Origin of the sequence: Mesorhizobium sp. M0051 (assembly GCF_040323235.1) — a bacterium.
Lineage (GTDB): Bacteria > Pseudomonadota > Alphaproteobacteria > Rhizobiales > Rhizobiaceae > Mesorhizobium.
Window position 1 is genome coordinate 1 of record NZ_JAMYUT010000011.1, and the last position, 110,049, is coordinate 110,049.

The 110,049-nt window shown below is 63.0% G+C and carries 120 protein-coding genes and 1 pseudogene; 76 read left to right on the forward strand and 45 right to left on the reverse strand.

Features of this window, described 5'->3' with window-relative positions; translation table 11 throughout:
- Positions 1-86: 86 nt before the first annotated feature.
- The 3 genes from NKJ90_RS13335 to NKJ90_RS13345 are packed head-to-tail and all read right to left on the reverse strand — an operon-like array spanning position 87 to position 3,740.
- A complete protein-coding gene (locus tag NKJ90_RS13335; protein WP_352486143.1) occupies positions 87-1,283 on the reverse strand; it encodes a glycosyltransferase family protein in 1,197 nt (398 codons plus the stop codon).
- The gene (locus NKJ90_RS13340; RefSeq protein WP_023762446.1) at positions 1,280-2,524 is read right to left on the reverse strand and encodes a glycosyltransferase; all 1,245 of its coding nucleotides are present in this window, start codon (positions 2,522-2,524) and stop codon (positions 1,280-1,282) included. Before NKJ90_RS13340 ends, NKJ90_RS13335 begins: the two co-directional genes overlap by 4 nt.
- Before the next feature lies 1 nt (position 2,525).
- The gene (locus NKJ90_RS13345) at positions 2,526-3,740 is read right to left on the reverse strand and encodes a glycosyltransferase family protein (RefSeq protein WP_031261200.1); all 1,215 of its coding nucleotides are present in this window, start codon (positions 3,738-3,740) and stop codon (positions 2,526-2,528) included.
- A gap of 413 nt (positions 3,741-4,153) precedes the next feature.
- On the opposite strand from NKJ90_RS13345, the pseudogene NKJ90_RS13350 reads away from it, so the two are divergent.
- The 13 genes and pseudogenes from NKJ90_RS13350 to NKJ90_RS13410 all read left to right on the forward strand — a co-directional run.
- Positions 4,154-4,393 (forward strand): annotated as a pseudogene (locus tag NKJ90_RS13350) (2Fe-2S iron-sulfur cluster-binding protein); the annotation flags it as partial.
- A 57-nt stretch (positions 4,394-4,450) separates the two neighbouring features.
- Positions 4,451-5,536: an adenylate/guanylate cyclase domain-containing protein gene (locus NKJ90_RS13355; protein WP_352486167.1), complete on the forward strand. Its 1,086-nt coding sequence runs from the start codon at positions 4,451-4,453 to the stop codon at positions 5,534-5,536.
- Positions 5,537-5,755: 219 nt separating this feature from the next.
- Positions 5,756-6,820 (forward strand): cyclic nucleotide-gated potassium channel, encoded by a 1,065-nt coding sequence (locus NKJ90_RS13360; RefSeq protein WP_023762449.1) that lies wholly within the window; start codon positions 5,756-5,758, stop codon positions 6,818-6,820.
- Positions 6,821-7,502: 682 nt separating this feature from the next.
- Positions 7,503-7,718, forward strand: a complete 216-nt coding sequence (locus NKJ90_RS13365) for a hypothetical protein (protein ID WP_245266846.1) — start codon at positions 7,503-7,505, stop codon at positions 7,716-7,718.
- 3 nt (positions 7,719-7,721) lie between these two features.
- Entirely contained in the window at positions 7,722-8,414 is a 693-nt protein-coding gene (locus NKJ90_RS13370) for a response regulator transcription factor (protein ID WP_023762453.1), read from the forward strand.
- Entirely contained in the window at positions 8,405-10,006 is a 1,602-nt protein-coding gene (locus NKJ90_RS13375) for a sensor histidine kinase (protein WP_023762454.1), read from the forward strand. The genes NKJ90_RS13370 and NKJ90_RS13375 overlap by 10 nt, the downstream gene beginning before the upstream one ends.
- A 28-nt stretch (positions 10,007-10,034) precedes the next feature.
- Positions 10,035-11,201, forward strand: a complete 1,167-nt coding sequence (locus NKJ90_RS13380) for an NAD(P)/FAD-dependent oxidoreductase (protein ID WP_023762455.1) — start codon at positions 10,035-10,037, stop codon at positions 11,199-11,201.
- Positions 11,202-11,421: 220 nt separating this feature from the next.
- The gene (leuD, locus tag NKJ90_RS13385) at positions 11,422-12,027 is read left to right on the forward strand and encodes a 3-isopropylmalate dehydratase small subunit (protein WP_023762456.1); all 606 of its coding nucleotides are present in this window, start codon (positions 11,422-11,424) and stop codon (positions 12,025-12,027) included.
- A gap of 55 nt (positions 12,028-12,082) precedes the next feature.
- The gene (locus NKJ90_RS13390) at positions 12,083-13,006 is read left to right on the forward strand and encodes an Ivy family c-type lysozyme inhibitor (protein WP_023762457.1); all 924 of its coding nucleotides are present in this window, start codon (positions 12,083-12,085) and stop codon (positions 13,004-13,006) included.
- Positions 13,007-13,318: 312 nt separating this feature from the next.
- The gene (locus NKJ90_RS13395; RefSeq protein WP_023758962.1) at positions 13,319-13,702 is read left to right on the forward strand and encodes a RidA family protein; all 384 of its coding nucleotides are present in this window, start codon (positions 13,319-13,321) and stop codon (positions 13,700-13,702) included.
- Positions 13,703-13,713: 11 nt separating this feature from the next.
- The gene (locus tag NKJ90_RS13400; protein WP_023758961.1) at positions 13,714-14,064 is read left to right on the forward strand and encodes a VOC family protein; all 351 of its coding nucleotides are present in this window, start codon (positions 13,714-13,716) and stop codon (positions 14,062-14,064) included.
- A 90-nt stretch (positions 14,065-14,154) separates the two neighbouring features.
- On the forward strand, positions 14,155-15,258 hold the full coding sequence (gene leuB, locus NKJ90_RS13405) for a 3-isopropylmalate dehydrogenase (RefSeq protein ID WP_023758960.1): 1,104 nt from the start codon (positions 14,155-14,157) through the stop codon (positions 15,256-15,258).
- Between the two features lie 5 nt (positions 15,259-15,263).
- Complete coding sequence (locus NKJ90_RS13410) at positions 15,264-15,752, forward strand: GNAT family N-acetyltransferase (protein WP_023758959.1); 489 nt, start codon at positions 15,264-15,266, stop codon at positions 15,750-15,752.
- On the opposite strand, the gene NKJ90_RS13415 is transcribed toward NKJ90_RS13410, so the two are convergent.
- On the reverse strand, positions 15,742-16,458 hold the full coding sequence (locus tag NKJ90_RS13415; RefSeq protein ID WP_023758958.1) for a DUF805 domain-containing protein: 717 nt from the start codon (positions 16,456-16,458) through the stop codon (positions 15,742-15,744). The two genes, NKJ90_RS13410 and NKJ90_RS13415, sit on opposite strands and share 11 nt — an antisense overlap.
- A gap of 114 nt (positions 16,459-16,572) precedes the next feature.
- On the reverse strand, positions 16,573-18,447 hold the full coding sequence (locus NKJ90_RS13420) for a DEAD/DEAH box helicase (RefSeq protein WP_023758957.1): 1,875 nt from the start codon (positions 18,445-18,447) through the stop codon (positions 16,573-16,575).
- Positions 18,448-18,644: 197 nt separating this feature from the next.
- On the opposite strand from NKJ90_RS13420, the gene NKJ90_RS13425 reads away from it, so the two are divergent.
- Together NKJ90_RS13425 and NKJ90_RS13430 are read left to right on the forward strand one after the other, a co-directional pair.
- Positions 18,645-18,776 (forward strand): hypothetical protein, encoded by a 132-nt coding sequence (locus NKJ90_RS13425; protein WP_280948948.1) that lies wholly within the window; start codon positions 18,645-18,647, stop codon positions 18,774-18,776.
- 106 nt (positions 18,777-18,882) lie between these two features.
- Positions 18,883-19,917, forward strand: a complete 1,035-nt coding sequence (locus NKJ90_RS13430) for an aspartate-semialdehyde dehydrogenase (protein WP_023758956.1) — start codon at positions 18,883-18,885, stop codon at positions 19,915-19,917.
- A 174-nt stretch (positions 19,918-20,091) separates the two neighbouring features.
- Here NKJ90_RS13430 and NKJ90_RS13435 read toward each other — a convergent pair whose 3' ends face one another.
- From NKJ90_RS13435 to NKJ90_RS13445, 3 genes are all read right to left on the reverse strand, one after another.
- Entirely contained in the window at positions 20,092-20,523 is a 432-nt protein-coding gene (locus tag NKJ90_RS13435) for a type II toxin-antitoxin system PemK/MazF family toxin (RefSeq protein ID WP_023758955.1), read from the reverse strand.
- Positions 20,524-20,526: 3 nt separating this feature from the next.
- A complete protein-coding gene (locus NKJ90_RS13440) occupies positions 20,527-20,796 on the reverse strand; it encodes a type II toxin-antitoxin system prevent-host-death family antitoxin (protein WP_023758954.1) in 270 nt (89 codons plus the stop codon).
- Between the two features lie 62 nt (positions 20,797-20,858).
- Positions 20,859-21,272 (reverse strand): ACT domain-containing protein, encoded by a 414-nt coding sequence (locus NKJ90_RS13445; RefSeq protein ID WP_023758953.1) that lies wholly within the window; start codon positions 21,270-21,272, stop codon positions 20,859-20,861.
- Positions 21,273-21,555: 283 nt separating this feature from the next.
- On the opposite strand from NKJ90_RS13445, the gene NKJ90_RS13450 reads away from it, so the two are divergent.
- On the forward strand, positions 21,556-21,819 hold the full coding sequence (locus NKJ90_RS13450) for a YMGG-like glycine zipper-containing protein (protein ID WP_023758952.1): 264 nt from the start codon (positions 21,556-21,558) through the stop codon (positions 21,817-21,819).
- 83 nt (positions 21,820-21,902) lie between these two features.
- Here the strand turns inward: NKJ90_RS13450 and rpsP are convergent, their stop codons facing one another.
- The 6 genes from rpsP to NKJ90_RS13480 form a co-directional block, all read right to left on the reverse strand.
- A complete protein-coding gene (rpsP, locus tag NKJ90_RS13455; protein ID WP_352486144.1) occupies positions 21,903-22,304 on the reverse strand; it encodes a 30S ribosomal protein S16 in 402 nt (133 codons plus the stop codon).
- Between the two features lie 53 nt (positions 22,305-22,357).
- Positions 22,358-22,699 carry a chorismate mutase gene (locus NKJ90_RS13460; protein ID WP_023758950.1) on the reverse strand — a complete coding sequence of 114 codons (342 nt, stop codon included), beginning with the start codon at positions 22,697-22,699 and terminating at the stop codon, positions 22,358-22,360.
- 7 nt (positions 22,700-22,706) lie between these two features.
- Positions 22,707-24,299 (reverse strand): signal recognition particle protein, encoded by a 1,593-nt coding sequence (gene ffh / locus NKJ90_RS13465; protein WP_023758949.1) that lies wholly within the window; start codon positions 24,297-24,299, stop codon positions 22,707-22,709.
- 285 nt (positions 24,300-24,584) lie between these two features.
- Complete coding sequence (locus NKJ90_RS13470; protein WP_023758948.1) at positions 24,585-25,541, reverse strand: CPBP family intramembrane glutamic endopeptidase; 957 nt, start codon at positions 25,539-25,541, stop codon at positions 24,585-24,587.
- 287 nt (positions 25,542-25,828) lie between these two features.
- Entirely contained in the window at positions 25,829-26,428 is a 600-nt protein-coding gene (locus tag NKJ90_RS13475) for a DUF1236 domain-containing protein (protein WP_023758947.1), read from the reverse strand.
- A gap of 62 nt (positions 26,429-26,490) precedes the next feature.
- Complete coding sequence (locus tag NKJ90_RS13480; RefSeq protein ID WP_023758946.1) at positions 26,491-27,588, reverse strand: zinc-binding metallopeptidase family protein; 1,098 nt, start codon at positions 27,586-27,588, stop codon at positions 26,491-26,493.
- A gap of 319 nt (positions 27,589-27,907) precedes the next feature.
- Here NKJ90_RS13480 and NKJ90_RS13485 point away from each other — a divergent pair, with 319 nt between their 5' ends.
- Entirely contained in the window at positions 27,908-28,705 is a 798-nt protein-coding gene (locus tag NKJ90_RS13485) for a lytic murein transglycosylase (protein ID WP_023758945.1), read from the forward strand.
- A gap of 176 nt (positions 28,706-28,881) precedes the next feature.
- Here NKJ90_RS13485 and NKJ90_RS13490 read toward each other — a convergent pair whose 3' ends face one another.
- Positions 28,882-30,105, reverse strand: a complete 1,224-nt coding sequence (locus tag NKJ90_RS13490; protein WP_352486145.1) for an argininosuccinate synthase — start codon at positions 30,103-30,105, stop codon at positions 28,882-28,884.
- Positions 30,106-30,308: 203 nt separating this feature from the next.
- Here NKJ90_RS13490 and NKJ90_RS13495 point away from each other — a divergent pair, with 203 nt between their 5' ends.
- Complete coding sequence (locus NKJ90_RS13495) at positions 30,309-30,950, forward strand: LysE family translocator (RefSeq protein WP_023758943.1); 642 nt, start codon at positions 30,309-30,311, stop codon at positions 30,948-30,950.
- Here the strand turns inward: NKJ90_RS13495 and NKJ90_RS13500 are convergent.
- The 3 genes from NKJ90_RS13500 to rlmN are packed head-to-tail and all read right to left on the reverse strand — an operon-like array spanning position 30,922 to position 33,100.
- A complete protein-coding gene (locus NKJ90_RS13500) occupies positions 30,922-31,404 on the reverse strand; it encodes a hypothetical protein (RefSeq protein WP_023758942.1) in 483 nt (160 codons plus the stop codon). The genes NKJ90_RS13495 and NKJ90_RS13500 overlap by 29 nt on opposite strands.
- Positions 31,401-31,868 carry a hypothetical protein gene (locus NKJ90_RS13505; protein WP_023758941.1) on the reverse strand — a complete coding sequence of 156 codons (468 nt, stop codon included), beginning with the start codon at positions 31,866-31,868 and terminating at the stop codon, positions 31,401-31,403. The genes NKJ90_RS13500 and NKJ90_RS13505 overlap by 4 nt, the downstream gene beginning before the upstream one ends.
- A complete protein-coding gene (gene rlmN / locus NKJ90_RS13510) occupies positions 31,865-33,100 on the reverse strand; it encodes a dual-specificity RNA methyltransferase RlmN (protein WP_023758940.1) in 1,236 nt (411 codons plus the stop codon). The genes NKJ90_RS13505 and rlmN overlap by 4 nt, the downstream gene beginning before the upstream one ends.
- Positions 33,101-33,369: 269 nt before the next feature.
- On the opposite strand from rlmN, the gene NKJ90_RS13515 reads away from it, so the two are divergent.
- Positions 33,370-33,669, forward strand: coding sequence for a hypothetical protein (locus NKJ90_RS13515; RefSeq protein WP_023758939.1), 300 nt, complete (start codon positions 33,370-33,372; stop codon positions 33,667-33,669).
- 161 nt (positions 33,670-33,830) lie between these two features.
- Here the strand turns inward: NKJ90_RS13515 and NKJ90_RS13520 are convergent, their stop codons facing one another.
- The 3 genes from NKJ90_RS13520 to NKJ90_RS13530 all read right to left on the reverse strand — a co-directional run bounded on the left by NKJ90_RS13520 (position 33,831) and on the right by NKJ90_RS13530 (position 35,566).
- Complete coding sequence (locus NKJ90_RS13520) at positions 33,831-34,334, reverse strand: invasion associated locus B family protein (protein ID WP_023758938.1); 504 nt, start codon at positions 34,332-34,334, stop codon at positions 33,831-33,833.
- Positions 34,335-34,601: 267 nt separating this feature from the next.
- Positions 34,602-34,964 carry a YkvA family protein gene (locus tag NKJ90_RS13525; RefSeq protein WP_023758937.1) on the reverse strand — a complete coding sequence of 121 codons (363 nt, stop codon included), beginning with the start codon at positions 34,962-34,964 and terminating at the stop codon, positions 34,602-34,604.
- A 308-nt stretch (positions 34,965-35,272) separates the two neighbouring features.
- Positions 35,273-35,566, reverse strand: coding sequence for a 4a-hydroxytetrahydrobiopterin dehydratase (locus NKJ90_RS13530; RefSeq protein ID WP_023758936.1), 294 nt, complete (start codon positions 35,564-35,566; stop codon positions 35,273-35,275).
- A 93-nt stretch (positions 35,567-35,659) separates the two neighbouring features.
- On the opposite strand from NKJ90_RS13530, the gene NKJ90_RS13535 reads away from it, so the two are divergent.
- On the forward strand, positions 35,660-36,178 hold the full coding sequence (locus tag NKJ90_RS13535; protein WP_084025376.1) for a low molecular weight protein-tyrosine-phosphatase: 519 nt from the start codon (positions 35,660-35,662) through the stop codon (positions 36,176-36,178).
- Here NKJ90_RS13535 and thpR read toward each other — a convergent pair.
- Both thpR and NKJ90_RS13545 read right to left on the reverse strand, forming a co-directional pair.
- A complete protein-coding gene (gene thpR, locus NKJ90_RS13540) occupies positions 36,082-36,678 on the reverse strand; it encodes an RNA 2',3'-cyclic phosphodiesterase (protein ID WP_352486146.1) in 597 nt (198 codons plus the stop codon). The genes NKJ90_RS13535 and thpR overlap by 97 nt on opposite strands.
- A gap of 129 nt (positions 36,679-36,807) precedes the next feature.
- Entirely contained in the window at positions 36,808-37,452 is a 645-nt protein-coding gene (locus NKJ90_RS13545) for an arylesterase (RefSeq protein WP_023758933.1), read from the reverse strand.
- Between the two features lie 88 nt (positions 37,453-37,540).
- On the opposite strand from NKJ90_RS13545, the gene NKJ90_RS13550 reads away from it, so the two are divergent.
- From NKJ90_RS13550 to NKJ90_RS13565, 4 genes are all read left to right on the forward strand, one after another.
- Positions 37,541-38,236 carry an ABC transporter ATP-binding protein gene (locus NKJ90_RS13550; protein ID WP_023758932.1) on the forward strand — a complete coding sequence of 232 codons (696 nt, stop codon included), beginning with the start codon at positions 37,541-37,543 and terminating at the stop codon, positions 38,234-38,236.
- Positions 38,236-40,785, forward strand: a complete 2,550-nt coding sequence (locus NKJ90_RS13555) for an ABC transporter permease (RefSeq protein ID WP_023758931.1) — start codon at positions 38,236-38,238, stop codon at positions 40,783-40,785. Before NKJ90_RS13550 ends, NKJ90_RS13555 begins: the two co-directional genes overlap by 1 nt.
- A gap of 227 nt (positions 40,786-41,012) precedes the next feature.
- Complete coding sequence (locus NKJ90_RS13560; protein ID WP_023758930.1) at positions 41,013-41,792, forward strand: Bax inhibitor-1/YccA family protein; 780 nt, start codon at positions 41,013-41,015, stop codon at positions 41,790-41,792.
- Between the two features lie 163 nt (positions 41,793-41,955).
- Positions 41,956-42,534 carry a GNAT family N-acetyltransferase gene (locus NKJ90_RS13565; protein ID WP_023758929.1) on the forward strand — a complete coding sequence of 193 codons (579 nt, stop codon included), beginning with the start codon at positions 41,956-41,958 and terminating at the stop codon, positions 42,532-42,534.
- 136 nt (positions 42,535-42,670) lie between these two features.
- Here NKJ90_RS13565 and NKJ90_RS13570 read toward each other — a convergent pair whose 3' ends face one another.
- Positions 42,671-43,057, reverse strand: coding sequence for a DUF2794 domain-containing protein (locus NKJ90_RS13570; RefSeq protein ID WP_023758928.1), 387 nt, complete (start codon positions 43,055-43,057; stop codon positions 42,671-42,673).
- A gap of 424 nt (positions 43,058-43,481) precedes the next feature.
- The gene (locus NKJ90_RS13575) at positions 43,482-44,252 is read right to left on the reverse strand and encodes a DUF1223 domain-containing protein (RefSeq protein ID WP_023758927.1); all 771 of its coding nucleotides are present in this window, start codon (positions 44,250-44,252) and stop codon (positions 43,482-43,484) included.
- 172 nt (positions 44,253-44,424) lie between these two features.
- Here NKJ90_RS13575 and NKJ90_RS13580 point away from each other — a divergent pair, with 172 nt between their 5' ends.
- Positions 44,425-45,096: a ceramidase domain-containing protein gene (locus NKJ90_RS13580; protein WP_023758926.1), complete on the forward strand. Its 672-nt coding sequence runs from the start codon at positions 44,425-44,427 to the stop codon at positions 45,094-45,096.
- Between the two features lie 34 nt (positions 45,097-45,130).
- Here the strand turns inward: NKJ90_RS13580 and acnA are convergent, their stop codons facing one another.
- Entirely contained in the window at positions 45,131-47,821 is a 2,691-nt protein-coding gene (gene acnA / locus NKJ90_RS13585; protein WP_352486147.1) for an aconitate hydratase AcnA, read from the reverse strand.
- A gap of 285 nt (positions 47,822-48,106) precedes the next feature.
- Here acnA and ccmA point away from each other — a divergent pair, with 285 nt between their 5' ends.
- The 4 genes from ccmA (at position 48,107) to NKJ90_RS13605 (ending at position 50,363) form a co-directional block, all read left to right on the forward strand.
- A complete protein-coding gene (gene ccmA / locus NKJ90_RS13590; protein ID WP_023758924.1) occupies positions 48,107-48,733 on the forward strand; it encodes a heme ABC exporter ATP-binding protein CcmA in 627 nt (208 codons plus the stop codon).
- A gap of 46 nt (positions 48,734-48,779) precedes the next feature.
- A complete protein-coding gene (ccmB, locus tag NKJ90_RS13595; protein WP_023758923.1) occupies positions 48,780-49,445 on the forward strand; it encodes a heme exporter protein CcmB in 666 nt (221 codons plus the stop codon).
- Between the two features lie 178 nt (positions 49,446-49,623).
- Entirely contained in the window at positions 49,624-49,791 is a 168-nt protein-coding gene (gene ccmD / locus NKJ90_RS13600) for a heme exporter protein CcmD (protein WP_023758922.1), read from the forward strand.
- Positions 49,788-50,363 carry a DsbE family thiol:disulfide interchange protein gene (locus NKJ90_RS13605; protein WP_023758921.1) on the forward strand — a complete coding sequence of 192 codons (576 nt, stop codon included), beginning with the start codon at positions 49,788-49,790 and terminating at the stop codon, positions 50,361-50,363. Before ccmD ends, NKJ90_RS13605 begins: the two co-directional genes overlap by 4 nt.
- A 161-nt stretch (positions 50,364-50,524) precedes the next feature.
- On the opposite strand, the gene NKJ90_RS13610 is transcribed toward NKJ90_RS13605, so the two are convergent.
- The gene (locus NKJ90_RS13610; RefSeq protein ID WP_013528833.1) at positions 50,525-50,692 is read right to left on the reverse strand and encodes a hypothetical protein; all 168 of its coding nucleotides are present in this window, start codon (positions 50,690-50,692) and stop codon (positions 50,525-50,527) included.
- A 302-nt stretch (positions 50,693-50,994) separates the two neighbouring features.
- On the opposite strand from NKJ90_RS13610, the gene NKJ90_RS13615 reads away from it, so the two are divergent.
- Together NKJ90_RS13615 and NKJ90_RS13620 are read left to right on the forward strand one after the other, a co-directional pair.
- Positions 50,995-51,915: an SMP-30/gluconolactonase/LRE family protein gene (locus NKJ90_RS13615; protein WP_352486148.1), complete on the forward strand. Its 921-nt coding sequence runs from the start codon at positions 50,995-50,997 to the stop codon at positions 51,913-51,915.
- Positions 51,916-51,990: 75 nt separating this feature from the next.
- Positions 51,991-52,200, forward strand: coding sequence for a tautomerase family protein (locus NKJ90_RS13620; protein WP_023758919.1), 210 nt, complete (start codon positions 51,991-51,993; stop codon positions 52,198-52,200).
- A 113-nt stretch (positions 52,201-52,313) separates the two neighbouring features.
- Here the strand turns inward: NKJ90_RS13620 and NKJ90_RS13625 are convergent, their stop codons facing one another.
- From NKJ90_RS13625 to NKJ90_RS13665, 9 genes are all read right to left on the reverse strand, one after another.
- Entirely contained in the window at positions 52,314-52,844 is a 531-nt protein-coding gene (locus NKJ90_RS13625; protein ID WP_023758918.1) for an NADPH-dependent FMN reductase, read from the reverse strand.
- Positions 52,845-52,883: 39 nt separating this feature from the next.
- The gene (locus tag NKJ90_RS13630; protein WP_023758917.1) at positions 52,884-53,504 is read right to left on the reverse strand and encodes a pyridoxamine 5'-phosphate oxidase family protein; all 621 of its coding nucleotides are present in this window, start codon (positions 53,502-53,504) and stop codon (positions 52,884-52,886) included.
- A 9-nt stretch (positions 53,505-53,513) separates the two neighbouring features.
- On the reverse strand, positions 53,514-54,170 hold the full coding sequence (locus tag NKJ90_RS13635; RefSeq protein WP_023758916.1) for a septation protein A: 657 nt from the start codon (positions 54,168-54,170) through the stop codon (positions 53,514-53,516).
- Between the two features lie 61 nt (positions 54,171-54,231).
- Positions 54,232-55,950, reverse strand: a complete 1,719-nt coding sequence (gene ftsY / locus NKJ90_RS13640; RefSeq protein ID WP_023758915.1) for a signal recognition particle-docking protein FtsY — start codon at positions 55,948-55,950, stop codon at positions 54,232-54,234.
- Between the two features lie 12 nt (positions 55,951-55,962).
- The gene (mtaB, locus tag NKJ90_RS13645) at positions 55,963-57,276 is read right to left on the reverse strand and encodes a tRNA (N(6)-L-threonylcarbamoyladenosine(37)-C(2))-methylthiotransferase MtaB (protein WP_031260138.1); all 1,314 of its coding nucleotides are present in this window, start codon (positions 57,274-57,276) and stop codon (positions 55,963-55,965) included.
- Positions 57,276-58,160 (reverse strand): diaminopimelate epimerase, encoded by an 885-nt coding sequence (gene dapF / locus NKJ90_RS13650; RefSeq protein WP_023758913.1) that lies wholly within the window; start codon positions 58,158-58,160, stop codon positions 57,276-57,278. The genes mtaB and dapF overlap by 1 nt, the downstream gene beginning before the upstream one ends.
- A gap of 72 nt (positions 58,161-58,232) precedes the next feature.
- Positions 58,233-58,394, reverse strand: a complete 162-nt coding sequence (locus NKJ90_RS13655) for a DUF1328 family protein (protein WP_023758912.1) — start codon at positions 58,392-58,394, stop codon at positions 58,233-58,235.
- A 101-nt stretch (positions 58,395-58,495) separates the two neighbouring features.
- Positions 58,496-59,062, reverse strand: a complete 567-nt coding sequence (locus NKJ90_RS13660) for a hypothetical protein (RefSeq protein ID WP_023758911.1) — start codon at positions 59,060-59,062, stop codon at positions 58,496-58,498.
- 71 nt (positions 59,063-59,133) lie between these two features.
- Positions 59,134-60,153: an MBL fold metallo-hydrolase gene (locus tag NKJ90_RS13665; RefSeq protein WP_023758910.1), complete on the reverse strand. Its 1,020-nt coding sequence runs from the start codon at positions 60,151-60,153 to the stop codon at positions 59,134-59,136.
- 280 nt (positions 60,154-60,433) lie between these two features.
- On the opposite strand from NKJ90_RS13665, the gene NKJ90_RS13670 reads away from it, so the two are divergent.
- From NKJ90_RS13670 to NKJ90_RS13745, 16 genes are all read left to right on the forward strand, one after another.
- Positions 60,434-60,973: a protease inhibitor Inh/omp19 family protein gene (locus NKJ90_RS13670; protein ID WP_023758909.1), complete on the forward strand. Its 540-nt coding sequence runs from the start codon at positions 60,434-60,436 to the stop codon at positions 60,971-60,973.
- Positions 60,974-61,013: 40 nt separating this feature from the next.
- Complete coding sequence (gene zapE / locus NKJ90_RS13675; protein ID WP_023758908.1) at positions 61,014-62,213, forward strand: cell division protein ZapE; 1,200 nt, start codon at positions 61,014-61,016, stop codon at positions 62,211-62,213.
- A 400-nt stretch (positions 62,214-62,613) separates the two neighbouring features.
- Positions 62,614-63,582 (forward strand): malate dehydrogenase, encoded by a 969-nt coding sequence (gene mdh, locus NKJ90_RS13680; RefSeq protein ID WP_352486149.1) that lies wholly within the window; start codon positions 62,614-62,616, stop codon positions 63,580-63,582.
- A gap of 16 nt (positions 63,583-63,598) precedes the next feature.
- Positions 63,599-64,792, forward strand: coding sequence for an ADP-forming succinate--CoA ligase subunit beta (sucC, locus tag NKJ90_RS13685; protein WP_023758906.1), 1,194 nt, complete (start codon positions 63,599-63,601; stop codon positions 64,790-64,792).
- 4 nt (positions 64,793-64,796) lie between these two features.
- Positions 64,797-65,168 (forward strand): cupin domain-containing protein, encoded by a 372-nt coding sequence (locus NKJ90_RS13690; RefSeq protein ID WP_023758905.1) that lies wholly within the window; start codon positions 64,797-64,799, stop codon positions 65,166-65,168.
- 3 nt (positions 65,169-65,171) lie between these two features.
- Positions 65,172-65,669, forward strand: a complete 498-nt coding sequence (locus NKJ90_RS13695) for a DUF1579 family protein (protein WP_023758904.1) — start codon at positions 65,172-65,174, stop codon at positions 65,667-65,669.
- A gap of 83 nt (positions 65,670-65,752) precedes the next feature.
- Positions 65,753-66,058 (forward strand): hypothetical protein, encoded by a 306-nt coding sequence (locus NKJ90_RS13700; RefSeq protein ID WP_023758903.1) that lies wholly within the window; start codon positions 65,753-65,755, stop codon positions 66,056-66,058.
- The gene (locus NKJ90_RS13705; RefSeq protein ID WP_031260135.1) at positions 65,985-66,401 is read left to right on the forward strand and encodes a PIN domain-containing protein; all 417 of its coding nucleotides are present in this window, start codon (positions 65,985-65,987) and stop codon (positions 66,399-66,401) included. The genes NKJ90_RS13700 and NKJ90_RS13705 overlap by 74 nt, the downstream gene beginning before the upstream one ends.
- A gap of 27 nt (positions 66,402-66,428) precedes the next feature.
- A complete protein-coding gene (sucD, locus tag NKJ90_RS13710; RefSeq protein ID WP_023758901.1) occupies positions 66,429-67,331 on the forward strand; it encodes a succinate--CoA ligase subunit alpha in 903 nt (300 codons plus the stop codon).
- A 139-nt stretch (positions 67,332-67,470) separates the two neighbouring features.
- A complete protein-coding gene (locus tag NKJ90_RS13715; protein WP_023758900.1) occupies positions 67,471-70,458 on the forward strand; it encodes a 2-oxoglutarate dehydrogenase E1 component in 2,988 nt (995 codons plus the stop codon).
- 67 nt (positions 70,459-70,525) lie between these two features.
- A complete protein-coding gene (gene odhB, locus NKJ90_RS13720) occupies positions 70,526-71,806 on the forward strand; it encodes a 2-oxoglutarate dehydrogenase complex dihydrolipoyllysine-residue succinyltransferase (protein WP_023758899.1) in 1,281 nt (426 codons plus the stop codon).
- A 118-nt stretch (positions 71,807-71,924) separates the two neighbouring features.
- On the forward strand, positions 71,925-72,383 hold the full coding sequence (locus tag NKJ90_RS13725) for a hypothetical protein (RefSeq protein WP_352486150.1): 459 nt from the start codon (positions 71,925-71,927) through the stop codon (positions 72,381-72,383).
- Entirely contained in the window at positions 72,380-73,135 is a 756-nt protein-coding gene (locus NKJ90_RS13730; protein ID WP_352486151.1) for an SDR family oxidoreductase, read from the forward strand. Before NKJ90_RS13725 ends, NKJ90_RS13730 begins: the two co-directional genes overlap by 4 nt.
- A gap of 24 nt (positions 73,136-73,159) precedes the next feature.
- Positions 73,160-74,566: a dihydrolipoyl dehydrogenase gene (lpdA, locus tag NKJ90_RS13735; RefSeq protein WP_023758896.1), complete on the forward strand. Its 1,407-nt coding sequence runs from the start codon at positions 73,160-73,162 to the stop codon at positions 74,564-74,566.
- Positions 74,567-75,261: 695 nt separating this feature from the next.
- Complete coding sequence (locus NKJ90_RS13740; RefSeq protein ID WP_352486169.1) at positions 75,262-75,606, forward strand: DUF2867 domain-containing protein; 345 nt, start codon at positions 75,262-75,264, stop codon at positions 75,604-75,606.
- Entirely contained in the window at positions 75,540-75,737 is a 198-nt protein-coding gene (locus NKJ90_RS13745; RefSeq protein ID WP_348626172.1) for a DUF2867 domain-containing protein, read from the forward strand. Before NKJ90_RS13740 ends, NKJ90_RS13745 begins: the two co-directional genes overlap by 67 nt.
- A 2-nt stretch (positions 75,738-75,739) precedes the next feature.
- Here the strand turns inward: NKJ90_RS13745 and NKJ90_RS13750 are convergent, their stop codons facing one another.
- Together NKJ90_RS13750 and NKJ90_RS13755 are read right to left on the reverse strand one after the other, a co-directional pair.
- Positions 75,740-76,810, reverse strand: a complete 1,071-nt coding sequence (locus tag NKJ90_RS13750; protein ID WP_023760972.1) for a TraB/GumN family protein — start codon at positions 76,808-76,810, stop codon at positions 75,740-75,742.
- 61 nt (positions 76,811-76,871) lie between these two features.
- Entirely contained in the window at positions 76,872-77,810 is a 939-nt protein-coding gene (locus NKJ90_RS13755) for a tyrosine recombinase XerC (protein WP_023760971.1), read from the reverse strand.
- 97 nt (positions 77,811-77,907) lie between these two features.
- Between NKJ90_RS13755 and rimM the strand changes: the two genes are divergently transcribed.
- Together rimM and trmD are read left to right on the forward strand one after the other, a co-directional pair.
- Positions 77,908-78,507 (forward strand): ribosome maturation factor RimM, encoded by a 600-nt coding sequence (gene rimM, locus NKJ90_RS13760; protein WP_023760970.1) that lies wholly within the window; start codon positions 77,908-77,910, stop codon positions 78,505-78,507.
- Positions 78,504-79,205: a tRNA (guanosine(37)-N1)-methyltransferase TrmD gene (trmD, locus tag NKJ90_RS13765; protein ID WP_023760969.1), complete on the forward strand. Its 702-nt coding sequence runs from the start codon at positions 78,504-78,506 to the stop codon at positions 79,203-79,205. Before rimM ends, trmD begins: the two co-directional genes overlap by 4 nt.
- On the opposite strand, the gene NKJ90_RS13770 is transcribed toward trmD, so the two are convergent.
- Positions 79,187-79,939: a sulfite exporter TauE/SafE family protein gene (locus tag NKJ90_RS13770; protein ID WP_023760968.1), complete on the reverse strand. Its 753-nt coding sequence runs from the start codon at positions 79,937-79,939 to the stop codon at positions 79,187-79,189. The genes trmD and NKJ90_RS13770 overlap by 19 nt on opposite strands.
- A gap of 325 nt (positions 79,940-80,264) precedes the next feature.
- Between NKJ90_RS13770 and rplS the strand changes: the two genes are divergently transcribed.
- From rplS to NKJ90_RS13820, 10 genes are all read left to right on the forward strand, one after another.
- Positions 80,265-80,813 carry a 50S ribosomal protein L19 gene (gene rplS, locus NKJ90_RS13775; RefSeq protein ID WP_023760967.1) on the forward strand — a complete coding sequence of 183 codons (549 nt, stop codon included), beginning with the start codon at positions 80,265-80,267 and terminating at the stop codon, positions 80,811-80,813.
- Between the two features lie 143 nt (positions 80,814-80,956).
- Positions 80,957-81,391: an organic hydroperoxide resistance protein gene (locus NKJ90_RS13780; RefSeq protein ID WP_352486152.1), complete on the forward strand. Its 435-nt coding sequence runs from the start codon at positions 80,957-80,959 to the stop codon at positions 81,389-81,391.
- Positions 81,388-81,888, forward strand: a complete 501-nt coding sequence (locus tag NKJ90_RS13785) for a MarR family winged helix-turn-helix transcriptional regulator (protein WP_023760966.1) — start codon at positions 81,388-81,390, stop codon at positions 81,886-81,888. Before NKJ90_RS13780 ends, NKJ90_RS13785 begins: the two co-directional genes overlap by 4 nt.
- Before the next feature lie 177 nt (positions 81,889-82,065).
- On the forward strand, positions 82,066-82,863 hold the full coding sequence (locus tag NKJ90_RS13790) for a transporter substrate-binding domain-containing protein (protein WP_023760965.1): 798 nt from the start codon (positions 82,066-82,068) through the stop codon (positions 82,861-82,863).
- A gap of 264 nt (positions 82,864-83,127) precedes the next feature.
- Positions 83,128-83,940: an amino acid ABC transporter permease gene (locus NKJ90_RS13795; RefSeq protein ID WP_023760963.1), complete on the forward strand. Its 813-nt coding sequence runs from the start codon at positions 83,128-83,130 to the stop codon at positions 83,938-83,940.
- A gap of 54 nt (positions 83,941-83,994) precedes the next feature.
- A complete protein-coding gene (locus NKJ90_RS13800; protein ID WP_023760962.1) occupies positions 83,995-84,630 on the forward strand; it encodes a class I SAM-dependent DNA methyltransferase in 636 nt (211 codons plus the stop codon).
- Between the two features lie 141 nt (positions 84,631-84,771).
- Positions 84,772-85,143, forward strand: a complete 372-nt coding sequence (locus NKJ90_RS13805; RefSeq protein WP_352486153.1) for a VOC family protein — start codon at positions 84,772-84,774, stop codon at positions 85,141-85,143.
- A gap of 282 nt (positions 85,144-85,425) precedes the next feature.
- Positions 85,426-86,835 (forward strand): 3-isopropylmalate dehydratase large subunit, encoded by a 1,410-nt coding sequence (leuC, locus tag NKJ90_RS13810; protein WP_352486154.1) that lies wholly within the window; start codon positions 85,426-85,428, stop codon positions 86,833-86,835.
- Positions 86,836-86,995: 160 nt separating this feature from the next.
- Entirely contained in the window at positions 86,996-88,192 is a 1,197-nt protein-coding gene (locus tag NKJ90_RS13815; protein WP_023760960.1) for a GGDEF domain-containing protein, read from the forward strand.
- Between the two features lie 110 nt (positions 88,193-88,302).
- Positions 88,303-89,520 (forward strand): GGDEF domain-containing protein, encoded by a 1,218-nt coding sequence (locus tag NKJ90_RS13820; protein ID WP_023760959.1) that lies wholly within the window; start codon positions 88,303-88,305, stop codon positions 89,518-89,520.
- A 60-nt stretch (positions 89,521-89,580) separates the two neighbouring features.
- On the opposite strand, the gene NKJ90_RS13825 is transcribed toward NKJ90_RS13820, so the two are convergent.
- Complete coding sequence (locus tag NKJ90_RS13825; RefSeq protein ID WP_023760958.1) at positions 89,581-89,943, reverse strand: hypothetical protein; 363 nt, start codon at positions 89,941-89,943, stop codon at positions 89,581-89,583.
- Positions 89,944-90,205: 262 nt separating this feature from the next.
- Between NKJ90_RS13825 and NKJ90_RS13830 the strand changes: the two genes are divergently transcribed.
- From NKJ90_RS13830 to NKJ90_RS13860, 7 genes are all read left to right on the forward strand, one after another.
- A complete protein-coding gene (locus NKJ90_RS13830; protein WP_023760957.1) occupies positions 90,206-90,622 on the forward strand; it encodes a hypothetical protein in 417 nt (138 codons plus the stop codon).
- A gap of 255 nt (positions 90,623-90,877) precedes the next feature.
- Complete coding sequence (sdhC, locus tag NKJ90_RS13835) at positions 90,878-91,297, forward strand: succinate dehydrogenase, cytochrome b556 subunit (RefSeq protein WP_352486155.1); 420 nt, start codon at positions 90,878-90,880, stop codon at positions 91,295-91,297.
- A gap of 2 nt (positions 91,298-91,299) precedes the next feature.
- The gene (gene sdhD, locus NKJ90_RS13840) at positions 91,300-91,695 is read left to right on the forward strand and encodes a succinate dehydrogenase, hydrophobic membrane anchor protein (protein ID WP_023760955.1); all 396 of its coding nucleotides are present in this window, start codon (positions 91,300-91,302) and stop codon (positions 91,693-91,695) included.
- Position 91,696: 1 nt separating this feature from the next.
- Positions 91,697-93,532 carry a succinate dehydrogenase flavoprotein subunit gene (sdhA, locus tag NKJ90_RS13845; protein WP_023760954.1) on the forward strand — a complete coding sequence of 612 codons (1,836 nt, stop codon included), beginning with the start codon at positions 91,697-91,699 and terminating at the stop codon, positions 93,530-93,532.
- A gap of 2 nt (positions 93,533-93,534) precedes the next feature.
- Positions 93,535-93,972 (forward strand): DUF3052 family protein, encoded by a 438-nt coding sequence (locus tag NKJ90_RS13850; protein WP_023760953.1) that lies wholly within the window; start codon positions 93,535-93,537, stop codon positions 93,970-93,972.
- Entirely contained in the window at positions 93,972-94,751 is a 780-nt protein-coding gene (locus tag NKJ90_RS13855) for a succinate dehydrogenase iron-sulfur subunit (RefSeq protein WP_023760952.1), read from the forward strand. Before NKJ90_RS13850 ends, NKJ90_RS13855 begins: the two co-directional genes overlap by 1 nt.
- Positions 94,752-94,784: 33 nt before the next feature.
- Complete coding sequence (locus NKJ90_RS13860; RefSeq protein ID WP_023760951.1) at positions 94,785-95,414, forward strand: YceH family protein; 630 nt, start codon at positions 94,785-94,787, stop codon at positions 95,412-95,414.
- 52 nt (positions 95,415-95,466) lie between these two features.
- Here the strand turns inward: NKJ90_RS13860 and NKJ90_RS13865 are convergent, their stop codons facing one another.
- On the reverse strand, positions 95,467-95,892 hold the full coding sequence (locus tag NKJ90_RS13865) for an OsmC family protein (RefSeq protein ID WP_023760950.1): 426 nt from the start codon (positions 95,890-95,892) through the stop codon (positions 95,467-95,469).
- 232 nt (positions 95,893-96,124) lie between these two features.
- Here NKJ90_RS13865 and NKJ90_RS13870 point away from each other — a divergent pair, with 232 nt between their 5' ends.
- From NKJ90_RS13870 to NKJ90_RS13880, 3 genes are all read left to right on the forward strand, one after another.
- Positions 96,125-96,361 carry a hypothetical protein gene (locus NKJ90_RS13870; protein ID WP_023760949.1) on the forward strand — a complete coding sequence of 79 codons (237 nt, stop codon included), beginning with the start codon at positions 96,125-96,127 and terminating at the stop codon, positions 96,359-96,361.
- Positions 96,358-96,714 carry a YciI family protein gene (locus NKJ90_RS13875; RefSeq protein ID WP_023760948.1) on the forward strand — a complete coding sequence of 119 codons (357 nt, stop codon included), beginning with the start codon at positions 96,358-96,360 and terminating at the stop codon, positions 96,712-96,714. The genes NKJ90_RS13870 and NKJ90_RS13875 overlap by 4 nt, the downstream gene beginning before the upstream one ends.
- Positions 96,715-96,862: 148 nt before the next feature.
- Complete coding sequence (locus tag NKJ90_RS13880) at positions 96,863-97,390, forward strand: hypothetical protein (RefSeq protein WP_023760947.1); 528 nt, start codon at positions 96,863-96,865, stop codon at positions 97,388-97,390.
- 164 nt (positions 97,391-97,554) lie between these two features.
- On the opposite strand, the gene NKJ90_RS13885 is transcribed toward NKJ90_RS13880, so the two are convergent.
- Positions 97,555-98,814, reverse strand: a complete 1,260-nt coding sequence (locus tag NKJ90_RS13885) for a ubiquinone biosynthesis hydroxylase (protein ID WP_023760946.1) — start codon at positions 98,812-98,814, stop codon at positions 97,555-97,557.
- A 99-nt stretch (positions 98,815-98,913) separates the two neighbouring features.
- Between NKJ90_RS13885 and tesB the strand changes: the two genes are divergently transcribed.
- The 6 genes from tesB (at position 98,914) to NKJ90_RS13915 (ending at position 106,705) form a co-directional block, all read left to right on the forward strand.
- Positions 98,914-99,789, forward strand: a complete 876-nt coding sequence (tesB, locus tag NKJ90_RS13890) for an acyl-CoA thioesterase II (protein ID WP_023760945.1) — start codon at positions 98,914-98,916, stop codon at positions 99,787-99,789.
- 217 nt (positions 99,790-100,006) lie between these two features.
- Positions 100,007-100,345, forward strand: a complete 339-nt coding sequence (locus NKJ90_RS13895) for a P-II family nitrogen regulator (RefSeq protein ID WP_023760944.1) — start codon at positions 100,007-100,009, stop codon at positions 100,343-100,345.
- A gap of 31 nt (positions 100,346-100,376) precedes the next feature.
- Entirely contained in the window at positions 100,377-101,729 is a 1,353-nt protein-coding gene (locus tag NKJ90_RS13900; protein ID WP_023760943.1) for an ammonium transporter, read from the forward strand.
- A gap of 497 nt (positions 101,730-102,226) precedes the next feature.
- Positions 102,227-104,878 (forward strand): DNA translocase FtsK, encoded by a 2,652-nt coding sequence (locus NKJ90_RS13905; protein ID WP_023760942.1) that lies wholly within the window; start codon positions 102,227-102,229, stop codon positions 104,876-104,878.
- Positions 104,879-105,032: 154 nt separating this feature from the next.
- Positions 105,033-105,731 (forward strand): outer-membrane lipoprotein carrier protein LolA, encoded by a 699-nt coding sequence (locus NKJ90_RS13910; protein WP_502904907.1) that lies wholly within the window; start codon positions 105,033-105,035, stop codon positions 105,729-105,731.
- A 167-nt stretch (positions 105,732-105,898) separates the two neighbouring features.
- Positions 105,899-106,705, forward strand: coding sequence for an exodeoxyribonuclease III (locus NKJ90_RS13915; RefSeq protein WP_023760940.1), 807 nt, complete (start codon positions 105,899-105,901; stop codon positions 106,703-106,705).
- 137 nt (positions 106,706-106,842) lie between these two features.
- Here the strand turns inward: NKJ90_RS13915 and NKJ90_RS13920 are convergent, their stop codons facing one another.
- The 3 genes from NKJ90_RS13920 to NKJ90_RS13930 form a co-directional block, all read right to left on the reverse strand.
- Positions 106,843-107,934 carry a glycosyltransferase family 9 protein gene (locus tag NKJ90_RS13920; RefSeq protein WP_023760939.1) on the reverse strand — a complete coding sequence of 364 codons (1,092 nt, stop codon included), beginning with the start codon at positions 107,932-107,934 and terminating at the stop codon, positions 106,843-106,845.
- A 146-nt stretch (positions 107,935-108,080) separates the two neighbouring features.
- The gene (locus NKJ90_RS13925) at positions 108,081-108,536 is read right to left on the reverse strand and encodes a cyclic nucleotide-binding domain-containing protein (protein WP_023760938.1); all 456 of its coding nucleotides are present in this window, start codon (positions 108,534-108,536) and stop codon (positions 108,081-108,083) included.
- Between the two features lie 121 nt (positions 108,537-108,657).
- On the reverse strand, positions 108,658-109,341 hold the full coding sequence (locus tag NKJ90_RS13930) for a response regulator transcription factor (RefSeq protein WP_023760937.1): 684 nt from the start codon (positions 109,339-109,341) through the stop codon (positions 108,658-108,660).
- Positions 109,342-109,485: 144 nt separating this feature from the next.
- Here NKJ90_RS13930 and NKJ90_RS13935 point away from each other — a divergent pair, with 144 nt between their 5' ends.
- Positions 109,486-110,022, forward strand: a complete 537-nt coding sequence (locus NKJ90_RS13935) for a L,D-transpeptidase family protein (RefSeq protein WP_198032260.1) — start codon at positions 109,486-109,488, stop codon at positions 110,020-110,022.
- Positions 110,023-110,049: the final 27 nt, after the last annotated feature.

Sequence of the window (110,049 nt, forward strand, 5' to 3'; positions counted from 1 at the left end):
TACCTGAAACCGCCGGGCCTTGCTCATGCAAAGCTACGATTCACTCAACAAAATCAATTATTTGCCGTTTGTGGACGGAAACTAGACTAGTTTCCAGGGTCCGGTTGATCATGAGCTTTTCCGAAACCGGGCCGCATTTCTAGGGACCATGTTCGATACCGCTCGCGCAGGATTTGCGCCGAGTGACGCGCGCCTTCTAGATCGAGACGATGCGCGGATGGCGTAGGTGCCACAAGGGCCTGTTCGATCGCTTGCGTCAAACCTTCAGGCGTTAGGTCCTTTTCCATCAGCACCGTTGCAAGACCGAGTTCTTCGAGCATCAGGGCGCGAACGTTTTGTTCGGTTTCACCGCCGGCTGCAAATGGAACGAGCAGGGAGCGACAACCCGCGCGCAGGACATCGCAGACCGTGTTGTAACCCGCCTGCGACACCGACAGGCGGGCGCCGGTCAGCAGGCTGGCGAAATCCTCGCGGAACCGGAAGATGGACAGGCCCGGCGTGGCATCGCCTGCGATCGCGTCAAACTCGTCTTTCGGCAGGTTTGGGCCGGTGATCAAACACCATTTCCAACCGTTGTTGGCGTTCCGCGCCGCTGCGACGGTGGAGCCGACAAGGCTCTTTCCGGCAGCCCCGCCGCCAACCGACACCAGAACGTCGAAGCGCTCGGAGCCCACGGGCGATGGCGGCGCGGCAACGAGCCCTGTATAGGCGACTTCGGCCCTGATCGCCCCAGCCAGTGGAAATGTCTTGTCGATGGTTGCGAAAGCCGGGTCGCCATGGACCATAACAAGGTCGAAATGCCCGTTGATGAGATCGACCGTTTCCTCGTTTCGGCCGGGCTTGACGCGCTCCTGAAGGATATCACGCACGGACGTCGCCAGCAGCGGTCTGGGCGACGCCGCGTCGATGGCCTCGAGCAGCGGCAAGAGTTCGAAACGCATCTGACGGCGTCCAAATGGAAACGCCTCGATAACGACGATATCCGGCCTGCAATCCCGGAATGCCTGCAGCAGCATCTCTGAACGCCGTTTCCTGAAATCATCGTCGATGGGTTTGCCGTGCAAATCGACAAGTCCGGAAAATCCTTCATCACCGGAGGTGACAGGTGGCAAGGTTACAGATTTTACCCCGAGTCCCGGAAACCCCGTGACCGGCGCTCCGCCGGTCACAACGGTTACGTCAAACCCGTCGTCGACCAGAGCCGCCGCGACGCGGCTAGAGCGCGCGAGATGACCGATACCGAGCAGGTGCTGGACGTAAAGGAAGGCGCGCAGCCGGTTCAATCGGCGGCCCGCCACTCGCGCTCGAACAGTTCCTTGAGCTGTCCAATGCTTGCCAGATGATCGAAGTTGCCGCGCACGCGCCGCTCTGCTGCGTCGCCGAGGCGGGTGCGCAGCACGGGATCGCGGATCAGGCGCTCCAGCGCCTGTGCCAGGGCAATTGGATTTTCCGTCGGAACCAGCAGCCCGGTTTCATCCGGCGATAAAATCTCCGGCACGCCGGAAATATTGGTCGACACGCAGGCAAGCCGCTGGCTAGCCGCCTCCATCAGAACATTCGGCAGACCGTCCCGGTCGCCATTAGCGGTGATCCTGCAGGCCAGGGCGAAGATGTCGGCGCAGCGGTAGTGCTCAAGCACCTCCTCCTGCGCGAGCGCGCCTTTCCAAGAGACGCGACCACTCAGTCCCAGCTTTTGCGCCAGTACCTTGAGCCGTTCCAGTTCCTCGCCGTCGCCGATATGCTCGAAACGCCACGCCAAATCGCCAGGCAAGAGGGCAAGAGCCTCCAGCAAGGTATCGTAGCCTTTCTTTTCAACGGCGCGCCCGACACTCAGAAGGATAACCGGTTCGTCCAGCGCCGAGCCGTCATGATGCTTTCGCGCCTCGCCAAAACAGCCGAAACGATCGAGGTCGAGCCCATGGTAGCTCAGATGCACGGACGAGTTGCCGTTAGCGAGTTCCGTCAGACGGTCGAAGCCGGTCTTCGTGCAAGTGACCGTCCAGCGCGCCGAGGAAAGCTTGCCGGCCAAATCCCAGTCCGCCGAAGTCCAGATGTCCTTGGCATGGGCCGAGCAGCTCCAGGGCAGGCTAAGAAGCTCGCTGGCATAGCGCGTTACCGATGCCGGCGTGTGCACGAAATGCGCATGCAACCATCCCGCGTCTTTCGGCCATTCGGCCGCCAGCACGAGCGCCTGCCCGAAACGGCGCGCGCGATTGCGGGTAAAGTCGCGGGGGATATCGGCAGCCAGCGATCCGAGCGCGCGCCAGAAGCCCGGCCGCAGCAAACAAGCAAACAGCGAGCGAAGCACGCGAAGCGGCTCTTCATGCAGATATTCCGGCAGATAGTGGACGGCCGCTTTGATCTCGTCATGCACGGGGTGGCGTTTTGCATCGGTCGGCCGCCTGAGCGCGACGAGTATCAGCTCGAACCCCGCGCGCTCCAGACCGAGCAGTTCCTGCGCGATAAAGGTTTCCGAGACGCGCGGATAGCCCTTCAGAACCACGACAATCTTGCGATGTCGCAAGTCAGTTCATTCCTTCAATGACCGACAGGCGATGGCCGGGCCGCCGGTCGAGCAGTTCCGCGACGATTTCGGAAATATGAGGCAGCCCTTCCAGCGTCAGATGCGGATTGCTCTGTGATGGGCGGGGCCAGTCCGGCAGTGCCACCAGTGCATCGGCAAACCGCTGGGAATCCTTGGCTTCTTCCGGCAAAAACATCTCGATGAGGCCGAGTTCGGCTGCGCGCCGAGCGCGGATCAGTTGTTCCTCGCGGGGCTCGACGCGCGGCACGATCAGCGCCGGCTTGTCGAAAGATAGTATCTCGCAATAGGTGTTGTAACCGCCCATCGCCACAACCGCCTTGGCGCCGGCAATCAGGTCTTCCATGCGGTTGTCGAACTCGATGATCTTGATGTAGGGGATCTTGGACCCCTTCTTGATCAGCTTGTTGCGCTTGCGCGCCGGCATGTAAGGTCCAAGGACGATCAGCGCCCTATGTTGCAATTGCGGATCCTGCTGATAGGCATCGATGACGTCGTGGATCAGTTCGGCGCCGTCGCCTCCGCCACCGGTGGTAACGAGGATATAATCGCCCTCGGGCCGGTGGCCGGGCAACTCGTTCCGCTGCAGGCTCCGTTGCAGGAAACCGACGAATCTCATCTTTGCCCTGACAACCGGCGGCACATCCAAGCCGGTCAACGGATCGTAGAAATCAGGCGGACCATAGGCCCAGATCTTGTCGTAGAACAGGCCTATCTTGCGCATCACATCCCTGCGTGCCCACTCGGCTTCGAGCAGATGCGGCGCATCCATCACCTCGCGCAGGCCAAGCACCAGCGTGGTTCCCCGCGTCTTGAGGTAGGACAGCGTGTCCTCAATCTCACCGCGCAGGCCGAGCGGTTCCTTGTCGACGATGAAGATATCCGGCCGGAAGGTCTCGGCTGTGTGGCGGATGATCGACTGGCGCATCCTTAGCGTCTCATGCAGATCGATATCCTTTTCCAGCGAGGTGTACTCGCCGTTGCGCAATTTGATGACGCTGGGGATCTTCACGAAGTCGACACGGGCGCGGTAGTCGAAGGCGCCCGCGATAGGCGCACCCGAAATGATAAGCACCTGAAGTCCCCGGAAATCCTCGACCAGCGAATGCGCGATCGTCCGGCAGCGCTGCAAGTGGCCAAGCCCGAACGTGTCGTGGCTGTACATGAGAATTCGAGCATTTTCTGCGTGCTGGGTCATTATTGAACGTCTTTTCGAATTCTCGCCTTGAGGACCGTGACAAACCCGCAGGCTTCGGAACCCCCTGGCTGTACCGACCTGTTGTGAAACATGACGGCGCAATTTTCAATTTGTATTAGCAGAAAACCGCAGATCGCCTAGTTATCCGCGAACTCATCGACTTTGCCCTTCATCCGAAGGCTTCAGGCACCGCCCGGCCAGGATCGGGCCGTTCCCCGCCACACGGTCCGCCGTGATGAACCCTCGTTGTCCGCTCGGCAAGCGGTCGCTGCCGCTGCAACGGCTTACGGTCCGGTCCTCGCAACGAAACCATTTCGGCTTCGTCGGTGCCCGAATTTTGCACGATTCCACCGCCCGAGCCGATTGGTGCTACACTGACAGCCAGTTAACGCGACGGACCGGTGTTCGGTGATATGACCAAAGCAACCGCTTTACCCGACAGAGTGGATTTCGACGTGGCCGCAGGTGAGACCTTGCTTGAGGCGGCTCTCAGATCGGGCGTGCCATTTGCCCACGCATGCGGCGGCAGGGCGAAATGCTCGACATGCCGCGTTTGGGTTCTCGACGGCATTGAGGCTTGCCCGGACCGCAATCCCGACGAAACCCAGATGGCGAACCGGTTGAGATTGGCCGATGAAGTTCGGCTGGCCTGTCAGCTCCGGCCGGAAGGCGAGCTTCGCGTCCGACGCCTCGTGCTAGACGAAACCGACATGATGATCACCAGCCAGCTTGGTGCTTCTGCCGCGACGCGTTGCGGTGAAGCAAGGCGTGTTGCGGTCTTCTTCAGCGACATTGTAGATTTCACAGCGCTGTCGGAGCGGCTTTCCCCCTACGACGTGATGTATCTGCTCAATCGCTACTTCGCCCAGGTCGGCGACATCATCGAGCAGAATGGCGGTTTCATCGACAAACTGATCGGCGATGGGCTCATGGCAATATTCGGTATCGACGACCAGCCAGACGCTCCGCTCCGCGCCGTGAACGCCGCACTTCAGACCCTCGCCACAGTCGATCGTCTGAAGCCGTTCTTTGCCTCGATGTATGGCATCGATTTCGATATTCGTATCGGCCTCAACTATGGCGAAGCCGTCATCGGCACATTGGGTTTTGCTGGACACGAACGTCTCACGGCCATCGGCGACGTTGTAAATCTGGCCAGCCGGGTCGAGTCCGCCAATAAAGATGCCGGTACGCGCTTGCTAATATCCGAGGCCCTTCGCGACCAGATCGCCGAAAAGGTGGAAATCGGCGACTTCGTCAGGGTGCGCCTTCGCGGTACCGCCGAGCGCACAAGCCTGTTCGAAATCGTCAGGCTGAAGCCCGAAATTGACGCCGAGCTGAATTCCAAGGGGCTTCGCGAAACCATCCGCCACGGCGGCAGGAGGTGGGTTCGTGCTTTTTCCGAAGACGAGCTTCAGCCCTACGAACGTCGGATTCTCGATTTTGAAGATTACGATATAGTTGTCGTTCGCGGATCCGACAACTATTGCGCCTTCAACAATGCTTGCCCGCATCTTCATCTGCCGCTCTACGAACGCCGAAGTTCCGCTCAGGTCGAGGCGCTGCAGCTCCCACACACGGGGAGCACGATCACCGCAGATCTTGGCCTGGTCTGCCGCTGGCATCAGAGTTGTTTCGACCTGCTTACCGGCGAAATCAGGCAGTGGGCCAAGTTGGAGCACGACGGTACCAGGGCGGGACTTGAATATTTGGGTGACATTTCGAAGAACCGCGCAAAGTTGATCGTATATCCTTGCCGAAAGCAGGACGGCTTTGTGTGGATCGGGCTCGAGTGAAAACGACGGCCCGATATTTCAGTTTTTCCGTCGGACCCATTGCAATGTCCGGATTGGGTCATTCTCGTCGGTTGTGGCTTGCTGTTCACTTCCGGTCACGAAGCAATCCGGGATATCTGAGTTTGCCGTTGATAATGCACGTCGCCGCGACGGCGGCACCTTTGCGCTTGCCTTGAAGACATCCTAGTTTGGAGGCTGGTAACCGCTCGTGAGCATAGAATGTCGGTACTGCCTTTCTTAAGAATTTACGCGCCGCTCAACGCGCTGCTGGCTGCGATTGGGCTTGTGGCGGTGGCTACGCTCACGACACCGGACATGTCCGGACGAAGCAGACTGGCTCTGGCTGCGGTCCTCGCGGTCATCTGGGGCGTCTATCTCCTGCAACTGGCCGAGACGCTGCTCAAGCGCCGCGCGGGAGACGTTCGGGACAGGACGCCGGCAATCGCAATTGATGTGCTCGCGGTTTTGGTTCCGCTTGCCGCCTTTCTACTCGTCGGCATGCCCGACCGGAGCCTCTACTGTGCTGTCTGGCTGCTGAAACCTCTGCGCGACTCGACTTTCTTCCCGCTGCTGGGCAGGATCCTGACCAACGAAGCGCGCAACCTGATCGGCGTCACGACGCTCTTCGGCGTCGTTCTGTTCGGTGTCGCGCTGGCGGCCTATGTCATCGAGCGCGGCGCCCAACCGGAAAAGTTCGGCAGCATCCCCCAGGCAATGTGGTGGGCGGTGGTCACGCTGTCCACCACCGGCTATGGCGACGCTATTCCGCAAAGCTTCGCCGGCCGCGTCCTGGCCGGCATGGTCATGATGAGTGGCATCGGCATCTTCGCGCTCTGGGCTGGCATTCTTGCCACCGGCTTTTATCAAGAAGTGCGTCGCGAGGATTTCGTTCGCAATTGGCAATTGGTCGCCGCCGTGCCGTTGTTTCAGAAGCTCGGCCCGGCCGCGCTAGTCGAGATCGTGCGCGCGTTAAGACCTCGCGTCATGCCGGCGGGCGCCGTGATCTGCCGCAATGGCGAGACCGGTGACCAGATGTTCTTCGTCGTGGAGGGGCGCGTCAGCGTCGCGACGCCGAACCCGGTGGAGCTTGGCCCTGGCGCCTTCTTCGGCGAGATGGCGCTGATCAGCGGCGAACCGCGCTCGGCGACCGTCAGCGCCGCAACGGTGGTCTCGCTCCTGTCGCTGCACTCGGCGGATTTCCAGATGCTGTGCAGCAGCAGCCCGGAGATCGCGGAAATCATCCGCAAGACCGCGCTCGAGCGGCGCGGCGCGGCACCGCACTAGGTGTGTTCTTCACGAGGAGGATGTGATGGCAAGGTTGTGTGCCGCTTATCGGCCATTCTGTTGTCCCTGGTGACCGCCTGACATCGCCTCGCTTGGCTGTCTCGCGCGAAGGCCGACGACATGCTGTTGCGGCAGACGCTCGAACTTCAGAAAGCTGAGAAGTTCCCGGAGGCCGTCGTTTACGGGGAGAAGATGCCGGCAGGCAGATGAGGGGCTGCACCAACCTCTGGAGGGTGGGCAAATTCCAGTTCGAAGTGGTTGCCCCAGCCCTGCACGAAAACTGCACAAGCTTGCGGGAAACCTCCTCGCATCCGCCGCACCGTTACCTCGCCGACCTGCGAGACCGGGGGGCATGCAAAAGCGAGAAAAACCCTGTTGGTCCCTGCCTTATCGGCTGCGCAGTGAAGGCTGGTGGCTGGCCGATCCGCCGTGCGCAAACTCTTTGGCGATCCTCATTCCCTTTGGCCGCAAGCGCCCGGCGTCAATCCGGCCCGAAGCCATCAGGGAAGCCAGGTGATGACCTCGTCGTTCACAGCCGTGCCGAGCTGTTGCAGCCGCTTCGGCGTTGCCGTGCTGCTGCCAGCACTTGCGGAATTTCTCTTTTATGGCCAACCTGCCGGGATCACGGTTTTCCTGTTCGCCTTCCTGCTTGCCGCCGGCATCGCGCTGGGAAATCCAACGAATGGCTGCTGTCGGCCAATCTTCCGACGTTATCTCTGGCGCTCTATGCCGGCTGTTTCATCAATTTCGCCGCGCTGATTGCCAATTACAATGTCGCCATTCCTTCGAAATGACCGGCCAGGGGCGTTCCCTCGACTGGCGGCTGCTGCGCACTCTCGACACCAAGGACCCGTTCGTGGTTCCTGACCATATCGAATCCCATTTGCCGGGCCGCTGATCGATGCCGCATCACATCCTCGTCGCCGACGACGATCCGCATATCCGCGAAGTGATCTGCTTTGCGCTGGAGAAGGCCGGCATGAAAACGCAAGGAGTGGCCGACGGCGCCGCCGCCCTGCAAGCGATCGGGCGGAAGGCACCCGACCTCGTCGTGCTCGACATTGGCATGCCGGAGATGGATGGGCTGGAGGTCTGCCGGCGGCTGCGGCACACATCCGATGTGCCGGTGCTGTTCCTGTCGGCGCGTGACGAAGAGATCGATCGCATATTGGGCCTCGAAATGGGCGGCGACGACTATGTGACGAAACCGTTCAGCCCGCGCGAGCTGGTGGCCCGGGTCAACGTCATCCTGCGGCGCGCCCGCCCGGCGCCGCCCGAACCGGTGGACGACCGGCAGTTCGTGCACGGCAAACTTGCTTTGGCACCGGCCAGCCATGCCGCCAGCTTCGACGGCAAGCCGCTTGCCCTGACGGGGATAGAGTTCTCGATCCTGAAGGGGTTTTTGGCGCGGCCGACGCATGTGCTCGACCGCGACGCGGTGATGGCAAGTGCCTATGCCGCCAACATCCATGTCGCCGGCCGCACCGTCGACAGCCATATCCGAAACATCCGCGCCAAGCTGGCAGAAGTGGGTTGCCTGGATGCCATCGAGACCGTGCATGGCGTCGGCTTCCGGCTCGGCCGATGCGGCTGACGACTTCGCGAAAATGGATCGGCCGCAAATGGCGGCCTCGCCTCGCCACGGTCGTCGTCGCCATCCTGATCCTGGTGATGGCCTTGCCACTGGTCGGCCTGTTCTTCTTCCGCCTCTACGAGAACCAGCTGATCCGCCAGACCGAGGCGGAGCTGATCGCGCAAGGGGCGGCCATCGCCGCCATCTATGCGCAGGACGTGCGCGATGCCGGCATTGCCCCGCACAAACTCGGCGCACCGATGCCGCAGGCAAACGCAGGCGCGAGCCGAAGCGTCAATCCGGACCCGCTGTACAGGCCGATCGAACCGCGTCTCGATCTCGCTTCGGATTATGTGCTTCCGACCCGGCCAGTGGCCATGCCAGGCACCGCCGATCCCGCCTTCGCCGCGATCGGAAAGCGCCTGTCCGGTATCCTCGACGCCACACAGAAAACCACGCTGGCCGGTTTCCGATTGCTCGATCCCACAGGCGTCGTCATCGCCGGGCGCGGCGAGATCGGCCAGTCGCTTGGCGCGGTCGAGGAGGTGCGCGAGGCACTCGCCGGCCGCTATGCCAGCGCGCTCAGGCTGCGCATCCCCGACCAGCCGGCGCCACCGCTCTATTCGGTCAGCCGCGGCACCAAGGTGCGTGTCTTCGTCGCCTTGCCGGTGGCCGTCGATGGCCAAGTCGCTGGCGTGGTCTATGTGTCGCGGACGCCCAACAACATCATGAAACATCTCTATGGCGAGCGCGGCAAAGTGACGTTGGCGGCGATCGCCATTCTCGGCGGCACGCTGCTCATCGGCCTGGTCTTCCTGCGCACCGTCAGCCGGCCGATCTATGCGCTGATCGATCGCACCGAGCGCATCGCCGCCGGCGACCGAGCGGCGATCCGGCCGCTCGACCACCACGGCACATACGAGATGGCCGAGCTTTCCGCCGCCTTCCTCGACATGGCCGAAAAACTGCAGGCGCGCTCGGATTCCATCCAGACGTTTGCCACCCATGTCTCGCACGAACTCAAATCGCCACTGACGGCGATCCAGGGCGCGGCCGAATTGCTGCGCGATTCAGGAAGCGCGATGGACGATACGGAGCGTCGGCGCTTCTCCAACAATATTGTCACCGATGCCGGGCGGCTCAATCTGCTGGTACGGCGCCTGCTCGACCTGGCGCGCGCCGAAAACCTGGCGCCGAGCGGCGAAAGCACCTCGATCGGCGCGGCACGGGCGCTGCTCCCGGTGGACAACAGGCTGGCTGTTCACGTCGAGGCCGGCGGCGATCTGGTCTTGCGCATATCGGCGGAGAACGCGGCAATCGTGCTTGCCAATCTCATCGACAATTCGGCTAGGCACGGCGCGACGCAGGTTTCGATTGCCGCGATGAGCGCCGGTGGCAAGGCGCGCATCCTGGTCAGCGACAACGGTGCCGGCATTTCGCCCGCCAACCGGGCGCGCATCTTCGAGCCGTTCTTCACCACAAGGCGCGAATCGGGCGGCACCGGCATGGGCCTCGGCATCGTGCTGGCCCTCCTGAAAGCGCATGATGGTATGATCGCGCTGGTTGACTCCGAGCGCGGCACGCGCTTCGAGATCATTTTGCCGGTCGCGTGAGGACGCGGGCAAAGGATCGGAGAAAAAAGTGCGCTACGACATCGTCATCATCGGCGGGGCCATCGTCGGATCCTCGGTCGCCTATTATCTGCGCGAGGAAGGGTTTTCCGGCTCGATCGCCTTGATCGAGCGCGATCCGCAGTTCGCCCACGCGGCAACGACGCTGTCCATGGCCTCGATCCGCCAACAATTCTCGATCCCGGAAAACATCCGGCTGTCGCAGTTCACGCTGAACCTGTTCCGGCGGCTGAAGGAAGAGTTCGGCGCGGATGCCGATATCGGCTTTCGCGAGGGTGGCTATCTCATCCTTGCCGGCGAGGACGGGCTGCCGATCCTGAAGGCCAATCACGAGGCGCAGATGGCCGAGGGCGCCGACATCGTTCTCGAGGACGCCGACAGGCTCGTGCGCCGCTTCCCGTGGCTATCGGCCGAAGGCATCACCGCCGGTGCCTATGGCCGGACAGGCGAGGGCTGGTTCGACGCGCATGCGATGCTGATGCTGTTCCGCAAGGCGCTGCGCGAGAAGAAGATCGATTTCATCACCGCTGATGTCACCGATATTGCGCGCGACGGCAACCGCGTCACCAGCGTCAGGCTCGACAATGGTGAGGTGCTGGAGGCCGGCATCGTCGTCAACGCCGCTGGGCCGAACGCCGGCAAGGTGGCCGGCATGGCCGGCCTGGCGCTGCCGGTAGAGCCGCGCAAACGCAATGTCTTCGTTTTCGAGGCGCGCGAGAAATACACCGACATGCCGCTGCTGGTCGACCCGTCCGGCATCTATGTGCGCCCGGAAGGTTCGGTCTATCTCACCGGCGGTGCCGAACCGGAAGAGGGCGATGGCCCGGCCGCCCCTGGGGATTTCGAGGTTGATTGGCCGCTGTTCGAAGAGGTGATCTGGCCGGTGTTGGCGACCCGCATTCCGGCCTTCGAGGCGATCAAGCCGACGCGCGCCTGGGCCGGCCACTACGACTACAACACACTCGACCAGAACGCGGTGATCGGCCCACATCCTCAAGTCGGCAATTTTATCTTTGCCAACGGGTTCTCCGGCCACGGCCTGCAGCAGGCGCCGGCGGTCGGCAAGGCGCTGGCCGAACTGATCGTGCATGGGGGGTATCGCACGGTGGACTGTTCGGCGTTTGGGTATGGCCGGGTCGCGGAAGGGCGGGCGTTTCGGGAATTGAATGTGATTTGAGCGGCGGCGCTGCGGAACGGAACCTGTTCCGCAGCGATCCTTCCCATCTCAGGCTGTTGCAAGTCAGGTGATCCTTTGTGGCCGGAAACCGGAGCTACTTTCGGGTGACATCCATCATGGCTTGCGCCACCGCGCACAAACAGCTGCCTTTTATTTGCCGCCGGCATTGTGTAAACCGGCGTCAGCAAATTCCCCCGCAACGAAAACACGGGCAAAAGCCATGGAAAAATTCACCAAGCTCACCGGCGTCGCGGCTCCGATGCCGATCGTCAATGTCGACACCGACATGATCATCCCCAAGGATTATCTGAAGACGATCAAGCGCACCGGGCTCGGCACCGGCCTTTTCGCCGAAATGCGCTACAAGGACGACGGTTCGGAAAATCCGGATTTCGTGCTCAACAAGCCGGCCTACCGCAAGGCGCAGATTCTGGTCGCCGGCGACAATTTCGGCTGCGGCTCGAGCAGAGAGCATGCACCGTGGGCGCTGCTCGATTTCGGCATTCGCTGCGTCATCTCGACCTCGTTCGCCGACATTTTCTACAACAACTGCTTCAAGAACGGCATTCTGCCGATCACCGTCAGCCCCGAGGATCTCGAGAAGCTGATGGACGACGCGTCACGCGGTTCCAACGCCACGGTGTCGGTCGATCTCGAGGCCAAGGAAATCCGCGGGCCAGATGGTGGCGTGGTCACCTTCGACCTCGACGACTTCAAGCGGCACTGCCTGCTCAACGGGCTCGACGACATCGGCCTGACCATGGAGAAGGCCGGCGCCATCGCTTCGTTCGAGAAGAAGAACGCCGAACAGCGTCCGTGGGCCTGAGCGGTACGCTCCGGGCGGATAGGCGGGTTCGTTGCGACTGAGTGGAGGGACGGTCATGACTCGTTCGCTTCTTGCCGGCACCTGCGGGCTGGCGTTTGTTTTGCTGACTGCCGTCGGCCACGCCCAGACGCAGACGCCCGCCGCGCCAGCGCCGGCGGCCGAAAGGCCTGCCACCAACCAGGGGACAGATGCCGCCGACGCTTCCGACGACGACAGCCAAGCGCCTGTGCCATTCGAGGGCGGCCAGCTGACCATCACCCAACCGGAACAGGACGGTGAGAAGGTGCTTGCCTATGACGGCAAGCAGCTGGCCACCAATTATGATGTCTTCTTCGACAAAATAGTCGAGGTCGGCGGCGTCAAGGTGGCGCTGTTCGATGTCGGCGATGGCGGCAATCAATGCGGGCCGGCGACAGTGATCGTCTGGAAGCCGGAAGGCGGCACCATCCAGAGCACCACGGTCGAGCAGGACGACTGCGGCGCGCCGCCATCGGCGGTGTCGGACAACGCCATCTATTTCGTACCCTATCTGTTGCCAGGCGACCAGAAGCCGGCTTTGCAATGGTCGCCGACCGACGGGCTGACGATTTCAGGCAATCTGAGCTACATGCCGGAACCCGGCACGGACTGGAAGGACATCGATCCGGAAAAGTACCAGAACATCATCGACGCCTTCCACAACGAGGCTGTCTACAAGGAAGCTGAAAAGCTGCTGGGCAAGGACATGCCCGACATGGCGACCAGCCTGCTGGTCGGCGGCGGCACGGAAAAGACAGCGTCGGGCGCCTTCTACGCCAGCGGCTGTGTGCCGCATAACTGCGGCGGCAATGACGGTTTCATGGCGGTCGACCCGGCCAAGCACAAGCTCTACTTCGCCCGCCGCGGCGACAATGGCGAGCCGAACGCCTGGCCGGCAGTGGCGACATGGCCGGCCGATGTCAAGGAGGCGCTGGACAAGGCGCTGGGCTCGGCGAATTAGGCATTTGTCGGTGGTGAACTGAAGATTGTTACGCCGCGATCCTTCACACCCCCCTCTGCCCTGCCGGGCATCTCCCCCGCAAGGGGGGAGATCGGCCGTCACCACGACTTTCGCAAATCTTTCAACGTTGCAAGAATGGCGGTTCGTCAAAGCTGCCAATCTCCCTCCTTGCGGGGGAGATGGCCGGCAGGCCAGAGGGGGGTGCTGCCCCGCCGGCATCGAGTTTGCACCGCCGATCCCTCTGCGTTGGCCCATGGCCGAACCGGCATCTTGCCTGCAGAATGGCCGCACTGACCTGCAAGGAGACCTCCCATGCGAAAACTGATCTCCACCGGCTCGCCGTTCGAAAAGACCGCCGGCTATTCGCGCGCGGTGGTGCAGGGCGACTGGTGTTTCGTGTCGGGGACGACCGGTTACGACTATGCGACAATGACGATGCCGGAGACGGTGGAAGCGCAGACGCGCAATTGCCTGGCGACGATCGGCAAGGCTCTCCAGGACGGCGGCTTCGAGATGGCCGATGTGGTGCGGGCGCATTACTACATCACCGACCAGGCCTTCGTGGATGTCGTCTTCCCGATCCTCGGCGAGACGTTCGGCGACATCAGGCCGGCGGCGACGATGATCGTCTGCCAGCTCAACAGACCGGAAATGAAGATCGAGATCGAGGTGACGGCGCTGCGGCGCACGGCGTGAAAGGCGGGCAGATGAAAGTCCGGCGTATCGTTGCCAACATCGAGACACCTGATATCGCTGCGGCACAGCCCTTCTACCAGGACGTGCTCGGCCTCGATGTGCTGATGGATCTTGGCTGGATCGCGACCTACGGTTCCGATCAAGAGATGCAGGTGCAGGTCAGTTTCATGGCGCAAGGCGGCTCCGGTACGCCGGTGCCGGATCTCTCGATCGAGGTCGACGATGTCGATGCGGCGCTCGATGCCATGAGTGCCGCCGGCTTCGCCATCGAATACGGGCCGGCCGACGAGCCTTGGGGCGTACGGCGCTTCTACGTGCGCGATCCGTTCGGCCGGCTGGTCAACATTCTCTCGCACCAGTGATCATGGTTATGGCGCGCGGGCTTGCGCGCCAAGCGCTTGGCGTTTAGCAAGGCCGCAAATCGCAACGCATTCTTTCTGGGACGGTTCTCCATGGCAACGAAGCATCTTTTCCTGCTCGCCGGCGACGGCATCGGTCCAGAGGCCATGGCCGAGGTCAAGAAACTGATTGCTGTCATGAACGACAAGCTTGGCAGCGATTTCTCCACTGACGAAGGTCTGGTCGGCGGCTGTGCCTATGATGCGCATGGCGCGGCGATCTCCGATGCCGACATGGAAAAGGCGATGGCGGCGGATGCGGTGCTGTTCGGCGCCGTCGGCGGTCCGAAATGGGATGCGGTGCCCTACGAGGTGCGCCCCGAAGCCGGCCTGCTGCGCCTGCGCAAGGACATGGAACTGTTCGCCAACCTGCGCCCGGCCATCTGCTATCCGGCGCTGGCGGCGTCCTCGTCGCTCAAGCAGGAGGTGGTCGAGGGTCTCGACATCCTAATCGTGCGCGAGCTGACCGGCGGCGTCTATTTCGGCGAGCCGAAGCAGATCATCGATCTCGGCAATGGCCAGAAGCGCGGCATCGACACGCAGGTCTACGACACGTTCGAGATCGAGCGCATTTCGGGCGTCGCCTTCGAGCTGGCACGCACCCGCAAGAACCATGTCACCTCGATGGAAAAGCGCAATGTGATGAAGTCCGGCGTGTTGTGGAACGAGGTCGTCACCCAAACGCACAAGGCGCGCTATTCAGACGTCAAGCTCGACCACATGCTGGCCGATGCCGGCGGCATGCAGCTGGTGCGCTGGCCAAAGCAGTTCGACGTCATCGTCACCGACAATCTGTTCGGCGACATGCTGTCCGACATCGCCGCGATGCTGACCGGCTCGATCGGCATGCTGCCGTCGGCCTCGCTCGGCGCGCCCGACGTGAAGACCAAGAAGCGCAAGGCGCTGTACGAGCCGGTGCACGGCTCGGCGCCGGATATTGCCGGCAAGGGCATTGCCAACCCGATCGCCATGATCGCCTCCTTCGCCATGTGCCTGCGCTATTCCTTCGGCATGGTTGCTGAAGCCGACCGTGTCGAAAGCGCGATCGCCGCCGTGCTCGACGCAGGCTTGCGCACCAAGGACATTTTCTCCCCCGGCATGACCGAGGTCGGCACCGTCGAGATGGGCGACGCGATCATCGCCAGGTTCCTCGGCTGATCCGCATGGCGGTCGACGTCCGCTGGGCGACGATCGAGGACGCGGCGGCACTGGCGGCCATACTGTGCGAGATGGCGGAGCATTACCGGCAGCCGCGCCTCGATGCCGACCGGGCCCTGTCTGCCGCACGCAAATGGCTTGGCGAGGAAAGTCCGGCCTATCCGCATTTCGCGCTCGCCTTCGTCGACGGCGAGGTCAGCGGCCTGGCGTCGGTGGCAATCGCGCATCCGGGTATCGATCTTGAGCGGCTGCTGTTCCTCAAGGACCTGTTCGTGCGCGACAACATCCGCAACGCCAGCGTCGGCCGGGCGTTGATCGGCTTTCTCGCCGATCATTGCCTTAGCCACGGCATCGGTCGCATCGACCTGACCTCCGAAGACTGGAACGAGGGCGCGCTGCGTTTCTACGCGAGGCTCGGCGCCGAACGCCACGGCCAGAAGGTCTTTCTCCGGCTTTCGGACGACGCCTTGAAGGCTATCGTCCCTAAACCCTGACGCCTGCCGGCACCGGCCCCCACTGGTTTTCCCGTGCCTGCGTCGGGATCAGCGCGAAGACCAGGATGATCAGGCTGCCGATGGTCGGGATGAGCACCACCAGATAGAGCCAGCCCGACAGGCCGATGTCATGGATGCGGCGAACGGTCATGCCGAGGCTTGGCAGCAGGGTCGCCAGCACGAAGGTGACGCAAAGGCCAACGGTTACCGCCGCCGATACGCTGCTGTCGAAATTGCCCATTTCGCTGTCGGCGAAAAGACCGATGCCGCCGATGATCAGCAGCGAGACCACCCAGAACAGGAAATAGCCCCAATATTCCTTGCGGCGGGCCCGGCCGGCGAAATTGAAATAGTTCTGCGTCACGCCGCGCCAGAAATAGTCCCAGAGGCCGGTGGGCTCGACTGGTCCGGACGAGCGGCCGAAATGCGGCGCATGGACAGCGGAAGCTGCGGGTGCGTTGCCAGCTTCAATCGGTGCGGTGTTGGTTCCGGCGTCAACGTGCGGCGCCTCGATGGCGGTCCGGACACCAATCGAAAAGACATCGCGCGCCTGACCGCCGCCCGGCTGGAACTCGACGACGGTGCCCCTGGGCATGGCGCTTTCCCGGCGCAGGTTCTCGCGGCTGAAGGTGTAACGGTTGCCATCGTCTCCAATGATGAAGCCGAAACCCTGGTCCTCGTCATAGTGAAGCACCTCGCCGCGCATAGGCCACCCCTCTCGCCACGTCCCGATCAAGATGTGGCACAGGGCCGAGCCGATGGGCAAGCGGCACCATGAAGTGCCTGCCGTCGCTGCCGGAAAATGAAGCTGCTTGCGATCTTATGAAGGCCGCTTCTTCGCCTTCTTGTGCTTCGGCGCGCCGGTGTTTTCGAACTTCGGCTTACCCGGCTTCTTCGCCCAAGGCTTTGTCTCGTGCGCGGCTGCCGGGCGCTGATCGGCTGAAGCCGGTGCGCGCTTTTCGAACTTGCGCTTCGGCGCGTTGGGATCGAACGGCGCCTTGCCGCGATGCGGTTTCTTGTCGGGGCTTGGCGCCTGGTAGCCGGCACGCGACAAATCGGGCGTGCCGTCCAACCGCTTCACAATGATGTTGTTTTGCAGTTTGCGGTCGGGACCGATCGCCGCCAGGAAGCGGTCGGCCCAGTCCGCCGCGATCTGCACGAAGGTTTCATCCGGTTGCATCTTGATGGCGCCGATCTCGCGCTTGCTTATGCTGCCGGTGCGGCACAGCATCGGGATCAACCAACGCGGTTCGGCATTCTGCCGGCGCCCGATCGACAGCGAGAACCAGACGCTGGCACCGAAATCGTCGCGGCGGCTGGGTGCCTCGTCGCGGCGTGCGAAACCTTCGCCCGCCGGTCTTTCACGCGATGGCGTGAACGGCGCGATTTCGATGAGGTCCTCAGGCGCCGATCGGCTGGCGCGGCACTGGCGCACGAAAGCGGCGGCCACCTGTTCGGCGCCATGTTTGGCGAGCAGCGCGTCGATGAAACCGCGCTCGTCCTGCTTCACCGATTCGTCGAAGACCGGATCGGCAATGATGCGTTCGTCGTCGCGCCGTATCACGTCGTCGGCCGAAGGCGGGCTTGCCCATGTCGCCTTGAGGCCGGCGTTCTGCAACAGCCGCTCGGTGCGCTTGCGGGCACTGTTGGGCACGATCAGCGCGCTGACGCCCTTGCGCCCGGCGCGGCCGGTGCGACCGCTGCGGTGCAGCAGCGTTTCCGGATTGGTCGGCAGGTCGGCATGGACGACCAGTTCGAGGTTGGGCAGGTCGATGCCGCGCGCCGCGACGTCGGTGGCGATGCAGACTTTTGCGCGGCCGTCGCGCATCGCCTGCAAGGCATGGCTGCGTTCGTTCTGGCTGAGCTCGCCGGACAGCGCCACGACCGAAAAATTGCGGTTGTTGAAGCGCGCGGTCAGATGGTTGACGGCGGCGCGCGTGTTGCAAAACACCAGCGCGTTTTTCGCCTCGTAGAAACGCAGCACGTTGATGATGGCATTTTCCCGGTCGGGCTGGGCGACGCTCAGCGCCCGGTATTCGATGTCGAGATGCTGCTTTTCCTCGCCGGCGGCTGAAATGCGCACGGCATCGCGCTGATATCCTTGCGCGAGCGTGGCGATGGAGCGCGGCACGGTGGCCGAGAACATCAGCGTGCGGCGCTCGGCCGGTGCGGCGTCGAGGATGAATTCGAGGTCCTCGCGAAAGCCGAGATCGAGCATCTCGTCGGCCTCGTCGAGCACCACTGCCTTCAGCGCCGACATGTCGAGCGAGTGCCGCGTGATGTGGTCGCGCAGCCGGCCGGGCGTGCCGACGACGATATGGGCGCCGCGCTCCAGCACACGCCTCTCCGAGCGCATGTCCATGCCGCCGACGCAGGACGCCACCGTGGCGCCGGTCAGCTCGTAGAGCCACTCAAGCTCGCGCGTCACCTGCAGCGCCAGTTCGCGCGTCGGCGCCACGGCCAGCGCCAGCGGTGCCGCGGCGTGGCCAAAGCGCTCCGCGCCGTCAAGCAAGGTCGGCGCCAGGGCAAGGCCGAAGGCCACCGTCTTGCCGGAGCCGGTCTGCGCGGAAACCAGCGCATCGGCCTGGCCGAGTTCGGGGGCAACAACCGCCTTCTGTACCGGGGTCAGCTCGGAATAGCCGCGTTTTTCCAGCGCCCTGGCAAGCGCTGGGACAAGTGCTACGAAATTGGACATCTCACTCTTTCGGAATTTAGGGTCTGCGCTCATCATGGAGCACATGCCGGGGCCGACCTAGCGCCAGCCAAAACAATCTTGGCTGTTCGTACTTCGCGCAGCCGCGATTGTACAGGGTGCGCGGGAAACCGAGGTCGCTCGGCAATTGACTCTTGACGCAAACCGCGTAAAAGCCGGCACCGAACAGGATAGTTTCGATGCGCGGCCTTTTGATGGCGTTTCTTGCATTCGACCTCCCTGGCCGCAATGCACATCATTGGGCCGGGCGCGTCGGCGCGTCTTCCCGTTCCAGCAAAACTATGGCCAAAACCACCACCAAAACGGTGTGACTCCCTTGGCCTAACCACCCTCTCCCGGGTCCGGCCCGGGGGACGGAACCCGCATCGGCCAGCGGGTTTCTCCAAAAGCCAAGCGGAGAGGGACAGGAGATTTCTAATGAGTTTCAAGGTAGCGATCGTCGGTGCCACGGGCAATGTGGGCCGGGAAATGCTCAACATACTGGAAGAGCGCGGCTTTCCGGTAAGCGAAGTCGTGGCGCTGGCCTCGCGGCGCAGCCAGGGCACCGAAGTGTCGTTCGGCGATCGCACGCTGAAGGTCAAGTCGCTCGACCAGTATGATTTTTCCGACACCGACATCTGCATCATGTCGGCCGGCGGCAACGTCTCCAAGGAATGGTCGCCGAAGATCGGCAAGCAGGGCTGCGTCGTCATCGACAATTCGTCGGCCTTCCGCTACGACCAGGACGTGCCGCTGATCGTGCCGGAAGTGAACCCCGACGCGATCTCGCTGTTCACGCGCAAGAACATCATCGCCAACCCGAACTGCTCGACGGCGCAGCTGGTGGTGGCGCTAAAGCCGCTGCACGACTTCGCTATCATCAAGCGCGTCGTCGTCGCCACCTACCAGTCGGTGTCGGGCGCCGGCAAGGAAGGCATGGACGAGCTGTTCACGCAGACGCGCGCCGTGTTCGTCGCCGACACCGTCGACGTCAAGAAGTTCACCAAGCGCATCGCCTTCAACGTCATCCCGCACATCGACGTCTTCCTCGACGATGGTTTCACCAAGGAAGAGTGGAAGATGGTGGCCGAGACGAAGAAGATGCTCGACCCCAAGATCAAGCTGACGGCGACCTGCGTGCGTGTGCCGGTGTTCATCGGCCATTCGGAAGCGGTCAACATCGAGTTCGAAAAGCCGATCACCGCCGACGAGGCGCGGGATATTCTTCGAGAGGCCCCGGGCTGCCAGGTCTTGGACAAGCGCGAGGATGGCGGCTACATCACGCCGTTGGAATCGGCCGGCGAGGACGCCACCTTCATCTCGCGCATCCGTGAGGATTCGACCATCGACAACGGCCTGTCGATGTGGATCGTCTCCGACAATCTGCGCAAGGGCGCGGCGCTCAACGCCGTGCAGATTGCCGAGCTTTTGGTCGAGCGCGGCCTGATCCAGCCGAAGAAGAAGGCTGCCTGACGGTCATCAGTTTCGCTCACGGGCCGTATCGCCGCTGCCCCGGCGGCCCTCCGCGGGGGCGCCGGAAGACCGGCGGCCCGCCGTCGCGGGCTCGGCCTTTGGCCGGAATGCGGCGCCAAGCGGGGCTCTTCGAAATGTCCTTCGCTGACCGATCGGCGTTGCCATCCGTAACGGTCAGTCGCGCGGCACCTGACGGCCTTGCCCGGTTTCCCAGATCGTCTTGAAGCGCTCCACCATCAACGAAAACAGCCGTGGCGGCAGCAGGCCGTAGTCGTAGCGATCGGTGGAGCGTGGTACGGGACGTAGGTCATAGCCTGGCCATACAAAACGATTGCCTTCGTGGAGCATCACCCATGAGCGCTCGCCGTCCAGACCCAAGTGACCTTTGACGGCTGGTGGCAGCTCGATCGCCAGCGATGGGTCTGCTGGCGATACATGCGTGATTGGCACCACCGTCACGATCAGGCCGTCGGCACCGCGCTCGACGGCGAGAACGATCACGCAAGGGCGATCTTTCCGCCCTTCATCCTGTCCGGCTTGCTGCTCATGATGCCACAAATACGCGTAGGAGATCACGAGGCCGAGTTGCGGGTCGGGAAGCGGCATGCCTTACTTGGGATTCATCAAGGCATTGAGATGATCGTGTTCCGATGACATGCGGCCGCCGGCGATAGCTTCCACTTCCTCGCGCTGCAGATCCTTGGTCGCAAATGATTGCCGGGCTAGGTTCTTGTAGTGCTGCAGCTCTTCATACTCGACAGCCGAAACGAAATAGCCGGTTGGCCTCCCGTGACTCATCACGGCGACCGGCTCACGCTGCACGATCTCCCGGTAGCGCCCGAAATTACGGGTGAATTCGGTGGTGGGAACTTCACGCATGGTCCATCCTAAATCGCGTAAGTTACGTTATTGACGTAATTTACGCGACTTTTGGGGTGCTGTCAAAGTTCAGCCGCCCCTTCCCTTGTCCAATTCACCAACAGCTCCAGCGCTTCCTCCGCCCGGTCGGCGGGGACGAAAAGATGGTCGTGGTAGAAGGCTGAGACAGGATTGACGCCCATGCCGGCGGCGGCCAGGCGGGTGGTGACGGCGGCGAGGAAGCCGACGGCTTCCAGCGACGAATGGATGTTCAGCGTCAGCATCCGGCAGCGGAACGAAGCGGTCAGGCCGGCTGCGCTGGCCGCCTCCTCGGTCACGATCAGCGTCGTTCCCTCGCGCTCGCGGAACACCATCACCGGGTCGAGGCCTCGCGGCTGCGCGACGCCGGGCGCGAGCGTGGCGAAGACATAGGTGCCGGCGAGCAGTTCCGGCGTCATCGATCCCAGCAGTGTCTTCAGATCGGTTTCGCCGGTCATTCTTTCCTCTCGATGGATACGGGCCGCGACGTCCCTCAATATCCACCCGCGAAGGGTGACGATAGCCACTCCGACACTGCGCGGGGTGCGCGCGCTGATCCGGCTCAGCCGATAAGCGATATCCCGCATGGCGTTTACATTGGAAGGCCGGCCGCAATCGAAGCTCCGCTGCCTGCTGGAAAGCTAGCCCTTCGCCGGCAATCTCCTTTGGATCAAATCGGCCAGTTGCGAGTTAGGTATTTGCTCGGCGGAGGAGGCGGCTCCTACCTGGAGAGGAACGACAATGAAGAAAACGATGCTTTTGATGGCCTTGCTGGTGCCGCTCGCCGCTTGTTCGCAAACGGAAAAGGGCGCGGCTGTCGGCGGATTGGGTGGTGCTGCCGTCGGTGCGGCGGTCGCCAACAATCCGGTTCAGGGCGCGGTGGTCGGCGGCGCTGTCGGCGCTGTTGCCGGTGCGTTGATCGGCCGGGCGAGCGAACGGGGCGAATGCCGCTACCGCGATCGTTATGGCCGCGTCTACATCGACCGCTGCCCACGCGGATATTGATAGGCCGCGTTCGCAAAGTGATGTCGACATAGCAAAACGGCGGGCCTTCGCCCGCCGTTTTCCTGGATGCGATATGGCAATATTTATTCGGCGGTGGCGGCTTCCGCCTCGGCCGGTGCAGCAGTGGCGGCCGCGGCAGCGGCTGCCGCGTCTTCCTGCGCCTTCTTCAGAAGGGCAGCGCGTTCCTGCGCCTTCTTGCCCGGCTCGGCCTTCTTCGGATTGGCGCGGGCTTCGCGCTTGACGAGTCCGGCCTCGTCGAGGAAGCGCAGCACGCGATCGGTCGGCTGGGCGCCATGCGCCAGCCAATGCTTGACGCGTTCGGCGTCGACCTTGACGCGTTCGCCGTCCTTGGGCAGCAGCGGGTTCCACGAGCCGATCGACTCGATGAACCGGCCGTCACGCGGCGAACGGGCGTCGGCGATGACGACGTGATAGTAAGGACGCTTCTTTGAGCCAGCGCGGGCCAGTCGGATCTTCAAGGGCATTTCTATTCTCCTAAAAATTCTCAGTTCGTTGATCGGGTTTCAGTTGGTTTTCGTCACGCCGTTGGCAGCGAGGTCTTTGTTTCGCCACCGTTCGAAGCGGCGATCTGTTCATGGTGGCGGATCACTTCGCGGACGACGAAGTTGAGGAATTTTTCCGCGAAATCCGGGTCGAGATGGGCATCCTTCGCCAGCTGGCGAAGCCGGGCAATCTGCTGCTGCTCGCGCGCCGGGTCGGCCGGCGGCAGGCCATGCGTCGCTTTGAGTACGCCGACCGCCTTGGTGCAGCGGAAGCGCTCGGCCAGCATGTGGATGAGTGCCGCGTCGATGTTGTCGATCGAGGCGCGATAGTCGGCCAGGATGGTGCGTGCGTCGGCCATGTCCTTTTCTTCGTTCATGACGTCCTCACTTCTTCTTGCCGAGGCCAGGCAACCCGCCGCCCATTCCGGGCAGACCGGGAAGTTTCATGCCGCCGGGCAGCCCGGGCAGACCACCACCACCGGGAAGCCCTTTCATGCCGCCAAGACCGGATGCCTGCGCTTGCTTCTGCAAGGCCTCGAGCTGCTTGGGGTCCATCTTCGACAGGTCCGGCATGCCGCCGCCCATCATGCCGCCCATGCCGCCCGGCATCATGCCGCCGAGGCCCATCTTGGAGGCGAGGCCACCCATCATGCCGCGCATCAGGCCGCCGCCTTTGCCCTTGCCGCCCATCGCCTTCATCATGTCGGCCATGCCGCGGTGCATCTTGAGCAGCTTGTTGATTTCGGCCGCGTCGGTGCCGGAACCGGCGGCGATGCGCTTCTTGCGCGAATGCTTGAGCAAATCGGGGTTGGCGCGCTCGGCCTTGGTCATCGACGAGATGATGGCGAGCTGGCGGCCGAACATCTTGTCGTCGAGACCGGCGGCAGCCATCTGGTCCTTCATCTTGCCCATGCCGGGCATCATGCCCATGATGCCGCCCATGCCACCCATCTTCGACATCTGCTGAAGCTGGCTGGCGAGGTCGTTCAGGTCGAACTTGCCCGACTGCATCTTCTTGGCCATCGCCGCCGCCTGTTCGGCATCGATGTTTTCGGCGGCCTTCTCGACGAGCGAGACAATGTCGCCCATGCCGAGAATGCGGTCGGCTATGCGCTTGGGGTGGAATTCCTCCAGCCCGTCCATCTTTTCGCCGGTGCCGATCAGCTTGATCGGCTTGCCGGTGACGGCGCGCATCGAAAGTGCCGCGCCGCCGCGACCGTCGCCATCCATGCGGGTCAGCACCAGGCCGGTGATGCCGACGCGTTGGTCGAAGCTCTTGGCCAGATTGACGGCGTCCTGGCCGGTCAGCGAGTCGGCGACCAGCAGGATCTCGTGCGGGCTCGACACCTTCTTGATGTCGGCCATCTCGACCATCAGCGGCTCGTCGATATGGGTGCGGCCGGCAGTGTCGAGGATGACGACGTCGTGGCCGCCGAGCTTGGCCGCCTGCACGGCGCGGCGCGCGATGTCGACCGGCGACTGGCCGTCGATGATCGGCAGCGTGGCGACCTTGACCTGTTCGCCGAGCTGACGAAGCTGCTCCTGCGCGGCAGGCCGCCGGGTGTCGAGCGAGGCCATCAGGACCTTCTTGTTCTGACGCTCGGAAAGGCGCTTGGCGATCTTGGCCGAAGTGGTCGTCTTGCCGGAACCCTGCAGGCCGACCATCATGATGACGACCGGTGCCGGTGCATTGAGATCGACGGCGACGCCCTCGGCGCCGAGCATGTCGACCAGCTCGTCATGGACGATCTTGACGACCATCTGGCCGGGCTTGATCGATTTCACAACGGCGGCGCCGACGGCCTTCTCGCGCACCTTGTCGGTGAACGAGCGCACCACTTCCAGCGCCACGTCTGCCTCGAGCAGCGCACGGCGCACCTCGCGCAGTGCTGCCGAGACATCCGCCTCGGACAGGGCACCGCGGCCGGTGAGGCCGTTCAGGATGGAGCCAAGACGCTCCTGAAGCGATTCAAACATTCTTTTTCCTTTTCCCAGGCAAGCGGTGCCCGAGAGGTAATGCGTTCGCGCCAAGTGTCCAAGTCTCGTGGCGAGCAAAAGCCAAAACCAAAACGCACCCGGGGGCGCTCAGCGCTGCCGGGTGTTGGCCTCCAGGATCGATTTACAGCACTTCACCTCGAAGAGGTTTCGGCGTCCTGGTCGGCTTGCTCGGAGGGATACTCGTCGCGGAATTCGGGAGTGTAGACAGGAAATCGGCGCCAGAGTCAAGACAAGCGCAGTTTCGCGTTGTACCCCGGGCTGCAATCAGGCCGAGCTTGCTCTATCCGGAAGCTCGGCGGCAACCCTGAGCGGCGAGCGCGGATGCAAAAGCAGCACGATCGTCAGCAGGCTGCAGCCGATTCCGATGAAGGCGATGAGCACTGCATCAGCTGTCGTCCAGCCCGGCCCTTCGAGCGGCTTGGCGTTGAACAGGGCGAAGGAATTGTAGCTCTCCTGATGCGAGATCAGCAGGAAGCCGGTCAGATTGTTGCCGAGATGAGCACCGAGGGCGGCGCCGAGATTGCCGGTGGCATAGACGACAACGGTCAGCAGCAGCGCGAAAGCGGCGATCGAGGCGAGAACGCAGGCGTTGATGGCGGCGGATGAGCTGGGGCTCCAATGCAGCGCGGTGAACAGCAGGGCCGGCAGCAGCGCCCAGATGTACGGGCTGCTGAACCGGTTGGCCAGGCCCCGCAGCAGATAGCCGCGGAACAGCATCTCTTCCGAAGATGTCTGCAGCCAGGTGAGCGCGACGATCGGCATTGCAAACAGCAGCCAGGATGACAGGCTGATCGGACCGCGCGCGATCTCGGGCTGCAAGAGATAGAGCAGGATCTCGGAGACAAGAGAGGTGATCAGCACCGCAATCAACCCCTTGAGAAAGTCCGATCGCGACACGCGGCGGCTGACGCCGAGCAGCGCCGAGAGCTTCTCGCGGTGGACCCAGCGCATGGCGATCCACAGGCCGATCCAGATGCCGGCAAACGACGCAAGCGCGGTGAGGATGCCGAGGGGCGAGGAGAGAAACCCATGCACGCCGGATGGCGTCGCCGCACCGGCCTGCCAGGCAAAGAACGCATAGATGCCGCCGAACAGCACGGCCATCGTCGTTGCGGCCCAGAACAGGATGATTATCGCGGTTCCCAGGAACAGGCGCGGCAAGGTCGTCCTGGTGTTGGGTGAGCGCCGATAGCGTTCGAAGGCGGCCGAATCGATCGTCACGCTGGTTCCTCGCCGAATTCATTGCCTGTTGATCTAGAGCATTTCACCGTTTCACGAAAACGGCGAACCGCTCTAACTCTATGTTTTGACGCAATTCCGGACGGAAAACCGCGTCATACTTCCTGGAATTGCTCTAGCCGGGGGCCGAGAAAATCGGAATCGTTTTCGCAAGAGAAGCATTCGCGTCTCGGAGATCGCAACATGTCCATAGATGTCCCGCGTGGCAGCACTGCTCTGCCTGGCAGTCAGGCGACCGCCAAGGTTGCGGCCGCCTATGCAATTCTCTGTCAGCGTACCACGTACATGATGCGCCGCGTCTGCGGGTCGATCAGCGCCCGCTGGCCGTTCACGTAGACGTAGCGATAGTCGTAGTTCGGGATTTCGCGCAGCTCGACGGTGTCCGGCAAGATCGCACCGGTCACCACCTCGCCTTCAAGATAGACTGGATCGAGGCGATGTGTGTCGACATAGGTCCGAACCTCGGCGGGAGGCGGGGGAAATTCATCCACGACCGGATCGCTGGCAATGATCGCGCCGGTATAATCGGTCGAATAGTCGCCAATGTCGTCCGGGGGCGAGACGACGGCAACGCTGGAACGGCGTTGCGTCAGTACCACGCGGCTGCCGCCGGAATTAGTCGTCACATAGTCGGAATAAACCCAGCCCTGGCCGCCGGCCTCGGCGATGGTGCACCATTTGCTGTTTTCGATGCAGCCATTGAGCGTCGCCGACTGGCCGGCGGCAAGCACGCCAATGACAGGATATTGCGGGCCGGGCCCGGCGCGGACGTTGAGATCGGTAACCGCGGAGACGGCGGTGTCGGCAAACGCGGTGCCCGACATCACGGTCAGCATTCCGGCGACCGCCGGAAACAGTAGGGATTTCATGGCTTTTCTCCGTTTCATGGTCCCTCGCCTGCGAAAACGGATCAGCGGCGCATGCGTTCCCGCTAAAAGGCCTGCGCCAACTCACGATTTGTTCCCTTTTCTTTCGGCAAATCGGTCAGAAGTTCGTGAACGAAGACCAGTTTCCGTGCCGTCATGTCCGAAATGACGAAAGGGTAGAGATCGGGCAGGCCCATGCAGCGGTTGATCGAATTGGAAGCTTCAGACAGCACCAGCCAGCGGGCGAGGATCTTTTCGAAAGGCTCGGGCGCGGTCGCCGGCTCCGAAGGTGCCGCTTGCAGCTCGCCGCCGATATCGCCCCGCGGCAAATCGTTGGCTTCCACCGTCTCCAGCCGGCCGAGCGGGAAGTTCAGCGCGTGGACCATCTCCAGCGTGTCGGTGATATGCAGATGGTGGGCCCATGTCTCGGCCCAATCCTCCCATGGGTGCGAGGTGGCATAGGCCGAGATATGGCCTTGCTGCCAGTCGGGCGCGGCGCCATTGGCATAATACGACTTCAACGCCTGTTCGTAGTCGGGGCGCTCATCGCCAAACAGCGCCCGGAACGCTTCCAGCCTCCGCGGATCGTCGCGGATCAGGCGGTCCCAGTAGTAATGGCCAAGTTCGTGACGGAAATGGCCGAGCAAGGTGCGATAGTTCTCGCCCATCTCGACGCGCCGCTTCTCGCGCTCGGCTGAATCCGCCTCGGCGACGTTGAGCGTGATCAGGCCATTGTCGTGGCCGGTCAGGATGCGCTCGCCGCCGGGCCCGCCGCCGATCGGATCGGCGAGAAAGTCGAAGGCCAGCCCGACCTCGTCGGCAGGGCTCAGCTTGGGCGCAACCGGCAGTCCGAAGGCCAGCAGCGAATAAATGGCACGCTTCTTCGCCGCCTCGACGCGGATCCAGCGGCGGCGGTTGCCGTCGACGGAAAGATCAGGGATCAATTGGTTCAGTACGCAGGCGCGGCAAAAACCCTGTCCGCGCTCGGCCATCCAGTTGCAGGCGCATTCGTCGGCATTGGTGCACTGGAAGACGCCGTCGAGATCCGACAGCGCAAAACGGGCGTGCTCCGGATCGTAGAGCACGAGACTGCCGCAGTTCAGGCACTGGGCGTTCTCGAAATAGAGGCGATGGCCGCAATGCGGACAGTCGAAGAGTTTCATGTCGGTCTCTAACCTTCAGAGCCAGCATATTCAGGGCGGCAGGTGCCCAACGCGGACCGCCCACCGGCGTTCCATATATCGAGGCTATTCGCCGCAAGATGCCCGCCGCCAGCATGGCCCTGGCTGTGTTAATACCCACCGAGCCGGCGCCGATGATCACGATATCGACGCCTTCTTTTGGGGCCGCTTGCCACAATAATCACTTGATCGTAGGCAAATTCCACGGCATTCGCCAGCAATGCAGCGGCGACAGTGACAAGGTCGTGTTTCGCTGGCAAGTTCGCAATTGGGACGTGATTCAGGCAACCAGGAGAACAACATGGCATTTCTTGCCAAGGGAAAGATGTTTGCAGCAGCCGTGGTGTCGGTGCTTGCGCTGGCAACGGGCGCGCAGGCGGGAGCCAGCTGCGGCAAGACCGGCGCCGGCTTCGAGGCTTGGAAGCCGGAGTTCGCTGCGCAGGCCAAGTCCGAAGGTGTGGGAGCCAGGGGTCTGGCCGCCCTGGCCGGCGCGACCTACGCAACAAAGACGATCTCAGTCGACCGGGGCATCCACAAGGCCTTCAGCGGCTCGGTGGACGATTTCATGAAACGCCGTGGCGGGTCCGCGATCATTTCCAAGGGCCGCGCACTGAAGAAGGCGAACGCGGCGCTGTTCGACAAGATCGAGGCGAACTACGGCGTGTCGCCGGGTGTGTTGCTCGCCATTTGGGGCATGGAGACCGGCTTCGGCTCCGCCATGGGCAACCAGAATACGGTCTCGGCAATTTTGACGCTTGCCTATGATTGCCGCCGCCCGGAATTCTTTTACCCGCATGCCATTGCAGCCCTGAAGCTGGTTGATCGTGGGGCGTTGACAGCCTCGTCGGTCGGCGCTGCCCATGGCGAGATTGGCCACACGCAGTTCCTGCCTGGAAATGTCTTGAAGTACGGTGTCGGCGGCGGAAACCTGCGCGACAAGGCCACCGCGTTGGCGTCCACCGCCAACTTCCTCAAGGGTCATGGCTGGCGGGCCGGAGCCAGTGCGCAGTCGAATATCGGCGCGATCGCCGGCTGGAATTCCGCGAGCGTCTATCAGCAGGCCATCGCCCGCATCGCCACGGCGATAGACGGCGACTGAGAACTGGCATCTTCGACAAGAGGCCCGGCCATGCGCCGGGCCTCCTGCGGCAATCACTTCAGTTTGAACCCGTCGCTATACAGGAGAAGTGCGCGGCAAGGCGACGAGGGGCAGCGCCTTGCCGACAATCGGGCCCGGCAGGGACGCCGGGTTTGCTCGAGGCGGCAGGTTGAAGGTCACCCCTTGCGGTTGCGCGCCGCGAGCGTCCTGAGCCGCAGCGCGTTGAGGCGGATGAAGCCGGCGGCGTCCTTCTGGTCGTAGGCGCCACGGTCGTCCTCGAAAGTGACCAGCGCATCGGAATAGAGCGTCTTCCTGGACTTGCGGCCGGTGATCATGACGTTGCCCTTGTAGAGCTTCAGCCGCACGGTGCCTTCGACGTCTTCCTGGCTCTTGTCGATCATCGCCTGCAGCATCAGCCGCTCGGGTGCGAACCAGAAGCCGTTGTAGATCAGCTCGGCGTAGCGCGGCATGAACTCGTCCTTGAGGTGGGCGGCACCGCGGTCGAGCGTGATCGACTCGATAGCGCGGTGCGCTGATATAAGGATGGTGCCGCCGGGCGTTTCGTAGACACCGCGCGACTTCATGCCGACGAAGCGGTTTTCGACGAGGTCGAGCCGGCCGATACCGTTGTCGCGGCCGAGATCGTTGAGGGCTGCCAGCATGGTTGCCGGCGACAGCTTCTTGCCGTTGAGTGCGATCGGATCGCCCTTGAGGAACTCGATCTCGATCTCGGTGACCTTGTCCGGCGCATCCATCGGCGAAACGGTGCGCTGGTGGACAAATTCCGGCGGCTCGGTCCATGGGTCTTCCAGCACCTTGCCCTCGGAAGAGGAGTGCAGGAGATTGGCATCGACCGAGAACGGGGCGTCGCCCTTCTTGTCCTTGGGCACCGGGATCTGGTGCTGTTCGGCGAAATTGATCAGGTCGGTGCGCGACTTGAACGACCAGTCGCGCCACGGCGCGATGACCTTGATGTCGGGGTTGAGCGCATAGGCCGAGAGTTCGAAGCGAACCTGGTCGTTACCCTTGCCGGTGGCGCCGTGCGCAATCGCGTCGGCGCCTGTCTCCCTGGCGATCTCGACCAGATGCTTGGAGATCAGCGGCCGCGCTATCGAGGTTCCGAGCAGATAGGTGCCTTCATAGACGGTGTTGGCGCGGAACATCGGAAAGACGAAGTCCGAGACGAACTCCTCGCGCACGTCGACGACGCGAATGTCCTTGATGCCCATCATCTCGGCCTTGCGGCGGGCCGGCTCGAGTTCGCCGCCCTGGCCGAGATCGGCGGTGAAGGTCACGACCTCGGCGCCGAGTTCGGTCTGCAGCCATTTCAGGATGATGGATGTGTCGAGGCCGCCGGAATAGGCGAGCACGACTTTCTTGACGTCTTTGGCTTTTGACATTTGGCGGTTCCGCGACTGAGTTCCTGGCGGGCGAGGTATCACGCAGTTTCCGGGCTGCGCAAGAGATGAAGGGCGTGCGGCGAAACAAGGTCGCATCAGGACAGCCGATTGAGAAGCGCTGGATCAGCCCTTTGCCGCCCAGCCGCTGGCTGTGAGGGGCTGCATCCTCTATAGGCATGCATGTTCTTGCCAAAGGGCCAACCATGTCGTTCATTCCAGACACCGCCACGCTGATCCAGTTTGCCATCGCCACCGTCATCCTGGCGATCACGCCGGGGCCGGACATGACCTTGTTCGTCTCGCGGACGCTGAGCCAGGGGCGCGCCACCGGCTTTGCCTCGATGGCCGGTGCGCTGTGCGGCACGCTGATCCACACCACGCTGGTGGTAGTCGGCGTCTCGGCGCTGATCGTCGCTTCGCCGATGGCCTTCTTCGTGCTGAAGATCTTTGGCGCCGGCTATCTCGTCTTCCTGGCCTGGCAGGCGGTCACCAGGGGCTCGGCCTTTTCGCCGGAGAAGAAGACAGGCCCCGAGATTTCGCTGTTGCGCAGCTGGGCCGCGGGTCTTGGCGTCAATCTGCTCAACCCGAAGATCATCCTGTTCTTCATGACCTTCCTGCCGCAGTTCGTCTCCGCGCATGACCCGAACGCGCCGGGAAAGCTGTTTTTCCTGGGCACGATGTTCATCGTGCTGGCGATCCCGGTGACCGTGCCGATGGTGCTGGCGGCGGAAAAGTTCTCGGCGGCGATGAAGGCCAGCCCGCGCGTGACGCGAGTGGTCGATTATCTCTTTGCCGGCGTGTTCTCCGCCTTTGCGCTCAAGATCCTGACGGCCCAGGCGAAGTAGGGGCGTTCTCGTCCTTCCACCAGCTTCCGGCCCAGCGCCCTGCGCTGAGCCAATAGAAGATGCCGCCGACCATGCCGCCGCCAATCACCGCCATGATGGCGCTGGTGTGGGTAAAGGCGAAGGTGGTGTCGCCGCTGTGGTCTACAAGGCCGAGGAATACGGCCGCAACCACGGCGCCCGCCAGCGCATAGAACAGCCAGTCGCGCCGGCCGAGGATTTCGGCGACCAGGATGACGACGCAAGCCGGCATCAGGGCGAAATAGGCGACGAACAGGGCGACGAAGGGAATTGAGAAATACAGCGAAGCCGTCGCCGTCGGCTGAGCGTGCTCCGGCGTGTAACCCAAAGATGCCAGGAACAGGACGTTGAGGAACGCGCTCGCCGCCAGCGAGGCGACGGCATAGCCGAACAGGATCGCGGCGAAACGGAGGAGATAGCCGAGGAGACGGGTCATCCCAAATCCCGGCCCCAATCTCGGCCTGAATCCCTGGGCATGCCGGACTTGCGCCCGGCCAGAAGCCAGTAGACCGACCCGGCGGCAATGCCGGCTGTGGCCAGAAACCCGAGAAAACCCGGATTGAAGACAAAGCTGCCGGCCGAGCGCGGCATGGATACGCCAAAGGCGATCGACGTGATCGCACCCGTAGCGGCGAAGTAGAACCAGCCCCGAAGCGACAGCCGTTCGGCGACAAAGAGCGCGGGGCCGACGATCAGCAGCGCTGCGACCATCACGGTCAACACCGCGAGCGGGAAAGAACCCAGCCAGTCGAAGGCGAAGATGATGGACCAGTTGCCGTCTTCTATACCTTCCAGAAGAGCGATCAGCAGCACGGGGACCAGGATCGAGGTCAGCACAGCGGCGAAATAGCCGACTGCCATCGTGGCGAGGCGCTTCAGCCAGGCGAGACGGCGGCTCACGCCTCGCCGTGCCCCGCGATCATCATGGCCTCCAGCGCCAGTCGGTCGACTTTGCGCATGCGTTCGGAGTCCGACTTGAGCTGGCCGCAGGCGGCGAGGATGTCGCGGCCGCGCGGCGTGCGGATCGGCGAGGCATAGCCGGCATTGTTGATGTAGTCGGCGAATTTCTCGATCGTCTCCCAGTCCGAGCACTGGTAGTTGGTGCCCGGCCACGGGTTGAACGGGATCAGGTTGATCTTGGCCGGAATACCCTTGAGCAGCTTGATCAGGCCTTTTGCGTCCTCGATGGAATCGTTGACGTCCTTCAGCATCACATATTCGAAGGTGATGCGCTTGGCGTTGGACAGGCCGGGATAGGCGCGGCAGGCGGCGATCAGGTCCTTCAGCGGATACTTCTTGTTGATCGGCACCAGCAGGTCGCGCAGATCGTCATTGGTGGCGTGCAGCGAGATCGCCAGCATGACGCCGATCTCCTCGCCGGTGCGGAAAATTTCCGGCACGACGCCGGAAGTCGACAGCGTGATGCGCCGTTTGGACAGCGACAGGCCATCGCCGTCGGAGGCGATCAGCAGGGCCTTCTTCACCGCCTCGAAATTGTAGAGCGGCTCGCCCATGCCCATCATCACGACGTTGGAGACTTTGCGGCCCTCGGCCGGCACGATGGCGCCGTCGGGCGTGTCGCGGTCGGGAAAATCGCCGAGCCGGTCGCGCGCTGTGAGTAACTGCGCAAGGATTTCCTCAGCCGTCAGATTGCGCACCAGCTTCTGCGTGCCGGTATGGCAGAACGAGCAGGTCAGCGTGCAGCCGACCTGCGAGGAGATGCAGAGCGTGCCGCGGCCTTCCTCGGGAATATAGACGGTCTCGATCTCGACCGGCCGGCCGGCGCCGCGCGGCGGAAAGCGGAACAGCCATTTGCGCGTGCCGTCCGAAGAAATCTGTTCCTCGACGATCTCGGGCCTGGCGATGGTGAAGTGCTTGTCCAGTTCGGCGCGCAAATCCTTGGAGATGTTGAACATGCCGGCGAAGTCGGAGACACCGCGCACATACATCCAGTGCCAGAGCTGCTGGGCCCGCATCCTGGCCTGGCGCTCCGGCACGGTTCCCGAAGTGACAAGCGCCTCGCCGAGCTCAGTGCGCGTCAGGCCGATCAGCGACTGTTTTTCGGGCAGTGCCGCACGGGCACGCAACGCGTCACGGGCGCCTTCGGTGGTGAGATCGAATGAAAGGGTCATGGTTGCACAGATATAAGCGGTTTGCGGCCGATTTCACTTATCGTGCCGGCATGAAGCGCGGCGCATAGCACAGGTTGGGGGCAGAGTCATGCGGTGGGAGTCCAAACCCATGGATGCAGGTCGAAGGCCCGCTGCGGCTATCTGGCAACCTTGCCCTGTCCTCCCGCTGCAAGGAAACGATCACATGATCGTGTTTGCGTAACGATTCCCATCGCGCCTTCGAAATCTGAATGGGGCAACTTTGCCTCTACAAAATGGGAGTACGCAGAATGAACTCTATCAAGCTAGCCCTCATTGCCGGCCTCGTCGGCCTTTCCGCCTCGCAGGCATTTGCCGAAGACGCGATGGGCACAATGACCATGATGAAGAGCGGAGAGGTGACGGCGATCATGCCGGATGGGCACATGGGCACCATGAAGCCGGATGCGAAGATGGCGGCCGAGATGATGAAGATGGCAAAGCCGATCAAGCACTGCATGATGATGATGACCGATGCCAAGGGCAAAGCGTATATGATCGATACGTCGACCAAAAAGGCTCAGGCCGAATGTGAAAAAATGGCCATGTAAGACTGAACCCGTCAAGATCGAGACCCGCCGGCACACGCCGGCGGGTCATTCCGATGCGGGGTCCAAATCCCCCGCCGGGCCTTTGATCTAAAGCGCTGATGTCCGGCCTCGGGGAGCCGGTCTTCGCTATTGCGCCATAGGCTATCGGGGTGGGCGCCAGCCTATTTGCACTTGGCGATCGACGTCAGCGCAGCCGAAATGCCCTTCAGCGAGAAGACATAGGAGGTCGGGTTGCCGCGGCCGGACTTCGCCGTCACCTTCATATCGGTGCCGGTCTTCATGGCGGCGATCAGCACCGGCTCCTCGGCGGCGTTCTCGACCCAGGCCGACTTGCCGCGCGTGAACATCGAGAACGACTTCTTGTCGATGGTGACGGTGGCCTTGGAGCCTTCCTGGAAATTGTAGCCGGCGATGAATTGCGGCTCGTAGGACACTTGCTGGCCGGGCCGCTGGCTGACGAAGAAGAACATGTCGCCATGGTCGAGCGTCGGCGGCTGCTTGTCGGTCGGCACGGTCAGGACATAGCAGACCTTGCCGCCCGATGCCTGGTAGCTGTAGGTGCCCCAGGCATTGTGCTGGCCGATCTTGGTCGCCGACTGAGCCAGTGCCGGCGCTGCCGCGGCGACCAGGACCAGGCTCGAAACTATAGCAATCAATCCGCGCATCGTTTTTCCCGTATTCCAAAGGTGCGGCGGCAGGCCGGCTCGGCGTCCTGCCCGTCGCTTCATTTTGATTTAATCTGGGTTACCAAACAGTGAATTTCCTTTGAGAAAGGAATCCCACCCCGAGGAAACCGCCGCCATTCCCGCGCCGCCGCCTTGCGAGCGAGTGGCGCGACGTCCCTTTGGCGACTTGGAGGCCACGAAAGCGGCAAGAGTTTGACTTTCATGCCGCCGCCGAAACCGGCCTAAATGGCGCTTTCGTGCGCCTGTTCAGCCCTTGTCGGCGATGGCGTCCTTGGCAGCCTGCCGGTGCGCAGGGGTGATGTGGGCGCTGACAGCGGTGATCGCGGCGGTGAGCACGGCGATGTCATCGGTGAAACCAAGCCCGAGGATGAAGTCGGGGATGACATCCACCGGCAGCACGAAATAGCCGAGCGCGGCCAGCAGAATGCCCTTGGCGCGCAGCGGCGTGTTCTTGTCCATGGCGCAGTAATAGGAGGCGACGACCTCTTCCATGAACGGGATCTGCCGCGCGGCCTTCTTGGCTGTCCGCCAGAATTTCTCGCGCACTTCATTCTCGTCGGCGAGCTTGCCGCCAAAGCCGAAGAAATCAAAACCGGATTGTCGCGCCATCAGTGTCTCCTAGCAGGACTCATGCGCAACCCGGCACATGTCGGCGAGGCGAAATGTGGTGAAAGGCGACCCCTACTGCAAGATACCGGCCCATTCCTCGACCCGAAAATCGGAATCGGCGTTTGCCGCGCGGACCAACGGTTCAGGGGGATGCCGGCCTACAAAGGCGCTCGTCAGGCTGGCAATCGCCTCTTTGGAGATTGGCGGAAACGCCCCTCCCGTCGTCATTCTAGGGTCTGCGCCGCGTCGCTTCGCTCGTTGCTTCGCCCGTGGATGACGAAGCTGGGGTTGCGCACGTTTGGACCTCCCTAACCGGCAAAGCGGTTCATCTTCTTGGCCAGATCGATATCGAGCGCGGTCACACCGCCGGCATCGTGGGTGTTGAGCGTCACGTCGACGGTCTTGTAGACATTCGACCAGTCGGGATGATGGTCCATCTTCTCGGCGGCGAGCGCAACGCGGGTCATGAAGGCGAAAGCCTCGGAGAAATTCGCGAAGGTGAACGTGCGCTTGATGGAGGCACCATCCGCAGCCGGTGCCCAGCCTTCGAGCCCGACCAACGCGGCGGCGATTGCGTCCTTGCCCAGTTTTTCTCTCGTCATGTCAGCTTCCCGTGTTATTTCGGCTGAAAGACTGTCTGGAACCCTGGCGAGTTTCGAAACCGTCTCTGGAGTCCCTACCATAGTGTCGGATCGATGAGCGCAAAGCCCATAAATTCCATTCTTTTCGTCTGCCTCGGCAACATCTGCCGGTCGCCACTGGCGGAGGGCGTCTTTCGTGCCGTGCTGGCGGAGCGTGGGTTGGGCAGGAATATCCTGCTCGATTCAGCCGCCACCAGCAGCTGGGAAGCCGGCGCGGCGCCCGATCCACGCTCGATCGCGATTGCGGCGCGTCACGGTGTCGACATTTCCCGACAGAGGGCGCGCAAGGTTACGCCGGAGGATTTCTCCCACTTCGACCTGATTCTCGGCATGGACCGGTCGAATGTCGCCGACCTGAAAGCGTTGGCGCCAGCAGCCATGCGCGACCGGGTGCAACTGTTCCTTGAATTCGCAGACGGCAAGGCACGTGATGTGCCGGATCCCTATTATGACGGGGCGGAAGCTTTCGCTTCGGTCTACCGCATGATCCGCGAGGCATCGGAAGCGCTGGCGACAAGGCTGGAGGCGCGGGCATCTGTGCCCGACAGCGGCCAAGCTTCCTCGACGATGTAGGGGCCGCCCCCGACCGAATCGCGCGACGACATCAATACGAAGCGACCGATACGAAACGGCAGCGTCAAGAAATTGCCGCGCGCCGACAGATATTGGGCGACGCCCAGCGGGGTCGAATTGCGCAGCCTTGCAAGTGTGACATGCGGCATGAACTTGCGGGGGTCGGCTGGGATACCGAGCCGCTGGCAGATGCGGTCGATTTCGCCCTGAAGGGCGGCAAGATCGGGCGAGGTGGAAACGCCGGCCCAAACGGCATGCGGCTTTTTCTGGCCGAAGGCACCAACGCCGGACAGGGCCAGCGAAAAGGAAGGGCGGTGGACGCGGTCGAGCGCGTTGGCGATCTCGTCGGCGACGTGACCAGGTACATCGCCGATGAAGCGCAGTGTCAGATGGTAGTTCTCGACATCGATCCAGCGGGCGCCGGGCAGGCCGCCCCGCAGCAGGGACAGCGAAAGGGCAGCGTCACGCGGTATTTCGAGGGCGGTGAAAAGACGCGGCATGAAGAGCCTCCCTTCCTCGAATCGAACTGTCACCTCTAGCGAATCATCGATAGTCAAACGGGGCAAGAGGTTTGTTGGTCACAGTCCCTGTTAAAAAGCTTCCCTAACGGAAAGAGCTCCAGTCCCACCTTATGAGCTGCCCGGCACCGCCGCGATGGCCTTCTCGACCGCCGGCAGGATACGTTCTACCATCTGGTCGACGCCTTGCGCGCTCGGATGCAGGCCGTCCTCGAGCTGCATGCCGGGCTGGCCGGCAACGCCGTCGAGAAAGAACGGGTAGAACGCAACGTCGTATTTGTCGGCTAGGCCCGGAAATATGGCATCGAAGGCGCTCTGGTAGTCCGCGCCGAGATTGGGCGCGGCGCGCATGCCGGCCAGAAGCACGGCGATCTTGCGTTCTTTCAGCCTGCCCAGCATCTCGTCCAGGTTCTTCCTGGTGATGTCGGGCGAAACGCCGCGCAGCATGTCGTTGGCGCCGAGTTCGAGGATGACCAATTGCGTGCCATCCGGCACCGACCAGTCGAGCCGCGCCAGGCCGCCGCTCGTCGTGTCGCCGGAGACGCCGGCATTGGCGACGGTCACATCATGGCCTTTGGCGCCAAGCGCTGCCTGCAGCCTGTCGGTAAAGCCCTGGCCTGGCCCAAGGCCGAAGCCCGCCATCAAGCTGTCACCGAAGCCGACGATCTTGAACGGCTCGGCACGCGCCGACGACATGGCGCCGCAAATGGCGAGGAAAACGACGAGGCCTGCGGCAATCCTGCGTTTGAAAGACATGCGGTAGGCCCCATATGAGCAAGGAATTTTTCCGGCGACGGCTTCCGGCAAGCAGAACCCTCATCCTCGCATATAGGACGCTTTCATTTTGACAGAAGCCGTCATTGGGCTAAAAAACGTATCGCTAACCCTTGGCGAGGGGGCCTCATTGGTCCATGTGCTGAAGGACGTCAGCCTCGACGTGGCGCCCTGCGAGGCGACCGGCATCGTCGGACCCTCGGGCTCCGGCAAGTCGACATTGCTGATGGTTCTGGCTGGCCTGGAAAGGGTCGATTCGGGTACGGTACGAATTGCCGGTGAGCTGCTCAACGGCAAAAGCGAGGACCAGATTGCTTCGTTTCGTGGCCGAAACATTGGCATCGTGTTCCAATCCTTTCATCTCATTCCCAACATGACGGCGCTCGAAAATGTCGCGGTGCCGCTGGAGCTGGCCGGCCATGCCGATCCGTTTTCGGTTGCGGCGCGCGAGCTGGCGGCGGTTGGCCTCAGCGAACGCGTCACCCACTATCCCGGCGAATTGTCGGGCGGCGAGCAGCAGCGCGTGGCGATAGCCCGCGCACTGGCGCCGTCGCCACGCATTCTCATTGCTGACGAGCCGACCGGCAACCTCGACCAGGCGACGGGGCGGCAAGTCGCCGATCTATTGTTTGCCAAGGCGGCCGAGCGCGGCATGACGCTGGTGCTGGTCACCCATGATCCGGCGCTTGCGGCGCGTTGTTCACGCCAGGTTTCGATGCGGTCGGGCAGGATCGAAGCGCCGGCGCTCGCCAAGGTGACAGCTTGATGCCGTTGTCGCAGACGCTGAGGCTCGCGGTTCGCTTCTCGCTGCGCGAGATGCGAGGCGGCCTGTCCGGCTTCCTCATCTTCCTCGCCTGCATCGCGCTCGGCGTCGCGGCCATCGGCGGCGTCAACTCGGTGGCGCGTTCGATCACCGCCGGTGTCGCCAATCAGGGCCAGACGCTGCTTGGCGGCGATCTCCGCTTCCAGATCAACCAGCGTGACGCCAGCAAGGCCGAACGCAATTTTCTTGACGGGCTGGGCGCGATTTCCAGAACCGCCAGCATGCGTTCGATGGCGCGTCTCGCCGACGGGTCCGACCAGGCGCTTGTCGAGGCCAAGGCTGTCGATGATGCCTACCCGCTCTACGGCGCGCTGGACATCGAACCGGAATTGTCGAAGCAGGAACTGTTCGGTGAAGAGTTCGGCGTCTTCGGCGCCGCGGCCCCTGACGTCTTGTTCGAGCGGCTGCATCTCAGGATCGGCGACCGGCTGAAGCTCGGCACCGCCACTTTCGAACTGCGTGCCAGGCTGGCCGCCGAACCGGATGCCGTCTCCGACGGCTTCGGCTTTGCGCCGCGGCTGATGATCTCGACCGAAGGGCTGGCGGCCACCGGTTTGATCCAGCCGGGCAGCCTGGTCGAAAATGCCTACAAGGTCCGCCTGCCGGCGGACGCCGACGAGGCGCGGCTCAGGGCCATCCAGGACCAGGCGGCCAGGGATTTTCCGGAGGCCGGCTGGTCGATCCGCACGCGCAGCAACGCCGCTCCCGCGCTGTCGTCCAACATCGAGCGCTTCTCGCAGTTCCTGACGCTGGTCGGGTTGACGGCGCTGGTGGTCGGTGGCGTCGGGGTCGCCAATGCGGTGCGCGCCTATCTCGACGGCAAGCGCGGCGTCATCGCCACCTTCAAGAGCCTGGGCGCTTCGGGTGGCTTTGTCTTTGCCGTCTATCTGGTGCAGATCCTGATTATCGCCGCGCTCGGCATCCTGCTTGGCCTGGTGCTTGGCGCGCTGATGCCGTTCGTGGCCGGCGCTGCTCTTCATCAGGTCATCCCGGTGCCGGCGGAGGGCGGCTTCTATCCCGGCGCGCTCGGCATGGCGGCACTGTTCGGTCTGCTGGTGACGCTGGCCTTCGCGTTGCTGCCGCTCGGCCGCGCCCGCGACGTGCCGGCCACCGCGCTGTTTCGTGAGATGGGGCTTGAAGGCCGTGGTTCTCCACGACCTGTCTATGTCGCGGCGGCACTCGGCATTGCGCTGCTGCTGGCGGCACTGGCAATTCTATCCTCGGACGATCAGCGTATCGCCTCGATCTTCGTCGGTGCCACCATCTTCGCTTTCCTGGTGCTGCGCCTTGTCGGCGCGCTGGTGCAATGGGCGGCCAGGAAGAGCCCGCGTGTGCGGTTCGTGGCGCTGCGGCTCGCCATCGGCAACATCCATCGGCCCGGCGCCTTGACGCCATCGGTTGTGCTGTCGCTGGGACTTGGGCTGACGCTGCTGGTGACGCTGGCGCTGATCGACGGCAATCTCAGGCGGCAGATCTCCGGCAGTATGCCGGAACGGGCGCCGAATTTCTTCTTCGTCGACATCCAGGGCAGCGATGTCGCTTCCTTCTCGGCGCTGATCGGCAAGGAGGCGCCGCAGGGGACGCTGGCCAAGGTGCCGATGCTGCGCGGCCGGGTGATGGCGCTGAACGGCGTCGATGTCGACAAGGTGAAGGTGCCGGCGCAAGGCGCCTGGGTGCTGAAGGGAGATCGTGGCCTGACCTACGACGCCAGGCAGCCGCAAAACGCGACGCTGACCGAAGGCAGCTGGTGGCCGGACAATTATAGCGGCGAGCCGCTGGTCTCGTTTTCGGCGCAGGAAGGCAAGGAGATCGGGCTGAAGCTCGGCGACACCATCACCGTCAATGTGCTCGGCCGCAATGTCACGGCCAGGATCGCAAATTTCCGCGAGGTCGAGTGGGAAACGATGGGCATCAATTTCGTCATGGTGTTCTCGCCAAACACATTTGCGGGCGCGCCGCATGGCTGGATTGCGACGCTGACCGAAAAGAATGCCTCCGCGGCCGACGACGCCCGCATCCTCAATGCCGTCACCCGCGCCTTCCCGGCGGTGACGACGGTGCGGGTCAAGGATGCGCTCGATGTCGTCAACCGGCTGGTCGGGCAGCTCGGCACGGCGATCCGGGCGGCCGCCGGCGTGGCGCTGATCGCGTCGGTGCTGGTGCTGGCCGGCGCGCTTGCCGCCGGCAACCGGGCGCGCATTCATGACGCGGTGGTGCTGAAGACGCTTGGCGCGACACGCAGGACTTTGATATCGGCCTTCTCCCTCGAATACATGCTGATCGGGCTCGCCACCGCGATCTTCGCCTTGGCCGCAGGCAGTGCCGCGGCCTGGTTCGTCGTCGCGCGCATCATGACATTGCCGTCGCATTTCCTGCCCGAGGTGGCGGTGGCAACCATTCTGTTCTCGCTGGTGATCACGGTCGGCATTGGTCTCGCCGGCACCTGGCGGGTGCTCGGCCACAAGGCAGCACCGGTGCTGCGCAACCTGTGATCTCGGGCACGAAACGGCCGTCCCGGATTAAATCTTGGTAAGAATTCCGTCTGGGAAGCCGGAAAATCGACGCTTCGTTGTCTCACGAACCGTTACATCCGGTTACGGTCTTGTTCTTGACGCGAATAACCATCATATTTCGCGACAGGCATGCTGGAGCCCTGCCAGCGGCGCCTGGGTCTGAAAGGGCCTGACACCGGACGGGGCAGAAGCAATAGAGGACTTCAATGGCTGATCCCATTCGCAACTACCAGACGCGCGCCGTGCCCGGCGTCGGTGTCGGTGCTGACATCGATCAGGGCCTGCGCGCTTACATGATCAAGGTCTACAATCTGATGGGGCTTGGCCTCCTCATCACCGGTCTTGCCGCTGTCGGCACGATCATGTTGGCCACCACCACCGATCCGGCTTCGGCTGTCGCGACGCTGTCAAGCGGCGAAATGCTGACCTCCTTCGGCTATGCGATCTTCGGCTCGCCACTGAAATGGGTCGTGATCTTTGCCCCGCTCGCGGCGGTGATGTTCCTGTCGTTCCGCGTTCAGTCGATGAGCGTTTCGGCGGCGCAGACTACCTTCTGGGTCTATGCAGGCCTTGTCGGCCTGTCGCTGTCGTCGATCTTCCTGGTCTACACCACGGCCAGCATTTCGCAGACCTTCTTCGCTACGGCCGCGGCCTTCGGCGCGCTGTCGCTGTTCGGCTACACCACCAAGCGTGACCTGACGGCGATGGGTTCTTTCCTGATCATGGGCGTGTTCGGCATTATCATCGCGTCGGTGATCAACATCTTCCTGCACTCATCGGCGCTGTCCTTCGCCGTGTCGGCTGCCGGCGTGCTGATCTTCGCCGGCCTCACCGCCTATGACACGCAAAACATCAAGGAGATGTATTTCGAGGGCGATGCTTCGGATGTCGCCGGCCGCAAAGCCATCATGGGCGCGTTGAGGCTCTACCTCGACTTCATCAACCTGTTCATGTTCCTGCTGCAGTTCATGGGCGACCGCCGCTAGGCTTTTTAAGCTGGATCGGATCTTTTCCGAAGATCGGTTTCAGCTTTTCGAGATCATGTTCTGACTGGACCATCGAGTTCCAAAGGGCGGCCCAACGGCCGCCCTTTTCTTTTGTACCGGCCTTTGCTGTTATCGAAGGCAGACAAAGGGGTGCGCATTAAGAATGAGCAATGTCACGATTCGTCTCGCGACAGCGGCCGACCTTGATCGGATCACGGAAATCTATGCCGCCGCGGTGACTCAAGGCACGGCAAGCTATGAGCTGGAGGCGCCCAGCCGCGCCGAGATGGGCGTCCGGTTCGACAGTTTGATGGCCGGCGGCTTTCCCTATCTGGTGGCGGAAAAGAACGGTGCCGTGCTCGGCTATGCCTATGCCGGTGCCTTTCGGCCGCGCCCTGCCTACCGCTTCATCGTTGAGGATTCGGTCTATATCGCGCCGGAGGCCAAGGGCCAGGGCGTCGGGCTCAAGCTGATGCAAAGCCTGATCGAGGCGGTGGAAGCAGCGGGCTTTCGCCAGATCATCGCGGTGATCGGCGATGGCCATGCCGACAGCGCCTCGGTACGGCTGCACGAGAAGCTCGGCTTTCGCCATTCGGGACGCCTTGAAGGTTCCGGCTACAAGCACGGGCGCTGGCTGGACACGGTGTTCATGCAACTGTCGCTGAATGGCGGGGCATCGGCGCCGCCCGATCTCGAATCGCTGCCGGAGCGGAAGTTCCGCGAGGGGCTTGGAGGGAAATGAACTGAGGAATTGAAACTGAGGAATTGAAGAATTGATGAGCTGAAGAATAAAGAAACAGCGGCTATGAATCGCGCTGCGGGCTTCTCATCAGTTCATCAATTCTCCAGTTCTTCAATTCCCCTGCTCCATTCCCCGCTCAGGCCTCGACCAGCTTCAGCTTGCTGTCGAATATCCCAAGCACGCGGCCGAGTTCCTGGCCGCGTTTCAAGATGCGGCCGCCGGCGGCAATGACGGCAAAGGCCCCCTGCTTGCGGGCCAGTTTCGGATCCTTGACGATCTGGAACAGCGGTACTTCGCTGGTACGGCGAAATACGGAAAACACGGCACGGTCGGTGAGATGATCGATGGCATAGTCGCGCCATTCGTTGGCAGCGACCATGCGTCCGTAGAGCCTGAGGATCTGGTCCAGCTCACGCCGGTCGAACCGCACCGGCTGATCGAGGCGCGCGTGTCGCGCCTCGTGCAGCGGGATCAATATTGCGGATGCGTCCCCATCCCCAGTCCCGCCGCTGTCATCGGTCATGCCTCGATCCTTCAAAATGAATCTTTGCCAACCAAAGTTGGCGTGTTCGCGGTTGAATTGCAAGGCCCGGCGAAGCAGGGCGGCGCTGCGCTGTTTTCGCAACGTCCAGTCACTTTTATGAAACGCCTTGTTGGAATTGGTGATGCTTCGCCACATTTCTGCCTTTTTTTATCCGCGCTCATGCCCCAATGTCCGACGAATTTACCGGCGTTGCCTGAGACGGTTCGGTCCGGCACCGGCTCGTAAACCCCAAGCCCCCCGCCCACGGGTCTGCGTCGGATCGAACCAACCTCGGTTCTTCTTCGGAAGAACCGGGTGCGACGATCCCAAAACCTAAATGACCGACGTCAGAAGCAAGCTGGCGTCGGTTTTTTCATGTCTGGGGCACTTTCCATCTCCCCTTGTGGGAGAAGGGAAGTGGCCTCTAAGGCTTGTGAATAAACGCAGCGCCGAGAATGGGACCGGGCAGGCCATCCTTGCCGACCGACTGCAGCAGCACGGCGCAGCCGCCCTTCTTGGTGATCTCGCTCATCGGCAGCTCGTAGCGCTGCGCCTTGCCGTGCCACATGCCGGCGGTCTGGATGCCGGTGACCGCGTTCCAGTAAGTCATCTTGCGGCCGGTGTTCTCGCCCTCGCCGATCTTGATCGTCTGCGGCGGGTCGAAATAGACGATGACGACATGGGCATCGCTGGGACCGCTGCCGGCATCGCCGGTGTCGATCATGACGCGGTCGCTGGTGCGGCTCACCTTGATGACGACGCGCATGCCTTCGCCGCTCCTGGCCATGCGGGCGAGCGCGCCATCGACCTCGCCGCGGCTGCCGCCGTTGACGTGGACGCGGCCGTTGATGACGGCCTGCGGCGTATAGACGGAGCGGCTGCCGAAGGCGCGCATATATTCATATTGCCGCTCGGTGTTCTCCTTGCGGCTCAGCGTGTCCTGCCAGCCGAGATAGTCCCAGTAGTCGACGTGATAGGCGAGCGCGACGATGTCTTCCCGGGCAGCGAACTCGGCGAACAACACATCGGCCGGCGGGCAGGAAGTGCAGCCCTGGCTGGTGAACAGCTCGACCACGCCCAGTGGTCTTTCGACCTGGGGCCTTTCGGACTCGTCGGCACGCCCGGCGCCGGCGAACGCCGAAAAGGCCAGCGCAAGGGCTGCCAGCCACAATGATTTTCGCGAGGCCATGGCCATTCCGATTCCCGCCGGTGGTGCCGGCTTTGTCTTGATTGCTAAAATATGTGGCAGAAGCGGAAGTCAACGGGAAGTCACGTTGCGGTGAAATTTTGGCGTTGCAGCCGACCGCGACGGCACAATAGGAGAAGCTCTGCGCTTCAGGATGGAAGCGATTCGGGCGGCAATCACGATGTGGCAAACTTTTTTGACGCCGGTCGATCTCTATTGCGAGCGGACCGGGCCGGAATTCTGGTCCGAGCCGATCAATGCGCTGACAAACCTGGCCTTCATCGCCGCAGGCCTGTGGGGCGTGAGCGAGGTACGAAGGCTGGGCACGGGGACCTTCGCCGAAGTGCTGGCCTGGTGGGTCGTGGCGATCGGCATCGGCTCGACTATCTTCCACACCTTTGCCACCAAGGGTACGGTCTGGGCCGACGTGCTGCCGATCGCCGGCTTCACGCTGGCCTATACGTGGTTCAACCTGCGACGCTTCCTCGCCATGCGATGGGGCAAGGCCATCGCCATCTTCATTGCCTTCTACATCATTGCCGGAGCGATAACCGTGGCCGTGCCGGACTGGCTGCGTCAGGCCTCCAACGGCACGACTGGCTATCTGCCGCCGTTCCTGGCGCTCGCCTTCTTCGGCGCGCTGGTGGCGGCGAGCGGCAATCGCGCCGGCTGGTACAATCTGGCTGGCTCGGCGATCTTCGTGGTGTCCGTCATCTGCCGGATGATCGATCCGCTGGTCTGCGGCAGCTTTCCGCTCGGCACGCACTTCCTCTGGCACATCCTCAACGGGCTGATGCTCGGCGTGCTTCTGGCAGCAGCGGCGCGTTTTGGGGCGCCGAAGGCTAGGCAGTAGGCGCCTCTATTCCCTACTGCCTAGCCTCTATTCCCTAAGCAGCCAGATCGCGCAGCACGTATTGCAGGATGCCGCCGTTCTTGAAGTAGTCGAGCTCGTCCAGCGTATCGATGCGGCAGATGATCGGCACGTTCTTCACCGTGCCGTCGCCATACGTGACCTTGGCGATCATCGTCTGGCGCGGCTTGATGGTGCTCAAGCCATCGATCTCGACCAACTCGTCACCCCTGAGATTGAGCGAGGCCCAGGACGTGCCGTCCTCGAAGACGAAGGGGATGACGCCCATGCCAACCAGGTTCGAGCGATGGATACGCTCGAAGGACTGGGCGATGACCGCGCGGACACCAAGCAGGTTGGTTCCCTTGGCCGCCCAGTCGCGCGACGAGCCGTTGCCGTATTCGACGCCGGCGAAGATGACCAGCGGCACGCCTTCCTTCTTGTATTCCATCGCCGCGTCGTAGATCGATTCTTCTTCCTTCGACGGGTAGTGGATGGTGTAGCCGCCCTCACGGCCGTTCTCGCCCAGCATGTGGTTGCGGATGCGGATGTTGGCGAAAGTGCCGCGCATCATCACCTCGTGATTGCCGCGCCTTGTGCCGTACTGGTTGAAGTCGGCGACGCCGACGCCATGGTCAGTCAGGTATTTGCCGGCCGGCGAGGCGGCCTTGATCGAACCCGCCGGCGAGATGTGGTCGGTGGTTATCTTGTCGCCGAACAGGCCGAGCACTCGAGCGCCCTTGATGTCGCCGATCTTGCCGAAACCTGATGTCATGCCGGCGAAGTAGGGCGGGTTCTGCACATAGGTCGAGTTGTCGTCCCAGGCATAGGTCTGGCCTTCCGGCGCCTTGACGTTTTGCCAATATTCATCGCCCTTGAAGACGTCGGCATATTTGCGGGCGAACAGCTCGCGGGTGACGTTCTTTTCGATGAACTCCTGGATCTCGGCCGAACTCGGCCAGATGTCCTTGAGATAAACCGGGTTGCCGTTCTTGTCCTCGCCGAGCGGCTCTGTCGTGAGGTCCTTGGTGACGGTGCCAGCCAGCGCGTGCGCGACGACCAGCGGCGGCGACGCCAGATAGTTCGCCTGCACGTCGGGCGAGACGCGGCCTTCGAAGTTGCGGTTGCCGGACAAGACCGCGGCAGCAATCAGGCCCTTGTCGTTGATGGTCTTGGAGATCGGCGCCGGCAGCGGGCCGGAATTGCCGATGCAGGTGGTGCAGCCGAAGCCGACCAGGTTGAAGCCGATCTGGTCGAGCTCCTTCTGCAGGCCGGATTTTTCCAAATATTCGGCGACCACCTGGCTGCCGGGAGCCAGCGAGGTCTTCACCCATGGCTTCTGCTTCAGCCCGAGGCGGTTGGCGTTGCGGGCCAGGAGGCCAGCGCCGATCAGCACGCTTGGGTTCGACGTGTTGGTACAGGAGGTGATGGCGGCGATGACGACGTCGCCATGGCCGAGATCATGGTCGGTGCTTTCGACGGCATAGCGTTTGGATAGTTCGGCCGCCTTCCTGTATTCGGTCTCCATCGCCTTGGCGAAGCCTGCCGGGATGTCTTCCAGGGCAACGCGGCCTTCGGGGCGCTTGGGGCCGGCCATCGACGGCACGACGGAGCCGAGCTCCAGCTCGAGCAGGTCGGTGAACACCGGATCGGTCGAGCCGGTCTCGCGCCACAGCCCTTGTGCCTTTGCATAGGCCTCGACCAGCGCGATGCGGTCCTCGCTGCGGCCGGACATTGTGAGGTAGCGGATGGTTTCCGAATCGACCGGGAAGAAGCCGCAGGTGGCGCCGTATTCGGGCGCCATGTTCCCGATGGTGGCGCGGTCGGCCAGTGTCATGTTGGACAGGCCCGGGCCGAAGAACTCGACGAACTTGCCGACGACGCCCTTCTTGCGCAGCATCTGCGTGACAGTGAGCACGAGGTCGGTGGCGGTGACGCCTTCCTTGAGCTTGCCGGTCAGACGGAAGCCGATGATTTCGGGCAAAAGCATGGAGACCGGCTGGCCGAGCATGGCCGCCTCGGCCTCGATGCCGCCGACGCCCCAGCCGAGCACGCCAAGGCCGTTGATCATGGTGGTGTGCGAATCGGTGCCGACGCAGGTGTCGGGATAGGCGGTGGTTTCGCCGTCCTCGGTGTTGGTCCACACCACCTGGCCGAGATATTCGAGGTTGACCTGGTGGCAGATGCCGGTGCCAGGCGGCACGACGCGGAAGTTGCGGAACGCCTGCTGGCCCCATTTCAGGAACTTGTAGCGTTCCTCGTTGCGCTCATATTCGAGCTCGACATTGCGGGCGAAGGCCAGCGGCGTGCCGAATTCGTCGACGATGACGGAATGGTCGATGACGAGGTCGACCGGCACCAGCGGGTTGATCTTCTGCGGATCGCCGCCGAGCGAGGCCATGGCGTCGCGCATGGCGGCAAGGTCGACCACGGCCGGAACGCCGGTGAAATCCTGCATCAGCACGCGGGCCGGGCGATAGGCGATCTCGACACCGGCAGTGCCCTTGTCGGTCAGCCAGCCGGCAACTGCCTGGATGCTCTCCTTGGTGACGGAGCGGCCGTCCTCGTTGCGCAGCAGGTTCTCCAGCAGCACCTTCATCGAATAGGGCAGCTGGGAGATGCCGGTGAGGCCGTTCTTCTCGGCCTCGATGAGGTCGAAATAGGCATATTCCGCGCCGCCCGCGGTCAACGTGCGGCGGCAATTGAAACTGTCGAGGGATTTTGACACGTGCGATCCGTCCTTGTCTGTTCAGCCTGAAAGGGAACGGACGCCGATGGCATGCAATCACGCGCAAAGGTGCGGGTACGGCCATTTCCGCTGTCCGTTCCCAAGCAACCCGAGCCGTTCAAGGCGGCGCGTGCGCTGGTTCGGCGCTAATTCTGTTCCCGCGCCGACCGCTGGCACGGATGCACCGCATATAGAGAATTTTCTGGAATAGTTCTAGACAGTTGGAGAGCAAATTTGTGCGATGCGGCAACTGTCGCGAGACATGGTTTTCAAGGCAGGCGACGAATGCGGCTGATCGCCGAAAATCTAGGCGGCGAACGCGGCGGCGACACGGTGTTTTCGGGCATCGGCTTTGCCTTGGAGGACGGCCAGGCGCTTGTCGTCACAGGGCCGAACGGATCGGGCAAATCGACCTTGCTGAGGGTCATCGCCGGACTGCTTCCGGTGGCGGAGGGCAGCGTGAAGATCGAAGGTGTCATGAAGATCGAAGATGGGGGCGAGGCGTTTCCGTCTGTCGCCTCGGCCTGCCATTACCTTGGCCACCAGAACGCAATGAAGACGGCACTGAGCGTGGCGGAGAACCTGCGCTTCTGGCGCGATTTCAACGGCGATGGGCAACTGGACGTCGAAGAGGCGCTTGAATCGGTCGGGCTTGGTGGCATCGGCCATCTGCCGTTCGGCTATCTGTCGACCGGGCAGCGGCGCCGCGCGGCTATCGCCAAGCTGTTGGTCAGTCATCGGCCGCTGTGGCTGCTGGACGAGCCGACGGCCGGGTTGGACAAGGCTTCTGAGGCGCGGTTTTCGGGGTTGATGACGAGGCATTGTGAAGAGGGCGGGATGATTGTTGCGGCGACGCATTTGCCGCTCGGATTGGATGGGGCGAAGGCGTTGGTGATGGGGGAAGCCGGTTGATGTCGGCGCTCTGCGGCGGGGCGCCTGGGCGAAGGCTTCTCAAGTCATGCTAGCGCTCTTCCTGCGCGACATCCGCCTCAACATCCGTGCCGGCGGCGGCGCGTTGACCGGCGTCATCTTCTTCCTCGCCGTCATCGCCACCATCCCGTTCGGGGTCGGACCGGATCTCAAGCTGCTTGCCCGTATCGGCCCGGCGATCCTGTGGATCGGCGCGCTGCTGTCTTGCCTGCTCGGCCTCGACCGGCTGTTCCAGGCCGACCGCGAGGACGGCTCGCTCGATCTGCTGGTGCTCGGCAATGATCGCAACATGCTGGCCTTGACGGTGCTGACCAAATGCCTGGCGCATTGGGCGGGCAGCGTCTTGCCGCTGGTCATTGCCGCTCCCTTGCTCGGCCTGTTCATGAACATGGAGCCGCTCGGCATCGGCGCCACGGCGCTGACCCTATTGGTCGGCACCCCGGCAATCACCTTCATCGGCGCCGCCGGCGCGGCGGTGGCGGTGGCGCTGCCGCGTGGCGGGCTGCTGATCTCCGTTCTGGTGCTGCCGCTGACCATTCCGGTGCTGATCTTCGGCGTTTCGGCGAGCTATGGCGCGACGGCCAATCCCGACCCGTTTCTGCAACCCTTCCTCATTCTTGCCGCGCTGACACTGTTTCTTGCAGTGCTGGGTCCAGTCTCGGCGGCGCTGGCGCTGCGCCACGGCACGGATTGAGTGACATCAGTCATGATTTGCGCGACATCAAGGGGTCGGCGCAGCGATCCTATAAGTTCGGAGGCGGCGGCGCGGCAGCCGATTGCGAAGCTGCCAGCACGCCGTTATGGGAAGGTATGATCGGGCGAGACGGAAGGATGCGGTTGCAAGGAAGGACGTCGTCGATGGAGCGGCAGTCATGAGCGCGCACGCACTTTATGTGACCGCAGCTTATGGCATCACCGCCGTGGTGCTGATCGGGCTGATCGGCTGGATCCTGCTCGACCAGCGGGCTCGAAAACGCGAGCTCGCCGAACTGGAGGCGGCCGGCGTGCGGCGCCGCTCCGACAAGGTGGCCAAATCATGAGCACAGAAACGGAAACGCCGACACCCCGTCGCCGCCTGTTCGTGCTCTTGCCGCTGCTGATTTTCCTCGGCCTGGCCGGACTGTTCCTGTCGCAACTGTTATCGGGGCGCGACGTTTCGGAGGTGCCGTCGGCGCTGATCGGCCTGCCGGCGCCGCAGACCAGCCTGCCGGCGCTCGAAGGCAGCAACCTGCCGGGGCTCGATTCGAAAGCCTTCGCCGGCAAGGTCACATTGGTCAACGTCTTTGCATCGTGGTGCGCGCCGTGCCGCGAAGAGCATCCGGTGCTTTTGGCGCTGTCGCAGGACAAGCGTTTTGTCCTGGCGGCGCTGAACTATAAGGACCAGCCGGAAAACGCCCGCCGGTTCCTCGGCGATCTCGGCAATCCGTTTCAGGCGATCGGGGTCGACGAAGCCGGTCGCGCGGCGATCGACTGGGGTGTCTACGGCGTGCCGGAAACCTTCGTCATCGGCAAGGACGGCAAGATCGCCTACAAGCATGTCGGTCCGCTGACGCCCGAGACGGCGAGGGATCTTTTGCTGCCACAAATTGAAAAGGCGCTGGCGGCACGTTGATATTCAGGTGATGCCGGCCTACGAACGGCGGCTTCCTGCGCTTCCGGTGCTCACATACCCAAAAGTACGCTCCGCTCCGGTTCTCGGAACCCACCATTCTCGGCTCGGCCTGACCTGAATCTCAACGCGCCTTGGCGGCGCGTATCACGAGAGACTTGAGATCAGCCGTAGATCTGCTTGTGGATCTGGTAGAGCATTTCCGAGCGGTCGGCGCGCATGTCGGCCAGATCGCGGCTGGAAAAGCTGTCGATTTCGGCGACAAGGCGGTTGTAGTGTTTGCGCTTGGCAATGCTGTTGCGAGCGCGGGTCATGAGACTGTCGAGGATCATAGCAAGGTTCCTTATGGCGCCGCATTTGCGCGGCCGTTATTCCTCCCTTGATCGATACGAAGCATGACATAGTAATGGTGCATTGCAAAAAGAAGATGTTGCAATGCACCATTGCGTCCAGCGCATAGCCGGTTAAAGCCACATTTACCCGAGTTAAGCCGACTTAACCCAAGTTAACCGCGATCAACCCGCATTCCCTCAATCACGTCTGAAGGAGACTGCGGACGATTTCACGGATCGATCTTGCCATATCGATCGCCGGCTGGCTTGATCCGATCTCACGTGATGCCGGGAGGAAAAGTATGGCGGCCGCAGACTATTATGAAGTTCTCGATCCACGCTTCGCACGCCTGTTCAACGGCAACGCGCAGGTCGAGAAGCTGTTCACCGGATGCCAGTGGGCGGAAGGACCGGCCTGGTTCGCCGCCGGCCGCTATGTCGTCTGGTCCGACATCCCCAACAACCGCATGCTGCGCTATGACGAGACCGACGGCAATGTCAGCGTCTTCCGGCAACCATCCGGCAACTCCAACGGCAACACGGTCGACCGGCAGGGCCGGCTGGTGACCTGCGAGCATTCGGGCCGCCGCGTCAGCCGCACCGAGTTCGACGGCTCGGTCACCACCATCGCCGCCAAATGGAAGGGCAAGCGGCTGAATTCGCCCAACGACGCGGTGGTGAAGTCGGACGGCTCGATCTGGTTCACCGATCCGAGCTACGGCATCGACACCGACTATGAAGGCGACAAGGCCGAGAGCGAAATCGGCGCCTGTCATGTCTACCGGGTCGATCCCGGCACAGGCGACGTCGAAGCCGTCATCACCGACATGGTCAGGCCCAACGGGCTGGCCTTCTCGCTCGACGAGAGCAAGCTCTATGTCGCCGACACCGGCCGCACGCATGGCGCGCAGAACCCGGCGCATTTGCGGGTGTTCAACGTCGGCAAGGGCGGCAAGAAGGTGTCGGGCGAAAAGATCTTCGCCGACTGCACCGCCGGCCTGTTCGACGGCTTCCGCCTCGACGAGGACGGACGCATCTGGACAAGTGCTGCCGACGGCATCCATTGCTACGATCCAGACGGCACGCTGATCGGCAAGATCAAGGTGCCGGAGGTGACCGCCAATTGCGTGTTCGGCGGCAACAAGCTGAATTGCCTCTACATCGCCGGCACGACCTCGCTCTACATGGTGCGGCTCATGGTCAACGGCGCCAAGACCTATTGAGACCAAGCACTGCGACCATTAGACAGTTTCATAGAAGCGGCTCGCGAGCACGAACCGCCCCGGGGAGGACAAAAAATGCCATTCGTCAACATCCGCATCGTCAAAGAAGTGATCGCCGCCGATCCGGCGGGCAAGAAAGCGGACATTGCCAAGAAGGTCACGGCTGCCATCATGGACGCCACTGGCCTTGGCAATGACGATGTCTGGGTGGTCTTCGAGGAGGTCAATGCGCGTGACTGGTATGTCGGGAAGACGGATGTGGAGACATTGAGGGGGAAGAAGTAGTTCGAAGGCGTGGAGGCCCAGCCCCACGCCTTCGTCATCCTAGGGTCTGCGCCGCGTCGCTGCGCTCCTTGCTCCGCCCCAGGATGACGAAGCGCGGTGATGGCCGTTCAGCATCAACGCGCGCGAATGAAATCCGCGAAAGAATTCAGCGCATCATGCATCGCCAGCCGGCTCGCCGGCTCGGCCAAGACAGCTTCCACCTCAGGCGGCTTCTTGCCGAGCAGGGCAATCTCCAGCACATGCTCGCAAAGCGCGAACGACATGGTGCGCATGATCTCGGCCAGTGCGGCGCGGGCGATTAGAGAGCGCGGCGAGGCGTGCACCAGCATGGCGGGCTTGGCGACAGCGGCGTCACGCGACACCAGCCAGTCGAGCCCGTTCTTCAGCCCGCCCGGTATGCCATGGGCATATTCGGGACAGGAGAAGATGACGCCGTCGGCTTGAGTGACGGCATCGATCAGTTCGGCGGCTTCGAGCGGCGTCCGCTCGCCCTCATCGTCGGGATTGAAGATCGGCAGACGGCCAAGCCCGTCATAGATGGCGATGCGACAGCCGGTCGGCGCATTGCGCGCCAGTGCCGCGATCAGGGCCGAATTGGTGGAGGCCGCCCGCAGGCTGCCGGAGATGGCAAGGATGTTCAGCAAGGCAGGGAACCAGTCGGGACGAATCGTCGTCCGAAAAACCTACCACATCGTCTGCTTATATTCCTCATCGAGCCAGCGGTCGGTCGCCTCGGCCGAATCGGTCAGCGCCAGCTGATCGCGCAGGATTTGGCCGAGCGTCGGCAGCGTCGCGCGGTCGTACCAGGTCTCCGGCTTCCACAAATCCGAGCGCATGAAGGCCTTGGCGCAATGCATGTAGGCGGCCTTGACGGTGACCACGACGACGCTTTGCGGTTCCTTGCCGTCGATGGCAAGGCGCTCGCGAAGGCCCCCGTCGACGGTGATGCGGGCGGCGCCGTTGACACGCAACGTCTCGTTCATGCCGGGAATGAGGAAGAGCAGCCCGACCGAGGGATGGAGGAGGATGTTCTCCAGCGTGTCGAGCCGGTTATTGCCGGGCCGGTCCGGAATGGCGATGGTGGTGTCGTCGAGCACGGCGGCAAAGCCCGGTTTGTCGCCCTTCGGCGTCACGTCGGCATTGCCGGCGCCGTCGGACGAGCCGATCAGCACGAACGGGCTCTTGCCAATGAAGGAGCGGCAATGGCCGTCGAGCGCTTTCAACTCCTTACGGATCGAGCCGTCGGTCGGTCGCGGCGTCTTGTAGATCGTCCTCAGTTCGTCGCGCGTGGTGACGAATTCCACGGTCCTCTCCTATTTCCCGGTCTTGTCCTCGAGCGAATGGCGCAGGATCAGCGGCATCTGGCTGAAGGTGAACAGAAGCGTGATCGGCATGATGCCCCAGACCTTGAAGGTAACCCAGGCGTCGGTGGAAAAATTCCGCCACACAACCTCATTGGCGAGGGCCAGGAACAGGAAGAACAGGCCCCAGCGGAAGGTCAGCTTGCGCCAGCCTTCGGCATCGAGGCTGAAGGCCGAATCGAAGACATAGCCAAGCAGCGACTTGCCGAAGTAGAGGCCGCCGAGCAGCACGCCGCCGAACAGCGTGTTGACGATGGTCGGCTTCATCTTGATGAAGATGTCGTCCTGCAGATAGAGCGTCAGCGCGCCGAAGATGAAGACGACGACGCCCGACACCATCGGCATGATCGGCAAGGTGCGCATCAGCAGCCATGAGGCGATCAGCGCGATTGCCGTGGCGGCCATGAACAGGCCGGTGGCGACGAAAATCGGCCCACCGAACTCGGCCAGGGCAGGGAATTTCTGCACCAGCCAGGCGCCGCGCGCATTGGTGAAGAAGAACACCATCAACGGCCCCAGCTCCAACACCAGCTTGAGCAGCGGATTGACGCCTTCCTTCTTTTGTTTTTGCGGATCGGACGGATCGCGTTCGAGAATGGGTGGGTTCATGGAAGCTCTTTCTTACGCAGAATCCGATCCAAAAAGACTGCAACTTTTTGGGACATGCTTGTTAGGCAACTCCAGCGATCGCCCTGGCGAATTCGCTTGCCGAGAACGGTTCGAGGTCGTCGACCTGTTCGCCGACGCCGATGAAATAGACCGGCAATTTGTGCTTCGCCGCGATCGCCACTAGAATACCGCCGCGCGCCGTGCCGTCCAGCTTGGTCATCACCAGGCCGTTGACGCCGGCGACATTGCGGAAGATTTCGACCTGGCTGAGTGCATTCTGGCCGGTGGTGGCATCGACGGTTTGCAGCACGGTGTGCGGCGCTTCCGGATCGAGCTTGCCGAGCACGCGGACGATCTTTTCGAGCTCCGCCATCAACTCGGTCTTGTTTTGCAGGCGGCCGGCGGTGTCGATGATCAGCACGTCTGAGCCGGCTTCCTTGGCCTTTTCGAAGGCGTCATAGGCGAGGCCCGCCGCATCGGCGCCGAGCTTGGAGGCGATGACAGGCGATTTCGTCCGCTCGCCCCAGATCTTCAACTGCTCGATCGCCGCGGCGCGGAACGTGTCGCCGGCGGCAAGCATCACCGACAGGCCGCCATTGGTGAGCTTGGCGGCAAGCTTGCCGATCGTCGTGGTCTTGCCGGTGCCGTTGACGCCAACCACCAGGATGACATGCGGCTTGTGCGAGAGATCGAGTTCCAGCGGCATGGCGACGTGGGTCAGCACCTTCTCCACCTCGGCCGCCATGATGGTGCGAACCTCGGTGTCGGAGACATCCTTGCCGTAACGGCTGGCGGCCAGCGCATCAGTGACGCGCAGCGCGGTTTCCATGCCGAGATCGGCACGGATCAGCACGTCCTCCAGATCCTGCAGCGTCTCCTCGTCCAGCTTGCGCTTGGTGAAGACCCCGGCAATGTTGCCGGTCAGTTCCTTGGACGAACGGGCAAGCCCGTCCTTCATACGCTGCAACCATGAGCGCCTCGGCGCCGGCTCCGGCGCCTTCTGCGGCTCTGCCTTCTGCTCGACCTTCTTGGTGACGGTTACCTTGCCAGGCGCGGGAACGGATTTTGGCGCGGGGACGGCCTGCGGTTCGGGCGCGATCTCCGAAACGAGCGGCTGCGATTCGAATGGCGCAGGCTGGCGAATGGGAGGTGCGATCTCGGCCGGCGGATGAGGGGCCGCGCCGACGTCTGATGGTGGCTGAGGGGCCGGCGCCGGCGTCGGCACCTCGATTGGAGTTGGTGTCTCTGTCGGAACCTCGACCGGCGGCACCGGCACTTCGATCGGCGCCGGTTCCGGTTGCTTTTCCGGGCGTGACGGAACGATCTCCGGCTCGGCGGGCGCGGGTGGCGGTACCTCTTGCGGCTGAGGTTTGGGAGCAGGTTCTGGGACGGCGGGAGGTGTTGGTATTTCCTCGGGCGCCGGCGGCTCGGCAGGCGTCTCAGGCGCGGGTTCTTCTTCCGGCTCGGGCTTCGGCAGAGGTTCCGGCCCGGGCGGAACTATCGGCTCAGGTGCTGGCGGAATGGTCGGTGCCGGCTCCTCGACAGGCGCCGGTTCCGTCGCAGGGATCACCTTCGGCTCAACCGTCGGCGTCGGCGCAGTCTCCGCCTCGGGCTCCAGCTCGTCGCGCTTCAAAAACTCCGGCACGACCTGCTCGGCCGCCGGCTTCAGCGCATCGAGTGCTTCCCACTTGATCGGCGGCAAAGGGGCGGTTTCGTCGACCCGCTCCTCGACCACCTCCTTCTTGCCGAACGAAAATATCTTCTTGAAAAAACCAGCCATGCTTTGCGTTTCTCAGGCCGCGCGGGCGGAAAGGGGCGTCGCGATCAGCCGGGTACCATCGTGGCCCGATATATCGGCCTCGACGATTTCGCCCGGTGCGCCGGTGCCGAGTGCGGCAAGCGTAAACCCTTCGGTGCGGCCAAGTCCGTCGCGCTCGACCAGGATCGACTGACGGGTTCCGGAAAGCGACGACAGATGCCTGATATAGGCAGCGTCACCCGCGGCGCGCAGCCGGGCAGCGCGCTGCTTGACCAATTCGCGACGGAGCTGCGGCATGCGCGCGGCAGGCGTGCCGTCGCGCGGGCTGAAGGGGAAAACGTGGAGATAGGTCAGGCCACACTCCTCGACGATTTTTTCCGAGTTCTCGAACATTTCGTCGGTCTCGGTCGGGAAGCCGGCGATGATGTCGGCGCCGAAGACGATGCCGGAGCGCAGCTTGCGAACGTCCTCGCAGAAGCGGATCGACTGGTCTCGACTGTGCCGGCGCTTCATGCGCTTCAGGATCATGTCGTCGCCCGATTGCAGCGACAGATGCAGATGCGGCATCAGCCTGGGCTCGGTGGCGATGGCGTCGAGCAGATCGTCGTCGGCCTCGATCGAATCGATCGAGGACAGCCGCAGGCGCTTCACGTCGGGCACCTGCCTGAGGATGGTTCTTACAAGTTTGCCGAGCTTCGGCGCGCCCGGTAGGTCGGCGCCAAAACTGGTCATGTCGACTCCGGTCAGCACGATCTCGGCATAGCCGTTTCCGGCGAGCCGTTTGACCTGCTCGACCACGGCGCCCATCGGCACAGAGCGCGAATTGCCGCGGCCGTAAGGGATGATGCAGAAGGTGCAGCGGTGGTCGCAGCCGGTCTGCACCTGTACGAAGGCGCGCGCGCGGCCCTCGATGGCGTCGACCATGTGGCCTGCGGTTTCGCGCACCGAAAAAATGTCGTTGACGCGCGCCTTCTCGGTGTCGTTGACGCCGAAATCCGGCAGCGCGCGATAGGAGTTCGCCTTCAGCTTCTCCTCGTTGCCGAGCACGAGATCGACCTCGTCCATTGAGGCGAATTTTTCAGGCTCGGTCTGCGCGGCGCAGCCGGTGACGATGATGCGGGCTTGCGGGTTGTCGCGGCGCGCCTTGCGGATCGCCTGTTTGGCCTGGCGAACGGCTTCGCCGGTGACGGCGCAGGTGTTGAAGATCACGGCGCCGCCTTCCAGCGCACCGAGGCCGGCACTTTCAGCCTCGCGCCGCATCACCTGCGATTCATAGGTGTTCAGCCGGCAGCCGAAGGTCACCACATCGATGCCCTTGGACACCGGGCTCTTGGACAGAGCGGACATCAGGCCGCGCTTTCGGTGTCGCGGGCCCATGTTCCTGTCGCCGGATCGAAGCTGCCGGAAAATTCCCATTCGGCGGCACCGGTGAGGATGACGTGGTCATCGTCGCGCCATTCGACATGCAGTGTGCCGCCCCCGGGCGTCAACAGGCTGACGCTGCGGCCGGTCCGATTGGTGCGGGCGGCTGCGACCACTGCGGCGCAGGAGGCCGAGCCGCAGGCCTTGGTCAGGCCGGCGCCACGCTCCCATGTGCGGATGATCATGGTTTCTGGCGAGGTGACCTGAGCGATGGTGATGTTGGCCCGTTCGGGAAACATCGGATGGTTCTCGAGCAGCGGGCCGAAACGATCGAGCTCGTAGGACCAGATGTCGCGGTCGACCCAGAAGATGGCGTGCGGATTGCCCATCGAGACGACAGAGGGTGAATGCAGCACCGGCGCGTCGATCGGACCGATCTGCAGCTCGATCATGCGGGTGTCGTGGAATTCCTCGGCCAGCGGAATGTCCTGCCAGCCGAAGCGCGGTATGCCCATATCGACGGAGATCGAGCCGTCGGCATGTTCGCGCGCGTTAAGAATGCCGGCCACGGTCTCGAAGGTGAAGGTCTTCTGGCCCGTCTCGGCGGCGAGCGCCTGGACAACGCAGCGCATGCCGTTGCCGCAGGCCTGCGCGCTGGTTCCGTCGGAATTCAATATGTCGATGAAAAAGGAGGTGCCCGGCGTCCTGGCGTCGTGGATCGCCATGATCTGGTCGAACCTTGTCGCGGCATCGGCGTTCAGCGCGATTGCCGCGGCCGCCGTCACCCGATCGGCACGGCTACGCATGTCGGCAACGATAATCTCGTTGCCGATGCCGTTCATCTTGGCGAATGGGGCAGTGCTGGCCATTGCTCCGTAAATTCCGTGTCCGATTGGCGCTATATGGCGGAAACGGGCAGGAATTACCAGTGCGGAGCCGCTTTACGTCACCGCGAAAATGCCCAGTACCATCAGCAGGAAGATGATCAGAACGATGCCGATGAGGATGCGCGCACCGGTTGCGGCAGCACCTGCCAGCGCCGGCATGCCGAGCAGGCTCGCCGCTGCGGCGATGATCAGCAAAATGACAATCCATTTGAGCATGGGAATGCCTCGCAAACCGATAGATTTTGAAACCATATGAAAAACGCGGTTGCCGCGCTTGGGTTCCCGTCGGCTTGCGAGGCCGCTGCCCGTTGACCGACCTAGCCGGCGATCTCGATATCGGTGGTGAAGGGCGCCGTCTTGCTCGAATTCTCGTCATGCATGAGAAAGTCGCACCGGTATTTGCCGGGCAGCAAGCCGTCGAGGGAGAGGTCCAGCTTGAAGAACAGTTCGCGGTTGTGTGAGCGGGAGGCGACCTGGACACGGCCGACCTTCTCACTTGTCCCGAGAGTCTCGCCGGCCGGTGAAACGACGGTGATGTCGACGGAAAGCGCGATCATGCTGTTGCCGAGACCGTCCGTGCCATAGCCGTAGCCAACAGGCTCCATATAGAGCACGATCTTCTCGCCAGGTTTGTAGATGCGATTGGCACGCTCGCTGTAGATGCCGAAACCGCTTGCGGAATCGACCTGTTTGACGTTCTGGACGGTCAGCGGCATCGCTTGCCAAAAGGCTTCCTCCGCGCCGCGGAATTTGTCCAGCGCGCCGGCGCCGTCACCCGACTGCAGCAGTTTTTCGGCCTCGGTGGCGCGGTCGCCGATTTCGCCTGCGAAAGCGCACGGCGTCGAAAACGCCAGCGCCATCAGAACTGCCACGATCGATTTCATCTGAATTCCCCTTTGCCCGTTAGGCTGACCATCTGCGAAAATGACCGGGGCGTAAATGGCCAATGCAGACGTCAGTCGCGCCCGATCTCGGGTATGCTCCAGACCTCGCCGGGCCGCAAGGCGCGAAAGCGCTCTCGTGGGACGCCTTGGTCATCAAGCGCCTCGGTCAGTTTTCGCGCCGGCTCGTCGATCGGTTCGTCGGTGAGCTGGAAAGTGCCCCAGTGGCAGCCGGCGGCGAAAGCGGCGTTGCACAATGTCATGCCTTGCACCGCCTCCTCCGGATTCTGGTGCTGCGGCGCCATGAACCAGCGCGGCTCATAGGCACCGATCGGCAGGATGGCGAAGCGGAAGCCGCCATGTTTCTCGGCCATCAGCCGATAGTTGATGCCGCCGTGGAAGCCGGTGTCGCCGGCGAAATAGAGTTTGCCGTTCGGCGTCCCGACGACGAAGCCGGCCCACAGCGCCATGCGCCGGTCGCGGGCGCCCCGCGCCGACCAGTGGTGCGCCGGCTCGACATGGACGACGACGCCATTGCCGACCTCGACCCTGTCGCCCCAATCGTGCGCCGACAGCCGCATGCCGGGAATCGCATCGCCAATCAGGGTATCGTTGCCGAGCGGAGTGAGCACCAGCGGGTCGTGGCCGGCCTTCAGCCGCTTCAGCGTGGCGAGGTCGAGATGGTCGTAATGATTGTGGCTGACCAGCACGAGGTCGATCGGCGGCAGGTCGGCGAAAGCGATGCCTGGCGGATTGATGCGCCGTGGACCGGCAAAGAAAAGCGGCGACGCGCGCTGCGACCAGACCGGGTCGGTCAGGATGTTCAGACCGGCCGTCTGGATCAGCAAGCTGGAATGGCCCACCATCGTCACATCAAGCGCGGCGCCTTCGACGCTCGCGGCCGGCTTTGCCTGCGGGAAGGGGCTTGGATTCGTCGCCGGCCATTTCGAGCGCTTGCCATTCAACTGCCATTTCAGCAGGTCGGCGAAACGGCCGGGCAGCTGGCCGTCGGGATTGAAGAACAAGGTGCCGTCGAAATGATCGCTGGGCGGGCCGCTATAGTAGCGATTGGCGGCTCTCTTTCTCGCGGCCAATTTTGCGGCTCCGGCAGGTTGCGTCTCCCTGACATAGGCGCTGTGCCTGCTTGCGCAAGCGTGTGACCGCCGAATGCCAGGGGGCGGCCAGTGTCAACCGGGACCTCAGGGCGACGCGCGACAGTGGCCCGTACCATCGCGATTGCGACAAATTTGCAACAAATCTTGCTGCAAACCGTATTTTAACCATATCGGGTTGAAATTTCGCCACCTTCTCCATCTTGGTGGAGGTGAGATTGTGCGGACGGCTTCCCCCCAGCCGGATCCGACGGAGGTTGGAATGACTTTTTCGAAAACCGGCCTGGTGGCCGTATCGCTGGCCGCGCTCGTTGCGAGCGGCTGTTCGACCTCACGTTTCTCGTCGATGGGCGATCAGCAGCCGGCACCGCTGGAGGCCGCGCCCGCCGGCAAGGTGACCGCGAACCAGCTACCGCCGCCGGCGTCGCCCGGCACCACGGACCCGTCGCAATTCCCGACCGCGCCGGCGAATACGCAGGTGGCCTCGCTGCCGCCGGACGGTACGGCGCCCGCCGGAGCCTCGGATCTCAATGCCGCCAGCGTCGCCGGCGTCTGGAATGCCAGCGTTTCGGGCCAGAGCTGCAAGGTGGCGACGCCGCAGACCAAGTTCGGTGCCGGCTTCCGCGCCGGGCCGCTGCATTGCCCGGCACCGATCGACGGCATCAAGTCGTGGAACGTCGCCGGCAAGCAACTGACGCTTTATGACGAGAATGGCGGTGCGCTGGCGCGGCTCTATTCCTCGGGCGGCTCGAAATTCGACGGCCAGACTTCGAACGGCCAGCCGATTTCGCTTACAAGATAGACATATTTTTCCTGGAAATTGCTCCGGAACGACATGACCGATGCATCTGCGTGACGGCCTCCAGATCCATGCGACCGTCAGGCAGCGTTACGACCATCTGGTGGAAACGGGGGCGATCGAACGCGATCCGCTACAGGAGCGGATCGCAGCTGCGCTTGACCGGCTGACCGATGAGATTTCGGCCAAGCGGCTGGCACAGAAGTCCAGCGCGCTGGGCTGGCTGTTTGCCCGCAAGCGCGGAACGCACGAGGCCGTCAAAGGGCTCTACATCCATGGCGGCGTCGGCCGCGGCAAGACCATGCTGATGGACATGTTCTTCGAGCTTGTGCCGGTACGGCGCAAACGCCGCGTCCACTTCAACGACTTCATGGCCGATGTCCAGGACCGCATCCAGAAGCACCGGCAGGCGCGCAAGAACGGTGACGTCAGGGAAGACGATCCGATCCCGCCCGTCGCCAAGGCGCTTGCCGAGCAGGCCTGGGTGCTGTGCTTCGACGAGTTCTCGGTCACCGACATTGCCGACGCGATGATCCTGTCGCGGCTGTTTTCGGCGCTGTTTGCCAACGGCGTGGTGCTGGTCGCCACCTCGAACGTGGCGCCGGAAGATCTTTATAGAGAAGGGCTGAACCGCCAGCTTTTCCTGCCCTTCATCGGCATTCTGGAGCGGCATGCACAGGTGCTGGCACTCGACGCCGACAAGGACTACCGGCTGGAAAAGTTCGCCCGCATGCCGGTCTATGTCACGCCGGCCGGTGCGGCGGCCGACCAGATACTCGACGAGGCCTGGCAAACCATGACGCGTGGCGTGCCGATTACGGAGACCTCGCTGACCCTCAAGGGCCGGCAAGTGGTCGTGCCGCGCGCAGCAGGCGATGCGGCGCGGTTTTCCTTCGCAGATCTCTGCGAAAGGCCGCTTGGGGCACGCGACTACCTGGCGATCGCCGGGCGCTTTTCGACCATCTTCGTCGACCATGTCCCGGTGCTCGGCGAAGGCAAGCGCAACGAGGCCAAGCGCTTCATCCTGTTGATCGACACGCTTTATGACCATCATGTACGGCTGGTGATGAGTGCAGAGGCTCCGCCGACGCAGCTTTATCTCGCAAAGCGCGGCGTCGAGGTCTTCGAATTCGAGCGCACGGCATCGCGCCTGATCGAGATGCAAAGCCACGACTGGCTGGAGGATTGGGCGGAGCGGCAGAAGGTGAAAGTGGCGCCAGAAGCGCAGCAGGCGCGGGCGTAGAGATGGAACCCCAAAGCGGATCCGTAGCGTTCCGTCACACCCCTCTGTCCCGCCGACTATCAAACCGTTCGAGTCCGATCTGACCGTGTGCCCAAACACATCCTCTGCCACGCGCATCACAAGGGCGTCATCATCTGGAAATAGCCTTCTGATTTCCATACTCACTGTGTAAAACTTCGCAAGTCGGCTTACAAACTTTGACGTTTACGTAAGTCCCAATCAGTCTAACCGATTGAAAATGCTCGCCTCAAAATAATCGTTTGAATTTGAGCCGCGCCGAGGCTATTGGTGCGGCGAAAGTCTCGCGGGTCCTCGCAGCATTCCGGCCTCTTCTTCGACGTGCCATCAAGTCGCCAAACGATTTGAGACACCGTCACCGACAAAGGGAAAACATCCTGACATGGCACGCAACAAGATAGCGCTCATCGGCTCCGGCATGATCGGCGGCACGCTCGCCCATATGATCGGCCTCAAGGACCTCGGCGACGTGGTGCTGTTCGATATCGCCGATGGTATCCCGCAGGGCAAGGGGCTCGATATCGCGCAGTCGTCGCCCGTCGATGGCTTCGACAGCCGCCTCACCGGCATCAACGACTATGCCGGCATCGAGGGTGCCGATGTCTGCATCGTCACCGCCGGCGTGCCGCGCAAGCCCGGCATGAGCCGAGACGACCTTCTGGGCATCAACCTCAAGGTCATGGAACAGGTCGGTGCCGGGCTGAAGAAGTACGCACCGAAGGCCTTCGTCATCTGCATCACCAATCCTCTCGACGCCATGGTCTGGGCGCTGCAGAAGTTCTCCGGCCTGCCCAAGAGCCATGTCGTCGGCATGGCCGGCGTGCTTGACAGTGCGCGCTTCCGCTATTTCCTGGCTGAAGAATTCAAGGTCTCGGTCGAGGACGTCACCGCCTTCGTGCTCGGCGGCCACGGCGATTCCATGGTGCCGATGATCCGCTATTCGACGGTGTCCGGCATTCCGCTGCCCGACCTCATCAAGATGGGCTGGACCTCGAAGGAAAAGCTCGACCAGATCGTACAGCGCACCCGCGACGGCGGCGCCGAGATCGTCGGCCTGCTCAAGACCGGCTCGGCCTACTACGCGCCGGCCGCCTCGGCGATCTCGATGGCCGAAGCCTACCTCAAGGATAAGAAGCGTGTGCTGCCGTGCGCCGCGTATCTTTCCGGTCAGTATGGCGTCAAGAACACCTATGTCGGCGTTCCCGTGGTGATCGGCGCCGGCGGCGTCGAGCGCATCATCGAGATCGAACTGAACAAGAGCGAGCAGAAGATGTTCGACAGTTCGGTGGCGACGGTGCAGGGACTGACCGAGGCCTGCGCCAAGATCGCACCGCAGCTCGCCGCCAAGTAACCCGGAGAAAATCCAGATGAACATCCATGAGTATCAGGGCAAGGCGCTGCTGAAGTCGTTCGGGGCGCCGGTGGCCGAGGGCGTACCGGTGTTCAAGGCGAACGAAGCGGAAGCCGCCGCCAAGGCGCTCCCCGGCCCGCTTTATGTGGTGAAGAGCCAGATCCATGCCGGCGGCCGCGGCAAGGGCAAATTCAAGGAGCTCGGCCCGGATGCCAAGGGCGGTGTGCGGCTGGCGAAGTCGGTCGCCGACGTCGTCACCAACGCCAATGAGATGCTGGGTAACACGCTGGTCACCAAGCAAACCGGCCCGGCCGGCAAGCAGGTCAACCGCCTCTACATCGAGGACGGCGCCGATATCGAGCGCGAACTCTACCTGTCGATCCTGGTCGACCGCTCGGTCGGCCGCGTTGCTTTCGTCGTCTCGACCGAAGGCGGCATGGACATCGAAGCGGTCGCGCATGACACGCCGGAAAAGATCATCACTGTCGCCATCGATCCGGAAAAGGGCGTCACATCGGCCGATCTGAAGGCGCTCAACGGTGCGCTGAAGCTCGACGGCGACGCGGCCAAGGACGGAGATACGCTGTTCCCTATCCTCTACAAGGCCTTTGTCGAGAAGGACATGAGCCTGCTCGAGGTCAATCCGCTGATCGTCATGAAGAGCGGCCGGCTGCGCGTGCTCGACGCAAAAGTGTCGTTCGATAACAACGCGCTGTTCCGTCACCCGGATGTGCTCGAACTGCGCGACACCACCGAAGAGGACGAGAAGGAGATCGAGGCGTCGAAATACGACCTCGCCTATGTCGCGCTGGACGGCAATATCGGCTGCATGGTCAACGGTGCCGGCCTCGCCATGGCGACAATGGACATCATCAAGCTCTATGGCGCCGAGCCGGCCAACTTCCTCGATGTCGGCGGCGGCGCGTCGAAAGAGAAAGTGACGGCGGCGTTCAAGATCATCACCAAGGATCCGGCGGTGAAGGGCATCCTGATCAACATCTTCGGCGGCATCATGAAGTGCGACATCATTGCCGAGGGCGTGATTGCCGCGGTCAAGGAAGTCGGGCTCCAAGTGCCGCTGGTGGTGCGCCTGGAAGGCACCAATGCCGAGCTCGGCAAGAAGATCATCAACGACAGCGGCCTCAACGTGGTGTCGGCCGATGATCTCGACGACGCGGCCAAGAAGATCGTGGCGGCGGTGAAGGGCTGAGCGGATGCCTCCGCGCAAGATAAATCTGGTCGAGGCGGCGGATGCGAAGATCAGCAAGGTCTTCGATCCGCACATTGCCGGCGACATCAATGACAGCCAGGCCAAGGTCGCCAAGTTCGGCGAATCCTTCGACTGGCACGCGCATGACAATGAGGACGAGGCCTTCCTCGTGCTGCGTGGGCGCATTGCCATCGATTTTCGCGACGGTCCGGTCGAGCTTGGCGAGGGCGATTTCATCGTCGTGCCGCGCGGCGTCGAGCACCGGCCGCGCTCGCTGACTTCGGAGCCCGTGGTGCTGATGTTCGAGCCGGCGACGACGCTCAACACCGGCAACGCCAAGAGCGACCTCACCGTCTCCGACCTGAAGCGGCTCTGACCCATGAACGCAGCCGCCTTCTCCTCGCTCTCGGCCGATCACCAGCGCCTGCAGGCGCTGGTCGGCGCGTGGCGTGGTGAGGAAGAGGTGGCGGCAACTCAATGGACCGATGCCGGCACGGCGACTTCCGAAGTGCTGGCTGAGGCACAGTTCGGCGGGCTGTTCGTGGTGCAGCGCTATCGCCAGCGTCGCGACGGCACGGTCTCGTTCGGCGCGCACAGCGTGTTTGGCTTCGACCAGCAAAACAGCATCGCCACCATGCATCAGTTCGACTCGATGGGCTTCGTGCCGGCGGCTCCGGCCACGGGCACTTGGAACGGCAACGAACTCACTGTGGAGCGGTCGTCGCCGCGCGGCGTCGCGCGCGTGACGTATGTTTTCGACGGTGCCGACGCCTACCGCATGCGATTGCAGTTCAAACCTGCCGGCAGCGATGCCTGGCAGGACATGGTGAGCGGCGTTTACCGGCGCGTCTCGCCTTCCGAGTTAGGGGAAGGCTGAGCGATGCAGGTCGTGGGCATGGCGGTTGAAAAAATACACATAATCACACATATATTGGCTGTGTATTTATGTGGAGACAAGCGATGAAGAATGTCACCCTAGCCATGGACGAGGCTCTGCTCGAAAAGGCGCGAGGCCTTGCCGGACGTCGCAACACCACGCTCAACGCCCTCATTCGTTCACTGCTTGCGCATGAAGTCGAGCAGGAAGACCGGATGGCCTGGGCCAAGGCGGGAATGAAGCGACTCATGGACGAGGCCGCGAGACGGGGCGACAGCGCCGACACCCCCTACAAGTGGGATCGAAGGGACGCCTATGCCGACCGGGAGGATCGATTGCTTTCTCGACACGAACGTCCTGATCTACGCGGCTTCGGAGAAGAATCGTGATCCACGCCGCGCGCCGATCGCCGCAGAACTGGTATCGAGCACCATCTTTGGCGTGTCGGGGCAAACTTTGGCCGAATTCGCCGCAGTGTCGCGAGCGAAATCCCTCCTGGGCGATGACCTGCTCGACCAGTGGCTGGTTCTCCTCGGGACCTGTCCTTTGGTGCCCGTCGACGAAAGCTACGTCCGCTCTGGGCTGGACCTCGCGCGCCGTTACGGAATTCACTACTACGACGCCGCGCTTCTCGCCGCGGCCGTCTATCTCGGTGCGCCGATTTTCTACACTGAGGGTCTCAACCACAACCAGGTTTATGGCTCGGTACGAGCCGTCAATCCTTTCTTGTAATCGCTGAATCCAGAGGCGTTATCACCCATGTCCATTCTCGTCGACAAGAACACCAAGGTGCTGGTGCAGGGCCTGACCGGCAAGACCGGTACGTTCCACACCGAACAGGCGCTGGCCTATCACGGCACAAAAATGATCGGCGGCATCCATCCCAAAAAGGGCGGCGAGACCTGGACCGGTTCCAAGGGCGAGAGCCTGCCGATCTTCGCCACCGTCGCCGAGGGCAAGGAGAAGACCGGCGCCAACGCTTCAGTCGTCTATGTGCCGCCGGCGGGCGCCGCCGAAGCCATCCTGGAGGCGATCGAGGCCGAGATCCCGCTGATCATCTGCATCACCGAAGGCATACCGGTGATGGACATGATCAGGGTCAAGGCGCGGCTCGACCGCTCGACCTCGAGGCTGATCGGCCCGAACTGCCCGGGCGTCTTGACGCCCAACGAATGCAAGATCGGCATCATGCCCGGAAACATCTTCCGCAAGGGCTCGGTCGGCGTTGTTTCGCGCTCGGGAACGCTTACCTATGAGGCAGTGTTCCAGACCACCAATGTCGGCCTCGGCCAGACCACCGCCGTCGGCATTGGCGGCGACCCCGTCAAGGGCACCGAGTTCATCGACGTGCTCGAGATGTTCCTCGCCGACGACGAGACCAAGTCGATCATCATGATCGGCGAGATCGGCGGTTCGGCAGAGGAAGACGCCGCGCAGTTCCTCAAGGACGAAGCCAAGCGTGGCCGCAAGAAGCCGATGGCCGGCTTCATCGCCGGGCGCACGGCGCCGGCCGGCCGCACCATGGGTCATGCGGGCGCGGTCATCTCTGGCGGCAAGGGCGGCGCCGAGGACAAGATCGCGGCAATGGAATCGGCCGGCATCAAGGTATCGCCCTCGCCGGCAAGGCTGGGCACGACGCTGGTCGAGGCAATCAAGAGTTAAAGCGAGTAGCGAGTAGCGAGTAGTGAATAGCGAATAGGGAAAACAGAGTAGCGGTGCGACCACGGGGCAATCCCTACTCGCTATTCGCTACTCCCTATTCGCTCAAACAGGAGACGGAGCCGGGCTCCGCGGACAAAAAATGGCAAGACAAGATCAGGCCAACGACCAGTTTTCGCTCACCTCTTTCCTCTATGGCGGCAATGCCGATTACATCGACGCGCTCTATGCCGCCTATGAGGACGATCCAGCCTCGGTCAATGCTGAATGGCAGGAGTTCTTCGCCGGGCTGAAGGATGATGCCGGCGATGTGCGCAGGAACGCCAAGGGCGCCTCCTGGGCGAAGCCGTCCTGGCCGCTGCAGGCCAATGGCGAACTGGTCTCGGCGCTAGACGGCAATTGGGGCATCGTCGAGAAGACCATCGAAAAGAAGGTCAAGGACAAGGCGGTCACCAACGGTGTCGTGCTTTCCGATGCCGACGTACACCAGGCGACGCGCGATTCCGTGCGCGCCATCATGATGATCCGCGCCTACCGCATGCGCGGCCATCTGCATGCCAATCTCGACCCGCTCGGCATCGCCAAGCCGCTCGAGGACTACAACGAATTGTCGCCGGAAAATTACGGCTTCACCGAAGCCGATTACGACCGGCCGATCTTCCTCGACAATGTGCTCGGGCTTGAATTCGGCAGCATCCGGCAAATGCTGGAAATCCTCACCCGCACCTATTGCTCGACGCTGGGCGTCGAGTTCATGCATATTTCCGATCCCGAGGAAAAGGCCTGGATCCAGGCGCGCATCGAGGGCGCCGACAAGGAGATCTCCTTCACCGCCACCGGCAAGAAGGCGATCCTGCAGAAGCTGGTCGAATCCGAAGGTTTCGAACAGTTCATCGACGTCAAGTACAAGGGCACCAAGCGTTTCGGCCTCGATGGCAGTGAAGCGTTGATCCCGGCGCTGGAGCAGATCATCAAGCGCGGCGGCCAGCTCGGCATGAAGGAGATCGTGCTCGGCATGGCGCATCGCGGCCGGCTGAACGTGCTCTCCCAGGTGATGGCCAAGCCGCACCGCGCCATCTTCCATGAGTTCAAGGGCGGCTCGGCCGCGCCCGACGAGGTCGAGGGCTCGGGCGACGTCAAGTACCATCTCGGCGCCTCGTCGGACCGCGAGTTCGACGGCAACAAGGTGCATCTGTCCTTGACCGCCAACCCCTCGCATCTGGAAATCGTCGACCCGGTGGTGATGGGCAAGGCGCGCGCCAAGCAGGATTATCTGTTCGGCCGCAGCCGCGAGGAAATCGTGCCGCTGGAAGAACGCGCCAAGGTGCTGCCACTCTTGCTGCACGGCGACGCCGCCTTCGCCGGCCAGGGCGTGATCGCCGAAATTCTCGGCCTGTCCGGCCTGCGCGGCCACCGGGTCGCCGGCACGCTGCATTTCATCATCAACAACCAGATCGGCTTCACCACCAATCCGCGTTTCTCGCGCTCGTCGCCCTATCCGTCCGACGTGGCCAAGATGATCGAGGCGCCGATCTTCCACGTCAATGGCGACGACCCGGAAGCCGTGGTGCACGCCACCAAGGTGGCGATCGAATTCCGCATGAAGTTCCACAAGCCCGTGGTGGTGGACATGTTCTGCTACCGCCGCTTCGGCCACAATGAAGGCGACGAGCCGGCCTTCACCCAGCCGATCATGTATCGCAACATCCGCACCCACAAGACCACGGTACAGATATACGCCGACCGCCTGATTGCCGAAGGCCACATCACCCAGGCCGAATTCGACCGGATAAAGGCCGACTGGCGCGCGCATCTGGAATCCGAGTGGGAAGTCGGCCAGCATTACAAGCCCAACAAGGCCGATTGGCTCGACGGCGCCTGGTCGGGCCTGCGCACGGCCGACAACCAGGATGAACAGCGGCGCGGCAAGACCGCCGTGCCGGTCAAGACGCTGAAGGAAATCGGCAAGAAGCTGACCGAGGTGCCGAAGGATTTCGAGGCGCACAAGACGATCATCCGCTTCCTCGAAAACCGCCGCCAGGCGATCGAATCCGGCGAAGGCATCGACTGGTCGACGGCGGAGGCGCTGGCCTTCGGCGCCATCCTGCTCGACGGCAATCCGATCCGCCTGTCGGGGCAGGATTCCGAACGCGGTACCTTCTCGCAGCGCCATTCCGTGCTCTACGACCAGCGCGACGAGACCCGCTACATCCCGCTCAACAATCTGTCGGCCGCACAGGCCGGCTACGAAGTCATCAACTCAATGCTGTCGGAAGAGGCGGTTCTGGGCTTCGAATATGGCTACAGCCTGGCCGAGCCGAAGGCGCTGACGCTGTGGGAAGCGCAGTTCGGCGACTTCGCCAATGGCGCCCAGGTGGTGTTCGACCAGTTTATCTCCTCAGGAGAGCGCAAGTGGCTCCGAATGTCGGGCCTCGTGTGCCTGCTGCCGCATGGCTATGAAGGCCAGGGCCCGGAACACTCCTCGGCCCGGCTCGAGCGCTTCCTGCAGCTTTGCGCCGAAGACAACATGCAAGTCGCCAACTGCACGACGCCGGCCAACTACTTCCACATCCTGCGCCGGCAGCTGAAGCGCGACTTCCGCAAGCCGCTGATCCTGATGACGCCGAAGTCGCTGCTGCGCCACAAGCGGGCGGTGTCGACGCTGCCGGAAATGTCGGGCGAGAGCTCGTTCCACCGGCTGCTTTGGGACGATGCCCAGCTGCTGCCCAACCAGGCGATCAAGCTCACCAAGGATTCGAAGATCCGCCGCGTCGTGCTGTGCTCGGGCAAGGTCTATTACGATCTCTACGAGGAGCGCGAGAAGCGCGGCATCAACGACATCTATCTGCTGCGCGTCGAACAGCTCTATCCATTCCCGGCCAAGGCGCTGATCACGGAACTGTCGCGCTTCCGCAATGCGGAGATGGTGTGGTGCCAGGAGGAGCCCAAGAACATGGGCGCCTGGTCGTTCATCGACCCGTATCTGGAATGGGTGCTGGCGCATATCGATGCCAAGCATCAGCGGGTGCGCTACACCGGCCGCCCGGCGGCTGCCTCGCCGGCGACCGGGTTGATGTCCAAGCACCTTGCCCAGCTCGCCGCCTTGCTCGAAGACGCGCTTGGTGAATAGAACAGAGCGCCCCAATAGAGCAGAATTGGGCTGACAAAACAGAACCGACCAGAAACGGACAGGCACAATGGCTACCGAAATCCGCGTTCCCACTCTCGGCGAATCCGTCACCGAAGCGACCATCGGCAAATGGTTCAAGAAGGTCGGCGATGCCATTGCCGCCGATGAGCCGCTGGTCGAGCTCGAAACTGACAAGGTGACGGTGGAAGTGCCCGCCGCCGCCGCCGGGACGCTGAGCGAAATCACCGTCAAGGAAGGCGAGACGGTCGGCGTCGGCGCGCTGCTGGGTTCGATTTCGGCAGATGGCGCGGCCGCAGCGACTGCGACCAAGCCGCAGGCGGTGTCGCAGGCCTCGTCGCCGGATGCAGCATCGACCGGCAAGCAGGCGGCGGCCGAGACCGCCAAGATTGCCGGCGATGCCGGACCGGTCGAGCCGCGCAGCATGCCGCCGGCGCCGGCGGCGGCGAAACTGATCGCCGAACACAATCTCTCGGTCGACCAGCTCTCGGGTTCGGGCAAGCGCGGCCAGGTGCTGAAGGGCGACGTGCTCGACGCCATTTCCAAGGGTGCGCCATCGCAGCCGGCCGAGACACCCAAGGCCACACCGGCACCGGTTGCCATGCGCGCGCCGTCCTCTGGCGACGACGCATCGCGCGAGGAACGTGTGCGCATGACCAAGCTGCGCCAGACGATCGCGCGCCGTCTCAAGGAAGCGCAGTCGACCGCCGCCATGCTGACCACCTTCAACGAGGTCGACATGTCAGCGGTGATGGCACTCAGGGCCAAGTACAAGGACGTGTTCGAGAAGAAGCATGGCGTGAAGCTCGGCTTCATGGGCTTCTTCACCAAGGCCGTGACCCACGCCTTGAAGGAAATCCCTTCGGTCAATGCAGAGATCGACGGCACCGATATCATCTTCAAGAACTACGCCCATATCGGCGTCGCCGTCGGCACCGAAAAGGGCTTGGTCGTGCCGGTCGTGCGCAATGCCGACCAGATGTCGATCGCCGAGATCGAAAAGGACATCGGCCGGCTGGGCATCGCCGCGCGCGACGGCAAGCTGTCGGTCGCCGACATGCAAGGTGGCACGTTCACGATCTCCAATGGCGGCGTTTACGGGTCGCTGATGTCGACGCCGATCCTCAACGCGCCGCAGTCGGGCATCCTGGGCATGCACAAGATCCAGGACCGGCCTGTCGTGGTCGGCGGCCAGATCGTGATCCGGCCGATGATGTATCTGGCGCTCAGCTACGATCACCGCATCGTCGATGGCAAGGAAGCGGTGACCTTCCTCGTCCGCGTCAAGGAAAGCCTGGAGGATCCGGAACGGCTGGTGCTCGATCTCTAGGATTGGTGCCGATCCGGCTGTTAAACGGTAGGCAGGGGGAAGGGATCTGCGCAGCAGAATGACGATTTGTTCCCTTAGCCTTTCTAGGGTGCTTTCGTTCGTATCGATCGCGGGCGGCATGGCGTTGGCCGTCGCTGGCGCCCATGCCGCCTGTCCGATCGGGCTCGCCGTCTATGGCGATGCCCAAAGCGGCAGCGAGATCGATTTTACGCCAACCGGCACCTCGGCGACCGTCACCAACACGTTCCGCATGATCCTCGACAACAATGTCGTGCTGAACGGCATCGTCATGTGGAACGAGGGCGTGTCGCGGCCCAACGGCGCGCTCATGTACAAATGCCCGGACGGCGACGTTACCGGCGAGGAGCTTGCCGCCTGCACGGCCTGGCATGGCGTCATCTACGCATCGGATGACGAGGGCAGCATCGGGCTGCTGCCGTCTGAAAGCGTCGAGGCGCCTAAGACGCTGATACTGCCGGATCTCGGGCCGTCGCTGCGCCAATCCTCGGCCTATGGCGGCAGCGGGTTTTCGAAGGTGCCGTGGGATGTATTTGCCTTGAAGGGATGTCAGGAATGAGCGGGACGCAAAAGGTGTTGCTGGTCACCGGCGGCAGCCGCGGCATTGGCGCCGCGATCTGCCGGCTCGGCTCGAAGGCCGGCTACCGGCTGGGAATCAACTACGCTTCGAACCGGAATGCCGCCGACGCATTGGTCGCCGAGATCAAGGCCGGCGGCGGCGAGGCTTTTGCCGTCAAGGGCGATGTCGGCGCCGAGTCCGATATCGTGGCCATGTTCGGCGCTGTAGACCGCGCCTATGGCCGGCTCGATGCCTTCGTCAACAATGCCGGCATCGTCGACGTCAAGGCGCGCGTCGATGAAATGGATGTGGCGCGGCTCGAGCGCATGATGCGCATCAATGTCGTCGGCTCGTTCCTCTGCGCCCGCGAGGCGGTCAAGCGCATGTCGACCCGCCACGGCGGCTCGGGCGGATCCATCGTCAACATCTCGTCGGCGGCAGCGACATTGGGCTCGCCGGGCGAATTTGTCGACTATGCCGCCTCCAAGGGTGCCATCGACACTTTTACCATCGGGCTCGCCCGTGAAGTCGCCCTGGAAGGTATCCGCGTCAATGCGGTGCGGCCGGGCCTCATCGATACCGAGATCCATGCCTCTGGCGGGCAGCCGGACAGGATAGAACGGTTCCGCGATATACTGCCGATGAAAAGAGCGGGCACCGCGGATGAAGTCGCGAGTGCGGTTCTCTATCTCCTATCCGATGCGGCGTCCTATACGACGGGCGCGATCCTGAATGTCAGCGGCGGCCGCTGAGCCCCAATCAAGAAGGACAGTATCATGGCTTATGACGTCGTTATCATCGGATCGGGACCGGGCGGCTATGTCTGCGCCATCAAGGCGGCGCAGCTCGGGCTGAAGGTCGCGGTGGTCGAGAAGAACGCGACCTTCGGCGGCACCTGTCTCAACATCGGTTGCATCCCGTCCAAGGCGCTGCTCCATGCCTCCGAGATGTTCGCCGAGGCCGGGCATTCCTTCGACACGCTGGGCGTCGAGATACCGGCGCCGAAGCTGAACCTGAAGAAGATGATGGCGCACAAGGACGCGACGGTGTCTTCGAACGTCAACGGCGTCGCTTTCCTGTTCAAGAAGAACAAGATCGACGCGTTTCGCGGCACCGGCAAGGTGATCGCGGCCGGCAAGGTCTCGGTGACCGGCGAGGACGGCAAGGTCGAGGAGATCGAGACGAAGAACATCGTCATCGCCACCGGCTCCGATGTCGCCAGCATTCCCGGCGTCAAGGTCGACATTGATGAGAATGTGATCGTGTCTTCGACCGGGGCGTTGTCGCTGGAGAAGGTGCCCGGCCATCTGGTGGTGGTCGGAGGCGGGGTTATCGGGCTCGAGCTCGGCTCGGTGTGGGCCCGGCTCGGCGCCAAGGTCACCGTGGTCGAGTTCCTCGACACGATCCTGGGCGGGATGGACGGCGAGGTCTCCAAGCAGTTCCAGCGGCTTTTGTCGAAGCAGGGTTTCGAGTTCAAGCTCGGCGCCAAGGTCACCGGCGTCGCCAAGGCCAAGAAGGGCGCGACCGTCACTTTTGAGCCGGTCACGGGCGGTGCCGCCGAGTCCATCGAAGCCGACGCGGTGCTGATTTCGACGGGACGCCGCGCCTATTCCGACAACCTCGGGCTGAAGGAAGCCGGCGTCGAGGTCGACGAACGCGGCCGTGTCAAGATCGATGGCCATCTGCGGACCAACGTTCCCGGCATCTATGCTATCGGCGATGTCATCGCCGGACCGATGCTTGCGCACAAGGCCGAGGACGAGGGCGTGGCGGTGGCGGAAATCATTGCCGGCCAAGCCGGCCACGTGAACTATGACGTCATTCCGAGCGTCGTCTACACAAGCCCGGAAATCGCCTCGGTCGGCAAGACCGAGGAAGAGCTGAAGAAGGCAGGCATTGACTACAAGGTGGGAAAGTTTCCCTTCAGCGCCAATGGCCGGGCACGCGCCATGCTGCATACCGACGGTTTTGTGAAGATCCTCGCCGACAAGACGAGCGACCGCGTGCTCGGCGTGCATATCGTCGGCTTCGGCGCCGGCGAGCTGATCCACGAGGCGGCGGTGCTGATGGAGTTCGGCGGCTCGTCCGAGGATCTCGCCCGCACCTGCCACGCACATCCGACGATGTCGGAAGCGGTCAAGGAGGCGGCGCTGGCAACGTTCTTCAAGCCGCTCCACATTTAGCTAAAGGCGATCAACGCTTCGTGGTCCCAGCGCGGAGAGGGAGCCGCATTTCTCGGCTAACCTCGCGACATGAATCCTTGGCTCAAGCCGAGGAGCGACCGGCGCTATAGCCTAAACAAAACGGCCCACCTTTCGGTGGGCCGTTTGTATTTGGTGTCGGGCCGATTTATTGGGCCGGTGCTGGCGCAGGGGCCGGAGCAGGCGCGGGAGCAGGCGCGGGCGCGGGCGCTGGTGCCGGAGCAGGCGCTGGTGCCGGGGCTGGCGCAGGTTCGGCCGGCTTCATCGGTTCCGCCGGTGCGGGTGCAGGGGCCGGTGTGCTGGCCGCCGGCGGCTCGGCCGGTGCCGGGTGCTCACCACTTCTTCCGAAAACATAATACGCGACAACCGCCAGAATAACGACGACCAGTGCAATCAGCCAACCACTGCCGCCGCCGCCGCCGCTTGGCCTCGGAGTGTTGGTGGATGGATTGAACGGGTCGTTTGGATTCGGTGCGTTCGCCATAAAACTGTCCTCCGTGGATGAAAAATATCAATCAACACCAATTAACGCGCAATCACCTAACTGGTTTCACGCTAGGGTTGGAAAACGCCAAAAACAAGGGCAATCCTGCCTCTCCTGAGGCTAAATGGCGTCGTTTCGCCACGCAGTGTGCCACGTTCGCGCCTGCTATGGTCGTTTCTGAGGATTTGCCATGATGAATCGAACAGTGCTGGTTGTTCCGAATCACTTCGCTGCTCTTGCCGGAGCCCAATTCGCCGACCGCTATGTGCTGGTCACCGAAGGTCTTTCGTTGACCGCGCTCGGCGCGGCGGAACGGGCCCTGGGGCGAACGCCGCGATGGGTCGGCAGGCTCACGGCCTTGCGCAACCTTGCTGTCAGGCCATTCGGGCTGAAGACAGGCCACGAGCCGGCGGTGTTGCCGGCTGGCCGGATCGGAATATTCCGCTCATCAGCCAGCTTCCCGGCAAGGTCGTGCTTGGCCTCGACGACCGGCATCTCGATTTCCGCCTCCTGGTCGAAGTCAGGGATCTCGGCATGACTTGTCAGGAGGTGGCCGCAACGACCATCGTCAAGACACACAATTGGCTCGGGCGCGCGTATCTGGCGATTGTCATGCCGTTTCACCGGATCATCGTTCCGGCGATGCTGGCTCAGGTTTTGACCAAATAGAGCTAGAATGCGACAGGTGTAACGCTGTAGCCGGCCTTGCGGAAATCCTCGACCAGGCCTTCGGGGCCGGGAAGGTGGAGCGCGCCGACCGCCATGAAGGCATTGCCCTTGGCAAGGATCGGCTCGGCATGTTCGACCATCACCTTGTTGCGGCTGGTGATCATGGTCTCCTCGAACGACGCATAGCCCGCCGGGTCGTCCTGCCCTCCCGGCATGGCGGCGCGAAACAGCGGCCAGAACATGCCGGTGTCGCCGCGCTGGTAGAGCACGATCATGGTCTCGTTGATATCGTTGACCTTGTCGCCGAGCTTCAGCGTGTCGACGAGGCCCTTCATGTGAAAGGCCAGCGGCAGCGAGGCCATGGCGCGCAGCTGGCTTTCAGCCGTCTCCAGCCCTTCCACCGGCTTTCCGGCAGCCTTTGCACCCTCCGCCAACTTGACGTCGAGCACCGGTGCGCCGCCGGACTGGCGGGCGAGCTCGCAGGCCGGCAATGCCATCATGGCCGACAGCATCCACGGCTTCATCTTGGCAACGGTCGCCGGCGGGATGCCGCGCGCGTCGAGGGCGGTGTTCATGGCCGCGGCATCGTCGGGTGACAACAGCGACGACAGCGTCGTCGAGTCGGTGAACATCATCAGGTCCGGTTCCTTGAGCATCGCGACCATCATCTTCTGCTTGTCGAGCACGTCGGTGGTTTCGATGACGATGGTGCCGGCGGCGTCATAGGCCTTCTGCGCGTCCGCGGGCAGCGTGGTGACGCGCGGGTCGGTCATGTGCATGGTGCCGAACAGGAAGGATGGTTTTTCGCCCGGCTTTTCCAGCTTCCACAACAGGCCCTTGCCGTTCGGCGTCGCCGCTGCTTCGGCCTCTATCTTGCGATAGGTCGCCGGATCATTCTTCTGCAGGGCCGACAGCATGTCGGCGCCGCTGCAGGTCGGGATTTCGGCATGCGCCCTGCCGGCCGCGAAGAGCAAGACGGCGAGGAACGACAGAAAAAACAGGACGTTGAGCGCAACAAGCAGCTTCAGGGAGACGTGAGCTGCACGGTCGGCGATGGCGATGACGCGTTTCATGATCCTCTTCTAAGACCGAAAAGCGGCAAAACGGTTAACCTGCACGGCGAAATTGAAGGGTTTATGCCCTTGGATGGGCGGATTCGTAGATTTCGAGCAGTCTTGCGGTGTCGACGCCGGTGTAGATCTGCGTCGTCGACAGGCTGGCGTGGCCCAAGAGCTCCTGGATGGTGCGCAGGTCGCCGCCGCGCCCGAGCAGATGCGTAGCGAAGGAATGGCGCAGCGCATGCGGCGTCGCGGTGTCGGGCAGGTTGAGCGCCGAGCGCAGCTTGGCCATGTCGCGCTGGACTATGGCCGGGTTGAGCGGGCCGCCGCGCGCACCGCGAAACAGCAGGCCCTTGGGGTCGAGATGATAGGGGCAGAGCCGGCGGTATTCGGCGATTGCCCGCAGCGCCACAGGCAGCACCGGCACCAGCCGCGTCTTGCCGCCCTTGCCGGTGACGCGCAATACTGTGTCGGCCGCCGACCCCAGGTCGGCACCGGCCAGGCCAAGCGCCTCGGAAATACGCAGGCCGGAGCCGTAGAGCAGCGTCAGCACGGCGGCGTTGCGGGCAGCGATCCAGGGTTCTTCCGCCAATTGACCCTCGACGGAAACGACATGCTTGGCATCGCTCGCCGTCAGCGGCTTGGGCAGCGATTTGGGCTGGCGCGGCGCGCGCAACGCGGCAGCGCCAGCCGCGTTGGCGAGGCCGCGCCGTTCGAGGAAACGCAGCAACGAGCGGATGCCGGCGAGACCACGGCCAAGCGTTCGGGCCCCGGCGCCGGCGTTGCGCCGCGCGGCGAGAAAGCCGCGCAGATCGGCCGGGCGCAGGTTGGCGATGTCCGCAATTCCGGGCGAGCCGCCGCAATGGCCGGTCAGGAAATGCAGGAACTGCCTGACGTCACGCTCATAGGCTTCGACGGTTTCCGGCGACAGTCGGCGTTCGCGCGCGAGCATCTTCAGCCAGCTTTCACGCGCCGCCTGGAGATCGGGTTTGGCCGGGATGAGGAATTCTTGCATGGCGGCATTTTCGGGTATTCGGGTTAGGAAGCGGTGAAGAGCCCGTCATTGAAATGACAGCCGCGTGGGGCTAGAGCAGGCCAAAGGATATTTCGCCATGAGCAAGCCCCAGAACCCTGTCCAGATGGCCGTGATCGGCGCCGCCCATGGCATCAAGGGCGAACTCAGGGTGAAGACCTTCACCGGCGAGCCGATGGCGCTGGCCGATTATGGCCCGCTCTATGCCAGGGACGGCCGTGCTTTCCAGATCATCGACATCAGGCCCGCCAACACCGTCGTCGTGGTGCGTTTCAAGGGTATCAGTGATCGCAACGCCGCCGAGGCGCTGGCCGGCACGGAGCTGTTCGTCGATCGCTCGATGCTGCCGGACGACGGCGAAGAAGACGAATTCTATCATGCCGACCTCGTCGGCCTGGAAGTCCGGGACGACACGGGTGCCGTGCTCGGCAAGGTCGTCGCCGTGCATAATTTCGGCGGCGGTGATATCCTCGATGTGACGCTGGGCGGGCGCAAGGGCGTGCTGATCCCGTTCACGCAGGCAGCGGTGCCACAAGTGTCCATTGCCGAAGGCTTCGTCCGGGTCGACCCGGCGGCGGCCGGGCTGGTCGACGACGCGGACGGCGATGGCCCGCGCGAAGAAGACTTCGACCCGAAGGGCAGGCCGCGCGGACCGAGCGACGCCGGGGGCAACCGGTGAGTTTTTTCGCCTCCGTGCTGACGCTCTATCCCGAAATGTTTCCGGGCGCGCTCGGCCTGTCGTTGGCCGGGCGTGCGCTTGAGGCCGGCACATGGTCGCTGGAGGCGATCCAGATCCGCGACTTCGCCACCGACCGCCACCGCACCGTCGACGATACACCGGCTGGCGGCGGCGCCGGTATGGTGATGCGTGCCGATGTGCTGGCGAAAGCGATAGACCATACCTCGCCGCCAAGTGATGCACGGCCACGGCTTTTGATGAGCCCGCGCGGCAGACCGCTGACCCAGGCCCGGGTGCGCGAACTGGCCGCGGGTCCTGGTGCCGTCATCGTCTGCGGCCGCTTCGAGGGGGTCGATCAACGGGTGATCGAAGCGCGGGAATTGGAGGAAGTCTCCATCGGCGATTTCATCCTCTCTGGCGGCGAGCCCGCCGCACTGGCGCTGCTCGATGCGGTGGTGCGGTTGTTGCCGGGCGTCATGGGCAACGCAGTATCCGGCGAGGAAGAGAGTTTCGAGAACGGCCTGCTCGAACACCCGCACTATACAAGACCGCAGGAATTCGAAGGCCGCGAGATTCCCGAGGTGCTGATTTCCGGCAACCACAAGAAGATCGCCGCATGGCGGCGGGCGGAGTCGGAAAAGCTGACCGCGGAGAGGCGTCCGGACCTGCTTGCTGCTGCTCAGCCCTTGGTGAAGTAGTAAAAGGCAAGAAACAGGCCGACGGCGACGACGAAGCCGCGCACCGCGTTCTGCGGCACGCGCTTGGCGATCCAGACGCCGGCATAGCCGCCCAGCGCGCCGCCCGGGATCATGATGATCGCCTGAGGCCAGGCAACGACGCCGCCCGAGACGAAGACGGCGATCGCGACAGCGGCGATGACCACGGCCAGCATGTTCTTCAGTGCGTTCAGCCGATGGTAGTCGCCGGCTTGTGTGAGGCCGAGCGTTGCCAGCATCATCACGCCCATGCCGGCGCCGAAGAAGCCGCCATAGACGGCGGTGACGAACTGCGCCAGCGAGCCGGCGAGTGAGCCCACGGAAGCTTCATGGCCGGGTTTTGGCGCCGGCTTTAGCCACGGCCCTGCGGCGAACAGCGCCGTCGCGCCTAACAGCAGCCATGGCACCAAGGCGCGAAACGATGGGTTATCCAGCGCCAACAAGATCAGTGCGCCGGCCAGCGCGCCGGACGCCGAGATCAGGCACAGCACAAGCGCGCCGCGCCAGAAATGCCTGATGTCGGCAGAGTAGGCGAGCGTCGAGGTGATGTAGCCCGGAAATTGCGTGACCGAGGACGTGGCGTTGGCGACGATCGGCGGCAGGCCGACCAGCGTCATGGCGCCGAAGGTGATGAAGGTGCCACCGCCGGCGACCGCATTGGCGGCGCCTGACAGAAAGCCCGCCAGGAACAGCAGGATGGCATCGAATACAGACATGGAGGTGGCGCTCAAAAACTGTGGTATTGCAGGCTTAGGAGGCCTGAGGGCCCGGAGCAACCCGGCACGGCAAGATTACGATGGTGCCATCCGAGCAGAAAATGCGCGGCCAAGGCGTGACAAAGCTGCGAAATAGCTGTATGTGCCCGCCCGTACCGGCCAGAAAGAATCTGCCGGACCCGTCAACAATGACGGTGTAGTCGCCCCTGCCCGATGTTTCAAAGACAGATGTCTCGAACAAAGGGCATAGCCGAGCGGTCAATGGAACTGCAAGGCGAGTGTCGGACGCTCTGACTGTCGGAAGAACAAGAAGTGGACTTTTGAGATGGATATTCTCCGTCAGCTCGAGGCCGAACAGGCCGCCAAGATCGAAGCCAAGCGCAAGCTTCCCGAATTCCAGCCTGGCGACACCGTGCGCGTCCAGGTCCGCGTGACCGAAGGCACCCGCACTCGCGTCCAGGCTTATGAGGGCGTCGTCATCGCCCGCGCCGGCGCCGGCTTCCAGGAGAACTTCACCGTTCGCAAGATTTCCTACGGCGAAGGCGTCGAGCGCGTGTTCCCGGTCTACTCGCCGATGGTCGAAGGCGTCGAGATCGTGCGCCGTGGCAAGGTGCGTCGCGCCAAGCTCTACTACCTGCGCGATCGTCGCGGCAAGTCGGCCCGTATTTCGGAAAACACCGGCGTGCGCGCCCGCAAGCTGAATGACGAGGAGCGCGATGCGCTGAACGCCGAGAAGGCCCGCATCGAGGCCGAGAAGGTAGCCGCCGCCGAGGCTCTGGCCGCTGAGAAGGCCGCCCAGGACGCCGCCGAGAAGAAGGCCGCCGCCGAGGCCGCTGAAGCCGCCAAGGCTGCCGAAGCAGCCACCGCCGAATAAGGTTTTCGACGAGCATGTTCAAAAAGGCGGCTTCGGCCGCCTTTTTGAGTTCCCGGAGAACAGTTGGGCTGGCTGAAATCCGCGGTTGACTCGGTTTATATCGTGTACTAAATAATCGTGCACGATTTAACTGGAGAAGCGAAATGCCTGCATTGTATTCCACCCAAGCCCGCGCCGTCGGCGGCCGCGCCGGCCATGTCCAGAGCAATGATGGCCTGCTCAGCCTCGACCTTGCCATGCCCAAGGAGCTGGGCGGCAAGGGCGGCGCCACCAATCCCGAGCAGCTTTTCGCCGCCGGCTATGCCGCCTGTTTCGAAAGCGCCATGCGCTTCATCGCCGGCAAGCAGAAACTGCCGCTGCAGGACGCCTCGGTGACGGCCAATGTCAGCCTGCACAGCAATGCGCAGGGCGGATTTGTGCTTGGCGTATCGCTCGCGGCGGAAACGAAAGGTCTTGATCAAACGGCGGCGGAAGCGCTTGTATCGGCGGCGCATCAGGTTTGCCCCTATTCCAACGCCATCAAGGGCAACATCGAAGTGACGCTTTCGGCAAAGGCGCTTCCGGCAAAGGCAGCATGACCGCGGAAACGACAACCACGTCCACACATGCCCCGGCGCAATTCTCCGGGGTGGCAAAACTCGATCAACAGCTCTGCTTCGCGCTCTATTCGGCAAGTGGGCTGATGACGCGGCTGTATCGTCCGTTGCTCGATCCGCTCGGCCTGACCTATCCGCAATATCTGGCGATGCTGGCGCTGTGGGAGCGCTCACCGAGCACAGTGGGCGAACTTGGCGAGGCGCTCGGGCTCGATTCTGCGACGCTGACGCCGCTGCTCAAGCGGCTGGAGGCCGGCGGCCTAGTCACGCGCCGTCGCGACCCCGCCGACGAGCGCCGGGTTCTGGTGGAGCCGACGGCGAAGGGCCAGGCACTGCGCGAGCAGGCCAGAAGCGTACCGGCAGCGATGCTTTGCAATCTGCCGTTGGACGTCGACGAGTTGAAGTACCTGCACCACACCCTGACGCGGTTCGTCTCCGGCTTGCGCAAGGCGGATCCCGGCACCGCGAGCCCGAGCTGATCGCAGCCGCAGCACTGATCCTTCTCGAATTGCGGGATTGAAAGCATTGGAATCCGCTTTCGCGTGCACTGACGCAGCGGAGCGTCTTGCATGACGCCTGCGGAAAGCTAAAGTCGGCGCCGGATTTTCCTGCAAACCCGGCCATGCCCGGGTCATTCAATTCCCGGGGAGTGTGTCATGACCAAATCGAAACTGCTGCTGGCAGGCCTGCTTGCCTTCATCCTCGCGCCTGTTGCCACGTTCGCGCAGGCGCTGCCCGACCTTGGCGGCAAGAAAGTTGTGGTAGTGACCGAAAACGCCTATCCGCCGCTGCAGTTCATCGACGCCAAGACCGGCAAGCAGATCGGCTGGGAATATGATGCGATGAACGAGATCGCCAAGCGGCTCAATTTCACGGTCGAGTACCAGAACACCTCCTGGGACGCGATGATCCAGGCGGTTTCCGACAACCAGTACAACATCGGCATGACCGGCATCACCATCAAGGACGACCGCAAGGAGAAGGTGGATTTCTCCGACCCCTATATGCGTTCGGAACAGTTCATGCTGGTGCGCGGCGATGAAAGCCGCTTCACCGACGCCAAGACCTTCGGCGCCTTCAAGGACGGCTTGATCGGCGCGCAGGCCGGCACCACGCCCTTCTACACCGCGGTCTACAGCGTGCTCGACGGCAACGAGCAGAACCCGCGCATCAAGCTGTTCGAGACGTTTGGTGCGACGGTGGAGGCGCTGAAATCCGGGGACGTCGATGTCGTGCTGACCGACGGCACCGCAGGCAAAGGCTATGTCGATGCTTCCGAAGGCAAGCTGAAGTTGATCGGCGGACCGCTCGGCACCGAGGATTTTGGCTTTATCTTCCCGAAGGGTTCGGATTTGGTGAAGCCGGTCAACGCGGCCATCGCGGCGTTGAAGGCCGACGGGACGCTCGATGCGCTGAACAAGAAATGGTTTCTTGATTACAAGATGGGGCAGTAGGCCTCCTTGCCACGCGCATTACATGATGGTTATGCGCGACAATTCGCGCTGACTTTTCGCTTGAACGCCCCCCTCTATCCTGCCGGGCATCTCCCCCTCAAGTGGGGAGATTGGCTGTTCATTCTGATTTCGCCAATCGCAAACGTTAGAGAAAGAGCGACGTCATCGAGGCTGCCAATCTCCCCCCTTGAGGGGGAGATGTCCGGCAGGATAGAGGGGGGTGGCCTGGCGCGTCGCGACATTTGCTTGGCCGGCATCGCCTGAATGTCGACGCATGCATCTTCCTCCAAAGCCGACTTCCCCTGGTGGCTCGTCGTTGCTGTAACCGTAGCGATCGCGGTGGCCGTCTTCGTCGCCACCAGCAACCTCTACGCCCAGGTCTTCGCCACGGTTGCCAAGGGTATCGGCATCACCATCTTCGTCACCGTGATCGCCTTCGTGCTGGCCTCGGTCATTGGCCTCGGCATTGCGCTGATGGGAATGTCCGGCTCACGCTGGCTACGCCAGATGGCCCGCTTCTATGTCGAGATCATCCGCGGCGTGCCGATCCTGGTGCTGTTGTTCTGGATCGCCTTTGTCGGTGCACCGGCCTTCGTCACGGCCTGGAACGCGCTGACCGAGCCGCTGCAAAGCGCCGGCATGCTGGGCGAGTTGCTGGTGCGCGACGTGTCACTCTTGTGGCGTGCCATCATGGCGCTGACCATTGGCTATTCGGCCTTCATCTCGGAGGTTTTCCGAGCCGGCATCCAGGCGGTGGAAAAGGGTCAGATCGAAGCGGCGAAGGCACTCGGGCTGAGCCGGGCGCAACGCTTTCGGCTGATCGTATTCCCGCAAGCGATCCGCACCATCCTGCCGCCGCTCGGCAATGACTTCGTCGCCCTGGTCAAGGATTCATCGCTGGTCTCGGTGCTCGGGGTCGCCGACATCACGCAGATGGGCAAGGTCTATGCCGCCGGTTCGTTCCGCTTCTTCGAGACCTATTCGATCGTGGCCTATATCTATCTCATCTTGACGGTAGGCCTGTCGTTGGCCTTGCGCGCACTGGAACGGCGGCTGCATCGCCAGCACGAGCAATAGTTTTCGGGCCAAGACAGCGCTACGATCCCTCAGCATTCTCGTTGAGGAGGTCCCATGATCGTCGACAAAGCCAATGCGGCGCTGGATTCGGTCTATACGGCCGACACGCCGGAGGCGCTTGAAGAGGCCTATGCCGCATGGGCCGCGACCTATGACAGCGAGACCGCATCGCTCGGCTATCTCCTGCCTTTCCTGATCGCCGCTTGGGTGGCGCGCCATGTGCCGGCAGGCGACGGGCCATTGCTCGATGCCGGCTGCGGCACCGGCCTGTCGGGGCCGTCACTGAAGGCGCTCGGCTACCGCGACATTGCCGGGCTCGACCTTTCCGGCGACATGCTGAAGATCGCCGGCAGCCGCAACGCCTATAGCGAGCTGAAGCAGGCGATGCTGGGCGGGACTCTGCCATGGCCGGACGGCCACTTCCGCGCCTTCTTCTCCGCCGGGGTGTTCACCATCAGCCATGCGCCGGCGTCTGGCCTGCATGAACTGGTGCGCATCACCCGGAAGGGCGGACATGCGATCTTCACCGTGCGCGACCAGGTGTTCGAGAGCGGCGGCTTTCAGGCCGTGTTCGACCAACTGGAGCAGATGAAAAAATGGCGGGCGGTCGAGCGAAGCCCATGGTTCCGCTGCTATGCGATCGCCGAGCCGGATGCGTTGGTGAAGACTTTTGTGTTCGAAATCCTGTAGCGGAATAAGCTTGGTCCTCGCCATCCAAGCACCCCATCGGTCGGAACCATGTACACGTCGGTGCGTTCCAAAACCGTGGGGCTGCGCCTCACCGCTACTATGGCGCCGCCGCAGTATCTCGGCACAAGAGGAGAAGGCTGAATGGCGTCCGTCCGTTATATCGTTGCCGACATAGACAAGGCGGTAGAATTCTACCGAGACAATCTCGAATTCAAGGTCGAAATGCACAATCCTGGCAAGTTCGCAGCGCTGCTTCGCGACGATCTTACCCTGTATCTCAGCGCTCCAGGTGCGGGAAGCGGTGGTCAGGCCGGAGGTGAACCGGAGCCAGGCGGATGGAACAGGTTCATGGTCATAACCAGGGGGCTGGACACCCTGATCAGCCGGTTGCGCACGGCCGACGCGACGTTCCGCGGGGACATCAGCGATGGCGGCGCTGGCCGGGCTATTCTGCTTGAAGATCCATCGGGCAATGTGATTGAGCTGTTCGAATTCAAGAAGGACAGACAGTGATCTCCCCATTTCGGGGGGCGGGCAACCAGGTTCCGCGAAGGCACGCAATTGCCGAAAAGCCAAAACATTGGTATGAGCCACGCCATGGAAGAGCTATTTGGCGATCCGGCCTATAAGGGGTTCGTGCTGCAGGACAGGAAACGCCTGCCGTCGCGCTTCTCCGCGCGCGTGTCCGGGGCGCTGACCAGCCGACTTTCCTAGGCCGACCTGTCCAGGTCGTTTCGCCGGGCCGAAAGTCAGGCGTCTGCTCTTTCTCATTCTCATATCGACGGATTTACGCACATGAGCGCACCGCGCACCCTCTACGACAAGATTTTCGACGACCATGTCGTCGACCGCCAGGATGACGGCACCTGCCTGCTCTACATCGACCGCCACCTCGTCCATGAGGTGACCAGCCCGCAGGCCTTCGAGGGCCTGCGCATGACCGGCAGAAAAGTCCGGCATCCGGAAAAGACGCTGGCCGTGGTCGATCACAACGTCTCGACCTCGCCCGAGCGCAAGTTCGGCATCAAGAACGAGGAAAGCCGCATCCAGGTCGAGGCGCTGGCCAAGAACGCCAAGGATTTCGGCGTCGAATATTATTCCGAGAACGATATCCGCCAGGGCATCGTCCATATCATCGGCCCCGAGCAGGGTTTCACCTTGCCCGGCATGACCATCGTCTGCGGCGACAGCCACACCTCGACGCATGGCGCCTTCGGCGCGCTTGCGCACGGCATCGGTACGTCCGAGGTCGAGCATGTGCTGGCGACGCAGACGCTGATCCAGCGCAAAGCCAAGAACATGCTGGTGCGCGTCGACGGCCAGTTGCCGGAAGGCGTCACCGCCAAGGACATCATCTTGGCCATCATCGGCGAGATCGGCACTGCCGGCGGCACCGGCTACGTTATCGAATATGCCGGCGAGGCGATCCGTGCACTGTCGATGGAAGGACGCATGACGATCTGCAACATGTCGATCGAAGGCGGTGCGCGCGCCGGCCTGATCGCCGCCGACGAGACGACCTTCGCCTATGTCAAGGACAAGCCGCGCGCACCGAAGGGCGCGGCCTGGGATGCGGCACTCGAATACTGGAAGACGCTGCGGTCCGACGAGGGCGCGCATTTCGACAAGGTGATCGTGCTCGACGCGGCCAAGCTGCCGCCGATCGTTTCCTGGGGCTCGTCGCCCGAGGATGTCGTGTCGGTGCAAGGCATCGTGCCGAACCCGGAAGACATAACCGATGAAAACAAGCGCACCTCCAAGCAGCGCGCGCTCGACTATATGGGGCTGACGCCAGGCACCAAGATCACCGATATCTCGCTTGATCGCGTCTTCATCGGCTCCTGCACCAATGGCCGTATCGAGGATCTGCGCGCCGTCGCCAAGGTGGTCGAAGGCAAGACGGTCAGCCCGCATGTCGATGCGATGATCGTGCCGGGCTCCGGCTTGGTCAAGGAACAGGCGGAAGCCGAAGGCCTCGACAAGATCTTCGTTGCCGCCGGCTTCGACTGGCGCGAGCCGGGCTGCTCGATGTGCCTTGCCATGAATGACGACCGGCTGAAGCCGCATGAGCGCTGCGCCTCGACCTCGAATCGCAATTTTGAGGGCCGGCAAGGCTTCAAGGGCCGCACACATCTGGTGTCGCCGGCGATGGCGGCGGCGGCGGCGATCGCCGGCCACTTCGTCGACATCCGCGAGTGGAAATAACTCCGAAGCGCCCAGCTTCGAACACGTTCCAGGCCCCGGACCGCTTTGCGGCTCCGGGGCCTTTTTTATCCGGTCCGTTCACATATTCGCTTTCGCTTAACCGCTTGTTTGCGCTTGCGCTCTAAGTCTTCCCCGACGTAAGCGGGGAAATCACAGTCGTTTGGACACGGGTCTGCTCATAGCGCTGCTCAATCCGACGATAGCGTTGGCGCTCGGCGCTGCGTTCCTCGTGCTATGGTCCTATCAACGCCACCGCCCGTATCTCGCCGTGCTGGCGATCAGCTACAGTCTCTCGGCGGTCGGCTTCCTGCTGCAGTATTTCACCTTGCCGATCGGCATGCCGCTGACCAAGCTGGCGTCGAACATCTGCTTCACCATAGCCGGCTGCTGCCTGTCCGGCGCCGTCGTGCACCGCCATGGCCGCAAGGTGCCCTATGTTGGGATCGGCGTGCTGGCGGGCGGCGGCCTGGCTTCGTTGTGCTGGTTCCTGTTCGTCGCGCCGGATCTCACCTGGCGTATCCTGGCGATGAATTTCGCTTTCGGTGGGATCAGCCTTCTGGTCGCCGCCGAACTGCGCCCGGTGCGCCGCAACGGCCCGACCGAAAACATCCTGTTCGTGCTGTCGCTGCTGTCGGGCGTCAACTTCTTCGTGCGCACCCTTATCGTCGTAGTCGCGCACGGGCCCTTCACCAGTTATGACGGGTTCTACGGCTCGTCCTACTGGACGACGGCGCTTCTGTCGCACGCTCTGCTGTCGCTGCTCATTGCGCTGTGCCTGTTTTGCGCCGCCGCACTCGACGTGATGAAGGCGCTGAAAACGGAGACGCATACCGATCCGCTGTCGGGCCTGTTCAACCGCCGCGGTTTCGAGGAGCGAGGCATGCTGCTCTTGCGGCACTGCGCCACCGCGCGGTTTCCGGTCGCGCTGGTGCTGGCCGACCTCGATCATTTCAAGGCGCTCAACGACGTGCATGGACATGCGGCGGGCGATCGGGTGATCGCTGATTTCGCCGCCAAGCTTCGCTCCGCGGCAGGCGCACGCGGTGTTGCCGGGCGTATCGGCGGCGAGGAATTCGCCGTGCTGCTGCCGCTCAGCGACCTCGGCGCCGCGCGGCTGTTCGCCGAGGCCGTGCGAACGCTTTATTCGGCTGGCCATGTCGACGGGCTTCCTGTCGGCACCAAGGTCACCGCCAGCTTCGGCGTGGCGGCCCGAAGCGGTGACGAGGCGCTTGAGCCGCTGATGCGCCGTGCCGACGACGCGCTCTACAAAGCCAAAAAGAATGGCCGCGACAGCGTGCGCCTGTCTTATGAGCGGCCGGAAACGGCGTTCGTCCCGGAGCCGCTCAAGCTGGGCTGATCTCGCACGGCCGGGCCGAAAAAACCGGAACCATTTTTGACGACATGCACTAGCATTAACGTCTTCTTCGCCCGTCGATGCTTAGCTGTCGGCGCGGGTGCGGGAAGATCATGAGCGGCGCCAACTTCATCCTTTTGATCAATTTGTCGGTTGCAGGCCTGCTGGCGGCGTCCTTCATGGCGATTGCCATCCATGATGTCGGCCGCGCTGCGGCGCGCTGGCTGGCTTTTGGCTATCTGCTGGGGATGGCCTATTCGGCGATCGAATTCAGCATTCCCGCCTTCACCGACGCGCGGCTCCCGGTCGTTGCCGCCTTCGCGGTTTTCCTTGGCGCCACAATTGCGTTCAATGGCGGGCTTGCCCGCAAGTATGGCGTGGAGCCGCCCTGGCTGCCGATGCTGTTGTTCCTGGTCGCCACGACCATGGCCGTGTATTTCGTGCAGGACCTGCCACGCCAGTCGCTGGTCCGCATGATGGCCTACCAGCTTCCCTATGCGGTCATGCAGTTCGTCGGGCTGGCAATCGTCTGGTCATCGAGGCAAGGGCCCGCCCATCTCGATCGCATATTGATGGCCGTTCTGGCAGCGAGCGGCCTGCAGTTTGCCTCAAAGCCGTTCATTGCGCATGCGCTCGGCGGCTGGGGCGCCAATCCGCAAGCCTATCTGCAAAGCAGCTACGCGCTGGTGTCGCAATCGCTCGGCACGGTCTTTGCGTTGGCGCTGGCGCTGCTGATGCTGGCCATCCTGGTTCGCGACGTGCTTGCCGAAGTGACCTCGAAATCGGAGACGGACACGCTTTCGCGCCTGCTCAACCGCGGCGGCTTCACCCGCCATGCGGAGTTGGCGGTGCTTGGCGCGATGCGGCAAGGCGTGCCGGTCGCCCTGGTTATCGCCGACCTCGATCACTTCAAGAGCGTCAACGACAGTTTCGGCCATGCGTCCGGCGACCGGGTGATCGAGACTTTTGCAGGTTTCCTGCGTGAGGCCGCCGCCGGCCATCATGTCGCCGGCCGCATCGGCGGTGAGGAGTTCGCCATCATGCTGCCGGGAACCAATCTTGCCGCCGCCCGGCTGTTTGCCGAGGGCACCCGCAGTGCTTTCAGTGCGCTTCCCATAAACGGGCTGCCGGCGGACAATCGCTGCACAGCGAGTTTCGGCGTCGCCGAACTTCATCCGAGCGAAGATTTTACCGATCTGATGCGGCGCGCCGACCAGGCGCTCTATCAGGCGAAGAATGCCGGGCGCGATTGCGTGCGCATCTCGGCCGGGCCAGCCGACAACTGGTCGTCAGCCGGAATGGACGGCAGAGCAATTCCAGGAGAAATGTGAGACGTTTCCCCGAGAAAGGCGCGGTGCGCTTTCCCTTGGAAATTGCGTCCAAACACGAGTCTAGCGGCAGGGGCTGAGTTCCGGCATCTCACCGTCGGAAAGTCCGTACATATAGGAACGGCCCTTCACCAGCACCGGTGGCCGGTAGCAATCGCTGTAGCCTGATAGATCGTCGGCTTCGTTCTCGTAGATCACCTTGGGCTGGCCGGCGCTGGTGTAGTCGGACAGTTGCTTGGCCAGCCTGCCTTCGCCGACGAGGATGCGCTTGTAGCCGGCGGCACTGTCGATGACGAGATTGCCGAAGGAATCGGCGTAGACGCGATCCTGATGCCGCGCACCGGCGACTGCTGGCGCCACGAGGCCGACGACCGAGGCCGCCACTGTGAGCGCCGCAAGGCGCGATCTGCCCGAATTCGAACGCATGGCGTCCTCCATGTCTTGAGGAAAGCCTCCTCGAATCGGAAATTAACGCTTTCTTAACCTTTGTTAAGAGGCTGACGCGCTTCGCGGCGATGTCTCGGTGAACATGGTTAATATCCGTTAATATCCGACTGGATGGAAAACCCGGCGGCCATCATTCGGCCATGCTTGGCCGCACCATCGCGCCGGCGTTCGTCTCTGCGTCGGGATGACCTAAATCTTGGCAAAGCATTCGCGGCTGATTTGCCGCGCGGGAGGACGGCAAATGGCGGTACGCCGAATGGTTTGGGTGTCCGTTTTCCCGTTGCTCGTTACCGTTGCTGCCTGTGTGCCGCAGGATGGCGCGCCGAAGGCGGTCAATTCGTCTGCGCCGGCTCAGCCGTCCATCGCAGCCGCGGCGCCCCCGGCAGCTGCAACCAAGATCACCACCGACCTTACTGCGCCGCGATCCGGCATAGGCACGGCCACCTACAGATGCGGCAATAACGGCATGATTGCCATCCAGAATCTCGGCACGTCATTGCGTGTGGTCGGGTCCGACGGCGCGACCGAGGAGTTTGCGGCGTCGCCTGCCAACCAGAGCAGCCGCTACCAGGCGGGCACACATGACGCAATCGTGATCGACGGAAGCGAAGCGCTGGTGATGAAGAAGGGGTCGACGCCGCAGACCTGCAAACGCTAGCGCCAATCTCGATATCACTGGGCCCGGTGACAGGCATGCTGCACTGCAGCGATATCGAGCCGGCTTCGGGCCCCAGCGCTAATCGATTGAAGCCGGGACCTTGCCGTTTAGTCAGACTAAATTACGTTTTCGAAACGGTTTTCTGGCTTTGACGCGGTGCAAAAAGAGCATTAGAAACCGGCTGTCCGAAGTCGCAACCGGAAGCGGCAATGCCGCATTTCCACATGAGGCAGGAGACGCCGAACTGGGGGAGCCATGAGCAAATCACCAGCCACCCGCGAATTTGCCAGACGTGAACGGCCGCTTTCGCCACATCTGAGCGTGTACCGGCCGCCGATCACGATGACGATGTCGATCATCCATCGCATCACGGGCGGGGCGCTGTATTTCGGTACGCTGCTGGTCGCGCTGTGGCTGATGGCTGCGGCAAGCTCGCAGGCGACGTTCGACTGGGTCAACTGGGCCTTCGGCACCTGGCTCGGCCGGTTGATCCTGTTCGGCTACACCTGGGCGCTGATGCACCACATGCTGGGTGGCGTGCGCCATCTGGTCTGGGACACCGGCAACGGTCTGGAGAAGCACACGGCCTCGAAGATCGCCTGGGCCACGCTGGCCGGCTCCATCCTGCTCACGCTGCTGATCTGGATCGCCGGCTATATGGCGCGGGGAGCCTGATCATGAGCGACAACAACTCCGACATGCGCACGCCGCTGGCGAAGGTCCGCGGCCTCGGGTCCGCCCGCGAGGGCACCGGACATTTCTGGCGCCAGCGCCTGACCGCGATCGCCAACATCCCGCTGATGCTGTTCTTCGTCGGTTTCCTGATTGCACTCAACGGCGCCGACTATGAGCATGTGCGGGCAGCTCTTGCCAATCCGTTCGTGGCGATGGTGATGGCCCTGGTGCTGGTCTCCGGGCTCACCCATATGCGCCTCGGCATGCAGGCGATCATCGAGGATTACGTGCATGGCGAGGGCATGAAGCTGGCGCTGATCGCGCTCAACACATTTTTCCCCATAGCGGTCGGCGTCGCCTCGATCTTCGCCCTGCTCAAGCTGACATTCGGAGGCTGAGTTGGCCAAGGACGCAAAACGAGCCAACAGCGCTGGCTATACTTATGTCGACCACAAGTTCGACGTCGTTGTCGTCGGCGCCGGCGGTGCCGGGCTGCGCGCCACGCTCGGCATGGCCGAACAGGGCCTGCGCACCGCCTGCATCACCAAGGTGTTCCCGACCCGCTCGCACACGGTGGCGGCGCAGGGCGGCATTGCCGCTTCACTTGCGAATATGGGACCCGACAATTGGCAATGGCACCTTTTCGATACCGTCAAGGGATCGGATTGGCTGGGTGACATCGACGCGCAGGAGTACATGGTCCAGCAGGCGCCCGCCGCCGTCTACGAACTCGAACATTACGGCGTGCCGTTCTCGCGCACCGAGGAGGGCAAGATCTATCAGCGGCCGTTCGGCGGCATGATGATGAATTTCGGCGAAGGCCCGCCGGTGCAGCGCACATGCGCCGCCGCAGACCGGACCGGCCACGCCATGCTGCACACGCTCTATGGCCAGTCGCTGAAGAACAATGCCCAGTTCTTCATCGAGTATTTCGCACTCGACCTGATCATGGAGCCGGACGGGACCTGTACAGGCGTCGTCGCATGGAACCTCGACGACGGCACCATCCACCGCTTCTCGGCCAAGATGGTGGTGCTGGCGACAGGCGGCTATGGCCGCACCTATTTCTCGGCCACCTCGGCGCACACCTGCACCGGCGACGGCGGCGGCATGGCCGCGCGGGCGGGTTTCGCGCTTCAGGACATGGAGTTCGTGCAGTTCCACCCGACCGGAATCTACGGCGCCGGCTGCCTGATCACCGAGGGCGCGCGCGGCGAGGGCGGCTATCTCGTCAACTCCGAGGGCGAGCGTTTCATGGAGCGCTACGCGCCATCGGCCAAGGACCTTGCCTCGCGCGATGTCGTCTCGCGCTGCATGACGCTTGAGATCCGCGAAGGCCGCGGCGTCGGCCCGAAGAAGGACCATATCTTCCTGCACCTCGACCACCTCGATCCGGCCGTGCTGCATGAGCGGCTGCCGGGCATTTCGGAATCGGCCAAGATCTTTGCCGGCGTCGACCTGACCAAGGAGCCGATCCCGGTGCTGCCGACGGTGCACTACAATATGGGCGGCGTGCCGACCAACTACTGGGGCGAGGTGCTCAACCCGACGGCACTCAATCCCGACCAGGTGTCGCCGGGGCTGATGGCGGTCGGAGAGGCCGGCTGCGCCTCGGTGCATGGCGCCAACCGGCTCGGTTCGAACTCGCTGATCGACCTGGTGGTGTTCGGCCGCGCGGCGGCGATCCGGGCGGGCCAGGTCATCGACCGCAATTCGGCAATTCCTTCGCCCAATGAGGCCTCGGTCGAAAAGATCATGGACCGCTTCGATCGGCTGCGCCACGCCAGCGGCTCGACGCCGACGGCGGTACTGCGCGAGAAGATGCAGAAGGCGATGCAGGAAGACGCGGCGGTGTTCCGTACCCAGGAATCGCTGGACAGCGGCTGCGAACGCATTTCGCAGATCTGGGGCGAGCTCAGGGATGTCAAGGTGTTCGATCGCTCGATGATCTGGAACTCCGACCTTGTCGAAACGCTGGAACTGGAAAACCTGATGGCCAACGCCATCACCACGGTCTACGGCGCCGCGGCGCGCAAGGAGAGCCGTGGCGCGCATGCGCGGGAGGATTTTTCAGCCCGAGATGATGCCAACTGGCGCAAGCACACGCTGGCCAGGCTCAGCGAAGACGGCAAGGTGACGCTCAGCTATCGGCCAGTGCACACCGAACTGCTGCTCAAGGAACAAGATGGGGGTATCAACCCGGTCAAGATCGCACCGAAGGCCAGGGTGTATTGACGATGGCGCTGGCGGCCTCGGGATATTCCGGCACGCCCCTTCCGGCCAAGCTCGGCCTGAAGGACGGCATGACCGCCGCCTTCATCGCGCTCCCCGATGATCTCAGCGATCTCACTGAGGCCGTTGACTTCGCTCAAGTCGATCGGCTGGCCGATTGGTCTGATATTTCGGGAACGATCCTGAAATACGACGCCGTCCATGCCTTCGCCCGGCAACGCGCCGAGATCGAGGATCGCCTCGGCGATGTCGAGGCAGCGATCAAGCGCGACGGCATGGTCTGGGTATCCTGGCCGAAAAAGGCTTCGAAAGTGGCCACTGACGTCACCGAAGGTGTTGTTCGCGCCGCGGCGCTGAAGCGCGATCTGGTCGACGTGAAAGTGGCCGCCGTCAATGAAATCTGGTCCGGGCTGAAGCTCGTCATCCGAAAGGACCTGAGGTAATGGTCGAACTGACACTCCCCAAGAATTCGCAGATCAAGGCGGGCAAAACCTGGCCGAAGCCGGAGGGCGCAACCAACCTGCGCGAGTACCGCATTTACCGCTGGTCACCGGACGATGACGAGAACCCGCGCATCGACACCTATTTCGTCGACATGGACGATTGCGGGCCGATGGTGCTCGACGCGCTGCTCTGGATCAAGAACAAGATCGATCCGACGCTGACCTTGCGCCGCTCCTGCCGCGAGGGCATTTGCGGCTCCTGCGCCATGAACATCGACGGCTCCAACACGCTGGCCTGCACCAAGGGATGCGACGACATTTCCGGCGCCGTCAAGGTCTATCCGCTGCCGCATATGCAGGTGGTCAAGGATTTGGTGCCGGACCTTACCAATTTCTACGCCCAGCATGCCTCGATCCAGCCATGGCTGAAGACGGTGTCGCCTGAGCCGGCCAAGGAATGGCTGCAGAGCCATGAGGACCGCGAGAAGCTCGACGGGCTCTACGAGTGCATCCTGTGCGCCTGCTGCTCGACCTCGTGCCCGAGCTATTGGTGGAACGGCGATCGCTATCTCGGTCCGGCAACGCTTTTGCAGGCCTATCGCTGGCTGATCGATAGCCGCGACGAGGCCAAGGGCGAGCGGCTCGACGATCTCGAGGATCCGTTCCGGCTCTATCGCTGCCACACCATCATGAACTGCGCGCAAACGTGCCCCAAGGGCCTCAACCCGGCCAAGGCGATCGCCGAGATCAAGAAGATGATGGTTGAGAGAAGGGTCTAGGCGGCAGGTTGGTTGCCGGCGCGAGCAAATCCAATGAGCGATGATCTTCCAATTCTTTCCCCCGTCGAGGCGCGCATCCTCGGCTGCCTGATCGAGAAGAAGGAGCTGACGCCGGATGTCTATCCGCTGACGCTCAATGCAGCACTGGCCGCCGCCAACCAGAAGACGGCGCGCGAGCCGGTGATGGCGCTGGAACAGGTCGAGGTGCACCGGGGGCTGAAGCTGCTCGAACAAAAGGGGCTGGTGCGGCAGATGTTCGGTTCGCGCGTCGAGCGCTACGAGCACCAGATGGCGCAGCGCTTCTCGCTGACGACGCCGCAGACCGCTTTGATCGGCCTGCTGTTGCTGCGCGGGCCGCAGACGGCACATGAACTGCTGGCGCGGAGCGAGCGTATGGCGCGATTCTCATCGATCGAAGATCTGCGCGCCGAACTCGACATGCTGATCGGCCGCCGACCGCCACTCATCCAGGAAATCCCGCGCGGACCGGGCCAACGCGAGGACCGCTACGTGCATCTCCTCAGCGGCCCTGTGGACGTTGCAGCCCTTTCGGCGCAGCGGAGTGCATCGGCCCTGCCGGCTTCCGACCTGGAGGCGCGGTTGGAGGTGCTGGAGCAGGAAGTCGCCGCACTTCGCGCCCGGCTAGACGCGCTGGGCGCATAACCCCGGCGCGCCTGTGCGTTCGCGCCGGGTCATCACGCTGGATCCAGCGTGCTCAGCCGAGCCGAGCGTCAAGCGATACATTTATGGCGCCGAGCGCCTTCGAGACCGGACATCCGGCCTTGGCCTTTTCGGCCAGCTCCCCAAATTTCGCGGCATCGATGCCGGGCACCTTGCCGACCACCGTGAGGGCGCTGCCGGTGATCCCCGTGCCGGGAACCAGCGTCACCACCGCCTTGGCGTCGAGTTCGGTGGCGGGCGTGCCGTTCTCGGCCAGGAAATGCGAGAACTGCATGGCAAAGCAGCCGGCGTGCGCCGCCGCGATCAGCTCTTCCGGATTGGTGCCGGATTTGCCGCTTTCGTCCTCGAAGCGTGCCTTGAACGAATAGGGCGTGCCCTTCAGGGTTCCGCTCTGGGTGTCGAGCGTGCCCGTGCCCCCCTTCAGATCGCCTTTCCAGACGGCGTTTGCGGTGCGGTCCATGAATTCCTCCTTGGTTGTCGTGGCTGGGGTTGCCGCGGCTGGTTGCCTGGGGGAGCCCCGGCGTCCGGTCAACTATAGCGCGCGCGAAGGCGAAGGCCACTGCGCTCTTTGAACCACTGCGCAGTTGGTGGCCAAATTCTTTTCGAAAAAGTGCATGTGCAAAAATGTCGGCTTTGATCTCCCGCGCCCGTCCTGCGGGCGGCCACGAGGTTGTGGCCGGATGGAGGTTCGTATGGACAATCTGTTTTTCGCACCGTGGAAAGGCGCAGGCCGCAATGCCTGCCGACCGGAAGACTTCTGGTTGCACCCGCCGGCGTCCGGTTTTGGCCGGCTTCTGGTCGCGGTTGCCATCATCGGCATCGCGGCGTGCCTTCTCGACCATGCGGCAGCGGTCAGGGGCAACGCTGACACGCTCGTCACCGCGTCCTATGGTTCGACTGGTTCGACGCAGCAAGGGAGCTGGAAATGAAATATGTCTGTCTGGTCTATGGTGAGGAAAAGGACCTCCATGCCATGACGCCGGAGCGTCTGGCCAAGCTCGATGCCGATTCGATGGCTCATGACCGTTCGTTGGATCAGCGTGGGATACTGATCATCGCCCAGGCGCTGCAATCGGTGAAAACGTCGAAGACCCTTCGCAGGCGCAAGGGCAAGAGCCTGATCACCGACGGCCCGTTCGCCGAAACCAAGGAGCAATTGCTCGGCTTCGTCATGATCGAGGCTGATAATCTTGACCAGGCGCTGGAGATCGCCGCCGAGATTCCGCTGGCCGAAATCGGCACTATCGAGGTGCGCGCGATCTACGATGTGCCGGGATCGTAGAGGCGATTCCTTCGTCGCCCGTCGTCTGGAGCGGTGGTTTCATCGGAAGCGCCTGGCGGGGTCCGAGTTCTTCGCCCGGCGCAACTCTTGCATGTTGAAGCACCGCAAGAGTTCTCCTATCGTTGGCGGGATTTTGGGGGGTGTCGGCATGCCGTTCTTGATTGCTGTCCTTGGCGTGCTGGGCGCGGCGGCGTTCTGGTGGTACCGGATGAAGGCCATGAACGAGGCTGCGCGTGACGTTGCCGATGTCATCGGCCGGGTCCAGGGTTCGGTGCGCCGCAAGAAGCTGCGCAAGCAGGCGGCCCTGTCGCCACTGACCGCGATCGACGATCCGGTGGTGGCCGCCGCGACGCTGATCACCGCAATCGTCTCCGAGGAAGGGCCGGTCCTGCCGCGACGCGAGGCTGTCATTCGCTTGGTGATCTCCGAGATCGCCGACAAGAAGAAGACGGACGAAGCGGTGATCTACGCCAAATGGGCGGCAGCACAGATCGACGACACCACTGTTGTCATCGACAAGCTGGCGCCGTTCCTGCGCGAACGCCTCGATGTCGCCGAGCGCAACGACCTGCTGCAGATGGTCAACCGCGCCGCCCAAGGCGGCGAGAAACGCCTCGAGATATCCGACCAGCGCATACTGCGGCTGCGGCAGAAGCTGGGTTTCGAGGTGAACTAGGGGTATGCTGATATTCAGGTGATGCCGGCCTGCGAACGGCAGCTTCCTGCGCTTCCGGTTCTCGCGTACCCAAACGTACGCTCCGCTCCGGTTCTCGAAACCCACCGTTCTCGACTCGGCCTGATCTGAATCTCAACACACCCTTGCGTGTAATGACACCCCGATCAGATCGCCTCGCCCTTCAACAATCGAGGCGTGCTAGCGGACAGTCCCGACGCCTGGCGGATGAAGAACTCCTTCAGGCGCGGCATGCGTTCGACCAAGCCGAGGCCGATGTCGCGGACGGCGCGCAGCGGGCCGATGTCGTTGGAAAACAGCCGGTTCAGCACATCCGTCGTGATGCCCATCTGGACCGTGTCGAAGCGGCGCCATTGCTGGTAGCGTTCGAGCACGTCGAGCGCGCCGATATCCTGGCCGATCCGGTCGGCCTCGACGATCACCTCGGCAAGTGCGGCGACATCCTTGAAGCCGAGATTGAGGCCCTGTCCGGCGATCGGATGGATGCCGTGGGCGGCGTCGCCGGCGAGCGCGATGCGCGGAGCGACGAAAGCGCGGGCGATGGTGAGGCCGAGCGGCCAGGCGCGCGGCTTGTCGGCAACGCGGATCTCGCCGAGCTTCAGACTAAAGCGCTGTTCGAGTTCATGCTCGAAGACGAGGTCGTCACCGGCCACCAGCTTCTCGGCATCCTGCGTGCGCTCGACCCAGACGATCGACGAGCGATTGGTGCCGTCCTCGCTGGGCTTGAGCGGCAACGTCGCGAAAGGGCCGGCCGGCAGGAAATGCTCTTCGGCGCGGCCGTTGTGCGGGCGTTCATGCGCGACCGTGCAGACGATGCCGGACTGGCCATATTCCCACTTCACCGTCTTGATGCCGGCCATGTCGCGCAGCTTGGAGTTGACGCCGTCGGCGGCGACCAGCAGCCGCGCCTTCAGTGTCGCACCGTCGGCGAGATGCACGGTGATGCCACCGCCGTTGGTCTCGAAACCCTGCACCGCCACGCCTTCGATGATGTCGATGCCGAGTTTCTCGGCGCGGGCCCGCAAGGCGCCGTTCAGCACTTTGTTGGCGACCATATGTGCGAACGGCTCGCCCGGCGCCACTTCGCCGTCGAAGGTCAGGAAGACCGGACGCACCGGATCGGAAGTGCGCGAATCGGTGATGATCATCTCGGTGATCGCCTGGGCCTGCGGCGCCATTTCGGCCCACACGCCGAGCTGGTCGAGCATCCGGCAGGCGGCGGCGGCAATGGCCGAAGCGCGGCCATCCCTTTGCCAGACACCGGCCGGCGCGGCATCGACGAGAGCGACGGCAAGGCCCGGACGGGCCTGCTTCAGCGATACGGCGCTGGCCAGGCCGACATAACCGGCGCCGGCGACCAGAACATCGAGTCCAGGCTTGGTTTTCGTGTCCACCTTGCGTTGCATCAACTTCGCTCCTTGCGCGCCAGCCGCGTCTTGCGCCCTTGACTGCCTGTCCGTCCTGTCGGAAACCGCCATAACACTTCTGCTGCGAGGGCGCGAAATATGACGGCCGCCATGGACGAGCTTCTCGGCATTCTCGACCTCGAGAAGCTGGAACACAATCTGTATCGTGGTCGCAGTCCCTTGCTCGACTGGCAGCGCGTCTTCGGCGGCCAGACCATCGCCCAGGCGCTGGTCGCGGCGCAGCGAACCGTCGACCCTGATCGTCACGTGCATTCGCTGCATGGCTATTTCATGCGGCCCGGCGACACCAAGGTGCCGATCGTGTACGAGGTCGACCGCATCCGCGACGGCGGCTCCTTCACCACGCGGCGCGTGGTGGCGATCCAGCACGGCCAGGCGATCTTTTCGCTGGAGGCGTCGTTCCAGCAGGATGAGGTCGGTCTCGAACACCAGGTGCCGATGCCGCAGGACGTTGCCGGACCCGACACGTTGCTGTCACAGCGCGAGTTGCTGGGCAAGTTCGGCGAGGCGGTGCCCGAAGGCATCAAACGCTATTGGGAGCGCGACCGGCCGATCGAGATGAAGCCGGTGATGCTGAAGCATTACACGAGCCGCGAAAAGTTGGAGCCGAAGCAGAACATCTGGATCCGCACCACCGGTCCGGTTCCGGCGGATCGCGCCATCCAGGCGGCGGTGCTCGCCTATCTCTCAGACATGACGCTGCTCGACACCTCGACCTTTGCGCATGGCCGCGCCATTTTCGACCGCGATATCCAGGCGGCGAGCCTCGACCATGCCATGTGGTTCCACCGCAGCCATGCGCTCGACGATTGGATGCTCTACACGCAGGACAGCCCGTCGACACAGGGCTCGCGCGGCTTCACGCGCGGGTCGCTGTTTGCCCGCGACGGCACGTTGATTGCCTCGGTTGCGCAGGAAGGGCTGATCCGGCTCAAGCGACCGCCTACAGAGTAGGCATTTTTCGAAAATTGCATAGTTTTTAAGCAGATGCTTTGCCGTTGTTGCGGGCACCTCACGGCTTCGGCCGCCTTCATCCCTTTGTTTACAACGGGTTAACACCCTGCTTCGGCACTTGGCACGGAGCTTGAATCCACGTGGGCACTCTCCGGCTCTTTAGGATCGGTGAAGTCGTGCAAACGCGGGGGACCGCAACAGCAAAGGGTGCAACCTTATGAAAATCGTGATGGCAATCATCAAGCCGTTCAAGCTCGACGAGGTCCGCGAAGCGCTTACCGCCGTCGGCATCCAGGGCCTGACCGTCACCGAAGTCAAAGGCTACGGGCGTCAGAAAGGGCACACGGAAATCTATCGCGGGGCGGAATACGCGGTCAGCTTCCTGCCGAAGATCAAGATCGAAGTCGCGGTCAGTGCCGACATGGTCGACAAGGCCGTCGAAGCCATCACCTCAGCCGCCAAGACCGGCCAGATCGGCGACGGCAAGATCTTCGTTTTCGGCATCGATCAGGCGGTGCGCATCCGCACCGGCGAAACAGACACCGACGCGCTCTGAGCGGCGATCACGTATTCCAATGGAGAGTTCAATGAATATTCCTTCTACCTTGAAGACGACGGGACGGGCCGCCCTTTTGGGTTCGCTCGCTCTCGCAGCATTGGGCACGGTCGCCGCCTTCGCGCAGGAAGCGGCTCCTGCCGCGGCAGCGGCTGCACCGGCTGCCCCAACCCCGGTGCTCGACACCGGCAATACCGCCTGGATGCTGACCTCGACGGCGCTCGTGCTGATGATGACCATCCCGGGCCTGGCGCTGTTTTACGGCGGCATGGTGCGCAAGAAGAACGTGCTCGCCACCATCATGCAGAGCTTTGCCATCACCTGCCTGGTGACGGTGCTGTGGTTCATGTTCGGCTATTCGCTGGCCTTTTCCGACGGCGGCGGCATGAACAGCTATCTCGGCGGCACCTCGAAATTCTTCCATCACGGCATCACCACTGCCTCGCTGTGGCTGCCGGGCGTCGCGAATATTCCTGAATTCGTGTTCTCGATGTTCCAGATGACCTTCGCCATCATCACTCCGGCGCTGATTGCCGGCGCCTTCGCCGAACGCTTCAAGTTCTCGGCGCTGCTGATCTTCATGGCGCTGTGGCTGCTGGTCATCTACGTGCCGATCGCGCATTGGGTCTGGGGTGGCGGCTTCCTCGGCACGGCCGGCGTGCTCGACTTTGCCGGCGGCACGGTCGTCCACATCAACGCCGGTGTCGCGGGTCTCGTCTGCGCGCTGGTTCTCGGCAAGCGTGAAGGCTACGGCGCCACCAACATGGCGCCGCACAACCTGGTCTATTCGGTGATCGGCGCTTCGCTGCTGTGGGTCGGCTGGTTCGGCTTCAACGCCGGTTCGGAACTGGCCGCCGACGGCCTCGCCGGCGCTGCCATGCTCAACACCCAGGTTGCGACCGCAGCCGCGGCACTCGCCTGGATGTTCGCCGAATGGATCGTCGCCAAGAAGCCTTCGGTGCTCGGCATTATCTCCGGCGCCGTCGCCGGCCTGGTCGCGGTGACACCTGCCTCCGGCTTCGTCAACCCGACCGGCGCCTTCATCGTCGGCATCGTTGCGGGCGTCGTCTGCTACCTCTCGGCGGTCAAGGTCAAGCACATGTTCGGCTATGACGACTCGCTTGATGCCTTCGGCGTGCATGGCGTCGGCGGTGTCATCGGCGCTCTGCTCACCGGTGTTCTCGCCGATCCGGCGATCAACAGCCTCGGTGCAGGCGCTTCGCTCGGCAAGCAGATCTACGGCGTCGCCGTCACCATCGTGTGGACGGGGATTGCAACCTTCGTGATCCTCTACATCGTCAAGGCGCTGGTCGGCCTGCGTCCGACGACCCAGGAAGAGGTCGAAGGCCTCGACATCTCCCAGCATGGCGAAGTGGTGCCGTAAGGCCAGCTCCGCCTCACGGGGCCGGTGGAACCTCCTCCCGCCGGCCCCCCAAACCATCCCGTCGTGACACTCTCGAAAGGAGTTCACGCATTGAGGCCCGGATAATTTCCGGGCCTCTTTTTTGCCAGGATGCGGCGATGAGCAAGCCGCACGCCGAATTCTGCGCAAACCTGCAGGCGCTCGGTGGCGCCAACTGACCTGCCGGGCCCCAGCCCGATCTTTTGTTGCCAAAAACGGACAATGGCGGGCACGCAGGCCCGCTATTGTCTCGTTCCGCGGCAGGTCTATCTGCCAGCTCCGTCGTCCATCATGGTGTTTGCCAGCGCCTCAAAGGCACTGCTGCATGCATTCCAAGCGGCTCAACCGGTGGTAACGAGGTTTGATCACCTCAACCCCTTATAGTTAATGCGCCTTTAACCTTCCCACCGATAGTCTGAGACCCGAATCTGCCGGAGTGCGCCACGCACCTGGCGAGTCCATGACAGACGGGGAAGAGCATGCGTTCAGGGGCCTCAGCACCGCTCGCGCTGGCCGATACGGGGCACGGCATCCAAGCCTTCGCGCGGCGTCAGGTCGGGCGGATGGTCGGCGCTGGGCTGTTCGCGCTCACCGCCTTTGGGGTCGCCAGCCTTGCCACGTGGAACGTCGCCGATCCGAGCTTCTCCCACGCGACGAACAACACCGTCACCAACGCCATGGGCTATGCGGGTGCCGTGTTCTCCGATCTGGCCATGCAGTTCTTCGGCCTCGCCGCCGTCGCAGCGCTGGTTCCGACGGTGATCTGGGGGTTCCTGCTGTTTTCCGCGCGCGGCATCGACAGGCTGCCCAAGCGCGGGCTGTCCTGGTTCGGCTTCGCGCTGTTGGCCGCGGCAATGGCCGGTTGTGTGGTGCCGCCCAAGACCTGGCCGCTCCCTACCGGCCTCGGCGGCGTGTTTGGCGACATGGTGCTGAAGATCCCCAGCGTCGTCATCGGCGGCTATCCGACCGGGCTTATCGCCAGCATCATCGCCATCCTGCTGGCCGCACCCGCGCTGTGGCTCTTTGCCCATGGGTCGGCGCTGATCGGACGCAAGAACGGATTTGCCGTCATGGAGGACGAGCCCGCTGATCCGCGCGAGGACGACCTTTTGTTCGACAATGATGAGGACGAAGGCGACGAGGGTATCCTGGCGCTCGGGGCAATTACTCATTGGTGGCTCTCGTTCCGCGCGTGGATGCACCGCCGCGCCGCGCGCCGAAGGCAGGAGCGTGACGAGTACGAGCCGGAGATGGAACAGCGCTCCACCGCCTGGCGGCGCGCCGCCGAACGGGTCGAATCGGCTGAGTTCGCTGAAACGCGGATGAGCCAGGCTGGCCGCGCCCGCGTCGAGCCCGAATTCTTCGCCGCCATGGTCAATGACCGCAGCGTCTCGCTCGACCCCGACGATGCCGATATTTTCGAAGCCGACGACGATCTGGATTTCGGGCCGGAACAGGAGCCCATCAGGCGCGGCACCACCAAGGTCCAGCCGTTCCGCTCCGATGCCGCCACCCGCGTCGAGGCACCGGCACCGCGTCCGGCTCCCGGCGCCCGTGTCCAGCGGGAGGCGCAGACATCGCTGATCGGCTCGGAAAAATTCGAAATGCCGTCGCTGCACTTCCTGTCGGAACCGAAGAACGTGGTGCGCGACGCCAGCCTGTCGAAGGACGCGCTGGAGCAGAATGCGCGCCTGCTCGAAGGCGTGCTGGAGGATTTCGGCGTCAAGGGCGAGATCATCGCCGTCCGTCCCGGTCCGGTGGTCACTCTCTATGAACTCGAACCGGCGCCTGGCATCAAATCGTCGCGGGTTATCGGCCTGTCCGACGACATCGCCCGCTCGATGAGCGCCATCGCCTGCCGCGTCGCCGTGGTGCCCGGCCGCAATGCCATCGGCATCGAACTGCCGAACGCCAAGCGCGAGACCGTCTATCTCAGGGAGATTCTGGCCAGCCGTGATTTCGAGACGACGAAGGCCAAGCTGGCGCTGGCGCTGGGCAAGACCATCAATGGCGAGGCGGTCATCGTCGACATCGCCAAGATGCCGCACGTGCTGGTCGCCGGCACCACCGGCTCGGGCAAATCGGTCGCCATCAACACCATGATCCTGTCGCTGCTCTACCGGCTGACGCCGCAGGATTGCCGGCTGATCATGATCGATCCGAAGATGCTGGAACTCTCGGTCTATGACGGCATCCCGCACCTGCTCACGCCGGTTGTTACCGATCCGAAGAAGGCTGTGGTGGCGCTGAAATGGACCGTGCGCGAGATGGAGGACCGCTACCGCAAGATGTCCAAGGTCGGCGTGCGCAACATCGACGGCTTCAATGCCCGCGTCAGCCAGGCGGACAAGAAGGGCGAAAAGATCTCACGCACCGTGCAGACCGGCTTCGACCGCCAGACCGGCGAGGCGATCTACGAGACCGAGAATCTCGATCTCGAGCCAATGCCCTATATCGTCGTCATCATCGACGAGATGGCCGACCTGATGATGGTCGCCGGCAAGGACATCGAGGGTGCGGTGCAGCGCCTGGCGCAGATGGCGCGCGCCGCCGGCATCCATGTCATCATGGCCACGCAGCGTCCGTCGGTCGACGTCATTACCGGCACCATCAAGGCCAATTTCCCGACCCGCATCTCCTTCCAGGTGACGTCGAAGATCGACAGCCGCACCATTCTGGGCGAACAGGGCGCCGAGCAGCTGCTCGGCATGGGCGACATGCTCTACATGGCCGGCGGCGGCCGTATCCAGCGCGTGCACGGCCCCTTCGTCGCCGACGAAGAGGTCGAGAAGATCGTCGCGCATCTGAAGCTGCAGGGCGTGCCGGAATATCTAGACGCCATCACCGAGGACGACGGCGAGGACGACGACGAGCCGTCCGGCAAGGGCGGTTCAGGCGGCGGTGGCGGCAACGGCAATTTCGAGGATTCCGACGATCCTTACGATCAGGCGGTTTCCGTTGTGCTGCGCGACGGCAAGGCCTCGACCAGCTATATCCAGCGCCGGCTGGGCATCGGCTACAACCGCGCCGCCTCGATCATCGAGAAGATGGAGAAGGAGGGCATCGTCGGCCCGGCCAACCATGCCGGCAAGCGCGAGATCCTGGTGCCGACCGAAGACGACAAGTTCTGACGAGAAGGCCTGATTCTGACGAGAAGGCCTGACGCTTGTGACAGCCGGTCCGGCAACCTGGAACGTTTCAAGGCGTTGAACCGACTGAGGGACGCTTGACCCGCCAAATTTCAGCCTAACTGGCGGTCCAAGCACAGAACAACTCAGGAATCAGATGAGAGTGACCGACATGAGAAATGATCCTTCAGCGCCCGGCAAAGTTGCTCCCTCACGGCGTCAGTTGCTGGGCCTCGGCCTGGCGATTGCAGGGGCGGCAGCCTTCAACGCGGTGCCCGGCTTCCAGGTGCTGGCCTCGGCGCAGGCGGCCGTGCCGGCCGCGGCACAGAAGATCGCCGATCATTTTTCCTCGGTCAAATCGATGAGCGGCGAATTCGTGCAGTTCGGCCCCAAGGGCGAGCAGACAGGCGGCAAGTTCTTCCTCGAACGGCCCGGCAAGATCCGCTTCAACTATGATGGCTCTTCAAACTTCCGGGTGATTTCAGACGGCAAGTCGGTGGTCATCCTGAACAAGAAGCTCAACACGTCAGATCTCTATCCGCTGTCGAAGACGCCTTTGAAGCTGCTGCTCGACGACAGGATCGACCTCTCCGGCGACCGGGTCAAAAGCGTCAAGCAGGAGGATGACCTTACTACCATCCAGCTCGCCGACAAATCGGTGTTCGGCAATTCGAAGATCACCATGATGTTCGATCCGAAAACCTTCGATTTGCGCCAGTGGACGATCACCGACGCGCAGGGCAAGGATACGACGGTGATGATCTTCAACACCAAGGAAGGCGTCAGCTTCGCGCCTGACACTTTTGCCATCGACTACACGGCGAACCGCGAGCTCAACACCAACAAGCCGCGCTAAGCCTGTCGTTATAGCTGTGGAAAGCAGCGGGCCGGGCCTCGTCGGGCGTTGCCCGGCTTGTCTTTGCCGCCCGCGGCTGGCAATTTCCCGGGCTGACTCCGTCAAAAGGCGTCTTCCCCGCCGGGACCCATCGGTTCTGGCCGGTTGCACGCTGTCCTGGATTGCCAATGCCCTTTTCCATCGCCACCTGGAACATCAACTCCGTTCGGCTGCGCATGCCGATCGTCGAACGCCTGCTCGTCGAGCATGCGCCTGACGTGCTCTGCCTGCAGGAAACCAAGGTTCCGGACGAGCTGTTTCCCGAAAAAGCCTTCCGCAAGCTCGGCTACGAGCACATCGCCTTCCATGGCCAGAAGGGCTATCACGGCGTCGCGACGGTGGCGCGGCGGCCGATCGAGGTGGTCGAGAAGCGACGCTTTTGCGAGATCGAGGACAGCCGGCACCTCTCGGTGACGGTGCGGGCCGGCGGCAAGGCGATCCTGCTGCACAATTTCTACGTTCCGGCCGGTGGCGACGAACCGGATCCCGTCATCAACAGGAAGTTCAAGCACAAACTCGATTTCGTCGCCGAGATGAATGCCATCCGGGCCGAGCATGACGAGGTGTCCGGCTCGGTGCTGGTCGGCGACCTCAACATCGCCCCGCTCGAACACGACGTCTGGTCGCACAAGCAACTGCTCAACGTCGTCAGCCACACGCCGGTCGAGACGGAAAATTTCGAGGCGATGCGCCTCGCCGGCAACTGGGTCGACCTGATGCGGCTCAACGTGCCGCATGAGCAGAAGCTCTACACCTGGTGGAGCTACCGAGCGCAGGATTGGGAAGCGTCTAACCGCGGCCGCCGGCTCGACCATGTCTGGTCGTCGCCAAATCTGGTGCCCAGCTTTTCCGGCTACGAGATCCTGCGCCTGGCGCGCGGCTGGGAGCGCCCGTCGGACCATGTGCCTGTCATCGCGCGGTTCGATCTGGATTAGGTGTGTCTATATTCAAGTGAGGCCGCCGGACTGCAAATGACGGCCTCCTGTACTACCGGTGCTTTCACTCGGAACCCGCCTTTTTCGACGCGGCCTGATCTGAATCTCAAACACACCCCAAAGCGCGCCAGACGGATTCAAACGACGCGCTTCAAGTCTTTGTCCTTGCGCGTGTCGTTGTCCCGAAATTGCGGCGCTGATACGCCTGCCGCGTGATCCAGCAGGTAGGGGTGGTCGCGGTGGCGCGTCGCCAGCATCCGCTGGGCCGCCTCGATAATTTTCGGCGCCGGGACATTGGCGACCAGGCCGGTTGGACTTGCGTGGCGGGACTCGATCACGTCCACGCAATTGGAAAGCGGCCTCCAACGGGCCATATTGGCGCCGCCACTGACGATGACCATCGGCGTCATCACGGTCGCCATGAGATGTGCCGTACCGCCTTCGGCGCCAATGTAAAGATCGGCAAACTCTCCGAGCGCCAGCAGAAGATCGCTGACATCGACACCCTCGACCGTGCTGGAATCGACAAGTTGCAGCTTCGGCACGCGTTGGGCCAGTTCTGCCACATCAGGGCCGTCCCCCGGGGTTTTCACATAGAGAAGATTTGCCCCGTCGGCGATCAAGCTGTCGGAGATAGCGACAACCTGATCCGCCGTCATGCGTTTGCCGCCGTCGCCATGCGCCGCGACAACGATCAAGGGAGCATGCTTGCCCTCCGCCAGGCTCCTGGCCGCCGCCCGCGCGGCCGGGGTGGGCTCCAGCCGATGGTCGAAAGGCAACCGTTTCCCCGCAAGTCGCTCGATGAGGCGGTGGTAACGCCATGCATTGTGCTCGGGTCGTGCTTCCGACCTTTGGCCAGGGCGCCAGGAAAGAGCGAAACCCGGAAAGTTCGCTTCATAGGCGATCCCGCGGCCGAGCAGCGACGCCGAGGCCTGGAGCAGCCAACGCGCCGAGATGCGGAAATCGACAACGGCCAATCGCCCCTTGCCCTTGCGGTGGCTGGCGACGAGATGCGCCAGAGGCGTCCGTACATTGATCGCATCGACCAAGTGGCCGGCATGGCGATCGAGGACATGTTCAAGGGACGACGAGCCGGTGGTTCCGTAGACGATAAAACTATCGGGGAACGCGGTTCTGGCGGCGCGCAAAGCCGGAATCCGGATCAATCCGTCGCCGAACGCGTCGTTGCGGGCATACAGGATGATCGTCTCATACCGAGCTGGCAGCATGCCTCGCTCCCCAGGAACCTGGTGGTGGCGGTGCCTGTTAGGCCGCCCGCCTTCGAGGGGTTCTGTAGGATTTCACCTGTTGCCTGTCAACGGAACCCTCAGGTCCGGGCGGCAGTACGGTCAGCCCGTATATCTGCGCCTCCATCTCAGCCGGAGAAGCGTGGCGCCAGCTCTTCGATGCGGCGGATCATCGCCTGGAAATCCTCCAGGATTCGCTGGTGCAACTGAACCGCCACTTCGGGATATTCCTCCAGGATACGGCGGAACATCTTGCGGCTGAGCCGGATCACTTCGGAATCGATTTCGGCCGATGCGCTGGTCAGCCGATTGGTGTCGGCGATCAAGGCCAGTTCGCTCAGGATCGTGCCGGGGCCGGCGGTGCCGATCGGGATGCGTTCGCCATCCTGCTCCCGATAGAGGACGATACGCCCGCTGACCACGATATAGGCCGAATCGGCCTCGTCGTCCTCGCGGTAAAGCTTGTGGTTGGCAAGCAGCCTGGTGTTCTCGGCGCCAAAGGCGAGCAGGCGCAATTGTTCCTGCGTGAAGCCCTCGAAGAGCCTCACGGCGGACAGGATGCGGATGTCGTCATCCAGCGCCATCTAGCTGTGTCCCCGAACGGTCAGTCCAATCCCTCCTTCACGAGTCGATCCTGAATCCCCCTCCGACAGGATCGCACCCGACAGCAGTCCCGCCCAGACCGCTCATTGGATAATGAAATGTTTAAGGAACCAGCTTGTAGCCACCGCTTTCTGTCACAAGAATTTCCGCATTGGAAGGATCGCGCTCGATCTTCTGGCGTAGCCGGTAGACATGAGTTTCCAGCGTGTGCGTAGTGACGCCGGAATTGTAGCCCCACACTTCCTCGAGCAGCACGTCGCGCGTCACCACCTTCTGGTCGGCGCGATAGAGATATTTGATGATCGAGGCCTCTTTCTCCGTCAGCCGCACCTTGCCGCCGCGCGGGTCGATCAGCAGTTTCTGGCTGGGCTTGAAGGTGTAAGGCCCAACCGAGAAAGTGGCGTCCTCGCTCTGCTCATGCTGGCGCAATTGCGCGCGAATGCGCGCGAGCAGCACAGCGAAACGGAACGGCTTCGTCACATAGTCGTTGGCGCCGGCTTCGAGGCCAAGGATCGTATCCGAATCGGTGTCGTGGCCGGTGAGCATGATGATGGGCGCCTTGTAGCCGCCCTTGCGCAGGATCTTTACCGCTTCGCGGCCATCCATGTCGGGCAGCCCGACATCCATGATAAGCAGATCGATGAGGCCGCCGCGCGCAGTGGCGACACCTTTTGCGGCAGTCGATTCCTGCAGCACGTCGAATTCCTCGTAAAGGGACAATTGCTCGACCAGGGTGCCGCGCAGGTCGTCATCGTCATCGACGATTAGAATGGTGCGTGAAGTCATGGATCAATCCGTTGTTTTGAAAAGAAAATTCAGTTGACCGCTGCCTGTTTATGCGGAAGCTGACCGGCACAACAGCCGATCACAGTGATTTGTTCCGTGGCACGATCATACAAGAAAAAACACGATCGCAATGCAGCCGGCGCAATTTTGCGAAAAGGGCTGCGCGTGCTGACCGTGCGGGCCAGGCCCGGCCATCCAAGCCAGGGCCTGCTGCAGGCCGGCAAAACGGTGTTTGCGTGCGCGCTGGGGGGCGGCGGTATCTCGGCCGACAAGCGCGAAGGCGACGGCGCCACGCCGCTGGCCTCGATGCGGATCCTGTCGGGATATTTCCGGGGAGATCAGTTCTCCAGCGGCCGCAAGACCCGTCTGACGATGACGCCGATCGGGCCTGATCTGGGCTGGTGCGAAGTGCCTGACGACCGCAATTACAACAGGCCGGTCAAGATCCCCTATGGTGCCAGCCACGAACGCATGCGGCGCGACGACCGGCTCTACGATGCCTGCCTGGTGCTCGACTGGAACGTGGCGCCACGCCGGCGCGGCCGCGGCAGCGCTATCTTCTTCCACCTGGCGCGCCCCGGCTTCACGCCGACGCAAGGCTGCGTGGCGGTGACGGCGCGAACCATGGCGCGGCTTTTGCCGCTGCTGTCGGATCGGACGGTGGTGAGGGTGGTGAGGTAGGGAGTAGGGAGTAGGGAGTAGGGAGTA

Bases quoted from the DNA above. Each gene is read 5' to 3' on its own strand.
- NKJ90_RS13850 (WP_023760953.1), top strand. From the start codon at position 93,535: ATGGCGCTGGCGGCCTCGGGATATTCCGGCACGCCCCTTCCGGCCAAG.
- NKJ90_RS13610 (WP_013528833.1), bottom strand. From the start codon at position 50,692: ATGATCCTCGACAGTCTCATGACCCGCGCTCGCAACAGCATTGCCAAG.
- NKJ90_RS13440 (WP_023758954.1), bottom strand. From the start codon at position 20,796: ATGCGTGAAGTTCCCACCACCGAATTCACCCGTAATTTCGGGCGCTAC.
- sdhD (WP_023760955.1), top strand. From the start codon at position 91,300: ATGAGCGACAACAACTCCGACATGCGCACGCCGCTGGCGAAGGTCCGC.
- rlmN (WP_023758940.1), bottom strand. From the start codon at position 33,100: ATGACCCTTTCATTCGATCTCACCACCGAAGGCGCCCGTGACGCGTTG.
- NKJ90_RS13755 (WP_023760971.1), bottom strand. From the start codon at position 77,810: ATGCAAGAATTCCTCATCCCGGCCAAACCCGATCTCCAGGCGGCGCGT.
- NKJ90_RS13515 (WP_023758939.1), top strand. From the start codon at position 33,370: ATGAACTCTATCAAGCTAGCCCTCATTGCCGGCCTCGTCGGCCTTTCC.
- NKJ90_RS13655 (WP_023758912.1), bottom strand. From the start codon at position 58,394: ATGCTCAAATGGATTGTCATTTTGCTGATCATCGCCGCAGCGGCGAGC.
- lpdA (WP_023758896.1), top strand. From the start codon at position 73,160: ATGGCTTATGACGTCGTTATCATCGGATCGGGACCGGGCGGCTATGTC.
- NKJ90_RS13700 (WP_023758903.1), top strand. From the start codon at position 65,753: ATGAAGAATGTCACCCTAGCCATGGACGAGGCTCTGCTCGAAAAGGCG.
- NKJ90_RS13795 (WP_023760963.1), top strand. From the start codon at position 83,128: ATGTCGACGCATGCATCTTCCTCCAAAGCCGACTTCCCCTGGTGGCTC.
- NKJ90_RS13475 (WP_023758947.1), bottom strand. From the start codon at position 26,428: ATGAAATCCCTACTGTTTCCGGCGGTCGCCGGAATGCTGACCGTGATG.
- NKJ90_RS13370 (WP_023762453.1), top strand. From the start codon at position 7,722: ATGCCGCATCACATCCTCGTCGCCGACGACGATCCGCATATCCGCGAA.
- NKJ90_RS13820 (WP_023760959.1), top strand. From the start codon at position 88,303: ATGAGCGGCGCCAACTTCATCCTTTTGATCAATTTGTCGGTTGCAGGC.
- NKJ90_RS13870 (WP_023760949.1), top strand. From the start codon at position 96,125: ATGGACAATCTGTTTTTCGCACCGTGGAAAGGCGCAGGCCGCAATGCC.
- NKJ90_RS13490 (WP_352486145.1), bottom strand. From the start codon at position 30,105: ATGTCAAAAGCCAAAGACGTCAAGAAAGTCGTGCTCGCCTATTCCGGC.
- thpR (WP_352486146.1), bottom strand. From the start codon at position 36,678: ATGCCGCGTCTTTTCACCGCCCTCGAAATACCGCGTGACGCTGCCCTT.
- leuB (WP_023758960.1), top strand. From the start codon at position 14,155: ATGGCAACGAAGCATCTTTTCCTGCTCGCCGGCGACGGCATCGGTCCA.
- rimM (WP_023760970.1), top strand. From the start codon at position 77,908: ATGAGCAAGCCCCAGAACCCTGTCCAGATGGCCGTGATCGGCGCCGCC.
- NKJ90_RS13450 (WP_023758952.1), top strand. From the start codon at position 21,556: ATGAAGAAAACGATGCTTTTGATGGCCTTGCTGGTGCCGCTCGCCGCT.
- ftsY (WP_023758915.1), bottom strand. From the start codon at position 55,950: ATGGCTGGTTTTTTCAAGAAGATATTTTCGTTCGGCAAGAAGGAGGTG.
- rplS (WP_023760967.1), top strand. From the start codon at position 80,265: ATGGATATTCTCCGTCAGCTCGAGGCCGAACAGGCCGCCAAGATCGAA.
- NKJ90_RS13435 (WP_023758955.1), bottom strand. From the start codon at position 20,523: ATGCCGCTTCCCGACCCGCAACTCGGCCTCGTGATCTCCTACGCGTAT.
- NKJ90_RS13880 (WP_023760947.1), top strand. From the start codon at position 96,863: ATGCCGTTCTTGATTGCTGTCCTTGGCGTGCTGGGCGCGGCGGCGTTC.
- NKJ90_RS13530 (WP_023758936.1), bottom strand. From the start codon at position 35,566: ATGACGAGAGAAAAACTGGGCAAGGACGCAATCGCCGCCGCGTTGGTC.
- zapE (WP_023758908.1), top strand. From the start codon at position 61,014: ATGCATCTGCGTGACGGCCTCCAGATCCATGCGACCGTCAGGCAGCGT.
- NKJ90_RS13895 (WP_023760944.1), top strand. From the start codon at position 100,007: ATGAAAATCGTGATGGCAATCATCAAGCCGTTCAAGCTCGACGAGGTC.
- NKJ90_RS13570 (WP_023758928.1), bottom strand. From the start codon at position 43,057: ATGACCGATGACAGCGGCGGGACTGGGGATGGGGACGCATCCGCAATA.
- NKJ90_RS13905 (WP_023760942.1), top strand. From the start codon at position 102,227: ATGCGTTCAGGGGCCTCAGCACCGCTCGCGCTGGCCGATACGGGGCAC.
- sucC (WP_023758906.1), top strand. From the start codon at position 63,599: ATGAACATCCATGAGTATCAGGGCAAGGCGCTGCTGAAGTCGTTCGGG.
- NKJ90_RS13805 (WP_352486153.1), top strand. From the start codon at position 84,772: ATGGCGTCCGTCCGTTATATCGTTGCCGACATAGACAAGGCGGTAGAA.
- NKJ90_RS13715 (WP_023758900.1), top strand. From the start codon at position 67,471: ATGGCAAGACAAGATCAGGCCAACGACCAGTTTTCGCTCACCTCTTTC.
- ffh (WP_023758949.1), bottom strand. From the start codon at position 24,299: ATGTTTGAATCGCTTCAGGAGCGTCTTGGCTCCATCCTGAACGGCCTC.
- sucD (WP_023758901.1), top strand. From the start codon at position 66,429: ATGTCCATTCTCGTCGACAAGAACACCAAGGTGCTGGTGCAGGGCCTG.
- NKJ90_RS13430 (WP_023758956.1), top strand. From the start codon at position 18,883: ATGAGTTTCAAGGTAGCGATCGTCGGTGCCACGGGCAATGTGGGCCGG.
- NKJ90_RS13885 (WP_023760946.1), bottom strand. From the start codon at position 98,814: ATGCAACGCAAGGTGGACACGAAAACCAAGCCTGGACTCGATGTTCTG.
- rpsP (WP_352486144.1), bottom strand. From the start codon at position 22,304: ATGCCCTTGAAGATCCGACTGGCCCGCGCTGGCTCAAAGAAGCGTCCT.
- NKJ90_RS13360 (WP_023762449.1), top strand. From the start codon at position 5,756: ATGTCGGTACTGCCTTTCTTAAGAATTTACGCGCCGCTCAACGCGCTG.
- NKJ90_RS13560 (WP_023758930.1), top strand. From the start codon at position 41,013: ATGGCTGATCCCATTCGCAACTACCAGACGCGCGCCGTGCCCGGCGTC.
- NKJ90_RS13565 (WP_023758929.1), top strand. From the start codon at position 41,956: ATGAGCAATGTCACGATTCGTCTCGCGACAGCGGCCGACCTTGATCGG.
- NKJ90_RS13605 (WP_023758921.1), top strand. From the start codon at position 49,788: ATGAGCACAGAAACGGAAACGCCGACACCCCGTCGCCGCCTGTTCGTG.
- NKJ90_RS13855 (WP_023760952.1), top strand. From the start codon at position 93,972: ATGGTCGAACTGACACTCCCCAAGAATTCGCAGATCAAGGCGGGCAAA.
- NKJ90_RS13555 (WP_023758931.1), top strand. From the start codon at position 38,236: ATGCCGTTGTCGCAGACGCTGAGGCTCGCGGTTCGCTTCTCGCTGCGC.
- sdhC (WP_352486155.1), top strand. From the start codon at position 90,878: ATGAGCAAATCACCAGCCACCCGCGAATTTGCCAGACGTGAACGGCCG.
- ccmA (WP_023758924.1), top strand. From the start codon at position 48,107: ATGCGGCTGATCGCCGAAAATCTAGGCGGCGAACGCGGCGGCGACACG.
- NKJ90_RS13865 (WP_023760950.1), bottom strand. From the start codon at position 95,892: ATGGACCGCACCGCAAACGCCGTCTGGAAAGGCGATCTGAAGGGGGGC.
- NKJ90_RS13730 (WP_352486151.1), top strand. From the start codon at position 72,380: ATGAGCGGGACGCAAAAGGTGTTGCTGGTCACCGGCGGCAGCCGCGGC.
- NKJ90_RS13480 (WP_023758946.1), bottom strand. From the start codon at position 27,588: ATGAAACTCTTCGACTGTCCGCATTGCGGCCATCGCCTCTATTTCGAG.
- leuC (WP_352486154.1), top strand. From the start codon at position 85,426: ATGAGCGCACCGCGCACCCTCTACGACAAGATTTTCGACGACCATGTC.
- NKJ90_RS13900 (WP_023760943.1), top strand. From the start codon at position 100,377: ATGAATATTCCTTCTACCTTGAAGACGACGGGACGGGCCGCCCTTTTG.
- NKJ90_RS13670 (WP_023758909.1), top strand. From the start codon at position 60,434: ATGACTTTTTCGAAAACCGGCCTGGTGGCCGTATCGCTGGCCGCGCTC.
- NKJ90_RS13790 (WP_023760965.1), top strand. From the start codon at position 82,066: ATGACCAAATCGAAACTGCTGCTGGCAGGCCTGCTTGCCTTCATCCTC.
- NKJ90_RS13620 (WP_023758919.1), top strand. From the start codon at position 51,991: ATGCCATTCGTCAACATCCGCATCGTCAAAGAAGTGATCGCCGCCGAT.
- tesB (WP_023760945.1), top strand. From the start codon at position 98,914: ATGACGGCCGCCATGGACGAGCTTCTCGGCATTCTCGACCTCGAGAAG.
- NKJ90_RS13375 (WP_023762454.1), top strand. From the start codon at position 8,405: ATGCGGCTGACGACTTCGCGAAAATGGATCGGCCGCAAATGGCGGCCT.
- NKJ90_RS13580 (WP_023758926.1), top strand. From the start codon at position 44,425: ATGTGGCAAACTTTTTTGACGCCGGTCGATCTCTATTGCGAGCGGACC.
- NKJ90_RS13690 (WP_023758905.1), top strand. From the start codon at position 64,797: ATGCCTCCGCGCAAGATAAATCTGGTCGAGGCGGCGGATGCGAAGATC.
- dapF (WP_023758913.1), bottom strand. From the start codon at position 58,160: ATGGCCAGCACTGCCCCATTCGCCAAGATGAACGGCATCGGCAACGAG.
- NKJ90_RS13535 (WP_084025376.1), top strand. From the start codon at position 35,660: ATGAGCGCAAAGCCCATAAATTCCATTCTTTTCGTCTGCCTCGGCAAC.
- NKJ90_RS13415 (WP_023758958.1), bottom strand. From the start codon at position 16,458: ATGCGCGGCGAGGTGCTTCACTATGACGAGGACCAGGGTTTCGGCTTC.
- NKJ90_RS13660 (WP_023758911.1), bottom strand. From the start codon at position 59,062: ATGAAATCGATCGTGGCAGTTCTGATGGCGCTGGCGTTTTCGACGCCG.
- NKJ90_RS13445 (WP_023758953.1), bottom strand. From the start codon at position 21,272: ATGACCGGCGAAACCGATCTGAAGACACTGCTGGGATCGATGACGCCG.
- NKJ90_RS13425 (WP_280948948.1), top strand. From the start codon at position 18,645: ATGCGCGGCCTTTTGATGGCGTTTCTTGCATTCGACCTCCCTGGCCGC.
- NKJ90_RS13925 (WP_023760938.1), bottom strand. From the start codon at position 108,536: ATGGCGCTGGATGACGACATCCGCATCCTGTCCGCCGTGAGGCTCTTC.
- NKJ90_RS13740 (WP_352486169.1), top strand. From the start codon at position 75,262: ATGAATCGAACAGTGCTGGTTGTTCCGAATCACTTCGCTGCTCTTGCC.
- NKJ90_RS13920 (WP_023760939.1), bottom strand. From the start codon at position 107,934: ATGCTGCCAGCTCGGTATGAGACGATCATCCTGTATGCCCGCAACGAC.
- NKJ90_RS13780 (WP_352486152.1), top strand. From the start codon at position 80,957: ATGCCTGCATTGTATTCCACCCAAGCCCGCGCCGTCGGCGGCCGCGCC.
- NKJ90_RS13930 (WP_023760937.1), bottom strand. From the start codon at position 109,341: ATGACTTCACGCACCATTCTAATCGTCGATGACGATGACGACCTGCGC.
- NKJ90_RS13420 (WP_023758957.1), bottom strand. From the start codon at position 18,447: ATGTCCAATTTCGTAGCACTTGTCCCAGCGCTTGCCAGGGCGCTGGAA.
- NKJ90_RS13705 (WP_031260135.1), top strand. From the start codon at position 65,985: ATGCCGACCGGGAGGATCGATTGCTTTCTCGACACGAACGTCCTGATC.
- NKJ90_RS13525 (WP_023758937.1), bottom strand. From the start codon at position 34,964: ATGGCGCGACAATCCGGTTTTGATTTCTTCGGCTTTGGCGGCAAGCTC.
- NKJ90_RS13875 (WP_023760948.1), top strand. From the start codon at position 96,358: ATGAAATATGTCTGTCTGGTCTATGGTGAGGAAAAGGACCTCCATGCC.
- NKJ90_RS13545 (WP_023758933.1), bottom strand. From the start codon at position 37,452: ATGTCTTTCAAACGCAGGATTGCCGCAGGCCTCGTCGTTTTCCTCGCC.
- NKJ90_RS13750 (WP_023760972.1), bottom strand. From the start codon at position 76,810: ATGAAACGCGTCATCGCCATCGCCGACCGTGCAGCTCACGTCTCCCTG.
- NKJ90_RS13460 (WP_023758950.1), bottom strand. From the start codon at position 22,699: ATGAACGAAGAAAAGGACATGGCCGACGCACGCACCATCCTGGCCGAC.
- NKJ90_RS13520 (WP_023758938.1), bottom strand. From the start codon at position 34,334: ATGCGCGGATTGATTGCTATAGTTTCGAGCCTGGTCCTGGTCGCCGCG.
- mdh (WP_352486149.1), top strand. From the start codon at position 62,614: ATGGCACGCAACAAGATAGCGCTCATCGGCTCCGGCATGATCGGCGGC.
- NKJ90_RS13410 (WP_023758959.1), top strand. From the start codon at position 15,264: ATGGCGGTCGACGTCCGCTGGGCGACGATCGAGGACGCGGCGGCACTG.
- NKJ90_RS13615 (WP_352486148.1), top strand. From the start codon at position 50,995: ATGGCGGCCGCAGACTATTATGAAGTTCTCGATCCACGCTTCGCACGC.
- NKJ90_RS13725 (WP_352486150.1), top strand. From the start codon at position 71,925: ATGGCGTTGGCCGTCGCTGGCGCCCATGCCGCCTGTCCGATCGGGCTC.
- NKJ90_RS13635 (WP_023758916.1), bottom strand. From the start codon at position 54,170: ATGAACCCACCCATTCTCGAACGCGATCCGTCCGATCCGCAAAAACAA.
- NKJ90_RS13575 (WP_023758927.1), bottom strand. From the start codon at position 44,252: ATGGCCATGGCCTCGCGAAAATCATTGTGGCTGGCAGCCCTTGCGCTG.
- NKJ90_RS13345 (WP_031261200.1), bottom strand. From the start codon at position 3,740: ATGACCCAGCACGCAGAAAATGCTCGAATTCTCATGTACAGCCACGAC.
- leuD (WP_023762456.1), top strand. From the start codon at position 11,422: ATGGAAAAATTCACCAAGCTCACCGGCGTCGCGGCTCCGATGCCGATC.
- NKJ90_RS13485 (WP_023758945.1), top strand. From the start codon at position 27,908: ATGGCATTTCTTGCCAAGGGAAAGATGTTTGCAGCAGCCGTGGTGTCG.
- NKJ90_RS13785 (WP_023760966.1), top strand. From the start codon at position 81,388: ATGACCGCGGAAACGACAACCACGTCCACACATGCCCCGGCGCAATTC.
- NKJ90_RS13830 (WP_023760957.1), top strand. From the start codon at position 90,206: ATGGCGGTACGCCGAATGGTTTGGGTGTCCGTTTTCCCGTTGCTCGTT.
- NKJ90_RS13770 (WP_023760968.1), bottom strand. From the start codon at position 79,939: ATGTCTGTATTCGATGCCATCCTGCTGTTCCTGGCGGGCTTTCTGTCA.
- NKJ90_RS13500 (WP_023758942.1), bottom strand. From the start codon at position 31,404: ATGACCCGTCTCCTCGGCTATCTCCTCCGTTTCGCCGCGATCCTGTTC.
- NKJ90_RS13400 (WP_023758961.1), top strand. From the start codon at position 13,714: ATGAAAGTCCGGCGTATCGTTGCCAACATCGAGACACCTGATATCGCT.
- NKJ90_RS13390 (WP_023762457.1), top strand. From the start codon at position 12,083: ATGACTCGTTCGCTTCTTGCCGGCACCTGCGGGCTGGCGTTTGTTTTG.
- NKJ90_RS13800 (WP_023760962.1), top strand. From the start codon at position 83,995: ATGATCGTCGACAAAGCCAATGCGGCGCTGGATTCGGTCTATACGGCC.
- ccmB (WP_023758923.1), top strand. From the start codon at position 48,780: ATGCTAGCGCTCTTCCTGCGCGACATCCGCCTCAACATCCGTGCCGGC.
- NKJ90_RS13860 (WP_023760951.1), top strand. From the start codon at position 94,785: ATGAGCGATGATCTTCCAATTCTTTCCCCCGTCGAGGCGCGCATCCTC.
- NKJ90_RS13355 (WP_352486167.1), top strand. From the start codon at position 4,451: ATGATGATCACCAGCCAGCTTGGTGCTTCTGCCGCGACGCGTTGCGGT.
- NKJ90_RS13365 (WP_245266846.1), top strand. From the start codon at position 7,503: ATGGCTGCTGTCGGCCAATCTTCCGACGTTATCTCTGGCGCTCTATGC.
- NKJ90_RS13910 (WP_502904907.1), top strand. From the start codon at position 105,033: ATGAGAGTGACCGACATGAGAAATGATCCTTCAGCGCCCGGCAAAGTT.
- NKJ90_RS13695 (WP_023758904.1), top strand. From the start codon at position 65,172: ATGAACGCAGCCGCCTTCTCCTCGCTCTCGGCCGATCACCAGCGCCTG.
- ccmD (WP_023758922.1), top strand. From the start codon at position 49,624: ATGAGCGCGCACGCACTTTATGTGACCGCAGCTTATGGCATCACCGCC.
- mtaB (WP_031260138.1), bottom strand. From the start codon at position 57,276: ATGTCCGCTCTGTCCAAGAGCCCGGTGTCCAAGGGCATCGATGTGGTG.
- NKJ90_RS13915 (WP_023760940.1), top strand. From the start codon at position 105,899: ATGCCCTTTTCCATCGCCACCTGGAACATCAACTCCGTTCGGCTGCGC.
- NKJ90_RS13495 (WP_023758943.1), top strand. From the start codon at position 30,309: ATGTCGTTCATTCCAGACACCGCCACGCTGATCCAGTTTGCCATCGCC.
- NKJ90_RS13395 (WP_023758962.1), top strand. From the start codon at position 13,319: ATGCGAAAACTGATCTCCACCGGCTCGCCGTTCGAAAAGACCGCCGGC.
- NKJ90_RS13825 (WP_023760958.1), bottom strand. From the start codon at position 89,943: ATGCGTTCGAATTCGGGCAGATCGCGCCTTGCGGCGCTCACAGTGGCG.
- odhB (WP_023758899.1), top strand. From the start codon at position 70,526: ATGGCTACCGAAATCCGCGTTCCCACTCTCGGCGAATCCGTCACCGAA.